The following is an 89,061-nucleotide window of genomic DNA, read 5'->3' as shown; positions in this document are numbered from 1 at the left end:
TTGTATGTGTCAACAAATTAGTTATGTTCATTGGATGGAAGATATCATGAGATGTTGACATTTTCACCCTTAATAGGACTACTATAACTGAATATGTAAACTTTTGTAACGACATTCAACATTTCTGTATTTCTAGCTATTTCTAAGTATTCAGAAATAGGCATTTCTGTTAAAATATTGTGTGCTTTTATTCTATTATCGAAGCTTTTAGAAAGTATTTGCATAATAGTTTATATGAATTTATTATAAGATTATAACATGATTTTCTTTTAATTATTGCTTAACAAAAAATGATCTACAAAAAATACTTTTAACTAAAAACCGCAAATGTACGCAACAAACACCAAATCATCTGCGTTCATCTGCGTACATCTGCGTTCTAATTAATGCACCAACTCAATAGCCCGCTTAGTCAACGCTTCCGCAGTCAACCCATTAAACGCCATCAACTCACCCGCACTTGCGGTAGTTTCCCCACGCTTCCAAGCGAAAATATCCCGCTTACTGGTACTGCGTAACATAATAGGTTCTAACATCGCACCTGCACCACCTGTCACACCAATTAACGCATCACCAGCAAACAAACTATCAAATTCTGCATCACTCAAAAACCCACCATCAGGTTCAGAACAAGTATCCCAAGCTGTATCATCAGCACGATATAAACGCCGGGGGTTAATAACAGAAATTATCTTCACCCCAATACCTTCTGTCTCTAAAAATGCCGCAGCTTCAAACACCGGAATTAAGGTCATATCGCCAATTACAGCAAAGACAACTTGTTTTCCTCCGGCAACTTCATGTAATAAAATCGCGCCTTTTTCTAACCCTTGTTTGGTTTGTTCTAAAGTTGTTCTAATGGGTAAAGGTGACTTACTTGCAGTAATCACAATTCCCTTATTTTTTGTTCCTAAAGCCCAGTCATAACAGACTTGAATACTGTTAGCATCGGGGGGAAAAACAGGAAATACATTACCATTTCTCATCATCGAAGCAAAGTAAGCTTCAATTTCTGGTCTTTGGTGTGTCCAACCGTTGCGACCTTGTTCTAATGCACCGGCAGTAAATAAGGTAATGGTTGAAGGTGTTTTTCTTCTTAATTCTGCCATTGCTTGGGTGACAGTTTGCCAAATTGGTAAACCATTGATGGCAAAAGATTCATAGGAACACCACAAACTTCTCGCCCCCATTAAGGATAAACCCACTGCTAAACCTGCACAAGCATCTTCGCTCAAAGGTTCGTAAACTTGACCTCCTGGCGCTTGATGATAGGTTTCATCTGCTGTGGGGTGAATGATTTTTAAGGCTTCATTAATATTACCAATTCCTGAAGCGGCGTTACCATCGGCGTTTGTTACTAGGAAGTTTTTATCTTTATTTCCGATTATTCCTACTAACCTTCCCATTGCTGTTGTGGAAACTTTTGGATCTCCGCCAACTGCATATTCTTCTAATGGTAATTCGCCGATGTCTACTAAAGGTAATTCAAATTCTGTAACTACAGTTTTCGCTGCGGGTCCACCTCCGGCACGTTCTGCGTTTGTGCGGACTGTTTGCCATGCTTCCACAGATAAAGCGCGTTTTTGTAAGGCTGTGACAATGTGAGGCGCGGTTAAGGTATCTTGAGGATAGAGGTTGTGAGATTTTGCCCCTAAAGCGTGAACACCCGCGCCTTTGAGTTGTTTAATGATAAATACCGTTAATGTGCCACTCAAAGCAGAACGGGCAGCTTTATCAATGCCTACTAATACCGCTTTGGTAAATTCTAACCGTTTTTGGAAAGAGAAAATGGTGCTATCTACGTAATCTCCCGGTTGGTTTTGGTCGTCAAATTCCTTGGCATCAACAATGATCACTTCCGCAAACCCGTTACCTTTCCAATAAGCGATCATTTCATCGGTGGTTTTTAAAGATACCATGCTATGATGCTCTTGGCTGTAACCGTTCCAAACTAGGATAGGTAGGAAGTTGGTTACATTGGGGTAAGCGGTATTAAAGTGCGCCATTGCACTCATGATGTAGGGTTCACCTAGTCCCCCATCTCCCACGGTGAAGGGGAAGAGTTTGTCACGGTGTAGCAGTGCAGCAGACATCGCAAAATGTTGTCCTTGTCCCAAAGGACCAGCAGGGGCGAGAATACCAGGAATGTAACCGGAAAGGTGTCCGATTAAACCGTGTTTTTCTCGGAAGCGATCGCGCAATTGTTGTACTGTAGAAATGCCCATGTCTTCTAAAGAACGATCCAAAAACATGGCACTATAAAAACCAGGGGCGTGGTGTCCCACTTCGGTAATAATGTTTTTATGTCCCAGCATGACCAAAGCTGCATAAGCTTCCGCTTGGCTGGCAAAACCGCCGGGATGTCCAGAAGCCTTACTACCAGTAATTTGTAGGGTCAGGTAGCGCAGGGCATCGGCAGCTAGTAGGGTTTGATAAACTGCTTTTGGGTCTGTTGGTGAGGCGATCGCACCTTTGCCCGATTCTATCACCGGCGTTGCACCATAAGTTTCAAAATCTGGCAATGCTTCCCCAAAATATTGAATACCTTCACAAAAACTTGGAACTGCGGAAGATGCCTTTGTTGTAGTTGCTGTCATGCTGAGTACCTTAATAAAATCGTCGGAAACTTTAAATGCTGGTTTACAGTGGTTTTCATGAATGACTTTTTTATCTCACGCAAAGACGCAAAGGCGCAAAGGGGAAATAAGAGAAGTCTGAAGACTTGAAAACTACTGTAATGTAACCAAAATTTTACATCTTCACGGTTGTAAAGGTTTATTGCAGTTTTAGAATGCAAAACATAAGCAGAGATTATGAAAGCAGCATGACAAACCAATAGCCCGCAAGGAAATGATAGCGAAGCGTGGCGTTAGCCATATTTCTTTGGTAATAGCCAAAGTCATCTAAAGATGACTCAATAACCAGAAAATTCTTCAGTAAACTTTAGTTTACTTGATTTATTAGCCATGAAATTCATTTCATGGCGGGTGTAGAAGCTGACGCAAAATATCTCTAAAACCTTCTTTCCTCCATGTCCTCTGTGCCTGTGTGGTTCGTTTTCTCATTAACTCCTGACTTCTGTACGGGCAAAGTAGGGGCGAAGTAGGGGCGAAGCATTCGGAAAATAGGCTTTTGATAAAATGATAATTTGTCGCCCGAATGCTTCGCCCTTACAGGAAAATAGGCTTTTGATAAAATGATAATTTGTCGCCCGAATGCTTCGCCCTTACAGGAAAATAGGCTTTTGATAAAATGATAATTTGTCGCCCGAATGCTTCGCCCTTACGACTCCTGACTTCTGAATTTTGCTATAAGATATTTAGTAAAAAACTAACATCTACCAAAAAACTTTTATGCCTCTACCCACAGGACCCAAAACTCCAGCTACCCTGCAAATGCTACGCTGGGTATTTAGCCCCATGTCCTACATGGAAGAATGCGCCAAAACCTACGGTGATATTTTTACTCTCAAGCTGGATCAAAATTTACCTCCCCTGGTCTTTATTCATAGCCCAGAAGCAATGCAGGAGGTTTTGAGCAAAGATACCAAAGAATTAGAAGCACCAGGCGATTTAAATCAACTATTTGAAGGGTTACTAGGTAAAAATTCTCTGATTTCTCAAAGTGGTAAAGAACATCAGCGACAACGGCAGTTAATCATGCCTCCCTTACACGGGGAAAGAATGCGAACTTATGCCGATGTAATTAATAATATCACCGAAAAAGTCATCGGCAAACAGCAAATCAATCAACCTTTTAATGTGCGAACAGCTACCCAAGAAATTACTCTGGGGGTGATGATGCAAGCTGTCTTTGGACTTTATGAAGGTGAACGGGCTGAAAAATTACAACACTTACTATGTGAAATTCTGGAAGCAGGTAGTGAAGTTTGGAGAGTGGCTTTATTATATTTTCCAGCGTTACAAAAAGTGATTGGTCTTTCCACACTTTGGGAAATACAGGAACGTCGTCAAAATAAAGCTGACCAACTCCTGTATGCAGAAATTCAAGAACGCAGAGAAAAACCCGACCCATCACGTACAGATATCCTCAGTTTGCTAATGTCTGCAAGGGATGAAGACGGTCAACCAATGACTGATGTAGAATTACGGGATGAATTAATGACTTTGTTAGTAGCAGGTCATGAAACCACAGCTACAGCCATAGCCTGGGCTTTATATTGGGTTCATAAACTACCAGAAGTCCGCCAAAAATTATTAGCAGAACTTGATACTTTAGGCGAAAATCCCGATTCCAATACTATTTTTAAATTACCTTATCTCACCGCCGTTTGTAATGAAACTTTGCGGATTTATCCCGTGGGAATGTTGACTTTTCCCCGTCGGGTAAAAACCCCTATTTCTGTAGATGGTTATCAACTAGAACCAGGTACAGTTGTGATGGGTTCAATTTACCTCACTCACCATCGAGAAGATATTTATCCCAACTCTAAACAATTTAACCCAGAACGCTTTATAGAAAAACAATTTTCACCATATCAATTTATCCCTTTTGGCGCTGGTGCAAGACGTTGTATTGGTCTAGCATTTGCCCAATTTGAAATGAAATTAGCACTAGCTAAAATCCTCCAAGGTTGGGAAATGGAACTAGCAGATACTCGTGAAGTTAAACCAAAACGCCGTGGTTTGGTGACAGGTCAAGATAAACCTATTCAAATGATTTACCACGGTCGTCGTCAGCAACAATCTCGAACTTTAGAGACAATAGCCGTGTAATTTTTCAGGGGTTAAGAGTCGGTACAAACCAATTTTTAACCCCCGCAAATGATTAAACTACCAAATAGACATCTATTTCCGAAAAATCAACCGTAAAAAGCTTGTTGTCGTTAAAAATCGGAGGTATGTAATATTCACTGAATAAACTATTTAACTCATCACAAAACATATTGAGAGAGAAAGCCGCTAAACCACTACTCCATAAAGGAATAACAGTATTACCTCCTGACGTTGACTCCATTTCTTCTAAAGTCAGTTTCTGAAAAAGCCCATTGACTTGAACAGAATGTAATTCAGTATTCATGATTGCAGCCATTGTCTTAATTTACCAATCCAGAAATGAGCAGGTATGAAAATTTATGATTTATGAGGAGTAAAATCTGTAAAAACAAATGCCCTAAAAAAATGTTTTACCCTCAACCAACTAAAAATTTCTTAATGTCAGTACCAGAATACAAATAATTAATCACCAAGAATTTATGACGACGTATATTGACCTGGAATAGTCTACAGTAGCGACCTTATTATCCCTGATGCCACTATCTACACCTTTAACGTCACCAGTCCCTGTATTCTCCACATTTCCAGTATTACCCGATATAAAATAATTATTGACGCTCCCACCACTACCACCAGATACAGTCTTTGTTTCAACCACAGATAGCTCACGAAAAAGGCTTCCTGCATTATATTTTAAGTCCGCAATTACTATTTTCTTCATTGTTTTATCCTCTAAATTAGGAGTTAATTCCTTTTAAATGTTTTTGCATAACTAGATTTAAAATAATCCAAAGTCCCGATACATATAAAGCTTTATGCACATGATCATAGGACATAAATCCGATCATTTTGTCTAAAAATGTAATTCGTATATTTTAAAATTACTAAATTTTAAAATTACTAAGTTCCAATAATGGAAAATTCACATATTAAAAATCTTTTTAGATATTATGTCAGAACCTAAACCACACAATTGTGTCTGAAATTTTTACCTTGATAGATTGAGATTACCAAATTACATGACAGCGATTTTCAGGTAAATGAACCACAAAACAATCTTTAAAACCCTTGTAGAGAATTTGCACGCAACGTCTCTACTGTGGTATAACTAGGTGAAAACTGCTGTAATACAAAATTTCGATATCTTCTGGTTTGAAGCATACTCTTTTCAGACATAAATCCCAGGATTTTGTCTGGAAACTTAATGCTTTGATAATAATTCTGAGGATAGATTCCCTTGCTGACATCTTAATTTACAGCAAAATGTGGCTTACGCTACGCTATCAGGAGTCAGGAGTAATATCAAGTCCGTTTGAATAGTTATGTTATCTGTGAGGACAGGCAAGAGGCAAGAGTGAAAATGAAAATTCCTACACCCCACACCCAAAAATTCAATCCTCATCCACCATCCCAATACCCAGTTGTCAATGAGTACATTTTTCATAAATTGCTATATAGTAAACATAAAGTTTTGTAAGGCGAGGGCTAGGAATGTACATAGTACAAATTGCCTCAGAATGCGCTCCTGTAATAAAAGCTGGGGGTTTGGGGGATGTTGTTTATGGACTTAGCAGGGAGTTAGAAGGACGGGGAAACACTGTTGAACTTATTCTCCCAATGTATGATTGTATGCGTTACGATCATATATGGGGTCTTCACGATGCTTACCTCAACCTGTGGGTACCCTGGTATGGTGGCGCAGTTCACTGTTCTGTATACTGCGGGTGGGTACATGGTCGGGTTTGTTTCTTCATTCAACCCCACAGTCAAGACAATTTCTTTAATAGAGGTTGTTACTATGGTTGCGATGATGACAACATGAGGTTTGCTTTCTTTAGCAAAGCAGCTTTAGAATTTTTACTGCAAAGTAATAAAAGACCGGATATCATTCATTGTCACGACTGGCAAACTGGGTTAATTCCTGTCATGTTGTATGAAATTTATAAATATCATGGCATGGAATATCAAAGAGTTTGTTACACCATTCACAACTTTAAACATCAAGGTATGGGTGGTGTAGAAACTCTCCAAGCTACCAATTTAAATCGCCCAGAATATTATTTTCAATACGACAAACTGCGGGATAATTTTAATCCTTTTGCGATCAATTTTATGAAAGCAGGAATTAATTATGCTAATGCAGTGACAACAGTATCACCAAATCATGCAATAGAAGCCCAAACCAGTGATGTGGGTTGTGGTTTAGGACATACATTATATTTGCAAAAAGACAAATTTAGTGGTGTTCTCAATGGTATAGATTACGATTTTTGGAATCCTGAAATTGACAGATACATCCCCAATAATTACAACTGGGATGATTTTGAACAAAAGGCATATAACAAAAAAGCATTAAGAGAAAGATTGATGTTAGGTCATGATGAGAAAAAACCCATCATTGCTTACATCGGTCGTTTAGATAATCAAAAAGGTGTCCATTTGGTTCACCACGCCATGTACTATGCTTTGAATAGAGGAGCGCAATTTGTATTATTAGGTTCAGCTACAGAATCAGCAATTAACGCTCATTTTTACCATGAAAAACAATTTTTAAATAATAACCCAGATGTGCATTTAGAACTGGGATTCAATGAAGAATTATCTCACCTGATTTATGCTGGTGCAGATATGATAGTTGTTCCCAGTAATTATGAACCTTGCGGTTTAACCCAAATGATCGGTTTAAAATACGGAACTGTACCCATTGTTCGGGGTGTAGGTGGTTTAGTAAATACTGTTTTTGACAGAGATTATGATCAAAATTTACCACCAGAAAAACGCAATGGTTATGTGTTTTATGACATGGATAACCTAGCATTAGAATCAGCAATGGGACGGGCTATAGATTTATGGTATCAGCAACCCGAAGAGTTTAAAAAACTAGCTATTCAGGGTATGTTGTATGATAATTCTTGGAATATTCCCGGTGCGAAATATTTAGAGATTTACGAATGGATCAGACATAAATGGTAAATCTTTAATTTCCGATACAAAAAAGCTAACTAACCTCTCGTTCCCAGTCTCCAGACTGGGAATGCCATCATCAATTGATAATTGACAATTGATAATTGACAATTAATGTAGAAATAAAATTCAATTACAGATTTGGGCTACTTGGTTATTTTATGCTGTGTTGGTAGATTTAGGTGATGCCGTAGCGGATGAACTATCTCTTTCCCGATGTTCAACGTGGGACTGATCAATTCTTTTTCCATCATCCCCCAAAAGCCTGTTGACAAAATTCTTTCAGGCTTAACTTGTCACCAATGTGTACTGAAGAACCTTTTTTCTCAACCACTATGTCAGATCATCAGCTTTCTGTGTTTCAATCTGGTATTCGAGACAACCGTAACCGGGGTACAGTTGGAGATTTTCTCAAAGATAAGATTGAACTAGGTTCTAAATTATCTATCGTCTCGGCTTATTTTACGATTTATGCCTTTGAAGCTTTAAAACAGGAATTATGGTCTATTGATAACTTAGATTTTCTGTTTGGAGAACCTCGGTTTATTCAAGCCATCGGCACTAATACTGACCAAAAAGCTTTTAAAATTGAAGATACTGGTCTTCAACTAAGCGATCGCCTGAAACAGAGTAAATTAGCTAGGGAATGCCAAGAATGGATACAAAAAAAGGTCAATATTCGCTCGATTAAACAAATTAACTTACTGCATGGCAAAATGTACCACATTGATAATAATGGGGTGAGAACTGCCATTTTAGGTAGCTCTAATTTTACCTTAAAGGGATTAGGATTAGCTAACAGAAATAGTAATATTGAGTTAAATTTAATTGTTGATAGTGACAGGGACAGACAAGATTTACAGTTATGGTTTGCAGAGTTATGGAATAATCAAAATCTAGTACAAGATGTCAAAAATGAAGTAATTACTTATCTCAATCAACTTTATCAGGATAATGCCCCTGAATTTATTTACTATAAAACATTGTTTCATTTATTTAAACGATTCCTAGACCAACAAGCAGCCAGTGATTTACTCACTAAACAACGTCACTTAACTGATACCAAGATTTGGAACTTATTATTTGATTTTCAGAAAGATGGAGTCAAAGGTGCGATTAATAAAATCATGGAATATAATGGCTGTATTATCGCTGATAGTGTGGGTTTAGGAAAAACCTTTGAGGCTTTAGCCATCATTAAATATTTTGAATTATTGAATTATAAAGTCTTGGTATTATGTCCTAAAAAATTAAGAAGTAATTGGACAATTTACCATGCTGCTAATAACAGTGAATTAAATATTTTAGTTGAAGATAGATTTAACTATACAGTCTTGTCTCATACAGATTTGAGTAGAGATACTGGATATTCAGGGGATATTAATTTAGAAACCTTAAATTGGAGTAATTATGATTTAGTTGTGATTGATGAATCTCATAACTTTCGGAATAATACCAAAGGGAAACGAGATGAAGATGGAAATGTGATTAAAAAAAGTCGCTATGAACGTCTCATGGAAGATGTAATTAAAAAAGGGATTCCTACTAAAGTCTTATTACTATCAGCAACCCCTGTAAATACAGACTTAAAAGATTTAAGGAATCAGATTAATTTTATTGTGGAAGATAAAGATAATGCCTTTAGTCAAACATTGGGGATTGACAGTATCCAACAAACCTTAACCACTGCCCAAAAAGAATTTACCATTTGGTCAAAGAAAAAGCAACATCATAGTAATGAGTTATTGGAAAACTTAAATTCTAGCTTTTTTACATTATTAGATGGTTTAACAATCGCTCGTTCTCGTAAACATATTCAAAAGTATTATCAAGAAGCAATTAAAGAATTAGGAGGTTTCCCAGAGAGACTCAAACCTATTTCTTTATTTTCTCATATTGATTTAGAAGATAATTTCTTAGATTATGATGATATTAATGAGCAAATTTCTGACTATCAATTATCTTTGTTTAAACCTTCCAATTATGTTTTAGAAAAATACAAAGATTTGTATGAAGGGAAAATTATCCAAAATAACTTTACTCAAAGTAATCGAGAAAATTACTTAATTGGCATGATGAAAGTGAATTTTCTCAAACGTTTAGAAAGTTCCGTTTATTCTTTTAGAATCACCCTAGAGAGAACCATTAAGAAAATTCAACAGTTAGAGTCAAAAATTAAAACATTTGACCAGTATCAAACAGAAATGCTCAAAAGTGAAGATTATCAAATAGAAGATACTGACGACGAAGAATTACAAGCAGCATTTGAAGTAGGTAGAGAACTAAAATATCAATTAAAACATTTAGATATTGACAGATGGTTAGTTGATTTAGCTAGGGATAGAAGACAACTACATAAGTTATATGTTCAAGCCAAAGATGTAGATGTTTCTAAAGATGCCAAGTTAGCAAAATTAAAAGAATGTATTGAGAAAAAAGTTACTCATCCCACTTTTAATAAACAGGATAAGGAAAATAAAAAAGTCATCATTTTTACAGCTTTTGCAGATACAGCTAGATATTTATATGATGCTTTAGCAGCGTGGTTAAAAACAGAATTAAATATCAATATAGCCTTAGTAACTGGAGGTAATAGTGGTAATAAAACCACCTTTGGTAGTTCCCGCTTTGAGGAAATTCTCACGAACTTTTCACCTCTGTCCAAACAACGAGATAAGATAAAATCAATGCCCCAAAAAGGAGAAATTGATATATTAATTGCCACTGACTGTATTTCTGAAGGACAAAATTTACAAGATTGTGATTATTTAGTTAATTATGACATTCATTGGAATCCTGTAAGAATTATGCAAAGATTTGGACGCATTGATAGAATTGGTAGTTTAAATCATACAGTGCAATTAGTTAATTTTTGGCCAACGGAAGACTTAAATAGATATATTAATCTGAAAAATCGAGTTGAGGCAAGAATGGCCTTAGTTGATATTACAGCTACCGGGGAAGATAATCTTTTAAATGTAGATGAACTACAAGAATTATTTACCGAAGAAATGAGTTATCGAGATGAACAGTTACTACGGTTAAAAGATGAAGTTTTAGACATTGAAGATTTTAATGACAGCATTTCCTTAACAGAATTTAGCTTAGATGATTTTCGTATAGATTTATTAAATTACTTGCAAAAAAACAGGCAACTGTTAGAAAATGCCCCGTTAGGATTATATGGAATTGTCCCTACCCCTACCCAAAAAGAGTATGAGGTGATCAAACCTGGGATTATTTTCTGTCTGCAACAGATAGGGAACACATCAGGAAATGAACAAGTTAACCCCCTACAACCTTATTTTTTGGTCTATGTCAGGGATGATGGTAATGTTCGCTATACCTTTGCCCAACCTAAACAAATTTTAGAGATATACCGTCTTTTATGTGCGGGGAAAACCCACCCATATAAAGATTTGTGTCAGTTATTTAACCAGCGCACCAGTAATGGATCTAATATAGGTAAAGAAACTGAACTACTAAATAAAGCAGTTGATTCTATCACCCGTACATTTACTAACCGTATCACTAAAAATCTTTTTAATTCAGGGAAAGGGGGTATTATTCCTCCCAAGCAGCAACAAGTGACAAAAACCACAGACTTTGAATTGATAACTTGGTTAATTTTGGTTAATTATTGAAGATGATACAAAACACCCTTAAATCCGCTATTACACAAGCATTACAAAAGTTCCATCAAGTTTCCCCCGCTGATGGTATTAAGCATCTGCTAGAAACTTTGGGTTACTCAACTCCACGGGAAGTCTTGTTAGATAACCAAACCCCTGATGAGGTGCTAGAAGTATTTGGATGGGAGAATTTTCGGGAAGATAAGGGGTTATTAAAGGAGTGGGAGTCAGTTAATTGTTTATTTCAGGTGACAGAAGAAGAAATTACCCAAAATGGACAGGGTAAATTATTTCAGCCTTCCTTTGACACAGATTATTTAAAATCTTATATATTTCTGGGTTTAACTTTACAAAAAACTGCTTATTCTCGTGGTGATTTAGCAAAAATTACCCGTGAAATTAACCGTCAGTCTAATATTCCCATTATGGTGTTATTTTGCTATGGTAATTATGTTACCTTGTCAATAATTAATCGTCGTCCTAATAAGTTAGATAGGGATAAAGATGTTTTAGAAAAGATTACCTTAATTAAAGATATTAATATTAACTCTCCCCATCGAGCGCATATTGAAATATTAGCAGATTTAGCTTTACCATCTCTCCCAGATGTCCAGAATTTTGACCAGCTACATACAGCTTGGCAAAAAGTTCTCAATACTTCGGAACTGAATAATAAATTCTTTCAGGAAGTATCTAATTGGTATTTTTGGGCAACTCAAACCGTCACATTTCCTGCTGGAGGAGAAGCGGATGAATCTATCCGTAATGCTACCAGTGTGATTAGATTAATTACACGGTTGATTTTTGCTTGGTTCTTAAAAGAAAAGGGGTTAGTTCCTGATGCTTTATTTGATGAAAACCAGCTAACAAATTTACTGAAATCTTTATCAGCAGAGGAAAGTACCTATTATAAAGCCATCTTACAGAATCTCTTTTTTGCTACCCTAAATACAGAAATGAACACTGATGAAAAGGCTGATAACCGCAAGTTTAGGGGTAAAAATCAGCAAAAGGGTGGGAGAGATGCACATTATGGGATAACTAATGTTTATCGTTACCACGATTATTTTACTAATGCTGATGAGTTTTTAAGGTTATGTAGTAATATCCCTTTTTTGAACGGGGGATTATTTGAATGTTTAGATAGAGATAAAGATGATGATTCTGAACCTACTCCAAAAGGAAAAGAGAAAACCAAAATTAGAATTGATGGTTTTTCCGATAGAGAAGATAATGTTTTAAATGTTCCTAATGTTCTCTTTTTTGGAGAAGCAACAGATGTTGATTTAAACCAAACCTATGGAACTAAAAATAAAAAGTATAAAGTCCAAGGCTTAATTAATATATTTAATCGTTATAAATTTACCATTGATGAAAATACTCCCATTGAGGAAGAAATAGCATTAGATCCGGAATTGTTAGGTAAAGTATTTGAGAATTTATTAGCAGAATATAACCCAGAAACGGAAACTACAGCTAGGAAGCAAACGGGGTCTTTTTATACTCCTAGAGAAATTGTTAATTATATGGTAGATGAGTCCTTAATTGCTTATTTACAAAATGCTGTATTAAGTCAAGGTTCAAGTTATATAGAAGTGGGTTCAAATCAGACTAATTTATTTGGTAATGAGTATAAAACGGGTCAATTAAGTTTACAAACTAAGTTAGAAAATAGTCGTTTTCAGGGAAGAGAACATGAGTTAGAGAGTCAGTTAAGAAGTTTGTTATCTTATAGTGATGACTCCCATCAATTTAATGATGATGAAGTTGACTGTTTAATTAATGCCATTGATAACCTAAAAATCATTGATATTGCTTGTGGTTCGGGTGCGTTTCCTATGGGAATTTTACAGAAATTGGTGTTTATTTTAGGGAAACTTGACCCCAATAATAGTAAATGGAAACAGCAACAGAAGGAAAAAACCATAGCACCTATTTTAAAGGATATTCAGGTAGTAAAACAGATTAGTTATGAACAAGCAAGGGAAGAAGCGATACAGAAGTTACAGGAAAGGTTAGCAGAAATAGAAGATGAGTTTGAGAATAATGAGATGGACTATCCCCGGAAGTTATTCTTGATTGAAAATTGTATTTTTGGGGTAGATATTCAACCGATAGCAGTACAAATTTCTAAGTTACGCTTTTTTATCTCCTTAATTGTTGACCAAAGGGTGAATAATAATCAACCCAATCGGGGGATTTTACCCTTACCGAACCTTGAGACTAAATTTGTTGCTGCTAATTCTTTAGTCAGTATTAATAAACCTCAAAAATTACAATTAGAATTAGATTTAAGAAATGAAGAAATTAAGGATAAAGAAAAACAATTGGCAGAAGTAAGAAAACGTCATTTTAAAGCTAGAACCCCTCAAACAAAAAGAAAATGTAGAGAAGATGATAAAAAGTTAAGACAAGAAATTGGTAAATTATTAAAACAGCAAGGTTTACCTGATGAAATTGCTTTAAATTTATCAGAATGGGATTTATATAATCAGAATTTATCAGCCAACTTTTTTGATCCAGAATGGATGTTTGGCGTTGATGCTTTTGATATTTGTATTGGTAATCCTCCTTATGTAAGACAAGAGAAAATTAAGGAACTAAAACCAATTTTAAAACAACAATATAGCTGTTTTACAGGAGTTGCTGATTTATATGTTTACTTCTTTGAACAAGCAATCAAACTTTTAAAAGACAAAGGAATTTTAACCTATATTACCTCTAATAAATATTTTCGTTCAGGATATGGAGAAAAGTTACGGGAATTTTTAGTTAAGAAAAATCAATTAAAACAATTAATAGACTTTGGAGATGCACCTGTATTTACAGCTATAGCCTATCCTAGCATCATCATCACTGTAAAACAAGATTTCAGCGTGTCACCAAAACAAAATATTGATACTAAAATAAAAGTATTAAATTGGCAAATAGGTAAACCCATTGATAATTTTATCGAAGTTTTGAATACAGACAGTTTTCATATTGAACAAAAAGCACTAAAGCCTCAAGGATGGCAATTAGAAGATAATACTGTTTTACAGTTATTAGAAAAGTTAAGAAAAACAGGAACACCATTAGGAGAATATGTTAATGGCAGGTTTTATCGTGGTGTTTTAACCGGGTTTAATGAAGCATTTATTGTTGATAGAGAAACGAGAGATAGATTAATTAGTGAACATCCTTCATCAGAGGAAGTTTTGAAACCATTTTTACGGGGTAAGGATGTTAAAAGATGGGTAGTTAATAATCCTGATTTATGGCTAATTTTTACCCGTCGCGGCATTGATATTAATCAATATCCTGCTATTTTAAATCATTTAAGTCAATATAGAGAAAGATTAACTCCTGGAATACCTGGAGGTAGAAAAGCAGGTAGTTATAAATGGTACGAAATTCAGGATAATATTGCTTATTATAAAGAGTTTGAAGAAAATAAAATTGTTTGGGGTAATTTAGCAACACAACCCCAATTTACTTTTGCAGAACCCAATTATTATATTAATGCACCTGCTAGTTTAATTGTTTCTGACAGTTTGTATTTATTAGCAGTTTTAAATTCTCCTGTAACACAATATTTAGTTTCCCAAAGTGCAGCCACAAGACAAGGTGGATTTCTAGAATATAAACCAATGTATATTTCACCGTTATCTATTCCCAAAGCTACAGACACGCAGGATGCGTGTGTTACAAGAATGGTAGATAAAATCCTGGAAATAAAACGCCAAAACCCGAAAGCAGATACGACAGAATTAGAAAGAGAAATAGATGAGATAGTGTATAAATTGTATGGATTAACAGAACAAGAGATTCAGATAATTGAAGAAAGTGGAAAACGATGATCTATAATCAAACTATCTGTATTTACAGCTATAGCCTATCCTAGCATCATCAGCACTGTAACACACGCTTCCAGCGTGTCGCAAACACAAAAGATGGATAAAGTAACACACGCTTCCAGCGTGTCAGCAAAACAAAATATTGATACTAAAATAAAAGTATTAAACTGGCAAATGTTTATGATAGTTTGTATTTATTGGCAGTTTTAAATTCTCCTGTAACACAATATTTAGTTTCCCAAAGTGCAGCCACAAGACAAGGCGGATTTCTAGAATATAAACCAATGTATATTTTACTGTTATCTATTCCCAAAGCTACAGACACGCAGGATGCGTGTGTTACAAGAATGGTAGATAAAATCCTGGAAATAAAACGCCAAAACCCAAAAGCAGACACAACAGAATTAGAAAGAGAGATAGATGAGATGGACTTTTTCAGCCAACCCTAATTATTCATTATTGAAACGCCCATAACGTGCGGTTGGCTGATTACACAACCAAGCCCACATTTGATCACCAAAGGAAAAATGCCACCATTCTCTAGGATTACGTTGAAAACCTGCCTTTAACATCACATTTAGTAATAATTCTCGATGGCGATGATATTCTTGATGACGATGGGCATCAGAATGGGCATAATAATCAGGGTGCGATCGCTCAGACATTTCATCAATCGGTGAACCCATATTCACAACTTCCCCATTTTCATCGACTAAAGTAATATCCACCGCAGCACCTGTACTATGGGGAGGAGGAGTATTCATATCTAAACTTGGTACAGCCCAAATTTCATATACTTGCTGCCAAATTTCTTCCCGTTGTTGAGTTGATAAATCACTCTCAATCAATCCCCTGGCTTGCACAGCTTGGGCAAAACTATAATCTACCATAAATTGCTGCACAGCTACCGGGCGATAAGCATCAAATATTTGAATATACCAACCAGGATGTAGCAATTGTAAATAATTTTGTGCCTCAATTAAATTTTGCACCACACTTGCACGCAAAAAATAAGCAGAATATCCCCCATAGTCAGCACCTAACTTTTCATAAGGATGGGGAGTTTCCACCGCAAACAGTTCTAAGGGAATTTTTACTAAAGGTTCACCACATTCAATAATGGAAATTTGGTGATATGGACGCATATTATCAACTCAGCTTGTAAAATAGTAAGTTTTGTAGTAGGTTTTGAATGAGTTTTCCAGTACCCAATTTTCTCCAACCAGTTCTGTATCTGTTACTCCCGATGTTCGCAACAAGACTTTTCTCTTATCTCTGGTACTGGATCATAACCACCAGGGTGGAAGGGATGACAACGTAAAATTCTGCAAATAGACATCCAACCACCACGGAACACCCCAAAACGCTCAATAGCTTGGATAGCATACATTGAACAAGTTGGTTGAAAGCGACAAGTCGGGGGAAACAGAGGAGAGATGAATAAGCGATAACCTTTAATTAGCCCAATCAATAATATTTTCATGCCCAAATCGCCTACAGTAGTATTAGGTTTAAATAACAAGAATCACAGTCTCAAAATTATCAGTTGCGTCATTGTTGATTACATAGTTGATTACATAGTTGATTACATAGTTGATGACATTTCTTGGTTTAGAATCTATTCTCCCATTGTGGCAACAAATTTCCGTTGCTGCGGCTTGGGTATTACTTGTTATCCTCATCGCTTGGTTAGTTAGTCGCTTTACCGACAGTGAACCCGAAATTATCCGTAAAATAGTCCATATTGGCGCAGGTAATGTAATTTTACTAGCTTGGTGGTTCAATATCCCTGCTATTATTGGCATTACATCTGCAATTTTAGCTGGCATTATTACTTTATTATCCTATTTTTTGCCCCTTTTACCAGGAATTAATAGCGTTGGTCGTCAAAGTTTAGGTACATTTTTTTATGCAGTCAGTATTGGGATTTTAGTTGCTTGTTTTTGGTATTTACACCAACCCCAATATGCTGCATTAGGTATTTTAATTATGGCTTGGGGAGATGGACTAGCGGCTTTAATCGGGCAAAGATTTGGTAAACATAAATATAAACTTTTTGGTGCAAACAAAAGTTGGGAAGGTTCTTTAACCATGACGTTTGTTAGTTTTTTGATGACTGTGTTGATTTTACTGCCAACCCAAGGAAACTCTTGGGAAATATGGCTGATATCAATAATTGTAGCTATTATAGCTACATTTTTAGAAGCTTTTTCGTTTCTGGGTATTGATAATTTAACTGTTCCTATCGGTAGTGCAGCTTTGGCTTATGGTTTAATTCAAATATTAGTTTTTAATGGTATAGATTGGGCGAATTTTTATTAAATGTTTATTAAATGCGATCGCCACCGCTAAAGTCATAGGGAATAGGGAATATGTAGGGCTTGCTGAATAAACCCAAAATACTCGTAAATCAAAGGTTTGAGGCTGATCAGGAGGAAAGAAAGTGCAAGATTTTTGAAGGGTATACCTTAAAAACTGTGCATTTTGGGTCTGATAAATTAGAAAATCTGGGGATAACAGATAGCTAAAACTATTCCCTATTCCCTATTCCCTATTCCCTGCCTCAACGAAGGGACTTTTTCAGCAAACCCTATGTAAAGAATGTTTTCCCCATCTCCCCATTTTCTATCAACAGGTTAATTCTGCCATTAATTCGGAAACTGAGATGATGCGATCGCCTGATCCCAAATTAGCACCAGAAAAAATTAAACCATTTTCTATGTCTCCACACGCTGCTTTAGAAAGTGCTTGCAGTAAACAATAGGTTTTTTTAGTATCTCTACATAAACAAGATTCTAAACAATTTGCTATACATCTACGTTCTAACAATGATAAATCAGCGTTAGCGCAGCTTATTGAAGATATCGCCATTTCCGCAAAGGCATTTTTTAAAGCACGACTGGGTTTTCCTACTGGACTCGGTACTGTCACAATGTCCTCTGGAGTTGCTCTTAGATGAAATTCTTTATACCGCAAATCAGCATCACATTCTTCTGTAGTAATAAAGCGAGTACCAATTTGTACACCATCTGCTCCCATCCCTAATATCTGATCAATTTCTGTGCGATCGCTTATTCCCCCAGTAATAATTAATGGTATGCTCTTTTCTTGTTGTGCTAAATACTCGCGTAATTCAGTAATTACCCACTCAATGGCAAAACCAGGAAAATTCGCCTGTTCGCACTGTGAAAAATGTCCTCCCACCTTTTGACAATTTTCTAAAATCAAAGCATCAGGTAAACGATTATACTGATTTTTCCAAGTTTCACAAATCAACTTTGCAGCTTGCACGTTAGCAACACTCGGCACTAATGCCACATCAGGATAGTCTACCGTAAATTCTGGTAAAGTCAAAGGTAATCCCGCACCAGTAATAATTAAATTCGCCCCTGCGGCTGCCGCAGTTTGAGCTAATGTCAAATAATCTCTAGTAGCAACTAAAACATTAACACCAATAATTCCTTCTGGGCTAATAATCCGTGCTTTGCTGATTTCATCTTTCAATGCTAACTGATTCGCTGTAAAAAAACTACCCCGTTGGCGTTTGTGAAAATACAGAGAATTTAACCCTATTCCCATTGAAGCAATGACACCCATTCCACCAGCGTTAGCCACTGCACCAGCCAGTTTAGCACCAGATACACCCACAGACATTGCACCTTGAATAATTGGATAGCGGGCAATGTGTTCACCAATTCGCAACGGATGAAGGATAGACTTTATACCAGAACTATTCATTAATTAACTAAATAACCTCTAGGTAATCTTATCATTATCAGTGACAATTTCTATGGATGATGATATGATTGTTAATCAATATTTTAATCGTTTAATCGTTTACTCGTTCCCATACTCTGTATGGTAATCAATTAAGAAGTCTCTGACTTCTATTATAGGCAGAGCCTATATCATTGCATTCCCAGTCTGAGACTGGGAACGAGATTAATTATCAATTATCAATTATCAATTATCAATTATCAATTATCAATTATCAATTATCAATTATCAATTCTATTATAGGCAGAGCCTATATCATTGCATTCCCAGTCTGAGACTGGGAACGAGATTAATTATCAATTATCAATTATCAATTATCAATTATCAATTCTATTATAGGCAGAGCCTATATCATTGCATTCCCAGTCTGAGACTGGGAACGAGATTAACGAGATTAATTATCAATTATCAATTATCAATTATCAATTATCAATTGCGAGTATATCTATGTTTAACACCCACAGGAAAATATTCAGCATCACCAGTAGGTTTTAATTCTACTTGGGGTGTTTGATATTCCACCGGAACATAATTAGCAAACTCACTATTTAAACGTAACAATTGAGCAAGAATAGAATTAGTAATAGTTGCAGTTTTTTCAATGCTACCTTCTACCCCTGGTGCTAATTCCACAGCAACAGATAAAAAGCGATTTTTATCTTGATCTTCTTTTACCTGTAACACAAATTTACCCGTTACCCATTCTCTAATTATCGGTTGTTCTAATCCCACAGTCACATTTTCAGGATAAATATTTGCACCAAAATAGGAAACGGTAAAATTAGCACGTCCAAAAACATAAACAAATGGTAATTGATGTATTCCTCTATTTTCACCCAACTCAGCAACCGGATCAAACCCCCATTCAGCTAAGAATTTCACCATCTCTTCATAAGTAATTAAACCCCCATGATCTAAAATATTATATCTAATTAAGGGAATGCCATTATTACCAGAAAATATTAATCTACCGTTTTCAACTTCAAAAAACCGACTACAAGGATCGTACTGTACCAATGTCGGTAAACGAGATTCACTAAATAATGCTTTTGCTGCTTTTGGGTTTGCTGCTAAAAATCTTCTAATACAAATACTTAAAGGTGTTTCATTTCCTAAAACTCCTGCGTCTGCTGTTCCATACATTGACGCAAAATCATAACAAGGATTTTCTGATCCTATTCTTTCACCTACTAAACTCCGCCATTCTTCACTAAATACTTCTCCTGCCATTACTAATTTAATATGATATTGTTGCCACTGTAAACCATTGGTAATTCCCGTATCAATAACATCTTTTAAAAAGGGTGGATATCCTAATAATACAACTTGTTCAAAATTACCACCTAACTCTTGCACAACTCGTAATATTTCGGTTTTATTATTTCCAGGTGTAATGACTGTAATGGGATAACCTTTAGTTGCTAAATACCGACAACAATTGGTAGTGAACATTCCCCCTACCCATGTTCCCAAGGTAAAACAAATTATTGCTAAGGTGCTTTTATTATCTGCATCAAAACTATCATGAAAAATCTGCTCAAACCGGGTGGCTATTTGTAATTCATCAGTGAAGAAACGCGGCCAAAATGTGGGTTTTCCCGTTGAGCCAGAGGAAGCCGCGATCATATCACAGCTTCCTAATATTCCATCTTTACATAGTTCTGGTAGGGTGTAAAGAGAAATATAATTTTCTTTACAAATAACTGGTAATTTTTGGAAGTCTGCTAAGGTTTGAATTGTTGCCGGGTTGATGTGATGTGATGCTAAAAACGCTTTGTAAGCTGGTACGGTAGCTGCTACAGTTTTAAATAAGTTAATGGCGATTTCTTGTGGTGTAGTTTTTTGATGTTGTTCCAGTGTTTCTGCTAAGGGAGTAGAAACAAATTTTTCTAGTTCTTGAATCGCTTTTTGTGTTTTTGGGTTCATAAGGAAGGAGTTCAGGAGGTAGAAGAAGTAGGGTAAGTTAATAACCCAGTCACCAGTCACCAGTCACCAGTCACCAGTCACCAGTCACCAATCACCAGTCACCAGTCACCAGTCACCAGTCACCAGTCACCAATCACCAGTCACCAGTCACCAGTCACCAGTCACCAATCACCAGTCACCAGTCACCAATCACCAGTCACCAGTCCCCAATCACCACAATAGTTCGTAAATTACCTTTTTGATATTGTAGAACTGTATCAGTATATTGATCTATGTTCCCTACCATGTCCGTCTATTGCAGCAAACAACACGCAAATAATAATGGTAACAGTTTTTGTACTCAGTGCGGAGAATCTTTACCGCTGACTGTAGGACAGGTCATCAATAATCGTTATGAAATTGGGCGTATACTGGGGCAAGGTGGTTTTGGGCGGAGTTATTTGGCGATTGATAGACAAAAAGCCCGTGAAAAGTGTGTTTTAAAAGAATTTGCGCCCCAAGTCACTAAAAAAGAAGATTTACAAAAAGCTCAAGAGTTATTTGAACGGGAAGCGAACGTACTTAAAAAAATCAAACATCCGCAAATTCCCAGATTTCATGAATCTATACAAGCTAAAATTGGTACTAAAGATTTTTTCTTTTTAGTGCAAGATTATGTGGAAGGTGCTAATTATTATCAGTTATTTGAACAACTGCAAACACAGGGAAAATCTTTGAGTGAGGAGGAGGTAATTAACCTTTTACACAAGATTCTCCCGATTTTGAGTTATATTCACTCTTTAGATATTGTCCACCGTGATATTTCGCCTGATAATTTGATTTTACGCCAAGGTGATAATTTACCTGTGTTGATTGATTTTGGTGGTGTAAAACAATTACCAGCTTATCAGGGTTTTTGGCAGACTAAGTTGGTGGGAAATGGTACTTTATTAGGTAAAAAAGGTTATGCACCAGAAGAACAGTTACTTCAGGGAAAAGTATTTAAAAGCAGTGATTTATACTCATTAGCGGTAACGGCTTTGGTGTTAGTGACTGGTAAAGAACCGCATTTACTTTATGATAGTTATAACGGGACTTGGTATTGGGGAAAGGAAATTAAAGTAAGTCCGAAATTAACAGCAGTCTTAAAAAAGATGTTGGCATATAAACCAAGCGATCGCTATCAAACAGCAGATCAAGTTATCAAAGATTTACCACCACCAACATCTGTTTCTGGTTCTGTTTCTACAGCTATCCATAACATAAATACTAATCCAAATACTATGCAACCTTCTGTTAATAACAAAAACACTCACCTGAGCAGGTTACAAACAATGGTAGCTGCACCAGGGAAAAAAGTATATAGAACTACTCACATGGCATTGCAAAATATACCGATGCCTATATGGTTGCGTCCTTTTGCTGTCACTTTTACTATAACTATGGGAGTCGGTTTAATTGGTGGTGGTATGTGGGCCTTAGGAAATTTTATGGTAAGAAGTGTTACATCAATTAGTTTACCTAAAGTGGAAGTTCCCGGTATACCATCTATCAATAATCCTACCAATGTAGGAAATAAAAACCGCAGTGTTGAGGAGGTTTTTAACCGTGTGCAAGAGTTGGAAATTTCCCAAGCGGTGTTTACTAAGACAGTAGATGAAAGATTTTATGCTATCAGGCCAGGGTTGCGGGGAAGGGTATTAACAGATAAACCGGAAGATCGGGTTTTACGGGAACAGTGGAATAGTACAGCAGATGAGTTGTTAAAGAAAATAGAACAAGCTAATTTGAGTCAGATAGCACGGAGGAAAATAGGTAGTTATAGTATAGAAGATTCCCAAAGATGGGATAGACTAGCTCAAGGTGGTAGATTAGGTAAATATCGTTCATTTCAGGAGTTAAGAGAGGAAACATATCAAAAATTTGATCCATTGTTTCCTGGTCAAGTGCGTGGGAAACTAAATCAGCAGACTTTTATGCAGTTTTGGTATGCGATCGCATCTGATCAAGTAGGGAATAAGTGACTGGTGACTGGTGACTGGGGTATTAATTTTCTCCTGACTCCTGACTCCTGACTCCTGACTCCTGTACGGGCGAAGTAGGGGCGAAGCATTCGGAAAATAACCTGTGATAAAAATTGATAATTAGTTGCCCGAATGCTTCGCCCTTACAGGAAAATAGCCTTTTCATAAAATTGATAATTTGTTGTCCGAATGCTTCGCTCCTACGACTCCTGACTCCTGACTCCTGACTCCTGACTCCTGACTCCTGACTCCTATTCCCTATGACTAATCTTTATTGTTCTCAAGGACATCAAAATCCATCCGGTAGTAAGTTTTGTCTTCAGTGTGGTGAGAAGATAATAGAAACTCCTGTCAATAGTAGTATTCAAGCAGGACAAACTTTAGGCGATCGCTATGTTATTGTCCGTCAACTCGGACAAGGTGGGTTTGGGAAAACTTACTTAGCTGAAGATATTAACCGTTTTCGAGAAGCTTGTGTTTTAAAGGAATTTTCTCCCCAGGTGCAAACTCCTTATATTGTGCAAAAAGCAGAGGAGTTATTTCAACGAGAAGCTAGTGTTCTTTATCAATTACAACATCCTCAAATTCCGCGCTTTCGGGAACTATTACGTATTAATTTACAAGGTAAAGAATCTCTCTTTTTAGTGCAAGATCATGTAGCAGGTGAAACGTATAATTCTTTATTAAATTCCCGCAAACAAAAAGGTTTAAAATTTACAGAAATTGAAGTTCGTCAGTTATTAGAACAACTTTTACCAGTTTTAGAATATATCCATCATGTAGGTGTGATTCATCGTGATATTTCTCCTGATAATTTAATCTTGAGAATTGTGGATCAATTACCAGTTTTAATTGATTTTGGGGGAGTGAAACAAGTCGCTCAAACTGTCGCTTCTCAATATTATCAATCTGGTGAAATTACTTCTGGAAGTAGTGGAACTTTGTTAGGAAAAATTGGTTTTGCACCTCCAGAACAAATGCAAACCGGTTTAGTATATCCTCACAGTGATTTATATGCTTTAGCTGTGACAGTGTTGGTTTTACTGACAGGAAAACTACCACAGGATTTAATAGATACACAAAATTTACAATGGCTATGGCGGCGAGAAATTAGCCTTAGTCCTTTATTGGGGGACATTTTAGATAAAATGCTATCTCCCAGACCAAGCGATCGCTATCAGTCAGCACGTCAAGTTTTAGACGCACTGAATGGAAAAGCAGTTAATAACTCTCCTCCTGTCGCACCTACAGTATATCCAGCTACTCAACCCCCAAAACCCACAACTTCCCCAACCACCGCAGGAACTATAGCAGTTTCTCCTCCCAAAACTCCCGCACCTCCAGCAGTTGCTACTCCCACACCCCAAAATACAAGTATTTGGACTACAACAAATGTATTTATTGTGACTGTGGCGTTATTTAGTAGTATCGGTTTATTGTGGTGGGGTATTAGTAACCGTGGGAACAACCAAGATGGAAGTAACCCGGATATTACATTAAGTCCTACACCTACAGAAACCCCCACCACCCCGGAAAATAATTTTTCACCTGAAGAAAGAGAACGTAAACAAAGATTGAGCGATCGCCGTCAACAGCTAGGTATAGATAATAACTTTTATATCAGTTTAATCAACCAACTTTTTTGGGAGAAAAACCCCAATATCCAAGGACGTGATTTAAATAATACACCAGAAGACGAAGATTTACGGGAAGAATGGGATCAAATAGCCGCCCAAACCCTAGATAAACTGTCTCTTTTGAGTAGTAGAGCGCTTAGACAAATGGGAACTTATACCCCAGCAGAACGCGATCGCTGGAAAGTAGAAGTTAACCGCAGAAACGTCAGCAGTCGTGCTTTGTATGACTTAGGTGATGCTGCCTTTTTCCGTGTATTCCCTGAATATCAAGGTAAAAATTTTATAGAGCAACCCGTTGGACAAGTTTGGCACGCATTTGTTAATGATAAACTCAATGCTATCCTTTCTAATAGTGCCTTTGCAAGAATAGTATTTGATCCTGGGACTACAGGTAAAACAGTTACTGGTAATCTACAACCAGGAGGAGGTAAAGTTTTCATCGCTGGACTAGCAAAAGATCAAATCATGGAAGTTAAACTAGATGCTAGTTCTCAGGTGTTATTATCTATTTATTCTCCCTCTGGTAAAGTCACATTTTTAGAAGATTCTACGGTGCGGACTGTATCCAAAACATTACCAGAAACGGGATTTTATGAATTTGTCGTAGTTTCCACAGCTTTTAAATCTACAGATTATCAGTTAACGGTGACAGCAGAAAATCCCCCAGAACCAGAACCTACACCTACAGAAACACCTACAGAAATACCTACTCCAGAACCTACTCCAGAACCTACTCCAGAACCCACAGAAACACCAGAATAGACAGAAGTTTGTAAACCACAAAAAATTCCTTGATGCTTATGAGTGAAAAAATTCAGACCCAAAAAGACAAGTTACACGCAAGTAACAATATAGAAATAAATCAAGATATCGCAACTGAAAAAGTCCTATGTCCCCATTGTAAACGCACTGCTACAAATGGGATTAAATGTAAAGGAATTTGTGTGGCTGATAGTGATTATTAAGAATTGATAATTGATAATTGATAATTGATAATTGTGGAAATTAGTGTAAGTAAGCTGTTGTGTAGCTAGATTGTATAATAGGGAATTAAGTAACTAAGACTAAGCTGTTGTGCATTTAATTTGTATAAGTGGAACAGGCATCTTGCCTGTTAAACAAGAGTTTAAAATATTAGTCCTATACAATTTAGCTGTGTAACAGCTTATCATCCGAATGCTTCGCCCTGACTGTGGTCTAAAGACATGAAAACTGCTGTAATAACAAGGATGCTCCTGTTCTTTCAAATGACATAAGTGTTAATGAGAGAAATTTATAACCTATTATTGATGATTTTCTTCTTTTTTGCTGACTGCTAAATGCTGATAGCTGAATGCTTACAAATGAGTTAAGCGTGTAAATTTACTTGTTCTTGTAACCAAGAGTCCACAGGTTGTCCATCTTTACGTTTCAGTTCTATTTCTATTACCATCACTTCTTGAGAACCAGGAGGTGCAGGTTTTTTATGAAAAAAAATCTCATATTCTAACGGGTTTTGATTATGTTCTTTTAACCAATCTTGCACTTTTGTTAAAGCAAAGAATGATTGTCCTTCCGCAAACATTCTGGTAATTTGCATTTGTAGGGTGTAAGGATTAATGCGCCCCATTGTTTACTCCCATTTTTTTACTTTTTTGGTATCTTCAACTATTATAATAGTTTTGTAGGTAAAATCAGGTATATTATGAACAACGATTTACTCGCTTTTTTTGCAGGTTTCGCTTTACTCATTACCTATCTCATCTTTTCTGCGCTAACGGAAATGGGTACTAAATTTCCTGGTAAAAGAGATAATAGGTGACAGGTTACAGGTTACAGTTATTAATGATTTAAAATTAGCTAAACTACCAATTTTAGAGAATGTCAAAAATACCAGATCCACAAAAAAATCACATCAAAATTGATCCAGCAACTTTGGTTTTAATAGGATCAGCTTTGATACTTTTACCTTTGTTGTTTGCTGGTTTTATGGGATGATCAATGAACTCGGTTTGCTTAGTTTATTCCATCGCTTCATTCACCGGGAAACGATCAATTAATTGCATTGCTCTTTGGGCATTTTTTCGTAAACTATCAGTAACAAAGGGAACATGAGGAATTTGTGATAATAAGTCTAGAGTACGGCGCAACAACCTAACTACATCACCTTCATCTAAAGTTGTATTAGCACAAAGTTGTAACCAGTCCATTCCTAACGCCCATTGTTCTACAACTGCAATGAGTTCAAATTCTAACCAAATAGGTAAAGCTACGTTATGACGGTGTTGAATTTGAAACAGCTTGCGACGAATACCCCGGAGTTTGGCTAAAGCGTCTGCTGTTTCGTTACTGAGGTTAAAACGTACCCGACTATCGGGGCGTGGTGTTTCTGTGACTAAAGATGCTGCTGCTGCTGCTAAGTGATGAGGATCTAAATTATCTAGTTCTCCACTGGCGATCGCCAATCCTAACCATAACTCATTTTCACCCCGAATTGCTGCGGCCATTTGTCCTAGTTCTGTGGGTGCTAAATTATCCAACCCGCCAAAGTGCTGTAATATCTGAATTAAATTCAGAAATTCTTCCCAGTGTTGCTGTGAGTGTTGTTTTACTTGTTCTTCTAACTCTTCTAGTTCCGCTTCTAATTCTACACACCGCGCTCGTTGTTTAAATATGTTGGCAATATTCCCTGATTTATGCAAGGGATGATTTTCTATTTGTGATTGTACTGCATTCACCCGACTCAGTTGAGCAGCTACTTCCGGTGTCATGTACATATATTCGCTCGGATCGGGTATACTCTGAGCGATCGCCTCTGTTGCTGCATTTCCCCGCACTGACTGACCCCGTTTTAAACCTAGTTCATCAGGTGGTAAAATATCCTCTGGTACTTCTACTCTGGGCATCTCTGCATATAAATCAATTACATCTGCTGTTGTCGCTACATACCAGCGGTTATCCTGTCCTAAACAAACTAAGTAAGAAGTAGGTCCAATTTCAGGAGCTTTACCATATAATATAGCCGTTAACGGTAAAGTCGCTGTCATGTTTTTATCTTTTAAACTCAACAGCGTTCCTGTCACGGCAAAATCTAACATCATGGAAAGTTGCTCTTGTCTGTCTTCCCGTGCTTGTTCCTGTAGAGTTTTAAATATATGCCGTTCTACTTTTAAACGCTGCCGCAATTTTTCATAAAGTGCAATTTCATTTTCATCTACTGCGGCTAATTCTGCTTCAATTTTTGCTAACTCTGCTTTGATAGCTGCAATTTCATCATATTCTGGTTTTAAATACAAAGTTGCCATATACTGGCCAAAACTGCGTTCTATCAGTTCCTTTGCTTGTTCTAAGGTATGGGTTTGCAAGAGGTTTAACACCATCCCATAACTGGGAGTAAACTGACTCACCAAAGGATCTGGGGGAGATGTAGCTAAATAAGCAGCTTCTTTTGCACCTTCAAAGGGAGTTTGTAATGTCACAACGTGACCTTGTAAATCCATGCCTCGACGACCAGCACGCCCGGACATTTGCAAAAATTCCGAAGCTTTTAATAAACGATGTCCATTATCAGTGCGTTTAGAAAGGGTAGAAATAACTGTTGTCCGTGCTGGCATATTAATACCTGCTGCCAGAGTTTCCGTAGCAAAGACAACTTTAATTAAACCTTGTTGAAAAAGTTCTTCAACCAAAACTTTCCAAGCTGGTAAAATTCCCGCATGATGCGCCGCAATACCTCTGTACAGGGGTGCAATTTGTCCAGTACGTCCTGCTTCTGGATTACGGGCTAAAAAATCATCAATCTGCCTACGTAATATTTGGGATTCTTCATTATTGACTAACCATAAATCACCCACCTCAGCAACCGCTTTATCACAACCTCTGCGGCTGAAAATAAAGAAAATGGCGGGTAACATATCGCGCTGGGCTAATTGACTCAGGGTATAAACTATTGCTGGTGGTTCTGGACGATTACCTTTACCTCGTTCTCCTATACCCTTTTTACCGCGTCTAATTAAACGTTGATTAATTTTAGTTTTGCTGTCATTGAGGAGGGGAAATAAACCTTTAGGGTTGCAAAAGTGAAATTCTAAGGGAACTGGACGAAAATCAGAATAAATCAGGTCTGTAGGTCCATGAACACGATTTAACCAGTCTGTGAGTTGTTCACTATTAGCCACTGTAGCGGAAAGGGCAACCAGTTGGATTTCACGGGGACAGTAAATAATAGATTCTTCCCAGACTGTACCCCGTTGGCGATCGTTCATGTAGTGGCACTCATCGAGGACTACAGCCTCAACGTCTGTTAAAGAGATCCCGATTTGACCTATGGGTGTGCCATAAAGCATATTACGGAAAATCTCGGTAGTCATGACTATAATCGGTGCATCCCTGTTAATGGAAGCATCTCCGGTTAAAAGTCCAACCATATCAAATCCGAATTTTTCCCGAAAGTCGCGTAATTTTTGATTAGATAACGCCTTCAGGGGAGTGGTGTAAAATACACGCTTACCACGGGATAAAGCGCGATAAATAGCGTATTCCCCAACCAAAGTTTTACCCGATCCTGTGGGCGCACAGACAACCACTGAGCGGCCAGCATTGAGAGAGGCGATCGCATCTAGTTGGAATTGATCCAACTCAAAGGGAAAAATCGACCCTAAATTAATTTCTGAAGAGGGTGCGGTGTAGTTCACTCAATCATCTTTTGCATCCAGACTATCTACTATCATAACCTGATTGGGGAAGAGGTGATGAGTAATTGGTAATTGGTTATTGGTTATTGGTTATTGGTGGGTTGCATAGTAGATTATTTATGCGTAAAATCACGCAATTTAAGTAATTATAATTGCTCTACCCAAAAAGTATCATGTAAAATTCCCTTTATATCTTCAGCAAAAGGGTATTGATCAGGAAAATCAAAACCTTTATATTCTTGCCTAACTCCTTCTAAAGCAACTTGCCAGCAATTTGGCAAAACTTCGTTAGCATAGCGTTTAAGACTGGGTGAATCATCAAAAATATCCTGAAGTTCTACGCGAAAATTACGAATTTCTACTTCCCAGTGATGAAATTCTTGAGGAAGTGGTAAATAACAGCGTTTAAGTAGATGTGCCAATAATTGTCTTAAAAAACTTCTCACTTTTTGGCGATCGCTTCTGCCCAAACTTTCAATCTCCTCAATTAAGTTTTCCCAGTCTACATTTTGATAGTTTTTTTCTTTCAATAGATTAACCGTTTCTTCAATCCAGAGAGCATAATCTGTTTTAGTTAGCATAGCATTTTCCCTTTTATTTAATTTTACACTTTTATCAATCATTTTACTGTTTCTGCAATTTTGCGTAAGACTCGACACACAGACTCTAATTCACTTTGAGTAGTTAGAGGTGCAAATACTCTTGATATGGCATACTGCTGATTTTTGACTTTGACAAAGACAATATCATCACCATTAGTTAACATTCCAAAAGTAGGCAAATCAGTATTCGGACTGGCTATTAAATAAGCAAGAGTTTGGGGTAATGCTGACCAAACTGATAACATGGTTTTTTTGGACTCTAAAACAATTATCCAAAGGCGATCTTTCAATACTAAAACATCTATTCGACCTTGTAGAGTTTCTTCGCTATCGGCTATTGTGATTTGTACAGATTCTTCAGCTTTGATGCGGAAAGGTGGGTCATATAAACCAGCAACAGTCAGCAATGGAGAGACAAGTAATAGCATCACCGTACTTTCTAACAAATGCCCACCAGATCGATGATAAATATAACGTTTCCATAAAATTTCTAGGTTGGTGCGGTCATTAGGGTTAATCTCAGGTAATTGATCATGCCATTCTGTGAAAAAATCCTGAGATTCACTGCGAGTTAAACCAAATCGTTTTTCTGCTTCAGCAATGGTGGTGATGGTTTCAGTAACGGCTAGTCCTTGCATGGTGGATTTTTTCGGTAGTTGTGATTATATTGTCACTGCAACTTTACCAACTTCTGTAGATGGTTCGGGTATGGGTTGTCCATCTTCTTTCAATACTTCTAAATACAATTCTATTGCTTCTTTAATATTTTCCTGTACTTCTGCTAAAGTATCCCCAATGCTTACACAACCGGGTAAGTCAGGAACATAAGCACCCCAGTTTGTTTCACCACGTTCATAAATTACTGTGTACTCAATCATTATATTTCTCCTAATTTCGCTTGCTTCCAAATTGATGAAAGTGTACCTACTGGAATATCATCACTTGGTTTTCCAGGTACAACTACAATACCTGATTTATTTTCATTTTTGAGGATACGGTGACTACCTCTAATGCGATCTATATACCAACCATCATCTTCTAGGATTTCCAGAACTTCTTTAACTTTCATTGTTTACTATCATAGCGTGATGAGTGATTTGATAAATTTTTTGTAAAAACCCTAATATATTAAGTATAATATATTTAACCTACAGAATAGACAATTTTATTTATTAAGTTAGTTTAAGGAGTTGTATGATTTCTAGTCAAGTAGAAATGGAAGATATAGAACTTTTAAAACTCTATAACAAAGGTGAAAGAGATTTGGCGTTGCATAATAGAGGGATGAATTGGCGTTTGAAACCGTTGAAAATTCGTTCTAAATTGGGCGAAATCATCCCATGATTCAGCAACGCCAAAAATATCATAATTCCGAATGGATAGAATTATTAACCAAGAAAAAAGTTAAAACAGTAAAATCTCCACCACCACGAGAAGGACAACAAGAATTTAAAGAAGAACTAAAAGAAACTTATGGTTATCAATGTTTAATCAGTGGTTGTCACATTGAACAAATTATTGAAGCAGCACATATTATTCCCTACCGGGATCAAAATTCTCATGATGTTGCTAATGGCTTACTTTTGAGAGTAGATTTGCATAGACTTTTGGATGCACACCTCATAGCTATTCATCCAACAACCAGAGAAGTATTAATATCGGAACAAATAGCGAAAGACTATCAAGATATTAGAGGAATAAAAATAGCAAGTTGTTTAACTGGTGAAGATGCTACTAAACAACAGGATGCGCTAAGATATCATTGTGAACAATGTAATTGGATAGATAAGCAACTGTTAGAATAAGTCATAAATTTGATATAATCAATTTGTCTATGGAGATATAAATATAACTGTACAATTTAGAGAAAATTTTTAACAGATAATCTAGAAATTCCAGAAAGTGGGGAAAATGGACTGCAAAAGTTTTTCTCGAAACCTCATAATAGCCAAACTAACTTTCTATTTACACTGGCAGACAGCAATAATAGAAAAAATTGATTTAGCCATTTCTGCTTTCCCAATCTAATCAGCCATGCAAAACCTCACCAGAATTACCCGCAACCCAGAAGTAATGGGAGGCAAACCCTGTATCCGGGGAATGCGTGTTACTGTTGGTACTATCGTAGGCTTAATGGCATCTGGATACAGTTCCAATGACATTCTCAAGGCTTACCCCTACCTGGAAGAAGCCGATATCTATGAATCACTGGCCTATGCTGCTTGGCGGGCTGAAGAAATTGAAGTTTCGCTGATAAGTGCATGAAAATATTGATTGATATCAATCTTTGCGCCTTTGCTCCTTTGCGTCTTTGCGCGAAACTTCCCTAAATTTGAACTTTAAATTAATTGATCACCCTTTCCCCAACTCCTGAGAACGATGAGCAGCAGCTTTCACCGCTTCAATTAAAGCAGAACGAAAACCAGCCTTTTCCAACTCGCTGACCCCCGCAATAGTCGTTCCCCCAGGACTGGTAACTCTATCTTTCAACTCTGCGGGATGAATTTTACTTTCTTCTATCAGTCTTGCCGTTCCCAATACCGTATGTAAAGCTAACTGTTTAGCTACTGCTCTGGGTAAACCCGCAGCCACGCCTCCATCAGATAAAGCTTCGATCATCAACGCCACATAAGCAGGACCACTACCAGATAAACCTGTCACTGCATCCATCAGCGTTTCTGGAACTTCCACCACTTCCCCCACCGCCGTAAAAATTTCCTTAGCTGTTGCTTGATGACTGGGTTGAGCATAAGCACCTGTGCAAATAGCCGTCATTCCTGCACCCACTGTAGCCGGGGTATTAGGCATAGCGCGAATAACAGGCAGTTGGGGAAAAGCCGCTTCTAGCTGTTTTAAAGACACACCCGCCAAAATAGAAATAATTAGAGGTGTATTTTTTATAGGTAAAATATCTGCTAATTCTTGAGCGATCGCACTTAATATTTGTGGCTTCACTGCCAACATTACCGCCTCTTGAGCCTGAGACAACACCAAACTATTATCAGTTGTCACAGCTACCCCATATTGCTGCTGTAAAAAACTCCTACGAGCCTCCTGGGGTTCACTCACTATAACTTCTGAACCTTGATAAATGCCCCGTGCAATAAGGCGGGATAATAGAGCTTCTCCCATTACCCCGCCACCAACTAAACCAAATTTAATAGTCATTTAGTTATTTAGTCATTAATCATCAGTGATTAGTCATTTGCCTTGAACCTGACAAACGACTAACTTTAACTTCATTATTGTGCCATGCGGTTAGGTTCGCTACCCCAAGTGGGAGTAGTACCTGTAGGACGAACGGGACGTACTGGTGGTTGGGGTACTTCATGTAAAAATCCGCCTTGAGTGCTGACTTGCACACAACTGGGTGTAAACAAAAAGATACTTTCGCCAATCCGTTCTTGATGTCCATCTAGAGCATAAGTACCACCGGCAACAAAATCAACTGCCCGTTGAGCTTGATCCGGGTCCATAATCGTCAAGTTTAATACTACAGACTTACGTTCACGTAATGCTTGAATTGCCTGAGGCATTTCTTCAAAAGTGCGAGGTTCAAGGACTAAAACTTCAGAAATTCCATTAATTGCGCCTGGCATACCAATCACATTACTCATAGGCTTTGATCCTGCTGCTTCTTCTTCTCCCATTGTAGAGGAGTTTTCACGCCAACGTCGATTAGGAGCAGGGGTTTCTTGTGGAGCAGGTTGAGGATTTTCTTGCTGATACAGATTTTGGTAGCTGTCGGTATCTGGTTCTTCCTCGTAATATTCGTATTCTACCTGCTCGTTCAAGCCCACAAAATCCCTTAGTTTAGAAAATATGTTGTTCATTATCTACGCTCCCAGTGGAAATTACCTTAATTGATCCAGATTTAAATTGTGGTAGCCCTAGTAAGTGCTGCTGCTTTGAGCAATTTTATTGCTATTTGTATTTTCTAGTACAGGTTTTCATGAACAAAAGACTGTTCTAGAAAGAACTTTATATTGACATAACAATGAGTTAAAATTATATCCTAAAGATGGAGTTATGCAAAGTTCTTTACCTATAGTTTTGTCTTAGTATTTACATTTGTCAAGTATATAAATCTAGCTACTTGGTTTTCCCCAATAGGCACTGACGTAATTGTCAGTGCTGAGTTGTTTAAAATACAGTTTTATCTGGTGAGATGTGGGAAATTTGGGAGCGATCCCCAAACAAAATAGTCCCTAATCTGACCATTGTTGCACCTCCTTGGATTGCCAATTGATAATCCCCAGACATACCCATAGATAGATGCTGCATTGTGATATTACTCCATGGTTGTGAGGCAATTTCTTGGGCAAGTTTATGGGTATGTTTAAACACATTCAAAATTTCCCCCTCATCCAAACCTAGAGGCGGAATTGTCATCAAACCTTGAATTTGCAAATTTTGACATTGATCAAGTGCTGGCAAGTCTGCTAATAGTTCTGGGATGATCCAACCAGCCTTGTGAGGATCAGGGAGAATTTTGACTTGTAGGCAAACCAGGGGACTCACTCCTAGCTGTTGCGCCAGGGTATCTAGACGCTGGGCTAGATGTAGATTATCTACAGAGTGAATCCAATTAAATAATTCCAGAGCTTTTTTAGCTTTGTTACTTTGTAAATGTCCAATGAAGTGCCAAGTAATATCTGGCAGATCCTGTAACTCCTGTTGTTTACTGGCAGCTTCTTGGATGCGACTTTCACCAAAATCACGAATGCCCGCGCTGTATGCTTCCCGCATCAGTTCGGTTGGTACTTGCTTACTAACAGCAATTAACCGCACTGAAGGCGGAAGTTCAGCACGAATGGTAGCAATACGTTCACTAATTGAACTTGTCATTGGAATGTGCGTTGGAAAACACTCTGAAGCTGATCGTACTCCTGTGGCTTGCCACTGCGACGCAAAGTACGCAAACGATTTTCCAGCATCATTCTGGCTTCAGTCCGGCCAATAGACTGAAATTTAATACCTTTAACGTCATTTGTTACCAAAAAAAATAAGCGTTGGGCATATAGTGTAGTAAACAGATCCTGGTTATCATCAACCATACAGATCCTATATAGTAAACCCCACGTTGGATGATTGATGTAAGTTTCTGAGTAGTCTGGATTCATTTAATAGTCAAGGTTGGGAGTATATATTCTTTTTTCGCAGTCTCACACAGTCATTCCGACGATAATAAGCAGTCTTCGTCCAGAATTTTTTTTGGCTGACAATGCGAAACTGTGGATCAGTTATCAGTTATCAATTATCAGTTATCGCCATTGACTGTTAACTGTTTGCTGTTAACTGCCTCCTGCCTCCTGCCTCCTATGAAGTTCCTCAGAGTGAAAACCAGCTTTTGGACTTCTCGTTGCATGAGCTTGTTTCCATCCTGCCATAATTCTCGCTTTATGGCGCAAATCTCAGCCGATGATGTTGTTCTGGCTAGGGTGGGGTTAGTAGCTAGTGACTGTTTTCTTAAAAATAGGACTTATGCAAGATTGGACTCAAAACCTGATTCTGACGTAGGGGTAATTCATGAATTACCCCTACTTTCATTCTGTTTTGCGTAAGTCCTAAATCACTTGCGATATAACTTGTGTGTGCAGAAATCCGCAAATTCTTTTCCCCCTGCCCCCTGCTCCCTGCTCCCTGCTCCCTGCTCCCTGCTCCCTGCTCCCTGCTCCCTGCCTTCTGCCTTCTGCCCCTGATCTTTTTAGGTGGTAATTAATTTGGCAGCAACCATGAGTTCAGGTACATTAATCACACCCCGGAAGAAAAAATCGCTGAGAAGTTGCCAGCCTCTGAAAGTGAAAAACTGTTGCCGTAGGGTTGGTATGGCTGCTGGATAAAGCTGTCGCCACAGTAGAAGATCCCCACGAGTCAGACACCAATCATCACAACGGTATCGGTCTACAGAAAAATTCGCGTTTTCAAGTAGTGTAAATATATCTTCTTGACTAAAAGCATGGAGGTGATAGGGATCTATATGTCGGGTTTCACCAAGTGGTGCTGACAGCAGTAAGTCACCTCCAGGAATTATCAAACTGCAAAGATGATCTAGAAATTTTGCAGGATGGGGTAGGTGTTCTATCGTCTCGAAAGAAACAATCACGTCGAATTGCTGTGGCCACTCAAAGGTAAGAGCATCAGCACAGACAAATTCTACATTGTTTTCTTGATAGTGGTTTCTGGCATATTCTATGGTTTTTGGGCAGATATCTACCCCGACGACAGCGATCGCCCCTGCAAGACGAAGCATCTGACTACCGTATCCTGTACCACAGGAGATATCCAAAACTCGTTTACCTTGTACATAACTTGCCGCAGTTTCGTACCGTCGCAGGTGAATTTCAAAAAGTTTTTGACTTGCTGGATCGCTGGGTATTTGTTTGGGAATTAGACGTTCCCAAGTGAAGGGAAGACTATCTAAAGTTGTTACCGATTGACAGGGAAGATTGTGTGTATATTTCATAATTTTTAACCCATTTTAACCCATCTGATCTAAGGTTTTCAAGTCCAATGTTTGCAGCCATTTCTGTGTGCGTCGCAGTCCTTCGTCTAGGTCAATTTTTGGTTGATAATTTAATACACTTTGTGCTTTAGCAATGGAATAAGCATGGGGACGGGTGATAAAATCTAAAGCTTCCGGTAAAATATCAGGTTTCTTACGAATCAGTTTTAGCCCTTGATGGCGCAGTTGCAGCAGAAGTTTGAGTTCATTTTTAGGGAGAGAAAGGGGTGCAGGTAAATTTGCAATTTCCGCCAACCGTGTAAAATATTCTTTCCAAGAAGTTTCTTGTCCGTCAGTAATGTTAAATATCTCTCCAGATGCTTCTTTTTCTATGGCTAGAAATATAGCATCAATGAGATTGTCTATATATAAATGGTTAATTACTCCCTGCCCATTGTTGGCTAATCTAAATATTTTTTGGCGCATCAATTGTAGTGGTCGAATTACCCAGGGATAGCTTCCTGGTCCGTAAACATCTCCTGGTCTGAGAATGATAATATTAAAATCAGGGGGGAAATTAAGTTGCAAAAGTGCGTTTTCGCTTTCTATTTTTGTCTGACAATAGGGATGATTTTCGGCAAAAATTGGATCAGCTTCGGTGACATGATCAGGATAATTAAAACCGTAAACAAGAACACTGGAAAGATGAACAAAGGTTTTCACACCTGCATTGTGAGCAGCTTTGGCCATGTTAACAGTTCCGCCCACATTTACCTCACGAAAATGCTGGAGTGATCCATGTTCTTTGACAATGGCTGCTGTATGCAAAACAATATCAACTCCTTGGCAAGCTTTTTGTACAGTCGCAGGATCAGTTACACTGCCAATCATGACATCAGCGCCTAATTTTTGGGCTTTTTTAGCTTTTATTTGGGAATGTTGCAGCCCACGAACTTTCAAACCTTTTGCTAGGGCTATTTCGGTGGTACGTAAGCCGATAAACCCACCGATTCCAGAAATAAGAAGTGTTTTTCCACAGAGGTTCATAGCAATGAACGTTTCATAAATTTTTAAATCGAGCATTTTTTGTTGAAAGAAAAGTTACTTTTGTAAAACATAAAAAAGGTATTCTTGATCTCCATTTTTAAATCCTTCATACATGGGAGTTCCTTGGCATCCAGCAAACCAGTTGGCGACTATGTGTAAGTATTTAGGAATATACTGGTTAATTATTTTTAGCTTTCTTTCATTTTCTAAATCCATAGCTTTGAGAATATTAGGTGTTATTATTTCCGATTTTAATATTTTAAAGCCAGTATTTTTTAATGATATGGTTGTTTTTTCAATGTCTTTTCTTGGGCGAAAATCAGTAAATAAAAAGTAACCATTTGGGCGCAGAATTCTAAAAGATTCAGCGAAAAAACTTTCAGGTGAACCGTAACAATGTGACGATTCAACATTAACGACCACATCAAAGGAACAATCATTAAATGGTAGAGATTCTGCATCTCCGAGTTGAAAATTTAGTTGGGGAATAGAATGTGCTTTTTGACAGAATGCTATATTGCTTTTGGAAAAATCAACCCCGGTCATTGTTTTTGGTTGTAAATAACGCATAATATATGAAGAACCACCACCACGTCCACATCCTACTTCAATAACATCCAATTCTTGCAGTGAGATAGCCTTGGCAACATGATGATAAAGTTGAAGACAATAACGTTCTTCTTCTTCAGATGGGTTCAATTCTAGTTGTTTGGTATTCGGTTCTACATCTGCATAACCATAGTTGATAAAAGTAATTTTTATGTTGCTATAATTAGCCGCGAAAAGGTTATACCATCCTTTCCAAAACAATCTTCTCAAGGGATAGTGATTAGGGCGGGATATAAAGTTATTTAACAAGTTTTCAGGCAGAGAAGTGAAATTACTCAACATATTGAACTCCCAATAGGTGATTAAAATGAACAGGTTTAAAGTGAATTTAGCTTGAAATCAAGGCAGCATCCCAAATGTGTAAATTTATTTTTATCTATGGAAATAATATGCACTAATATCCTGATATGATTGTTCGCGTAGCGTGCTGGAGGCATTACCGCAAAGGGCGCAAAGAACGCAAAGGTAAGAGAGTTTCAGAGAGTTTTTGGTGTGGCTGTGTTGATTTTTTTCAAAGTTGGGATACTCCCTAAATCAATTTTTGGATATCAGTTTTTTTCAACCATTCATGAGTACGACGCATTCCTTCAGTCAAATCAACTTTTGGTTGATAACCCAACATAGTTTTAGCTTTAGCGATAGAATAGGCATAAGGACGAGTGATAAAATCTAAAGATTCTGGCAGAATATCGGCTTTTTTTCGTAACAGTTTTTGACCTTGGTAACGCACTTGCAACAATAATTTCATTTCATCTTTGGGTAGAGAAATAAAAGCTGGTAAATTTTCTATTGCAGCTAATTTTGTAAAATACTCTTTCCAAGAAGTTTCTTGTCCATCTGTGATATTAAATATTTCTCCAGATATTTCTCCCGATGGTTCTTTTTCAACTGCCAAAAAAATAGCATCAATGAGGTTATCTATATAGAGATGATTACTTACACCTTTACCATCATTGGCATAAGCAAATAAATTTTGACGCATCAATAAAAGTGGACGCACTACCCAGGGAATACAACCCGGACCGTAAACATCACCAGCGCGGATAATAATAATATTAAAATCTGGCGGTGCGTTCAATTGTAAAAGTGCAGATTCTGCTTCTATTTTCGTTTGACAATAGGGGTTATTTTCTCCACAAAGCAATTCTGATTCTGTCACTTGATGAGGATAGTTAAAACCATAAACCAGGACACTGGAAAGATGCACAAAAATTTTCACACCAGCATCTTTGGCGGCTTTTGCGATATTCATTGTACCACCAACATTTATTTCCCGAAATTTCTTGATATCGCCTGTTTCTGCTGCTAATTGTTCGGTATGAAAAACAATATCTACTGCTTGACAAAGTTTTTGGGCAATGGCAAAATCCGTGATGTTACCAAATAATAAATCAATATCCAAATTATTGGTATTTTTTCTGTTCCCAGAAGTTTGTAAACCACGAACTTTCATTCCCCGTTCTAAAGCTAATTCAGCAGCACGTAAACCAATAAAGTTATCTATTCCCGTAATCAGTAATGTTTTGGAATTGATGTTCATAATTCTCACAAATTACTCAATTTTTTCACCAGGGAGATTAATAACCCAATTACCTGTTCCCTGTTCCCTGTTCCCTATTTCCTATGAATGATGAATTGATTTTTACTACTTATATTTGCTTTGAGAGCAGCAAAATGTTGTCCACCTAATTCAATTTGTTCTGCTACACATCCATTTTTTAATCTATCAACTAAATAGTCCATATCACGAGCAATAAAATTTGTGCCATGATCTGGTTCTATTAAACTAAGTAATTTGATATTTTTTGTTGGTTGATTAGCTAAGTTAGAAAAACCTAAAAAATTAAACACTCCTGATTCATAAGTTCCACAGGGTACAGAAGGATTATCAACACCAAAACAATATTCATTTTCTTGAAACCAATCATAAGCAGGATAGCCATGAAAGTGAACAATTGGCGCACCATTTGCAATTAATTCTGGTGTATATAAAGCCGCACCTAGAGTAATTGCCAGCATGACATAGATATCATAGGAAGGTTTGATATCTAGTGTATTTGACTGATTGCCTAGTGGTAATTGCAGATGTAAATTATTTTTTAACCCGATGCGAAGGATATCTTTTTCAAGATTTAAGTCTGTTTTATTAGCACCGGAACGAGAACTAAGTAACCAAATATCGGGGATTTGTTTAAATACATATTCTCCAGCAATGAGGATTTTAATATAACGTCTACCTGCCTCATTTGTACGAATTTCATTACTACTAAATCCACCAACAGGTAATAGGTTTTCCCATTCAGCAGCAGTTATTTCTGGTTTTCCTACATAATAAGGTGGTTCTGCATAAGCGACAAAACCATAAGAAACTCCCGTTCTACCATTGACGATGACATTAACAATATCTCTGTGGGACTTTCTTTTAATAACTTCCGCTAATTTAAAACCTGGTGGAAATAAACCAGTTGATGCTAGTTCTTGACCTAGTTTCACCAATTTATGAGCATAGCTAGATATATAAGGATTATATTCTCCGATTTCAAATCTATTCATTAACAGGGGAGCGATGGGAACAAAAACTTTAGGAATCAGAGATTTGGAAATAAAATTATCTATTTCTGTTCTCTCGAAAATAGAATCTGATAGATTCATATTGAGAATGGAAATTTTATCATTAGATACGCCAATGACAATTTCGGAAAATGTTTTAATGAGTGTATTGATGCCAATGCTAATTTTGTCTTGATACTTGGTTAAAGGATTTACAAACTCCTCATCTAGTTCACCAATAATGATCACTTGAGTATTTGTGGGATCTTCCACATATTTAGCTGCATGATCTTCCGCCCAACTACTTAATTTAGCGATTTGAACAACAGACAGTCTTTGCTGATTTACTAGCCAGGGATAAGATAAACTATAAAAATTTTCGGCTATAAATATTCCTAATTTTCTCAACCATGAGTTAGGTCGTTCTACATCTATGACTGCATCAATTTCTGCTCGTACACCCTTGATTTTTAAAGAATAATTCCAATTAACTAAAGGAATTTTAATATCATAGAAAATTTCCGTGGTTGCTTCTTGCCAAGGGATAACAGTAACACCCAAGTTTTTTAATTTAATTGCTAATTCTTGGCGGAATTTAATAATTGTTTGATTATGATAACCATGAGGTAAAGGTCTAAATGTCACACTGAGATTTTGAGCCATCATTTGTGGATTAATAATTGGTGGCTGATATCCTATAGGTGATTCACCCGTAAAACCACTTATTAACCTGCCAATAGTTTGTAAACTAATTCCTTGAATCAGAGGTTCAGAAGCTGATTTTGTAGCGATATTCATTTCTTGTAATAATGCCAAAATATCTCCTTTATATGTGGCTATTTCCGCTTGTATTTCTGGTGTAATTACTCCTTTAGGAGAACGAATATTTAATTTGCTATTTTCAACCCAAAATTCCACGCCTTGTTGAGTGAGTTTCGCTAAAATTTCGGATGCGTTCATGACTAAATCTCCCAGGTTTTAACGAACTAAAAAGCATAAGGAAAAGAAGACACTTCGCTGAATGATGTTTCCTCCATTCGTGCGAAGTGTCAGTCTTAGAGGAGGAAAACTTGAAAATTTGTAAGTATTCAGCTATTAGCCATCAGCAATCAGCTAACACCAAAGAATTGCCAATTTATTCGTGTCTTTATTTGTGTCGTGTTAATTTGCGAAAAATGCTGGAAATTACAAGCTAAATTCTTACAAAAATGTTTATGTATTGTTTAAATCTGCAAAATTTCTGAGTCTGAATTTTCTAATTCTTCAGCTAATCTCTGTGCCAATTCTTCAATGGTGGGATAATACCACAAATGGATTAGAGATAATTTAAATCCCAGAAATTTCTCAGCTTTACTCGCAAGTATTATGGCTTGAGATGAATCTAAACCGTAGCTATCTAACGGTTCTCTAATATCAATTTCCTCTGGGTTAAGTCCCAATATGTGGGAAATATTATCTATTAGCCAAGCTTGAATATCTGCGGTATTAAAGGCTGTTTTTACAGAGTGTTGATAAAGATTTTCGCTCATTTATTTATGCACCTCTAATTTTTGCAGTATTGGATGATAAATTAAGGATGTAACAGACAACTTGATTTACCATATCTTCCATTGTCTCCCGACTAATTGAAGGTTGAGAAAAAACAAAGTTTAACAGCATTTTGCCTTGAAAAGTTGCCACATGAATCACAAACATACCTGCATATAAAGAATGAGAACCTGCAAAACTGATCTCTTCTAGTTCTAATTCACCATAGGATTTGGGAATGTTTACCTTGCCAATATTAGATACTGAAACTGTAGCTGCTACTTGTTGAGGAAAGATAAAACAAAACTTGGTTAGATACTTAGCCAGTAATACCATATTAAAAATATCACCGTGCTTAATTCCCGATTCTAAATTTTGTTTTACTTCCCTTGCTAATTCCCAAAAAGATGTATTTTTGTTTATGGTGTGAAACCCCATCAGAGATGTAGCTAAAACAGCTAAGTTTTCCTTATTAATTGCAGGTTGCAAACGTCTGCGTAAATCAAGATAAGATAGACAATTCATGCAGACACTTTTTTGATTTGGTTTGATAATTTTTCTAGCTACTGTCAACATTAGTAAGGCACATAAAGCACTGTTGACTGTGGTATTTTCTAGCTTACATTGAGCAATAAAGTTTTCAGTTGCATCTGCAAAAATTTGTTTATGGATAATTGCACAATTCCGTTGATAAATAGGTACATACTTTTCAAAATTTAATGTTTTTGGTTGTTTCCAAAACTTTTGCCATCCAATTTTTAACAATAATAAAAATCTGCTTGTATTCCCTCTCCAACCTTGTGTATATTTGGGTAGTAGTTTTTCAATGGGTGGTAGTTGTTCTAAGGTAGTAACTTCTTGAATGGTATCACCAGATGTAAGTTTTTGGTAATAAGTGAAAATTTCTGAATGCAGTTGAATACTGGATAAACCATCAGAAATTGCATGGTGCAAGGTGGAAATTAGATAATTAATTTTTGGCTCATCCTTGATAGTAACTATGACAACTCTCATTAGACATTTGCTACTATCAATTACCTGATTCATTTCTTGATTAACAACTTCTTGCCATTGTTCCTCATCTAAATTTATAACTGTTTGCAAAGGGATTTTTTCTGTACCTATGGGTTTAAAATAAAAACGATTTTGAGAATGGATAATGCGAGAATTTAGACTAGGATGGCGATATTGAATAATATCTAAAGCTTGTCTGATAACTGCTTCTTGGAGGTTGCCGTTAATGCGACTAATAGTAACTAAATTCCAGGTTTTAGCACGGCTATTGAGGATTTCCATTGTTGCTTCCAGACTGCTTAATTCTCTGTTGTCTGGCATATTCATAATTTTTCTGGAAAATATTGACTGTATTCATCTGGAATTTGTAGTCCTTGGATTTTTAAGTTTTGGATGCGATATAAAAATGTTGCTCCTGTCATAATGTGTTCAGCAACTTCTACTACTTGGCGATTTTTTGGTTCAGCTAAGTATGAACCTCTCACCCAATCATTAAAGCTACCCATTGCCGGTCCACACCAAATTTGATAGTCAATTTCTCGACCTTTTTCTCCACTGTTAGACCACCGAGAAGATAGTCCTAAATACCAACGGAAAATTAGAGCCATTTTCAGTTTAGGATTACTTGCTGCTTTGGTTAATTTATCTGGGTTGCGTTGGGATAAATAATTAACTGTTTCTTGCCAAACTTCTTGCACAGGCTTTTTCAAAATTTGCTTTTCTAATTTCTCTTTCTCTGCGAGGGTAATATCTTCAATAGAATTGTAATTTTTGTATAATTCATATAGTTTTTGAGCGCGGAGAGGAAAGAGTGTACCACGTTTGAGAACTTGTAATTTTACACCCATTTCAAACATATCTGCGGCGGGTGCCATCATCACATCAGCCATTTCGGCTTGAGCTAATAATTCTTTGGTATATTCAGAAGTTCCGGCTTCAATGCAAGATTGATTTATAGAACCGGTAACAACATAAGCAGCACCCATAATAAAGGCAGCTAAGGCTGATTTTGGTGTGGAAATTCCGCCAGCTACGCCAATTCTGACGGGGTTTTCATATCTGTATTTATTTTGAATTTCATCTCGTAATTCTAAGATGGAAGGTAATAAACATATCAGGGGACGATTATCTGTATGACCTCCAGAATCTGCTTCTACTGTAATATCATCAGCCATAGGAATTTTGCTGGCAAGATTGGCTTGTAATTCACTAATTAAACCTTGTTCAACTAATTGTTTAAGGATTTTTGTAGGTGCAGGTTGCAAAAATTTAGTGGCAACTTCACGGCGAGAAACTTTGGCGATGACTTTATTTTTGATTTGGATTTGATTGGCTGAATTTAAACTTAATCCTGCGGCTCGATAATAAACAATGTTGTCAGTTAAATCTAAAAATGCAGATGCTTCAACAATTCTGACTTGATGTTTGAGATATAAATTAATGCTAAGACGTTCAATTGCTGGTTCACTGGGACTATGGAGTAAGTTAAAAGCGTAAGGTTTTTGATTTAAGGCTTGCTGAATTTTGTTAATAGCACTCTCGACACGGGAAGGGGATAAACCTCCTGCACCAAAGACACTTAAAATTCTTTGTTTACCTAGTGCAATTACCATTTCTTCTGATGCTATTCCTTGAGCCATTGCCCCAGTCATATATGCATATTTTACACCATAAAAATCGAGGAAACTTGTATCACCTAGTTGTTGAATTGCTAAGGGTGGAACAGCCATTAACATTTCCATCTGGGCTGTTTTACCATTATTGACATGAGATAAATTACCTTCGTTTGTGATGCCAATTATCCCTTCATTTCTAACTATATAACATGGTTTTGCTAAATTCCTCAGTTTTAATTTAATTTGTTCTGCATCAAAGGAAACATTGTTAAAATTACCTTGCCAATTTTGATGATGGTTGATGAATAAGTTAGAAAACTGGAGATTATTTTCTTGATTCGATCTATTTTCTGTATTGTACATTTGAGTCAACCTCTTAACATCTAATTTGGTTTTGGGAACTCCGAAAAATCAATTATCCAATTAATTGATATTATCTAAACTTCCTGCACCTGATCCCTTTATCTATTAGTAAATTCCCTTATTTGGGCGGGCAAGATGCCCACCCCACACATACACCACAAATACAGGTTATTTAATTTTTGCTCTTTGTTCAACTATCTTTTTGTAAATGCCTATTTTTTGTTGAATTAAACAATTGATTTGCTGTAATGATGCTTGGCGTGATTTTAATAAAAAACTGTGAGCTTTATTCATGAGTGCATTGTTATCACTCAATTTTTGATAGTGCAGATTAGAGGGATGATGGGTGATAGATTTTAAATCTTCCAGAGAAATTAAAGGTGGATTTTGGAAATTACTGTTGGGTTCTAATTGAATTTGAGTTTGACTATTTACCCCAGAAAGAGAATACAAGGGTGATAAATCTAATTCAACTTGATGGCTGACGAGTTTGGCTAATCCTCTAATAATTGAAGTATGATCATCTACTCCCCTTCTATTCATAGATACAGCGAGGTGTTCTTTTTCTTTGAGGGTTGAATTTATCCAGCGGGTACAATTGCTACCAACTCCTACTTCAATAAATATTCTGATGTTGTCATTGTAGACGCGGTTAATTAAACGGGGAAAATCAAGTTGTTGACAGAGACTTTTAGCAATGTTATGTCCTATAGTTTGACTATCAATTGTAATTGGTTCGTAATTTGCAGCAGAATAAAAAGTAGATTCTGGTATATTTTGAATCGGCAATGTGTTAATTTTAGCAAGTTCATTGTACTCTGATTCCATTGGTTGACAATGAATTACATGATTTATTGATGTAGGGAAAGCATCACATTTGAGGTTTTCAATGACTCGTTTACAAGCTTGTGTTTCTCCAGCAATTACAACTTCTTCCGGTGTGTTAATTAATGGGATATACACACGGTTTTCATGTTTGATTGCTTCCTTCACTTCGGAAACTGGACATATCAGAATGTAGTTACTCCAAAATTCTGGAACATTGCTATTTAACGGTATCCCCCAAGCTTGACGAACTGCATTTTTTTGTCCTGATAGTTGGGTTTTAAATAAAGGAGATGAGTTCAAGTAATCACTGGTACTTTTAAAGCTAGTCCAAATACCTTGGGCTAACATCATACTGGTTTCACCAAGACTGTAGCCAAAAGCGCATTGAGATTGAATTTGAAAATAATTTTTGAGAATTGCTGTCATGAGTCCAGCAATGCCAACTTCTGCCTCCAGCATTGTTACTGGATCATCTATTAATTGTTGTTCTATGACTTCTAATTGTCTTTTTGCAAGTTTATTGATGCTGCGGGGATAAATTGTTTTTTCAATCTTAGCAACTCGTTCATAGACGTTGTTAATTACTGGATCGTCATAAATTTTCGGAAATAGTCGGAAGAGGTTACGACCTATGCCAAGATAAGATGTGAAAGAGCCGGGATAAACGAAAGCAACTTTACCTTTTTTTCCCTGTGGTTTGGCTGTAAAATAACTGCCAAGAGGAGTTTGCCAATCTTTGCCAGTCTCAAAAGCAATTTTAACACCTTGAATTGCCCGATCTATTTCTATTGTTAATTCTTCTTGATTACGTGCTAAGATTGCTATGGTATAATTGGCATTTTGATAGTTTTGAGTTTGATAGTTTTGAATTTGATGTTTTTGAAATTCTCTAAATGTTTGGTTAGCTAGTTGGGATAAAGTAGGATAATTTTGGAGTTTTTTTTGTAGTGTGAAAATTTCGTCTAGGAGTGAGGATTGATTTTTGGCAGCTATAGCAAATAAATAATAAGGCATTTGTTCTAAATATTTACTGCTGCGTTCTATTTGACTGGTATCTTCTGACAAAATTAAATGTACATAACTGCCATCAGCTTCCATGCTATTAATAGCAGCTATTCTTCTATTCACACCTGATTCTAAAAACCAAGGTTTAGATTCTGTGGCAACATAAAAGGGACTACCACGCCAAATATCTGGTTTTTTGACTCCAGTCCATTGAGGAACTGCGGGAATGTAGCGATGATATAAACAAAGTGCTGTTTTAATTAAGCTGATAATTCCTGATGCAGTGTGAGTGTCACCAATGTTAGCCTTAACGCTACCTAAAGCACAATGTAAATTGGTTTTTCCTGTTCTATAAGCTGTGATTAAACCTTGAATTTCTGCATCATCTTGTTGGGGAATTCCACTAGCATAAACTTCCAGATAACCAATATCTTTGGCTTCAATTTCTGCCAAAGAAAAAGCTGTTTGACAAGCTTGGGTGACAGTTTCTGGTTGATATGGAGAATTTTGCAATACACTTAAAGCATCAATTACTGCATATATGCAATTATTCTCTTCTCTGGCTACATCATGAAGTTGCAATACTACTGCTGCTGCACCTTCTCCTGTTAAAGTTTCATGAGCGTTTCGGTCATAACTGAGGGTCTGTATATCTATGCGGTGATTTTCCTGTTTAGCAAAGTCCATTGCTGCGACCAAAACAGCATCCACTTGCTTATTTGTTAATAGCTTTTGCGCTAAATTTAAGGCTAAAAAAACAGAATTTTCTTCAGCAAAAGCTGGACTTGTTGCATCCCAAAGCCGGGAAATATAACTGGCTAATTTATCTTGGTGCTGAGTTTGGGATTTACTCACCATGATCACTGCAATTTTTGTATCTGGTCGCAGTTTGGTATTTTTGAGAGTATTATCAGCCACTTTTAACATTAATTGTTGTTGTGGTGATAATTTTTCAATTTCTGCTAAGGGAATTGGTAAGGATGATGTTTGACTATCGTTTTGACTATAATTAATAGGTGTGAAATATTGTTTTCCTTGGTAAATACTGCGTTCAAAATCGTCTAATTCTGGAGAACTACTAACAAAACAATTCATGCCGATAATTGCTATTTTTGGAAGTTTATTTTGTGTAAATTCTTTCATGATGATTCTCCATGTTTCAGAATTAAGAGAAGAGATCACGCAGAGGCGCAAAGAGCAGAAGATTATTATCTAATGTCGAGATTCAGAGGGTAAAATCTACATTTTTGCTCTGCGTCTCTGCGTGAGGTATCTAACCTATTTGCTTAACTAGAACTGTACCTTTTGCGCCAATCATGCGATTATAAATTTGCCCTTGTTGATTGTGGGTAATAACATCAGCAACTACGTTTGATTCTGTTTTGGATTTGACTTCACAAGTTACATAAAATGTTTCCCCAAAGGGAACGGGTGCAAATTGTTCAAAGTTCAGAATTTCTGAGGGTAAACAACCTATTTGATGAAAGTGTTGTGTCCAAATCCAAAGGGAATGAATCTGCACATCTGCTATATAGGGGTTGAATGTCTGAACTGGAAATTGTCCCTGTTGCTGTGGTGTTGGTTCTGGTAATTTACATTCGATGGTGAGTTTACCAGGACTAGCGTTTAATACTGATTTTACGCCTTGAAAGATAGTTCCGTGAAATAGGCTACCTCCTCCATTTTGATATAGTAATGGATTGGTAGATAGGAATTGTTCATCTTGGTTTAAGTTCACCAATTCATAGTTAGGAGGTGTGGGAATTTCCCGTTTTAAAATCAGATTGGTGCTGAAATGATATCTGATTTTTCCGTCGGGGGTGATACTGCTAATTTTAGCAGCTATTTGTATTTCTTTGTTTTCTATTTTAGCAAGTTCTTGAATTTCTAGAGTGTATTCATTCGCTGAATTTTCATCAAAGACAATTCCTTTTAAAACTTTGAAGTTAGAACAACTAAAGGCTTTAAAACCAGGATATAGTTGTTCACAAGTGTTAGCCATCCATAATAGTCCAGAAGTTGCGGGAAGCACGGGACGACCTGCTATAACATGATCGTGTAAAAATGGATTGGATGCCAATGTTAATTGACGTTTAATGTGATAGGTTTTTAAGTCACTGGGTAAGGTGGTAGGAATATAAACTAAGGGACTACCAATTACTACTTGTGTTGTATTTGAATTGGTGTTTACCAGTTCATTAACTAACATTTGTGTGCCGATTTCTAGAGGTATAGTTTCAATTCCTCTTTCTGCAAATGCTGTCTTTAATTCTGGTGATACCATGCCACTCTCCCAGGGACCCCAGTTAATAGCAACTACATGACAATGGGGGTAATTCTGTTTGATAATATGGGCTGATTTGTTGAGGATTTCGTTAGCAAGTGCATAATCTGCTTGTCCCACATTTCCATAAAAACCAACCACTGAAGAAAACAATACTAAATATTGTAGTTGACTTGGTGGTACACATTGCAGGAGATTTTCTAAACCTTGAACTTTGGCAGTATAAACTGTTTCAAAATCCTGAATTGTTTTTTTCTCAATCCGTTTATCAGCTAAGTTACCAGCACCGTGTATAATTCCAGTTATCGCCCCTAACCTTTCAATTACAGGTGCAAGTTTTTCTGTTAATAAATTTCTATCGGTGATATCTACACTCAAATATTCAGCTTTTCCTCCTGCTTTTTCAATGGCTTTTAATGTATTTTTAATTTCTCTTTGAGAGTAAATTAATTGATATTTTCTTTGCACCATGATGGGGGTTGGTTTTTCTCCTTTGTCCAGAAAATCCTCCATAATTCGCTGTTTTAATTCAGCTTCATTTTCATAACCCTCAGCCCAAACTGGTTCTGGTTCTGTACTGGAACGACCTAAAAGAATGAATTTACATTGATATTCTTGGGCTAATTTGATCACACATTGGGCAGTGATTCCTTTTGCACCACCACTAACTAGAAATACTTGGTCTTTGGTAATGGGTAATTGGTGATTGGTAATGGTTAATGGGGTGGGTTCTGCAACTAAAGTGCATCTACCTTTGTTGGTATATCCTACTTCTGTAACTAATAAATTCGGATCTTGCAATTCCGCAAGGATGTATTTTACTGATGTTTCTGCATCTAAATCAGGACTTAAATCCAGGGAACGACAAAATACTGTTTCCCATTCTTGATTTAAACTTTTAGTCAGTCCAAATAGTCCCGCACTAATAGGACTAAAATTATTTGTTTTTCCTAATCCAAATTCCCCATCTAACCGCGCAATGCTTAAAAAACAACTACGTCCTTTTGTTTCTGCTTGATTGAGTGATTCTTTGAGATATTTGGCGATTAAAAAGACATGACAGAGAATGGTTTTTTCTGTTTCCGAACTATCACTCAATACAGGGTGTAGATGAATGAAAGAACCTACAAGACCAAACTTATTAGAAATATCGGTTAACTGTTGCTGTAAACTCTCTTCTTGCCAATCATTTAATCTTACCTGATTAATTCCTACGGGTAAATCTGATTGCGTAGAGGGAAAGCTTAAAACTACAATTTTACAACCTCTACTTGTTAAAATCCTAGCTAATTTTTCGGTCGTTGGTGAACCATCATCAGTGATTAAAACAATGTGATTTTCAGGAATGGTGAAATCTAAAATATCAGGTTGGGGTAGTGGTTTTAATTTTGCTGGACTGCGAAGAATTTTGTGATGAAATTCCTGTTCTTTGACATCCTGTTTTTCTTGCGTAAACAACTGGGTTAAACCCTCAGCTTGATGTTGCATATACTCGGCAATTTCTCCCAGTGTCCGCAATTTTCCTAATTCTTCTGGGTTGGGTTTGGGTAAGTCGGGATAAAGTTCTAAAAGTCCTCCTAAAATTTCTACTCTTTTGATGGAATCAATTCCTAAATCTGCTTCAATATCCATTGATAGTTCTAACATTTCTACAGGATAACCTGTTTTATCACTAACAATTTTGAGCAGAATGTTACTCAAATCTGTGGGGATTTTTATTTCTTGATTTTCAGATTTAACTAATACATCTTCGTTAGAGGAGATGACAATTGCCGCATCAGTTTGTGTATTACTAAGATGGTTAGAAGATGCTAAAAATTGCGGTTCATGTTCAACAGTTTCATGAGGAACTTCTACAAACATTGGTGCGGGTAATTTTTGGGGTTCTTTTGTTTCTGAACTCTCTACTTTGTGTTCTGATTTTTGATTTAGCAACTCTGGAACTAGAGTTTTTATATACTCGGCAATTTGCCCCAATGTCCGCAGTTGTCCTAATTCTTCTGGATTCGGTTTGGGTAAGTCGGGATAAAGTTCTAAAAGTCCTCCTAAAATTTCTACCCTTTTGATAGAATCAATTCCTAAATCTGCCTCAATATCCATTGATAGATCCAACATTTCTACAGGATAACCTGTTTTATCACTGACGATATTGAGTAGAGTTTGACTGAGGGTGGAGGTATCTATATTAATTGGAGTTGTGGGAACGACGTTAATAGTATTTGATTTCTCTTCTAACTTCTCCTCTGGTTGGGGAGGGGAAATAAACCTCTCCCCTAACCCCTCTCCTACAAGGTGAGGGGAAATATTCAAATCATTTTCTTTAATTAAGCTTTTTCCGTTTTCTTGTGCTTTTAGGAAATGGTGAGGAAGAGGTTGAGAAGGACATTGGTTTTGATTTATATCATCAGTAATCTGCCAAAAATCATAATGTTGTTGCAGTAATTGAAAGTAATTATTGGCGTAGTCTTGTTGATAGTTGAGATATTTTTCATGAATGCGGATAGTTTCAGCTTGATGATCATGCAATCGCATTATGCTACGTTCGCAACTAGAAATTGCTAGTTGTTGTGTTTGCGCTTGATGTTCATTTCTTGCGTCATTTGCTAACAACGAATATTGTTGTTGCATTAATTCATAAAATGTCTTTGTGTACTCTGTTTGATTTTGCAAAGATTGTTCATGTGCGTGTGTAATTTCACCTTGTTGGCGAGTAAATTCTGCTAATGATTGTTCTAATCTGTCAATTACTCTGTCATAATTAGAAAGTTGAATTTCAACTTTTTCAGATTGTTCTATTTTTTCAGGTTGTTCTATTTTTTTTAATTGGCCGTTACTATCCTTATTCACAGTCTTACCATTACTGCTTTTTTCTACTAACAATTCCTGATTTTTTGGGACGGTAATTTTGATATCCGCAACTGGTTGTGGTTGTGGGTGATGTTCATTAACTTTTGCTGTTTCCGCTTTGATAACATGACCATTTTCTAAGGCTTTAGCAAATGCTTTTTGTGCTTTGTCGGTAATATTTGTACTATTCAAACGCACATTCAAAATTTTCTTTTGATCCTTTTTATTAACTTCGGGTATTTCAGTTTCAATCTGATATGGATCTAGATTTTGCAAAGGTATACCAGCAACCCGCAATTGTATGACTGCTTCTCTTAATACCAAATCGCTATTTTTACGATAGTTCCCATTTAAAGCTATAGCTATATGGGGTTTTTCACCTAAAATTTCTTTTACTAAGTTGGTGAGAACATTTTTAGGTCCAAACTCAATAAAGCAATAACCACCAGCCGCATATATATTCTCAATTTCTTGTTGAAATAACACCTGATTTAACAAATGTTGTTTGAGAATTTTTTGCATTGCTGCGAGTTGATTGGGGTACAATTCCCCTGTGACATTAGTATAAACGGGAATCTGCGCTTGATTAAAAGTTACCTTTTCAATTGCTTGGGCAAAAGGTTTCTGGGCATGGGCTACTAATGGTGTATGAAAAGCAGCGGAAACTCCTAATAAAAATGTCGAAAATCCTTTTTCTTGCAGAACATTTTGTACTTTGGTAATTTCTGCTTTCTTCCCAGCTAATACTACTTGATTTGGAGAATTACAATTAGCAATAGCAACCTGAGGAAAGTCTTTAATTAATTCCGTTACCTGACTGACATTACCTTTAACTGCCAACATTCCCCCGGCATCAATTTCTGTGGGTGTGGCCATTGCTTGTCCTCTAGCTTTGACCAAGAAAAAATAATCTTCTTCACTTAAAACACCCCCCGCCCACAAAGCTGTTAATTCTCCAAAACTATGACCAGCAACAAAATTTGCTTTCAAACCTGCTTGTTGTAATATCTTGTACAAACCTGTACTAAAAGCGCCAATTGCCGGTTGTGCATATTCGGTTTTTTGCAGTGTTTCTAGTTGCTTTTGTTTATGTTCTGGTTCAAAAACTGGCGGCGGAAATACAACTTCGGATAAAGAGTTTAACCCATCTTTACAAAACAAATTATCTATCTGATTATAGGTTTGACGTAAGTTAGGAAAGTTAATGACTAATTCCCGTCCCATTTCCAAATATTGCGAACCTTGCCCAGAGAACAAAGCCACTATTTTTCCTGTAGTTTCTATTCCTTTTTTTCGGTAATAAATTCCTTTGGGATGTTCCCAAGATTCAGATTGCGGTTTATTTTTTAGTAAGTCAATAATGACTGGTAAAAATTCTGTTGCTTGTGTCAAAGATGCTGCTACAAATCCCACTCTGGGATAATTGATGGGAATTTCTAATTGTTCAGATTCTGTAATTAGTTGTTGATAATGTTGTTCTTTATTTTCTGATTCTAGTTGTCGTTGGATATTCTCACAGCGAGATAATAATTCTGCGGTTGTGGGTGCAAATAAGAGGATGGATTTTGCAGAATTGTGTAAACGATACGAGTGTTCATGTTCATTGGTGTATTCCTCTAAAACAACATGATAATTTGTGCCTCCAAAACCAAATGCACTTACTCCAGCGCGTCTGGGTTGGTTACTAATCCAAGGTCTAGTTTCTGTGTTTAAATAAAATGGTGAATTTTCGATATTCAGTTTTGGATGTGGTTGAGTAACGTTAATTGTTGGTGGTAATACTTTATGATGTAATGCTAACGCCGTTTTAATTAAACTTGCTGCACCAGCGGCGGCTTTGGTGTGTCCAATTTGGGATTTAACTGTTCCCAAAGCAATATATTGTTTTTTGGGATTGTTGTCACTAAAAACTTCAGTTATGGATCTAAATTCTGTGGGATCTCCTACCATTGTTCCTGTGCCATGTGCTTCAATTAAACCCACAGTTTCTGGTGAAACACCGGCATTTTCATAAGCACGACGGAGGGCTTTTACTTGTCCTTGGGAATGGGGGGCGTAAATGCTTTTATATTTGCCATCGCTGGAACTGCCGATACCTTTAATGACTGCATAGATGCGATCGCCATCTCTCACTGCATCATCCAGGCGTTTGAGTACCACCATTCCCACGCCTTCACCTAACATCATGCCATCAGATTCTGCATCAAATGGTTTAACTTTTTCTCCCGGAGAAACCGCAGGAGTTTTACTAAAACACAGATAGGCAAAAATCGAATTATCAGTATCAACTCCGCCGGTTATCATCATGTCGGCGCGATTTTCAACTAATTCGCTAATTGCCATTTTTAATGCACCTAAAGAACTGGCGCAAGCAGCATCAACTACACAATTCATACCGCCTAAATCTAGTCGGTTGGCGATACGTCCAGAAATCACATTAGCTAACATTCCGGGGAAGGCGTTTTCTTCCCATTGTACATAAGCACTTTTAATTTTCTCAATTACTTTTTGGGTATCTTCATCCGATAAACCGCTGTTTTTCAAAACTTTTTCCCACACTGGATATTGCAATCTTGAACCTAAAGGTACTGCTAATTGTCTACCAATTGCTACACCTAATATTACCCCAGTGCGATCGCGGTTAAATTCTCTAGATTCACTATAACCTGCATCTTCTATTGCTGCTTTCGCAACTACCAAACCTAATAATTGAGAAATATCTGTCACCTCTAAAATATTTGGTGGTAAACCAAATTCCATCGGATTAAAATCAATATCTGGGATAAATCCACCCCGTTTACAGTAAGTTTTGTCTGGTGTTCTGGGATCAGGATCATAGTAATCATCTATATTCCACCGAGAAGGAGGAACATCAGTAATACAATCGGCTTTTTGAATAATTTTCTCCCAATATTCCTGTAAATTTTTTGATTGGGGAAATATCGAAGCCATGCCAATAATTGCGATGTTAGTTTGTTGCAATTGGCTATTAATTTTACTGTCTAAATTGGTGTGATCGTTTTTGTGATCGCGCATATTTTTTTTCACCTCAATAAGCTTGAGCAAAGCCTTTTCACAATTACTAACTTCATCTTGCAATTGTGCTAATGCAGCTTCAAATTTGGCAGCAGCCATGACAATATCTTTGTTTCTTGTGCGATTGAATTTTTTTGAGAAAGTTGTTATTTAAATTTGGTAAAATGCTTTGCTCGGCGGCTCAAGCAAGGATAGTTTCATAGAAAAAACTTAATCCTCTTCCCTGTAACTTTAAATTGCCGCTAACTTATCTTGATATTAGACTGGTGACAAATCTTTTACAACTTATATGCAACTTAGATGCAACTTAATCAAGTTGGATGAAACCTAAGTTTGCTTGAGCTTGAAATATATTAATTCGTGAGCTTTTTGCTTATCCAATTACTATCAAATTTAGCTGATGATTTTTATTTGATTACAAAAGTTGCATATAAATTGCATATCTTTGAAGGTAGGGAATAGGGAATAGAAAGAACAAAAAAATATCAGGTAACAACAAGGATATTTATTCAACCAGTTATTCACTGATGGAAGTATTTTTACAAGTTTGTGAATTTTGCATCTATCCCAGAGCAGATTTTTTATCTTATTTAAATAAGTTTTAAATAATATTTAAATTACCAACGTCTTTAATAATTGATGAAGCTATATTTTATCAGAAGAGAAAAACATCTGTAATTTTAATAACTAACGGCTATATCTAAAGTATGAGACTAATCATTTTTTTGACTAGAAAAGCGTTTAAATTAGGTATTTAAGTATCAAATGCAAATCAACTATATTGATGAATTTTCAATCTGTCAAGCTACGTGCAAATTTTCTTGAATAAATTTGTTGCATAGGACTTGAAATTGATCATTAATCAGTTTATTGTGTGTGATTGAATGATGTAAATGTAAATCCATGCTGTTCGTTTAACGTAGTGGGTAGATCCAGAATTTAGGTGGAGTGAATATATAAATTCACTTTATTAATTCATCAATCTATCTACTCTTAACCGCCCAGTATTGCAGTAAAAATTCATGCGATTTAACCAGATTGTGTGTAGATTGTGTGTAGATTGTGTGTAGATTTCTGCAAAATGGTAATTACAAGAAACTATAAGGGCTTGCTGGCATGAGACTATCTGAATTAGATCCACTCATACCGCTAAATGAGTTGAGAGAAGAACTGCTGAAATTACCAAAAGGCTACTCTTTTTATGAAGATGAATTGGTAGAATTTCTATCACGACGTAGATGGCCAGAGAGCGATCGCCGAATTGATAGAACAACTTTTTGGCGGTGGCGCAACGACAACGGAATTGAACATCAAAAAGTATTCAGCCGCTTGGATATCCTTAAATTGTGCCAAATTTGTGATCATTATCGTGTGGATGGAACTCGCAGTGAATACTTGGCGATTATGAAAAAGAAAACAGAAGTGATGCTCAACAAATAACCATGCACTTTACAGGTGCAGAAAATACTAAATAGCTCTGCTCACAGCCGATACAGCTAAGGAATTGATGGATATATATCCATCTTCCTAGCTCTATCTTTACCCAATTTATCAAATATTAATAACCACAAAAAACATAAGAATTCAGGATTTAGGAGTCAGGAGTCAGGAGTCAGAATGTTTGATCAATTGGTTGATTATCAAAAAGTAATTATTAGCGTAACCGTTACAAAGCTGACTGCTGACAACTGAATGCTGAGGTTAAGTTGCACCAACATTATCAGGGAATGCTATCAAGTGTACTGCGCTATCTCTTTGATTGATTTTATTGATCGAGATAGCAGCTTCTATTAACCCCATGAGGGGAAAAACAACGTGCTAATTGCCAATTCAAAAACATAATTAAGGGCATAATTAAAGGCATAATTATGGTACACAAAGAAAAGCAGTCATTCGCAAACCCTGTAAATTGGTTGTCAATAACTTTGGCAATGACTACAGTTGTAGCTACTGGCGTAGTATATTTTTACAGTCTTTCACGTTTTAATTCCAAATCTAAATCAAACGAACCAGTTCCTATCAGCAGTCCTAGTCCAATAGTGACTGCTGTTGCTGCTTTAGGACGTTTAGAACCTCAAGGAGAAATTATTCGTTTGTCTGCTCCAGGTACACAATTGGGGGGTGTAAGAGTAGCTAAACTTTTGGTAAAAAAAGGTGATGAAGTTCGTGAAGGAAAAGTATTAGCAATTCTTGATAGTTACGCTCCTAATCTAGCAGCTTTAGAAAAAGCTAAACGACAAGTACAAGTTGCTGAAGCTAATCTGAAAAAAGTAGAAGCTGGAGCAAAAAAAGGTGATATTTATGCCCAAAAAGCAACAATTGCTCGTTTAGAAGCTGAGTTAAGGGGTGAAACTTCTGCACAAAAAGCAACAATTGCTCGTTTAGAAGCTGAATTAAATAATGCAGAAACAGAAAATCAAAGATATCAGAAATTATATCAAGATGGTGCTATTTCTGCTTCAGATGCTGATACTAAACGCTTACGCAAGGATACTGTACAACAACAATTAAATGAAGCCAAAGCTGCCTTAAATCGAACTGTAGAAACGTTGCAAAAACAGTTAAATGAATCCCAAGCTAGACTTGATAGTATTGCCGAAGTTCGTCCTACCGATGTGCAAGCAGCGAAAGCAGATGTTGAAATTGCCAAAGCATCTGTTAAACAAGCTCAAGCAGAACTAGATTTAAGTTCTATCCGTTCACCAATAGATGGACAAGTGTTAAAAATTAATGCTTGGCCAGGAGAAATAATTGGTAGTAATGGCATTGCTGAATTAGGTAATACTCAACAAATGTATGTAGTCGCAGAAGTCTACGAAACTGATATTAAAAAAGTGCGTTTAGGTCAGTCTGTGGAAATTACTGCTGATGCTTTTACAGGAAAAATTCAAGGCACAGTTACAGACATTGGTTTGCAAGTTGGTAAACAAAATATCTTTAATAATAATCCCGGTGCTGATACAGACAACAAAATAGTTGATGTCAAAATTCGTATTAATGACCCAAAAGACAACCAAAAAGTCGCAGCTTTAACTAACTTACAGGTTGAGGTAATGATCAAAATATAAGCTAATAATTCAGGAGTCGTAGGGGCGAAGCATTCGGAAAATAACCTGTGATAAAAATTGATAATTGTTCGCCCGAATGCTTCGCCCTTACAGGAAAATAACCTGTGATAAAAATTGATAATTGTTCGCCCGAATGCTTCGCCCTTACAGGAAAATAACCTGTGATAAAAATTGATAATTGTTCGCCCGAATGCTGATGCTTCCAGCACGCTTCGCGAACGCCCGTAAAGGAGTCAGAATCTTTAACAATTAAAAAGCTGACTGCTGACATTTAATCATTCTAATGTATAATTTTAGAGGTTTTAAATATGATTTTGAATATACCTCTAGCTTGGCTACAATTAGCTAAACAAAGAGTTCGCTTTTTTGTAGCTTTAGCTGGAATTGCTTTTGTTGCTGTTTTGATGTTTATGCAAATCGGTTTTCAAGACGCTTTGTATGCTAGTGCTACACAATTGCATAAAAATCTGCAAGGAGACTTATTTTTAATTAGCGCCCAATATAGGTCTTTAACTTCTAATCAAAGTTTTCCTCGCAGTCGTTTATATCAAACTTTAGGTTTTGCAGATGTGTCAGCAGTTGATCCTTTATATGTACAGTTTGCTAAGTTCAAAAATCCCATTAATGGGCGTAAGTATCCTATCTATGTATTAGGATTTGATCCAGTAAAATCAATCTTTAAATTACCAGAACTGCAAGATGATTTTCAGTCACTGCAAATACCTGATCAAGTATTTTTTGACCGTGCTTCACGTCCAGAATTTGGACCAATTGCTGAATATTATCAGCAAAATAAACCTGTGACTATGGAAATATTTAGTTATACAGGTTTAGTAGGTTACAGAGTTAAAGTTAGTGGTTTATTTAGTCTCGGTCCTTCCTTTGGAGTTGATGGTAATTTAATTGTTGGTTCTTCTACTTTTATGCGAATATTTGCTGGGCGAGATGTGGATGACATAGACATAGGTTTAATTCACCTCCAACCTGGTGCTGATTCCAAAAAAGTTTTGACAAATTTATCAGCTAAGTTACCCAAAGATGTTATCGTTATGACTCGTAAAGAATTTATTGAATTTGAAAAAAGTTATTGGACTTTAAGAACACCGATTGGATTTGTATTTAACTTGATGGTGATCATGGGTTTTGTGGTTGGGGTAATTGTTGTTTATCAAATTCTTTATAGTAATATATCTACCCATTTCGTTGAATTTGCTACTCTTAAAGCAATGGGTTTTAAAAATAAATATCTCTTACGGGTGGTTTTTCAACAGGCTTTAATTTTAGCAGCTTTGGGTTATATTCCCGGTTTTGCTATATCCTTGGGACTTTATGATATTGCCAAAAACGCAACTCAGTTACCCATTACTATGGATATGAACAAAGCATTAATAGTGTTAATTTCTGCTATTGTCATGTGTTTAACTTCAGGATTTTTCTCTACCAATAAATTACGCAAATTAGATCCAGCAGAAATTTTCTAATTAATATTTCAGGAGTCAGGAGTCAGATTGCTGGTGAAACCAGGAATAGAAAGAAAGCTTTCAGAGCTTATGATAATTATCTAGTTAGACTGGAAAATATGTTATTTTTCGCTAGTCTGGATTCTGAATAGTTACTTTGATCAACCCATATAATATTATGGATTTTATGGAATCAAACGCAATTTTAGAAATTAGTAACCTCAATCAATACTTTGGTACAAGCAAATTAAAAAATCAGATATTATTTGACATTAATTTATCAATTAAATCTGGTGAAATTGTCATTATGACTGGTCCTTCTGGTTCAGGAAAGACTACTTTATTAACTTTGATTGGCGGTTTGCGTTCTGTACAAAAGGGAAGTTTAAAATTTATTGGAGAAGAATTATGTGGAGCAGGAAATAATAAATTAGTGCAAGTCCGTCGCCAAATAGGTTATATTTTTCAAGCTCATAATTTACTTGATTTTTTAACAGCTAGACAAAATGTGCAAATGTCTTTAGAGTTACAACCAAACATTTCTGAATGGGAAGGTAGAATGCAATCAGAAGCCATGCTTCATGCTGTAAAATTAGGCGATCGCATTAATTATTATCCATCTGATTTATCTGGTGGACAAAAACAAAGAGTTGCTATTGCTCGTGCTTTAGTTAGTCATCCTAAATTAGTTTTAGCTGATGAACCTACCGCAGCTTTAGATAGTAAAACAGGTCGAGATGTTGTTAATTTGATGCAAGAATTAGCACGGGAACAACATTGTGCGATTTTAATGGTGACACATGATAACCGCATTTTAGATATTGCTGATCGAATCATTCACATGGAAGATGGTAAGTTAATTAAACAAGTTTCATAACTCTTTCAATGAGTAAAGAATTTCAACGATAATGTCTCTACAAGAATGAGGAAATTTTCAGGTTTAAATTATGTCTTTTGGTGGATAAAATCTCTACTTTGAGAATGAGGTAATAATTTTACCATTTATGTAAAGTAATTTATGTAAAGTATAGGAAATGGTCAGATACCCGAATTATTGGAGAATTCGGGTATCTATCCACTGACCTACTTATCTTTTAAATTGTCAATTTACATTTGAAATTCACATTAGACAATTCACATTTTAGATTCACAATTAATTGTATTATGGTGCAAGATTTACTTATTTGCTTACAAGAAGCAACTTTATATTTTATATTTAGAAAGTCATGGCTTCCTAAACATCCTGATGAATGTTTTGTAAATCTTCCCTGTGGATGTCAAAATCCTGGAAAAGAAATGAAATGTGAAGATTGTCCATATTTAGAAAGTTGCTTCTCTAGTTGGAAATTACATCAACAATATCTGCAACAAAAGACAAAATTCAGCAGTTTAAGAAGATAGTAAACTAGCAGAATTTACATCTAAACATAATACGGCTTGTGGTTGTGTTCGCAAAATAGAAGCTGGGCAATTTGTGTTAATTGACTCATGTAATATCTCTTTAACTATTTTGGCTTTGCGTGTTTCTGGTGCTAAACAAATAATTTTTTTAGCTGCACAAATCATAGGTATGGTTACAGTAAAAGCATACTGGGGAACGCTTTCTAAGTTGGGAAAATATCCGGTTTTCACTTGTTGCTGACGGTTAACTTGATCTAGTTTTACTAATTTGACACTAGCAGCATCTTCAAAATTAGCAACTGCGGGATCATTAAAAGCTAAATGTCCATTTTCTCCCACACCAAGAAGACACAAATCAATGGGTTGAGCTTTTAATAATTTGGTATAGCGATCGCACTCCCCAACAGGTTCTAAAGCATCCCCTTCTATATAGTAAAATTGCTTTGGAAATACCCGTTTTTCTACACGCTCCCGCAAATAATACCGGAAACTTGCAGGATGATCAGCATTAATTCCTAAATATTCATCAAGGTGAAATAAAGTTATCTTTGACCAATCTATCCCACCTAAAGTAATTAAAGCATCCAAAAATTTAAGTTGAGAATTTCCTGTAGCTAATAATAAAGCAATTGTCTCCTGTTCTTGCAGCAGTTTATATAGATACTTCTGTACAATTTCAGCAACATCCTGCGCCATTTCTGTTTCCGATTTATAAATCTGCACCAGGAGATCATCGACATGAAAAGATGTTGTAGCAGTATTCATAATTTATTGACAAGATAAAAAAAGAATGTGGGGATTTTATGGACTCATTTACGCTAAACTAAGTAAATTAACTTAATAGTTGTTTACATTTTAGCAAAAAAATCATGCTGACAGCAATTCTCTTTGATCTAGATGGAACTATTGTCAATACTGATCCTATACATTACCAAGCTTGGAGAGAAATGCTGTTAAATCACAGCATCGAAATTGATGAAACTTTCTACAAATCCCGCATTAGTGGCAGAATTAACCCAGAAATTGTCAAGGATATTTTACCACATTTATCATCAGCAGCAGGTGAAAAATTTGCAGATGAAAAAGAAGCTCTTTTCCGTCACAGTGCTTCCCACCTGCAACCCCTAGCTGGTTTTGCTGAACTTATAGAATGGACCAAAACACATCAAATCAAACGCGCATTAGTAACCAATGCTCCCCAGTTAAATGCGGAATTTATGTTGGAAGTTCTGGGAATTAAAGAAGTTTTCCATACTATTGTTTTAGCAGATGATTGTCTAGCAGGTAAACCCGATCCTGAACCCTACAAAGTTGCTCTCAATAAGTTAGGAATTACAGCAGAACAAGCTATTGCTTTAGAAGATTCTCCTTCTGGTATTCGTGCTGCTGTTGCTGCTAATATCCCCACTATTGGTATCGCTTCTACCCATGATCCCCAAGTCTTACAAAATATGGGGACATTCATGGACATTCCCGATTTTACTGATTTGCGTCTATGGACTTTCCTTAATTCCTCGATAACAGTCAATTTAGGTCAGTTATCATCTACATTTTGATGAATTTTTCAGATTTTTAATACAGGTAATTCCCTTAACTCCTAACTTCTAACTCCTATTTATTAATAGGGGTTTTACTTTGCCATATTTGTTCAAATTCTGCCTCGGAAATTTCAAATTCCTCAATATCCTTATCATCTAATTTTTTATCGCATAGCATTCCATAATCATCGGATGAATGGCTTTTATCATAGAATAATACATTACCATTTTCATAAACTTCTATTTGTCTACGGGCATATAAATCACTATCAATTTCCATAAAGTACGTACTACGACCCCAAGAATCATATTCACCCCCAAGTGATACATCCCAAGACCATTTGTAATATTTCTTTGTTTTTTGTAATGTAGTCATATCGCAATCCTCTTTCATTTGTGTTTCATTTGTAGTATTTTGCATGGTCTAGCCATACTTATTTTTCGATGCAGGTAACGGACAACAAGTAATAGATTTTCTCACATAATTCATAATTCATATAATATTTAGGAATGCCATAGTAATTTAACTCCTAATCCACAGATAGTGACTTGAATTTTTATGAATCCCAAATAAAACCTCTACAATACCTATTTTAGCCATTAACTAGGATAAAAATTGATGATAATAAGATTTTACGAAAATTTTAATTGAAATTCAGCAATATTTCTAGTCTGAGTATTTAGTTAAGTTTTAGTTCAGTCGGATGATTTCCCTGACTTCCATTAAAATTTTGCCCAGCATATTTTTACCACTACCATCAGATCCACAACCCCAATAATAATCTATCGGTGAGTTTTCTACTATTTCCTCATTACCTGTGGACAACAAAATTTCCCTAATATCTGCATGGGTGGAAAATTTACATAACACCGCTTTTCGCATGATATCATCTTTCACCTGTTCCCAATCTGAACGCAAGGGACGACTTCTTTGCCTACCCATTTTTGCAGCTTCTTTGGGTGTTTTAACAAGACGAATTTTTTCTAAATGTGTTGTACCAATAAACTTTTGTGCTTGAAAGTAATGTTCACTTGTAAACCAATATAAATTATCTAATGCAAATCCATGTGGTGAAAAGTTAGAAAAACAACCATATTGTTCACGAGTATGATAAAAGTAGATTGTCATGAAAAATATCCCTGTAAAATGATTCTTTTTTTCATATTGAGAATGCAATAATTTTATATTATATTGTTGTATAGTTAAATTTGCTTGCTACTGGTTAACTCTCTAGGTTCATAGTGACGGCAGTTTTGACAAGGTCCACTAGGGTTGACAGCACAACGGACGTAACCAGATCGAGCATTAAATTTACAACTAATATCACCTATTAAATAGCCTACACCTTCTAAATAATAGCGATCGCCTTCGTCGATATGTTCGGCGCAATCGTCTGGAACTGGTCTTATATATGATTCTATCTGGGAATAGTTAAGAGTTACTTGTCTCCTCCGTGCGCTTGTCCGTTGCTGGTTTTTGCCAAGTACCCACAAGGACCATAGAGACGGCAAAAAACCAATGAAAAGCAACAGTATTGTTTTGAACATTTTTAGTTTACCTCATTTTGACATTGATTTTTTCTCAAATCTCATTTATCTCGTTGCCAGTCTCTGACTGGAAATGTTATCACAAATCACATAAGTTGTAGCTATCAGCAAAACGTAAGTATTCAGCTAACTGATTACTGATAGCTGAATACTTACTAAGTATCCGTCAATTGTTTTACATGAGCAGAGAAGTGAGCATTTCTTAAAGATTGCATAGTTAAGAAAGAATCTTGTACCCAATATTTCTTACCAAAACGCACCAGTTGACGAGAATTTCCTGCCTGAATAATACCAATTACAGGAACTTTTGCTTGATTATTGTCACCTGATTGTTCTGTTAAAATTGAACTTAAATGACGCTTGACTTCAATATCAGCAGCTTCCTGTGGATTTAATTCCACTACTACCATCTGCACTTTTTCAACTTGTTCGGCATCTTCAACAATAAATTGAGTTTGTTCATCTCGTTTGTCTACTTTTCCCCAAATGATTAATCTGGTATCTATTTCCAATAGTGAATTAACTCGTTCATAAATTTTAGGAAAAACCACTGCTTCTGATGCTGTTGTTAAATCTTCTATTTGTAAAATTGCCATTTGCTCACCTTTTTTAGTCATCACTTTTTTCACGTGATTGAGCATAACAACTGCACAAATCAATGTTTTATCTTTTTGTTCTCCCAACTGTGCCAAATTAATTGGTGAGAGCAAAGAAGATGATTGTTTAATATGTTTCAGAGGATGGGCGGATACATAAAAACCTAATAATTCTTTTTCCATCCGCAACTTTTCCTGTGGGGGATAATCTAAAACTGTTTCAGCTTTAGGTGCAGATTCAAAACCATTGTTAGTTGTTGTTGGATTACCATTATTACCAAATCCTCCCCCCATCAAATCAAAGAGATTTCCTTGCCCAATGGCTCTATCTTTAGCACGGGATTGCGCCCATTCATAGACTAATTCTAAATCTTTAATCAATTGATGGCGGTTAGGTTCTATTTTGTCAAAAGCTCCACATTGAATCAATGATTCTAAAGTACGGCGGTTAACAGCACGTAAATCAATGCGATCGCAAAAATCAGCCAGAGATTTAAATACTCCTCCTTCGGTTCTTGCTTCTAAAATACAGGCGATCGCATTTTGTCCCACATTTCGCACTGCCGAAAATCCAAATAAAATCTTATTATCTGCGGGGGTAAAATCCAAACCTGAGCGATTAATATCCGGCGGATCAATTTCAATTCCCATAGTTGTGCAGTTGTTCAGATATTTCTGCACTTTATCTGTATCACCACTGTTAGCGGTTAACAGTGCTGCCATATATTCTAATGGATAATTAGCTTTTAAATATGCTGTTTGATAAGTGACATAACCGTAAGCTGTAGAGTGGGATTTGTTGAAACAATTAGAGGCAATGAAACCATTTTTAATGGCGAAATTATGATCTTTCTCAACACCAATATCATAAACATTGGCTTCACCTACGTATTGACGGGAAACTACTTTAACCATATTACTTAGCTGTGATAATTTGTTCTATTATGGCATGATCAAGCTAGAACTAAAAGCAGACTTTTCTGATGAATGATTGCAGATTGTTATAGTGTAGATTAGAAGAGTTTTTCAACACCATGACTATTGCTAAATCTCCCCCGAATTTACCATTGTTGGAAAATGGCGATCGCCTGGATCGTGCAGAGTTTGAACGTCGTTATACTGCGACACCCGATGTCAAAAAAGCTGAATTAATAGAAGGTATTGTATACGTGGCTTCTCCTTTACGCTTTACACCCCATGCTAAACCACATGGCGACTTAATAGGTTGGTTATGGACTTACAAAACTGCTGTTGGTGTGATTGAGTTGGGTGTTGAACCCACTGTCCGCCTTGATAATGACAACGAACCACAACCCGATGTAGTGTTATTTAGAGTAGATGGGAATGCCATAATTGATGATGATGGTTATATTGCCGGTGCGCCAGAACTAATAGTAGAAATTGCCGCCAGTACCGTTTCCTATGATCTCCATGATAAGAAACGAGTTTATCAACGGAATGGTGTAAAAGAGTATATAGTTTGGCGAACTTTTGATCAAGAAATGGATTGGTTTGTGTTGGAAGATAGTAAATATATAGAAATGAAACCGGATGCAGAGGGAATTATTAAAAGTGGAGAATTTCCGGGTTTATGGTTGAATGTTCCGGCTTTGTTAGGTGGAGATATGCAGCAGGTTTTGAAGACTTTAAATGAGGGGATTAAATCGGAATTATCTTGAGTTTTAAAAATGCCTCCAAATGAATTTGGAGTCTCATAAGCTGTTGTGCATTTAATTTGTATAAGTGGAACAGGCATCTTGCCTGTTAAACAAGAGTTCAGAATGTTAGGATTATACAATTTAGCTGTGTAACAGCTTAACAAAAGTCGTCTTTAGACGACTGTAACACATCTATCATAGGTTGCTTTATTTAACTCAAGTGAAAAGAGGAGCGATCGCATAAAACTAAGTTGCAATGATTTTGATTTTCAAGCAATCATAATTTTATGGCTTACATTTTATAATACTTACTACCAAATCCCACTGATACAGGTGCGCCTTCATATTCGCAGGATATACAAATTTTTAACTTCCTCTTATGGTCATAATAGGTGTAATAGTCTGTCCGTCTGCGGACTAATTCTAACTCGGATGGATTAATACTAAGCACACCTAAGATTTGTTCAGAATCAAATGGGCGGTTTGGACTCCAAGGCGCAGTCTTTTTAAGTTTAACATCTACATAGCTGATAAAGTTTCCTTCTGCTTCCAACAGCATATAAGATTGATCAGATTCTATGATAATATTACCATTTTCATTAGGCTTTCCTCCAACTGCTTTTGCGGCATCAGTGATGGACATTCCAATATACTGGAAAGGACGATATAAGGGAGCATTTAGTATATCCAATCCAGAATTAATAGCTCTGTCTATAGCATCGGCAAGTGTTAAAGTTCCCAGATAATTTCCATGCTTAGGAGTAACAGAAGCCTCTAAATCAACTATTGACAATAATTGATCTGGTAAAGAGTTTATACCTTGGTCAAAATAGTTTTGACGGTAAACTGGGATAGATACTGTCTTTTGTTTTTGCCAGTTTTTATTAAGTGAAGTAAGAAATTCTTTTGGAAAAGACCAATAAAAAATATAATTTTGACAGTCAACAAAAATCAAGAATGTGGGATTTTTCTGAAGCAACCAATAATTAAGAGTAGTTACTTCAATAGGAATTGAAATTGAAGAACCTTTGGATTCAGCTTCTTCTGTACCTTTGCATTGTATATTAAATAATTTTCCAGTTGGATACTCTTCCTGCATAATTTCACATATAAAATCAATGCCAAGATCAAGTTCTTGAGGAACAGGAATAACAATGCAAAATTTAGTAAAAACTGATTTGAGGAGGTCAGCCGCACTTTGTCCAATTCTCTGAGAATTTGTACGTTTTGGTAACTTGTTCATCACGGTATTATAAATTTTATAGCTATTGTAATTTGAGTTAGTATCTAGCGTGATGATTTAGATCACAGCATAACCCCTATGCTGTCTAATATTTTGCGGATGAAAACCTAAAACAATTTTATCTGTAGGAACTCCTGCCGCTTCTAACTCATAAGTAACACCATCTTCAGTATCATCTCGTTGTACCCATATCTTCCCATCAATAATATCCAAATGCACCAAACAACCATGAATCCTTTTATGATCCTGCCAACCCAAAGTAATTAATAAATAACTATCATTTTTTTCATCAAAAACTGTTTTACATTCAATCACACCATAAGAATAAGGAATTTGTGTATGAGGTATTAAAACTTCCTTAATAATCCGCCGATGATTATCTAAGGTATCAATTGAATTATCCTCTTAAGCTGTTGTGCCTTTAACTTGAATAATTAATACAAGCAAGATGCTTGTGCTACTGTAACTTCAGGTTGTTTAATTATACAGTTTAGCTGCACATCAGCTTATCTTCAGCGTTGAAAACAAGTAAATTCACATTTTCGCTTTGTATTAAAAGTCCACCATCAGTAAAAAGCAGTTCAATTATTCAGATACAATCATGTTTTTATCTTTCGATATATTCGTCAAATCTAAATCTTTGATCTCTATACTGAATTTATCAAACTTTAATGTTCCAAGCATTTTCCTGAATGGTACTCCAATTTTTGTGAGATCGTGATCTATTCCACTTCCAGCCCATAAGAGAGTCATATGCGGTTGAAAGTGTCTAGCTCCAAAGGCATTACGATTATGAGAGCTAGGTAATCTAGCCCCTAATACTCTTTTTGTTTCTAGTTTGGTTAGTCTTGCTCTGAATTCCAGGATTACCTGCCGAATTATACTCTGCCTATGAATTCTTACCCCCACTTTACGCCTTCCTGGATTAAGATAATCTCTTGGATTTTCACCACCTGGTGCCATTACCATAAATCGAGTATCATTAGCATCAAGAAAAACTTCTACATTTTCCAGACAAGGCTTCAGATCAGGAAGCATTCGACGTGCATGGTAAACAGTAATGTGCATATTTTTAACAACAAACCGTGGTTTGACACCGATCTCTGAAGTAAAAAAATCTTGTATGCGATCTCGATCTTCATGAGATAGCCAAAGTTGTGACCAAACCTCAAATCTATGCTTACTTTCTCGACTCATTACTTGTCACACAGTGTAATAAAGTTAATTATTATTATACTCAAATATTCCGTATATATCACCAATATATAAACACAAACAGATAAGATTTTTAATATCCCCCACCCCTCAAACCCCTCTTTGCGCCTTTGCGCCTCTGCGTGCCATAACCCCACCAACCAACAAAACACCACCCTCACACCTGTAAATGCTAAAATCAATGACTTGAATGATAAAGAGAAAAATTATTTATGGCATCCATTAACGAGTTGCACAAACAGCTAGTAAAAAAAGAACGTTCAGCCGTTGAAATCACCCAAGAATCCTTAAACCGCATTGAAGCACTAGAACCAAAACTGCACAGTTTCTTGGCTGTCACTGCACAACAGGCACTAGAACAAGCTCGCGCTGTGGATGCAAAAATCGCTGCTGGGGAAGAAATCGGTATCTTAGCAGGGATTCCCATCGGTATTAAAGATAATATGTGTACCAAGGGCATTCGCACCACCTGCGCTTCTAAAATTCTGGAAAATTTTATCCCACCTTATGAGTCTACTGTCACCCAAAAACTTGCTGATGCTGGGGCGGTAATGGTTGGTAAAACCAACTTAGATGAGTTTGCAATGGGTAGTTCCACAGAAAACTCCGCTTATCAAACTACTGCTAACCCTTGGGATATTGCCAGAGTTCCCGGTGGTTCTTCCGGTGGTTCTGCTGCTGCGGTTGCGGCGGAAGAATGTGTAGTTTCTCTTGGTTCTGACACTGGGGGTTCTATTCGTCAACCGGCTTCTTTTTGCGGTGTGGTGGGGATGAAACCGACTTATGGGTTAGTTTCCCGTTATGGGTTGGTAGCTTATGCTTCATCTTTGGATCAAATTGGACCTTTTGGCAGAAGTGTGGAAGATGCAGCGATTTTATTAAATGCGATCGCAGGTTACGATCCCCAAGACTCCACCAGTTTAAAAGTAGAAATTCCTGATTACACTGCCAATTTAACACCAGATTTAAAAGGGAAAAAATTAAAGATTGGCGTGATTAAAGAAACCTTTGGTGAAGGTTTAGATCCAGAAGTTGAAGCAGCAGTAAATAAGGCGATCGCCCAACTAGAAAGTTTAGGCGCGGAAGTTCAACAAATTTCCTGTCCTCGTTTCCGTTATGGTGTTCCTAGTTATTACATTATTGCCCCATCAGAAGCATCAGCCAACCTTGCCCGTTATGATGGTGTAAAATACGGCGCACGTGTGGAAGATGCAGATAACTTATTATCAATGTACACCCGCACCCGTGCAATGGGATTTGGTACAGAAGTCAAACGCCGGATTATGATTGGTACTTATGCCCTCAGTGCCGGTTATTATGACGCTTATTATTTAAAAGCGCAAAAAGTCCGCACATTAATCAAAGAAGACTTTGAAAATGCCTTTGCTCAAGTTGATGTTTTAGTCACTCCCACCGCACCCACCACAGCATTTAAAGCCGGGGAAAAAATCACCGATCCTTTAAGTATGTACTTGAATGATTTAATGACAATTCCTGTGAACCTTGCCGGTTTACCTGGAATTAGTGTACCTTGTGGTTTTGACAGCAAAGGTTTGCCAATTGGATTACAATTAATTGGTAAAGTATTAAGAGAAGATCAACTTTTCCAAGTAGCTTATGCTTACGAACAATCAACAGATTGGCATTTGCAAACAGCGAAAATATAGCAATCCTAAATGATTTATGAACAACAAGATCCCCAAATTTTCTAAGAGGATGTTTGAAAAGTCTAACTTGGGCGATTAGAAATCACATCTACACAGACAAAACCTGCCTACGCAGGTTTCAAATCCTTAATTTTTCGTTAGTCCACGCAGGTGGACTTTGCTTGTGTAGTAGCGTTCGCCGTCAGGCGTGCCGGAGGCTATATTATATTCGCCGAAAACTTTTAAGACAACCTCTTAGAAATAGCCCACCCAAAGCCCCAATTTTCATGAACAGCGATACCCAACTTAGCCTTTTTAACGAATCAAACTTTAATCAAAAAGACTTGATTCCTACAGATGCAAAAATTCCCATTCCGTCAGGAACTTATACAAGTTTGACGGAATTAACACCACATTGTCAAAATTGCCATCGTTGTGAGTTGGGTGAAAATCGCACTCATGCTGTAGTGGGAAGGGGAAACCCCCAAGCTAAAATCATGATTATTGGGGAAGGTCCAGGACAAAATGAAGATGAAACTGGTTTACCATTTGTGGGTAAGTCTGGGCAATTGTTAGATAAAATTTTGGCATCTGTAAATTTGAGTACGGAGCATGATGTATACATCTGTAATATAGTAAAATGCCGTCCACCGGAAAACCGAGTTCCCACCCCGGAAGAAATGGCCGCTTGTAAACCTTATTTATTAGAACAAATTCGCTTAGTTGATCCAAAAATCATTTTATTAACAGGTGCTACTGCTGTTAAAGGAATTACAGGTAATAAACAAGGAATTACGAAAATTCGCGGACAGTGGATAGACTGGGAAGGGCGTTTATGTATGCCTATTTTTCACCCTTCCTATTTGTTACGTAATTCTTCCAGGGAAAAAGGCTCACCAAAATGGTTAATGTGGCAAGATATACAAGCTGTTAAAGCTAAATATGATGAGGTGACTGGGTGACTGGGGACTGGTGACTGGTGACTGGTGACTGGTGACTGGTGACTGGTGACTGGTGACTGGTGACTGGTGACTGGTGACTGGTGACTGGTGACTGGTGACTGGTGACTGGGTAATCAATTTTATTTTTACCAATTACCAATTACCAATTACCAATTACCAATTACCAATTACCAATTACCAATTACCAACCATAACAAATTAAATAACTATTCAAAAAAATATGATTGATATTCTCATTCTTTCTAATGGACCAGGGGAAGTTACAACTTGGGTGCGTCCTGTCGTTAAAGCATTAAGAGAACAATTAGGATATGATATTTCTCAAGTGCGAATTTCTGTGATTTTATCACCTTGTCCTCATGCTAGTGGTAGAGAAGTAAGTATAGCTAGTTCCTATCCAGAGGTAAATAGAGTGCAAGCACCTGAGCATTTTTGGCAGTTTTTATTAACAGGAAAAACAGCCGAAAATTGGGACTGGAGAAAAAAAGGTGTAGTTGTATTTTTGGGAGGAGATCAAATTTTTCCTGTCATCATTGGTAAAAAATTAGGATATAAAACCGTAGTTTATGCAGAATGGGAAGCACGTTGGCATAATTTTATAGACTGTTTTGGAGTGATGAAACCCCAAGTGATCAAAAATGTCTCACCTCAATATGCACATAAATTTACCGTTGTCGGTGATTTAATGTTAGAAGCTGCTAAACAAGATGATATCACATCCAAAAACCAAAATCCAAAATCTAAAATTGAATTGATTGGAATTTTACCAGGTTCAAAAAAAGCTAAGTTAACTCAAGGGGTACCTTTAACTTTAGCTATTGCTGAATATATTCACTCTAAAAAACCAGAAACAAAGTTTTTTATTCCTGTTGCACCAACTTTAGATTTACCAACATTAGCCAGTTTTGCCAATCCTGAAAAAAACGAATTTACTCAAGCTTTCGGTTTTAACGGTGCATCTTTAATAGATAATTCTCTGCAAACTTATACAGGTTTAACAGTAGAATTAAAACAAGAAAACCCTGCTTATCATTTATTATCTCAATGTGCAATTTGTCTAACTACAGTAGGAGCAAATACCGCAGAATTAGGCGCTTTGGGAATACCAATGATTGTATTATTACCTACTCAACAATTAGATGCAATGCGTTCTTGGGATGGTTTACCAGGTTTATTAGCAAATTTACCGGGTTTAGGTTCTGGTTTTGCTAAATTAATTAATTGGTGGTTTCTGAGAAATAAAGGTTTATTAGCTTGGCCTAATATTTGGGCGCAAAGTGAAATTGTACCGGAATTAGTGGGAAAATTGCAACCGGACACTGTGGGAGAAATGGTTTTAGATTTGTTAGAAAATCCTGAAAAGTTAGCAGCAATTAAAGATAAATTACGCAGTGCTAGGGGTGAAGGTGGTGCTGCACAAAAGTTAGCAGGTTTAGTGAAGGACATTATTGTAAGATGATAAAACCCACATTCCGCACTTCAAAAAGTAGTATGATTTAACTTTTAATTCAAGGTGTGCAATCAGTTATCAAAAAGATAACCAATGAAATCGTCAAACCAGAGAAAATAACTAGGGTTTGCTGAAAAAGTTATCTGTGAAAGCTAGGTGACAGGTGGTTAGTTATGTTCAATTATTTTGAATATGCAATTTTATAAAATCTTCTCTAATCAGAGTTTTTTTGGCAAATAGGTGAAAAAAATAATGCAATAAGCTTAGTTACATTTGAGTTTCTTTTTCAAAAATGCGATCGCTAAAATTTTACCTCATCCCTCAGCTAACATAACATATTGATATTTTTGATCTAGAAGAAAAACGCAATGTTTACGCCAATCAAAAAACTACCAACTTACTTGGTTATACACTGCCAGAAATTCAATCCAGAAATTCAATCAAGTGGAGAAACTTTAATACCCAGGATTTCTCATCCAGAAAATACCATAAACAATGATAGGAAAATAGTGGATAATATCATAAAATATTAAATTTGTCAATTTAGTTGAATATTCCCAAATAACAGCACTACATTATTTGGGTAGACTCCTATTTGCGTTATAGATTAGCAAAGGTTGAGCAATGTTAACTTCATCAGAAACTCCTATCATAGCGGCTGTAGTGCTAGTCGCTTTCGGCATTTTGGGTTGGGGCTTTTATCGTGCCAGACCTTTTGGTAAGCTGGGTATCTTAGCCTGGTTACAGTCTGTAGTATTAATGGCTCCCTGGCTGGTATTTTTTGGTTTGTTTGCTGCGGGCATTTATATCAATATAGCAGGTGTATTGTTATTGCTAGTGCTTTCCACAGGAATATACATCTTCTTAGGTAGACAATTACGCCAAGCTGGCCAAGATGCCATTATCAAAGCTAAGGCAACTGAAAGACTTGCCAACGAAGCTTTAGAAGCACAAACCACACCGGAAAATTCTGATCAACCTGTAGTGGTAGCAGAAGTAAAACTGGAAACCATCACCATCCCGGAAGAAGATTTAAATACCATCAAAGGTATTTTCGGTATTGATACATTTTTTGCCACAGAAACCATACCCTATCAAGAGGGAGCGATTTTTAAAGGTAACTTGCGGGGAGATGCAGAACAAGTTCACAACCGTCTCACCCAAAGATTGCAAGAGCGATTAGGTGATAAATATCGTCTTTTTTTAGTAGAAAATACAGATGGTAAACCAGTGATGATTGTGCTACCGAGTCGCACTGATCCTAAACCAATGCAGTTATCGCAAAAAGCATTTGCTGTAATTTTATTAGTAGCAACTATCGCCACCAGTTTGGAAGCTGCGGGTTTACTGCTGAATTTTGATTTATTTGCCAACCCATCAAGAGTTTCGGAAGCTTTACCCATAGGGTTGGGAATTTTTACAATTTTGATCGCTCACGAAATTGGACATTGGTTATTAGCACGTAAACACCAAGTCCGCCTAACTTGGCCTTTTTTCCTCCCAGCGGTGCAAATAGGCTCTTTTGGAGCAATTACCCGTTTTCAGTCTCTCTTACCCAACCGCAAAGCGTTATTTGATATTGCTTTAGCTGGTCCTGCTTTTGGCGGTATTATCTCTTTGATCATGTTGGTGACAGGGTTGTTACTTTCCCACCCTGGTAGTTTATTTCAATTACCCAATAAGTTTTTTCAAGGTTCAATTTTAGTCGGTAGTTTGGCGCGAGTTGTGCTAGGTTCGGCTTTACAAGCGCCTTTGGTGAATGTTCATCCTTTGGTGATAGTTGGTTGGTTAGGGTTGGTAATTACAGCTTTAAACCTGATGCCAGCCGGACAATTAGACGGGGGGCGTGTTGTTCAGGCAATTTATGGACGTAAAACCGCAGGAAGAGCGACAATTGCCACTTTAATCGTTTTAGCTTTGGTATCTCTGGGTAATACTTTGGCTTTTTATTGGGCAATAGTGATTTTCTTTTTACAACGAGATGCAGAACGCCCCAGTTTGAATGAAATTACTGAACCCGATGACGCAAGAGCCGCTTTAGGTCTTTTGGCTTTATTTTTAATGGTTAGCACCCTTTTACCATTAACTCCCGCTTTGGCTGGAAAGTTGGGAATAGGGTGATTGGTGATTGGCTTAACGGGTGACAAGGCGGTTGAAGATGAGATGTGGCAATCATTTGAGAAAATAAGGGGGGAGAAAAATCTCACAGGGGTAGGTTTTTAATATTAACTGTTCCCAGATGTCCGACTTCTTTGAGAAGTCGGGGATCTAGCTTGTCTATTTTTCTAATTGGAAGAAGACTCCACCTTTGAGTGTTTCTGCTTCCTGTCCGTAACTACTGACTGTAAGCGATCGCAAATTGTCAAACAGTGGTTTACCCAACAATTCCACAAATTTAAGTAAGGGTTGTTGACTTTCTAGAAATTCTTGGCTTTTTTTCCAATCAATATATATATAGCCTTGGTTTGGTTGAGGTAAGTTAGCAATACTATCCTGAAAGTTGGAATTTTCCATCAGGGTATGTTCTTGATGGGTAATAATTTTTTCCATCAATGCTAAGTCAGAGGTAATAATTTCATAATTATCAATGCTTGTATGCGCCCCTTTAACTTTTGCTTCAATGTTGACAGATGAATTTTCAGGAATAGCTTTTAACTCTGTCCAAACGGCAATTTTTTGATTGTTTAAAATCAAAGAACTAACATTAAATTCGTTGTTTGTGGCAATGTTATCTAATTTCGCTATACCTTGTTCTAACTGCGGTGTTTTTTCTACTACAAACACCCAATTGGGATTTATATTTTTATCTTGATTTGCCTCTTGATTTGGTAAAATTGCTAAGGCATATTCTCCACTTACCCAACTAAAAATATCCTCTTTCCAGTTTATATCCCAGCTTTTTTGTACATCTATTAAAGGTTGCATCCATCTGGCAATAGCTTCTTGAGAAGAACCATAAATAGTTGCTGTTGCTTGTTGCCAAAGTTTATCTAAGTTGCTATTGGGTAAATTACTCAAATTTGCACCAGCAATTGCTAAACCTGCTGACTCTGGAATATACTTTAAGGCATCCACAGGTTTAGATAATGGTGTAGATACAGAAGCAACTTTTGAACTAGGTAAATTTGATCTAGATAAAAATGTGCTTTCTGCCAGCATACCTTGAGATTTTAAAACTAAAGAAAGAATTTGACTCTTATAAGTTGATTCTGCTAATTCTAAACCTTGCCATTTTGCCAATGTGGGTAATTTGAAGAAAGCTACAGCTACAGCATTTTTTGGTAATTCTTTTACAGCTTTTTCATATTCAGAATCACTACTTAAATTCAAATTTGGTGCTTGAATATTATTAATAGCTTCTTTGACAACTTTCAGATCATTAGCAAATAAAACAAAGTCATCAATAACCGCACCAGCTAAGGAATTTTGGATTTTGAATTTGGTATTTTGGCTTCTTTTGGATGTTATTATTTCTGGTGTATCATACAGTAATTTGACACCTTTATATTGTTCTACTTCTAAATTTGTTCCTGCTAAAGTTCGTCGAGAAAATAAGAGTTCAACAAACTCACGGCTTTTTTCTGGGTTGTTTGTAGCTAGTGCCATCAAATACCCTGGTTGTAACCCATTTTCTGGATCACGATCAATATCTTCACTGGTAACAGCTAAGGTAATTTCATTACTTAGCCAAGGTTTGATATCATCCTTGAAATTTATGTTAGTTTTTGCTAATAAACTATTTTTGATTTGGGAAATTGCCCCTTTTTTTTCTATTGACTGCAAACCTTCAGGATTGACTAATAAAGATACCATTGCAGGTGCTACATTAGATACAAATATAGCCGCCCCTGGTTGAGATATGGGAGTATTTAATTTTACTGGACTTTTGAATAAAAACCAGTAAAAGCCAGTAATAGCAAGTAATACAGCAACTACACCAGCTACTATAAACCTAAAAGATAAACGTTGATTATTCACATTCAACCTATTTTCTCGCTTTTCTGTCAACATGAATAGTATGACAAATATTAGGATTGTTTAGAGAAACTGCATGACTGGTCAATCTTTTACTGAAATTAAGGTTAAAGAACTAGCGGAACGTTTAGCAAATGCTGATTCTGGTTTACAGTTAATAGATGTGCGTGAACCACAAGAAGTAGCGATCGCCAAAATTGATGGTTTTGTCAATCTTCCTTTGAGTGAATATGAGCAATGGAACGGGGAAATTTTCACTCGTTTTGATGCCCATGCGGAAACCCTGGTATTATGCCATCACGGTATGCGTTCTGCTCAGATGTGTCAGTGGTTAGTTTCTCAAGGATTTACTAACGTTAAAAATATTATAGGTGGTATTGATGCCTATTCTATTTTAGTTGATCCTGTAATTCCAAGGTATTAGGGACTGGGGACTGGGGACTGGGGACTGGGGACTGGGTAATCAATTTTATTTTTCCCAATCACCAATTACCAATCACCAATAGTTAGCAATACAACTGAAGCTAAATCTAACTTTTGTAGCTAAAAATACAGCTTGATTAAGAAATCATATAAGATAATATGATAAATAGATAAGAATTTAGCCTGTTTTGTGATAAAGCTATACTGTATTAATAATTACATAGAAAATAAGTTTTTACGGGAAGCTTTGCACCTAACTAATATAGTATAAATATATAATTTACGATTTTGCTTTTGCATTAATTAATAATCAATCTTTTTTACTGTTTCATTAACAAAATTTTTCAACCTTTGCTTAAAATTTGCCTTCAGTAAAACATATTCTATGCAATTCCAGCTGACAAATCGCCAACAACATATACTTTGGGCAACTGTACGCCATTATATCGCCACTGCTGAACCAGTTGGCTCTAAAGCTTTAATTGAGGAATTTGATCTTGGTGTCAGTTCCGCTACTATCCGCAATGTTATGGGTGTTTTGGAAAAGTCGGGGTTACTTTACCAACCACACACTTCTGCGGGGCGTGTACCTTCTGATTCGGGTTATCGTATATATGTTGATAGGTTGATGAAACCGTCGGAAGCTTTAGCTAGAGAGGTTGAATCTACTTTACAACAGCGTCTACATTGGGATGATTGGAGTTTAGAAGCTTTACTACAAGGTGCGGCACAAATTTTGGCAACATTAAGTGGCTGTATTACGTTAATAACTATGCCACAGCCCAATATAGCACAATTAAGACATTTACAACTATTACAAGTTGAAGATGGGAAAGTTATGCTGATTGTGGTAACGGATAGTTATGAAACCCATTCCAAGGTAATGGATCTGTTTACAAGAGAGTCAGTAACTAAACCTGATCCAGAAACAATTGATCGAGAATTACAAATAGTTTCTAACTTTTTAAATAGTCATCTGCGTGGTTTTACACTCTTGGAATTAGCCCAGCTTGACTGGAGTGAGTTAGATCAAGAGTTTCAACGTTATGGGGAATTTTTGAAAAGTTCATTGACAGAATTACTCCGTCGTGCTGTTGCACCTTCAGCCACACAAATCATGGTGCGGGGTGTGGGTGAGGTGTTGCGTCAACCGGAGTTTGCCCAAGTACAGCAGGTACAAACGATTATGCACTTATTGGAAGAAGAACAAGAGCAGTTATGGCGGTTAATATGTGAGGAATCGGAAATAGAGGAAACGGGTAAACCCAAGGTGACGGTGCGGATAGGTACGGAAAATCCCTTAGAACCCATTAGAACCTGTTCTTTGATATCTTCTAGTTATCGTCGGGGTGCTGTACCCGTGGGAAGTATAGGTGTTTTGGGACCAACTCGGTTAGACTATGAAAATGCGATCGCTGTAGTAGCAGCAGCAGCAGAATATCTTTCAGAAGCTTTTAGTCAAACTGCGTAAACTGTCTAAACTCGGTAAATCATGTTGAGAAAAATCTCTTTTGGTTTAATATGGCTAGGATTTCTTTCCTACGCCTTTTTATTTGCACCTCCTGATAATTTCCCAGAAAGTTTAGAGTTAATCACCAATCTTTCTACAGGAAACTGGGAAGGTATCAATCCTGCGATTATTGCCTTATTTAATATTATGGGAATATGGCCATTAATTTACAGTGCAGTGTTATTTATTGATGGCAGAAGGCAAAAAATACCAGCTTGGCCTTTTGCTACAGTTTCCTTTGGGCTTGGTGCTTTTGCACTTTTACCATATCTAGCTTTAAGAGAACCAAATCAAGAATTTACAGGTAATAAAAATTTGTTTCTGAAAATCTTTGATTCTCGCATCACAGGAATTTTATTAATGTTAGGTGCGGTGGTTTTATTTGCTTATGGTTTACAAGGAAATTGGAGTGATTTTATCCAACAATGGCAAACTAGCAGATTTATTCATGTAATGAGTTTAGATTTTTGTATGTTGAGTCTATTATTTCCTGCTTTGTTAGGGGATGATATGACGCGACGGGGTTGGAAGGATAATCAATTATTTTGGTTATTTGCTTTAGTTCCCTTTTTTGGGGCGTTGATTTATTTGTGTGTCAGGCCACCATTAAATGAACAAAAACAAGATTACCAAATGGTTTGATGCTTCAGGAAATAAGTAACTTTACACTATCACACCAAACCTGATAAAATGTTTTCAATCTAAAAATAAAAATATCTGGAATTTAAAACAATGACAGAGCAGATAAAATTGGAAATGATTCAAGAAGAAAATCTCTTAACAGCAGAGTTTTTTAACCAGCAATGGCAAATTTACCAGAAAGTGTTAAAAAACAATTACATGGGACATCGGGAAATATATAATGTACTCCATGAATTATTAGTTAAACACTGGCAAAAACCGTTTACTCTGCTTGACTTGGGATGTGGAGATGGGAGTTTCACCACTCAAGCTTTATTAAATACTCAAATTGCTGAATATACAGGAATAGATGTATCTGTTCCCGCAATAGAAGATGCGAAAAAAAATATTGCTGTTACTGGTTGTCAGGGAAATTTTATCATAGGCGATTGTTGGCAATTAACGAATGAGTTAGCGCAAAATGAACCAAATAAATTTGATGTTGTGTTTACATCTTTTGCGCTCCACCATTTGCAATTAGAAGAGAAAGAAGATGTAATAAAAAATATCAAAAATCTGCTCAAATCAGGGGGAATTTTCATTTTAATTGATGTAGTTCGTCAAGAAAATGAAGATAGAGATAGTTATGTTAAACGTTATTTAGGGAATGTGAAAAAAGATTGGACTTTAATAACTCCTCAAGAGTATAAAATGGTCGATAGTCATATTTCATCTAAGGATTTTCCGGAAACTCAATCCAATCTAAAAAGTATTTCTGAAAAAGTCGGTTTTAGTAATTTTGAATGTGTTTATCGTGATGACTTGGATACAACACAATTGTTGTGTTTTTACCTATAAAAGCGATATTGTTGTTCTTCTGAAAATCTCCAGAAATCTTCAAATACCATATTATCGTGCTACATAATAGAGATCAAAGTTGTATCTTTAGGAATACCAATAATGTATCAAACAGATCCACCACTTTCTCCTAAAGAAACATTACCAACAATGTATGATCTTCCTAGCGAAGACCCGGAGGAGAAAGGTTTGCCAGATCAATTTCATTTACTACAACCACAATTATTAGCAGACACATTTCGCCCCCCTAACTATCCTAGCAACCAAATTTTTACAGCTAGTGATATGAATTTATATTATGATGGTCGTCATCCATTGTGGCATAAACGCCCAGATTGGTTTGCGGTTGTTGGTGTTTCTTCTTTGTATGAAGAAAGAGATTTAAGATTAAGTTATGTAGTTTGGCAAGAATTTGTAAATCCTTATATTGTGGTTGAATTATTATCACCAGGAACAGAAAAAGAAGATTTAGGTCAAACTTTGCGAGATGTGGAAAAACCCCCAACTAAGTGGGAAGTTTATGAGCAAATTTTAAGAGTTCCTTATTACGCAATTTTTGATCGTTATCAATCTGAATTTAGAATGTTTGAGTTAAAGGGCGCTCATTATACTGAAGTGAATTTATCAGATTTACGTTTTTGGATTCCTGATTTAGAATTAGGTTTGGGAGTTTGGCAGGGCAGTTACAAAAATGTTAATATGCCTTGGTTACGTTGGTATGATCAAGATGGTAATTGGGTGTTAACTCCTGTGGAAGAAGAACGCCAAAAAGTTGAACAGGAAAGACAAAAAGTTGAACAAGAACGACAGAAAGCTGAACAAGAACGACAGAAAGCTGAACAAGAACGACAGAAAGCTGAACAAGAACGCCAGAAAGCTGAACAAGAACGACAGAAAACAGAAAAATTAATTGCCCAACTACGTGCGCTTGGTGTTGAACCTGAATTAGATTAAATCACAGAATTGATGATGTTTGTTTACCACATTTTATAAATGTGGTTTTTTTATGTTTTTAGGAACTTCCAAACAATAAATTATCCAATCTTGTGGGATGGGCTAGAAGCCCATCCGGGTTGAAGGGCAGGCAAGACTTGTACTGAGCGTGTCGAAGTATGCCTACCCCACAAAAATTAATTGAATATTTTTTTATCTGGAAGTCCCTTAGTGTTTAATAGACAAATTTATCAACAACTAAATTTTCAGAAACCAACGCCGACTATACATAAAATAAAGCACTAACCACCATAATAAAAGATTGGTGATAGCAAATAATAATGAACCATTCATATTTCCCGCCCAAGCACTAAACAAATTATCATAAATCCAGGTTTTTGTAGCTACTGCATCTTTACCACTACCTACAGAAGTTTTAACTAAAATTCTGCCCACAACCCCAGACCCAACAAAGAGAAAAATGGCATTTAAACCCATCACTTCCCAAGGAAAACCCCATTTTTTTAAACCCCGAACTTCCACCACTTCATAACACAAAGCTAATACTAATAAAGCCCAACCAGCAGTATAAACTACATAAGAACTCGTCCACAAAGATTTATTAATCGGAAATACAAAACCCCATAATATCCCAATAATTAAACACCCCAAACCCCAAATTACTAAATTAACACTCGTCCTAGTTTTAACCTGCTGTTTTTGCAACCATGAACCAGTAAAATAACCAATTAAAACCGTTACCAATGCGGGAATAGTGCTAAATAAACCTTCAGGATCAAATGGTCCACTTTGATAAAGATGTTGACTTCCTATAATCATCCGATCAACATAACCAGCAAAATTTCCTTCAGCAGATAAATTACCTGCACCAAAACCAGGAACAGGAATTAATTGCATTGCAACCCAATAACCTAAAAGCGATATTCCTGAAAATATCCATAAACCACGTTGGGAAAGTTGTAAAACCACAAAAGCAGCAATTACATAAGCCAAACTGATACGCTGCAACACCCCCATAATTCTAATTTTACTTAAATCAATGGGTATTCCTTTTAAAGTAAAATCGAGAAAAAAAGTAAACAAAGTCAAAAATAAACCCAAAGCAAATAACACCAAACCTCGGCGAATTATTCGCAAATAAACTTGACGAGTGGGACGGTTTTCTGGTGTGTTTTCTCGTGTATATTTAGCAAAAGAAAAAGGCATTGCTACACCAACAATAAATAAAAAGAAAGGGAAAATTAAATCTGTGGGTGTGCAACCATGCCATTTTGCGTGTTCTAATGGTGGGTAGATGTAACTCCAACTACCAGGATTATTAACTAAAATCATAGAGGCGATCGCAATTCCCCGAAATACATCGAGAGAAACAAGACGCGGAAACGAATTTTTAATTACTGTTGACACAAAAAAATTCCCATCACCATCACTTAGATATTAAGGATAATACATTTTTTTAGAACTTATCAAAGCAAAAATTTTTCCTGTCATCCCAATTTTTAACAAATAACCGTAACAACACCAAAAACTCTCTTCTTCCTTCTTCCCTTCGTGTCCTACCCTTCGGGAACACCTTCGGTGAACGTACCTTCGTGGTTCGTTCATTTCACGTCTTGACCTCAAGCAAAAAATAAACTTACACATTTGGGATGCTCCCGAATCAAACAATTATCAATTGTCAATTATCAATTGATCAGTTGGGTATTTGCACAAAATCAAAAATTCCTCAAGATTAATTTACCAATTTTCCTCTGGTGTATGATTTTTGTTAAATTAACCAGTACATTAATAAGGAGGATAGGAAAACAAACCAATGAATGCGATCGCCTCTACCATAGCATCTATTATCAACATAGAAAACGCTGTCTTCCCTTGGGAAAATCTCGCACCCAGTCAGCAACAACGTATTCAAGCAGCGATAAACCCCAAAACCCATCCCAGTTGTATCGTTTATCCCCACACTCAAGAACAACTGGCCGCAGTCATGTCCGCTGCAAACAGCAATAAATGGTCTGTTCTCCCCTGCGGTAGTGCAAGTAAACTTCATTGGGGTGGTTTAAGTAAAAATATTGATATAGTCGTCAGTACAGAACGTATTAACAGACTCATAGAACACGCGGTAGGTGATCTAACTGTCACCGTAGAAGCAGGAATGAAATTTGGCGAAATTCAGGAAATTTTAGCAAAATCTCAGCAAACCTTAGCTCTTGACCCTGCTTTTCCCGCTTTTGCTACCATTGGTGGTATTATTGCTACTGCTGATACAGGTTCTCTGCGTCAACGTTATGGCGGTGTGCGTGACCAACTTTTAGGTATAACTTTTATCCGCGCTGATGGACAAATTGCCAAAGCAGGGGGAAGGGTAGTAAAAAATGTTGCTGGTTACGACTTGATGAAATTGTTTACCGGTGCTTACGGTACATTAGGAATTATCAGTCAAGTCACTTTTCGAGTTTATCCTTTACCAGAAACATCGGGAACTGTAATATTAACTGGTAAAGCTGAAGCGATATCCCAAGCTGCTACAATTCTTCAAGGTTCTGAGTTAACACCAACTCAAGCAGATTTAATATCCAGTCAATTAGTTTCTGATTTAAATTTAGGTAGCGGAATAGGTTTAATTGTCCGGTTTCAAAGTATTAGCGAAAGTGTGAAGGAACAGTCTAACAGACTTTTGGCAATTGGTCAAAAATTAGGTTTAAATGGGGCAATTTATTCGGCCGAAAATCAGGCTAATTTATGGCAACAATTACCAGAAACAATACATAATTATGGTAATAATTCAGAAATTACTGCCAAAATAGGAGTATTACCAACTGCTGCGGTGGAGGTGATTAATCAAATTAATTTCGGGTTGATTCATCTCAATAGCGGTTTGGGTTTGGTGCGGTTAGAAAATCAAAATCAGGTTTTGAAATTGCGTGATTTATGTCAATCTAATTCTGGTTTTTTAAGTGTTTTATCTGCACCTTTTGAAATAAAAGAAAAGTTGGATATCTGGGGTTATAATGGTAATGGTTTGGATATGATGCAGCGAATTAAAAAACAGTTTGATGGAAATTATATTTTAAGTCCTGGTCGGTTTGTTGGTGGGATTTAAGGTTTAAGGTTTAAGAATAACGAACCGCAAAGTACGCAAAGTACGCGAAGTTAAGAGGGGAAGAAAGAGTCATGCAAGTTTCGGAAAGTTCGGTGAATAAGACTGCTAGTGTTAAGAATTTACAGGGTTTTGATCCTAGTCATCCTCCTGATCCTAAGTTGATTGATAGTTGTGTTCATTGTGGGTTTTGTCTTTCTACCTGTCCTAGTTATCGGGTAATCGGAAAGGAGATGGATTCACCCAGGGGTAGAATCTATTTAATGGATGCTATTAATGAGGGGGAAATTGCTTTAAATACTGCTACTGTTCAACATTTTGATTCTTGTTTGGGTTGTCTTGCTTGTGTGTCAACTTGTCCTTCTGGTGTGCAGTATGATAAGTTGATTTCCGCAACTCGTCATCAGGTGGAAAGAAATTATAACCGCAGTTTTTCTGATAAGTTAATCCGTCAATTGATTTTTTCTCTGTTTCCTAATCCTGATGTTTTAAGAATCTTACTTTTCCCTTTATTTGTTTATCAAAAGTTGGGGGTTTCTCAGTTATTACGCGCTACTGGGTTAATAAAAAAAATCTCTCCCCGGTTAGCTGCTATGGAGTCTATTTTACCGGAAATTACTGTTAAGTCTTTTCAGGATAATTTACCCGATATCATTCCTGCAAAGGGTGAAAAAAGATATCGTGTTGGTGTAATTTTGGGATGTGTACAACGTTTGTTTTTCTCTCCGGTAAATGAAGCAACAGTCAGGGTTTTAACTGCGAATGGTTGTGAAGTTGTAATTCCTAAATCTCAAGGTTGTTGTGCTGCACTTCCTGAACATCAAGGACAAACTGAACAAGCGAAAGCTTTAGCAAGACAAATGATTGATAGTTTTGCTGATACAAATGTCGATTTTGTGATTATTAATGCTGCTGGTTGTGGTCATACTTTAAAAGAATATGGTCATATTTTAGCTGATGATCCAGAATATAGCCAAAGAGCTAAAGCATTTGCAGCAAAAGTAAAAGATGCACAGGAATTTTTAGCAAATGTGGGTTTAACTGCGGAACTTTCACCTTTAACAGATAAACCTTTAACTTTAGTTTATCAAGATGCTTGTCATTTATTACATGGTCAAAAAATTAGTGTTCAACCCCGTCAGTTATTAAGAAAAATTCCCGGAGTCACCTTAAAAGAACCAATAGATGCAGCTTTGTGTTGTGGTAGTGCAGGAATTTATAATCTGCTACAACCAGAAGTTGCTGAAGAATTAGGTAAACAAAAAGCCCAGAATTTAATCAATACTGGTGCTGATTTAATTGCTTCCCCTAACCCTGGTTGTAGTTTGCAAATTAGTAAATATTTGCCAGGTAAGAAAATGTCTTTAATGCACCCAATGGAATTATTAGATTATTCTATTCGCGGAGAAAAACTAGAATTGTAAAACTTCAGATCCCCGAATCTTGGGGATCTTATTCCTAGATAGCAAAAATAACCACAGCAACACTAAAAAATCTCTTAAACTCTCTTACCTTTGTGTTCTTTGCGCCCTTTGCGGTTCAATCATATCAAATTTACACATTTAAGATGCTACCCAAAAATCACTATTTCATCATCTACCCCTACTCAAACATTCTGACTCCTATACGGGCGAAGCATTTGGGTGTTCAATTCTCGATTTTTCCCTAATATTTCTGTCCGAATGCTTCGCCCCTACTGACTCCTAAATTTTTCAAATGTGCTTATTTTCAAACACTAATTTCATCTACTCGGTGGAAAACTTGCAAAAGCAATTGTAAAATCATGACAGCATCAGACCAGGTTATGTTTCCCATTATCCTATGAAGATTCTAGTCTTAAATGCCGGATCTAGTAGCCAAAAAAGTTGTTTGTATGACATTACAGATGCAACTCTTCCCCAAGAAGCACCAAAACCTCTTTGGGAAGGGAAAGTTAACTGGACTCAAGACCGTGGTGTGGCTGAAATTGAGGTAAAAACCGCCACTGGTGAAACACTGCAAGAATCTATTTATGGTGACTCCCGCAAAGCCCATCTAGCATATATGCTGTATACTCTTACTCGTGGTGCTACCAAGGTACTGAGTAATTTATCAGAAATTGATGTGGTAGGACATCGTGTAGTACATGGTGGCTTAAATTACCGCAATAGTGTTATAATTAACGAGGATGTTAAACAGGCGATCGCTAATCTTTCAACCCTTGCCCCAGCCCATAACCCAGCGGCTTTGGAAGGCATAGAAGCCATTGAGCAAAGCTTGGGAGATGTTAAACAAGTAGCAGTATTTGATACAGGTTTTCATAGCACCTTACCGGATGCTGCTGCCGTCTATCCAGGTCCTTATGATTGGGTAGAGAAAGGTATCCGTCGCTACGGCTTTCATGGTATCAGTCACCAATACTGTGCGAACCGTGCAGCGCAAATTCTTGGTCGAGATTTGACAGACCTGCGTTTAATCACTTGCCATTTAGGTAACGGTTGCTCTTTAGCTGCAATTAAAGAAGGTCGCAGTATTGATACCACTATGGGATTTACACCTTTAGATGGTTTGATGATGGGAAGTCGTTGCGGTTCAATTGATCCAGGAATTTTAATCTATCTATTGCGTCAGTCTGATTACTCAGCAGAAAGCTTAGATTATGTTTTAAATAAAGCTTCTGGTCTACGGGGAATTTCGGGTGTTTCCAGTGATTTACCTCAAGTTCTGGCAGCAATTGAACAAGGTAACTATCGTGCTAAACTAGCTTGGGATATTTACGTACATCGGTTACGGACTGGTATCGGTTCGATGTTGGCTAGTTTGGGTGGTTTAGATGCGTTAGTATTTACCGCTGGAGCAGGTGAAAAATCTCCATTAATCAGACAAGCAGCTTGTGAAGCGTGGGAATTTTTAGGATTGAAAATAGACTCGGAGAAAAATAAACAACAACCAATTGATGTAGATATTGCTACACTTGATTCTAATGTGCGAGTATTAGTTATACACACACAAGAAGATTGGGCGATCGCTCAACAATGTTGGCAGTTATGTCAAATTAAACAGTAAAAACGGGCGTTGCATAAGTGTGGGATGAATTAGTTGAACACGGGTATTTGATTATATTTCAAATAATGAAGTAATAATCTAACTGAATATTTAAGCATATCTACGGATTTAGAATAACATAATGTCTTTCTATGTAGACGTGCTAGATAATGACGTAAACGTGTATTTTCTCCTTCAACTCTAGTCATATATGTTTTACTCACAATATGGTCTTCTGGTTGAATGAAACTAGGATAAACTTTCCATCCATCAGTGACATAAAAATAGCATTGCCAGAGTTTAACAATATCCCACAAAGGCTGAAAAGTTTCCGCACTGTGGTCTCCCAAAACCCAAGCTAAAATCCCTTGACTAAAGTGATTTACTGCTGTCCACAACCAAATTTTGTTTTTTTTGAGTCAATAAAAGTCTCTAATTCATCTAATTCACCTACTTCTGGTATTTCCTCAATTGGTGGTGCATCTGGCAATTTCTCACCAATTTGTTTAACCCAAGAAATTACAGTTGTATGATGAACACCTTGAGTACGTTCTATGGCTCTAAATCCCATCCCATTGACGTAGGATTTTAAGCAATCTTGTTTCACTTCATTTGAGTATCCTCTTGGTGGACTATAAACATCTATAAACTGACGACCACATTTGACGCAAATGTGATTTTGTTTACCTCTGCGTTTTCCATTTTTTCTAATCTCAGTAGACCCACAGTATGGACAATGCACCGTATCAACCCTCAATTCATCCCTCTATTATGCAACGCCTGGTTTTTTTTTCTAGTATTTGTTTAATAAACTTAACTTTAATATAAGTATTTTAACGTAAATGTAAGTTTATATTAAACATTTCCTATTGTAAATCTGTTACGAACTTGTTCCAAAGCCAGGTAAAATATACAGTCAGGTAAATTTGCTGATAAAGCTAAGAAAAATTATGTTGTTATCTCGTGAATTTATTATTACGCCTTTAGTAGCTTGCTTCTGCATCTTAGGAATTAGTTTAAGTCAATTTCCGAGATTGCAAGAACTTATCAACAGCGAACAATCTATGTCTGTGGAAGCTTTGGAAAAAGAACAACAAAAAGAAGCTTTACGTTTGAGTTTACTGCAACAAATACCCACTTTTGGTTATGATAACCTCATTTCTAATTGGGTATATATTGACTTTTTGCAATACTTTGGTGATGATCCCGTTAGAGATAAAATAGGTTATAGTTTAAGTCCAGAATTTTTTGCAATCATCCTTAAACATGATCCGAAATTTAGAGAAGCTTATCTTGGTCTTTCTGTTAGTAGTTCTTTATATGCAGGTATGCCAGAAAGAGCTATTACATTAATGGATAAAAGTTTAAAATCCCTATCTCCTAAAATCCCAGAAAAATCTTACTATATCTGGCGTTATAAAGGCACAGATGAGTTATTATTTTTAGGTGACTCCCAAGCCGCAAGTAAGTCTTTTCTCAAAGCGGCAGAATGGGCTAGTGAATACGATGATCAAGACAGTAAAAATGTAGTTTCTCTGTCCCAATCTACTGCTAAATTTCTAGAAAGAAACCCTGATAGTAAGTATGCTAGAATTGCCAGTTGGAGCATGGTTTTACAAAATAACGTAGATGAAAAAACCCGCAACCGTGCAATTCAAGAAATTGAAAATTTAGGTGGTAAAATAGTGATTAATAATCAAGGATTACCAACTGTAACTTTCCCAGAAAAAGATTAAGGTAATTGATAATTGATAATTGATAATTGATAATTGATAATTGATAATTGATGACTGGTAAAAATAAAATTGATTACCCAGTCACCAGTCCCCAGTCACCAGTCACCAGTCCCCAGTCCCC

Annotated in this window: 71 protein-coding genes; 31 read left to right on the top strand and 40 right to left on the bottom strand. The window is 36.6% G+C overall.

Annotated elements, in window-relative coordinates; all coding sequences use genetic code 11:
* Window positions 1-44 precede the first annotated feature (44 nt).
* Both H5968_RS07020 and H5968_RS07015 read right to left on the bottom strand, forming a co-directional pair.
* The gene (locus H5968_RS07020) at window positions 45-224 is read right to left on the bottom strand and encodes a hypothetical protein (RefSeq protein ID WP_187039356.1); all 180 of its coding nucleotides are present in this window, start codon (window positions 222-224) and stop codon (window positions 45-47) included.
* Window positions 225-383: 159 nt separating this feature from the next.
* Entirely contained in the window at window positions 384-2,597 is a 2,214-nt protein-coding gene (locus H5968_RS07015; protein WP_187039348.1) for a phosphoketolase, read from the bottom strand.
* 756 nt (window positions 2,598-3,353) lie between these two features.
* Between H5968_RS07015 and H5968_RS07010 the strand changes: the two genes are divergently transcribed.
* Window positions 3,354-4,736: a cytochrome P450 gene (locus tag H5968_RS07010; RefSeq protein WP_187039347.1), complete on the top strand. Its 1,383-nt coding sequence runs from the start codon at window positions 3,354-3,356 to the stop codon at window positions 4,734-4,736.
* A 52-nt stretch (window positions 4,737-4,788) separates the two neighbouring features.
* On the opposite strand, the gene H5968_RS07005 is transcribed toward H5968_RS07010, so the two are convergent.
* The gene (locus H5968_RS07005) at window positions 4,789-5,052 is read right to left on the bottom strand and encodes a hypothetical protein (RefSeq protein ID WP_187039346.1); all 264 of its coding nucleotides are present in this window, start codon (window positions 5,050-5,052) and stop codon (window positions 4,789-4,791) included.
* A 1,175-nt stretch (window positions 5,053-6,227) separates the two neighbouring features.
* Between H5968_RS07005 and glgA the strand changes: the two genes are divergently transcribed.
* From glgA to H5968_RS06985, 4 genes are all read left to right on the top strand, one after another.
* Window positions 6,228-7,709, top strand: coding sequence for a glycogen synthase GlgA (glgA, locus tag H5968_RS07000; RefSeq protein ID WP_187039345.1), 1,482 nt, complete (start codon window positions 6,228-6,230; stop codon window positions 7,707-7,709).
* A gap of 326 nt (window positions 7,710-8,035) precedes the next feature.
* Window positions 8,036-11,344, top strand: coding sequence for a helicase-related protein (locus H5968_RS06995; RefSeq protein ID WP_187039355.1), 3,309 nt, complete (start codon window positions 8,036-8,038; stop codon window positions 11,342-11,344).
* Window positions 11,345-11,346: 2 nt separating this feature from the next.
* Window positions 11,347-15,171: an Eco57I restriction-modification methylase domain-containing protein gene (locus tag H5968_RS06990; protein ID WP_187039344.1), complete on the top strand. Its 3,825-nt coding sequence runs from the start codon at window positions 11,347-11,349 to the stop codon at window positions 15,169-15,171.
* A 194-nt stretch (window positions 15,172-15,365) separates the two neighbouring features.
* On the top strand, window positions 15,366-15,617 hold the full coding sequence (locus H5968_RS06985; RefSeq protein WP_187039343.1) for a hypothetical protein: 252 nt from the start codon (window positions 15,366-15,368) through the stop codon (window positions 15,615-15,617).
* On the opposite strand, the gene H5968_RS06980 is transcribed toward H5968_RS06985, so the two are convergent.
* Both H5968_RS06980 and yidD read right to left on the bottom strand, forming a co-directional pair.
* Window positions 15,618-16,313, bottom strand: coding sequence for a M15 family metallopeptidase (locus tag H5968_RS06980; RefSeq protein WP_187039342.1), 696 nt, complete (start codon window positions 16,311-16,313; stop codon window positions 15,618-15,620).
* Window positions 16,314-16,405: 92 nt separating this feature from the next.
* The gene (gene yidD / locus H5968_RS06975) at window positions 16,406-16,651 is read right to left on the bottom strand and encodes a membrane protein insertion efficiency factor YidD (protein WP_187039341.1); all 246 of its coding nucleotides are present in this window, start codon (window positions 16,649-16,651) and stop codon (window positions 16,406-16,408) included.
* Window positions 16,652-16,764: 113 nt separating this feature from the next.
* On the opposite strand from yidD, the gene H5968_RS06970 reads away from it, so the two are divergent.
* Window positions 16,765-17,490 carry a diacylglycerol/polyprenol kinase family protein gene (locus tag H5968_RS06970; protein ID WP_187039354.1) on the top strand — a complete coding sequence of 242 codons (726 nt, stop codon included), beginning with the start codon at window positions 16,765-16,767 and terminating at the stop codon, window positions 17,488-17,490.
* Between the two features lie 306 nt (window positions 17,491-17,796).
* On the opposite strand, the gene H5968_RS06965 is transcribed toward H5968_RS06970, so the two are convergent.
* Together H5968_RS06965 and H5968_RS06960 are read right to left on the bottom strand one after the other, a co-directional pair.
* Window positions 17,797-18,906, bottom strand: a complete 1,110-nt coding sequence (locus tag H5968_RS06965) for a nitronate monooxygenase family protein (RefSeq protein WP_187039340.1) — start codon at window positions 18,904-18,906, stop codon at window positions 17,797-17,799.
* Window positions 18,907-19,374: 468 nt separating this feature from the next.
* Window positions 19,375-20,871 (bottom strand): phenylacetate--CoA ligase family protein, encoded by a 1,497-nt coding sequence (locus H5968_RS06960; RefSeq protein ID WP_187039339.1) that lies wholly within the window; start codon window positions 20,869-20,871, stop codon window positions 19,375-19,377.
* A 284-nt stretch (window positions 20,872-21,155) separates the two neighbouring features.
* On the opposite strand from H5968_RS06960, the gene H5968_RS06955 reads away from it, so the two are divergent.
* Window positions 21,156-22,874, top strand: coding sequence for a serine/threonine-protein kinase (locus H5968_RS06955; RefSeq protein ID WP_187039353.1), 1,719 nt, complete (start codon window positions 21,156-21,158; stop codon window positions 22,872-22,874).
* Between the two features lie 260 nt (window positions 22,875-23,134).
* Window positions 23,135-25,273 carry a serine/threonine-protein kinase gene (locus H5968_RS06950; RefSeq protein ID WP_187039338.1) on the top strand — a complete coding sequence of 713 codons (2,139 nt, stop codon included), beginning with the start codon at window positions 23,135-23,137 and terminating at the stop codon, window positions 25,271-25,273.
* Between the two features lie 586 nt (window positions 25,274-25,859).
* On the opposite strand, the gene H5968_RS06945 is transcribed toward H5968_RS06950, so the two are convergent.
* From H5968_RS06945 to H5968_RS06920, 6 genes are all read right to left on the bottom strand, one after another.
* Window positions 25,860-26,120 (bottom strand): hypothetical protein, encoded by a 261-nt coding sequence (locus H5968_RS06945; RefSeq protein WP_096565554.1) that lies wholly within the window; start codon window positions 26,118-26,120, stop codon window positions 25,860-25,862.
* A 391-nt stretch (window positions 26,121-26,511) separates the two neighbouring features.
* Window positions 26,512-29,184 carry an RNA helicase gene (locus tag H5968_RS06940; RefSeq protein ID WP_187039337.1) on the bottom strand — a complete coding sequence of 891 codons (2,673 nt, stop codon included), beginning with the start codon at window positions 29,182-29,184 and terminating at the stop codon, window positions 26,512-26,514.
* A gap of 146 nt (window positions 29,185-29,330) precedes the next feature.
* Complete coding sequence (locus H5968_RS06935; RefSeq protein ID WP_187039336.1) at window positions 29,331-29,765, bottom strand: DUF29 domain-containing protein; 435 nt, start codon at window positions 29,763-29,765, stop codon at window positions 29,331-29,333.
* Window positions 29,766-29,803: 38 nt separating this feature from the next.
* Entirely contained in the window at window positions 29,804-30,424 is a 621-nt protein-coding gene (locus H5968_RS06930; protein ID WP_187039335.1) for a type I restriction endonuclease, read from the bottom strand.
* 24 nt (window positions 30,425-30,448) lie between these two features.
* Window positions 30,449-30,664 (bottom strand): type II toxin-antitoxin system HicB family antitoxin, encoded by a 216-nt coding sequence (locus tag H5968_RS06925; protein WP_187039334.1) that lies wholly within the window; start codon window positions 30,662-30,664, stop codon window positions 30,449-30,451.
* On the bottom strand, window positions 30,664-30,855 hold the full coding sequence (locus H5968_RS06920; protein ID WP_187039333.1) for a type II toxin-antitoxin system HicA family toxin: 192 nt from the start codon (window positions 30,853-30,855) through the stop codon (window positions 30,664-30,666). The genes H5968_RS06925 and H5968_RS06920 overlap by 1 nt, the downstream gene beginning before the upstream one ends.
* Before the next feature lie 125 nt (window positions 30,856-30,980).
* Between H5968_RS06920 and H5968_RS06915 the strand changes: the two genes are divergently transcribed.
* The 3 genes from H5968_RS06915 (at window position 30,981) to H5968_RS06905 (ending at window position 32,051) form a co-directional block, all read left to right on the top strand.
* Entirely contained in the window at window positions 30,981-31,130 is a 150-nt protein-coding gene (locus tag H5968_RS06915) for a hypothetical protein (protein ID WP_187039332.1), read from the top strand.
* Complete coding sequence (locus H5968_RS06910; protein ID WP_187039331.1) at window positions 31,127-31,591, top strand: HNH endonuclease; 465 nt, start codon at window positions 31,127-31,129, stop codon at window positions 31,589-31,591. The genes H5968_RS06915 and H5968_RS06910 overlap by 4 nt, the downstream gene beginning before the upstream one ends.
* Window positions 31,592-31,820: 229 nt before the next feature.
* Complete coding sequence (locus H5968_RS06905) at window positions 31,821-32,051, top strand: DUF433 domain-containing protein (RefSeq protein ID WP_187039330.1); 231 nt, start codon at window positions 31,821-31,823, stop codon at window positions 32,049-32,051.
* An 87-nt stretch (window positions 32,052-32,138) separates the two neighbouring features.
* On the opposite strand, the gene proC is transcribed toward H5968_RS06905, so the two are convergent.
* The 14 genes from proC to H5968_RS06835 form a co-directional block, all read right to left on the bottom strand.
* Window positions 32,139-32,954, bottom strand: a complete 816-nt coding sequence (proC, locus tag H5968_RS06900) for a pyrroline-5-carboxylate reductase (protein WP_187039329.1) — start codon at window positions 32,952-32,954, stop codon at window positions 32,139-32,141.
* A gap of 74 nt (window positions 32,955-33,028) precedes the next feature.
* A complete protein-coding gene (locus H5968_RS06895) occupies window positions 33,029-33,619 on the bottom strand; it encodes a cell division protein SepF (protein ID WP_187039328.1) in 591 nt (196 codons plus the stop codon).
* Between the two features lie 310 nt (window positions 33,620-33,929).
* Complete coding sequence (locus H5968_RS06890; RefSeq protein ID WP_187039327.1) at window positions 33,930-34,634, bottom strand: YggS family pyridoxal phosphate-dependent enzyme; 705 nt, start codon at window positions 34,632-34,634, stop codon at window positions 33,930-33,932.
* A complete protein-coding gene (gene pipX, locus H5968_RS06885) occupies window positions 34,631-34,909 on the bottom strand; it encodes a transcriptional coactivator PipX (protein ID WP_096565540.1) in 279 nt (92 codons plus the stop codon). Before pipX ends, H5968_RS06890 begins: the two co-directional genes overlap by 4 nt.
* 584 nt (window positions 34,910-35,493) lie before the next feature.
* Window positions 35,494-36,252, bottom strand: a complete 759-nt coding sequence (locus H5968_RS06880; RefSeq protein WP_187039326.1) for a bifunctional 2-polyprenyl-6-hydroxyphenol methylase/3-demethylubiquinol 3-O-methyltransferase UbiG — start codon at window positions 36,250-36,252, stop codon at window positions 35,494-35,496.
* 15 nt (window positions 36,253-36,267) lie between these two features.
* A complete protein-coding gene (locus H5968_RS06875; RefSeq protein ID WP_187039352.1) occupies window positions 36,268-37,278 on the bottom strand; it encodes an NAD(P)-dependent oxidoreductase in 1,011 nt (336 codons plus the stop codon).
* A gap of 54 nt (window positions 37,279-37,332) precedes the next feature.
* A complete protein-coding gene (locus H5968_RS06870) occupies window positions 37,333-38,169 on the bottom strand; it encodes a class I SAM-dependent methyltransferase (protein WP_187039325.1) in 837 nt (278 codons plus the stop codon).
* 247 nt (window positions 38,170-38,416) lie between these two features.
* Window positions 38,417-39,427 carry an NAD(P)-dependent oxidoreductase gene (locus H5968_RS06865; RefSeq protein WP_187039324.1) on the bottom strand — a complete coding sequence of 337 codons (1,011 nt, stop codon included), beginning with the start codon at window positions 39,425-39,427 and terminating at the stop codon, window positions 38,417-38,419.
* Between the two features lie 74 nt (window positions 39,428-39,501).
* Window positions 39,502-41,397: a hypothetical protein gene (locus H5968_RS06860; RefSeq protein WP_187039323.1), complete on the bottom strand. Its 1,896-nt coding sequence runs from the start codon at window positions 41,395-41,397 to the stop codon at window positions 39,502-39,504.
* A 263-nt stretch (window positions 41,398-41,660) separates the two neighbouring features.
* Window positions 41,661-41,966, bottom strand: a complete 306-nt coding sequence (locus H5968_RS06855) for a phosphopantetheine-binding protein (RefSeq protein WP_187039322.1) — start codon at window positions 41,964-41,966, stop codon at window positions 41,661-41,663.
* A gap of 4 nt (window positions 41,967-41,970) precedes the next feature.
* Window positions 41,971-43,299, bottom strand: coding sequence for a condensation domain-containing protein (locus H5968_RS06850; RefSeq protein ID WP_187039351.1), 1,329 nt, complete (start codon window positions 43,297-43,299; stop codon window positions 41,971-41,973).
* A 2-nt stretch (window positions 43,300-43,301) separates the two neighbouring features.
* On the bottom strand, window positions 43,302-44,957 hold the full coding sequence (locus tag H5968_RS06845; protein WP_187039321.1) for a PfaD family polyunsaturated fatty acid/polyketide biosynthesis protein: 1,656 nt from the start codon (window positions 44,955-44,957) through the stop codon (window positions 43,302-43,304).
* A gap of 168 nt (window positions 44,958-45,125) precedes the next feature.
* Entirely contained in the window at window positions 45,126-47,933 is a 2,808-nt protein-coding gene (locus H5968_RS06840; protein WP_187039320.1) for a type I polyketide synthase, read from the bottom strand.
* Window positions 47,934-48,063: 130 nt separating this feature from the next.
* Window positions 48,064-55,056 (bottom strand): type I polyketide synthase, encoded by a 6,993-nt coding sequence (locus H5968_RS06835; RefSeq protein ID WP_187039319.1) that lies wholly within the window; start codon window positions 55,054-55,056, stop codon window positions 48,064-48,066.
* 1,017 nt (window positions 55,057-56,073) lie between these two features.
* On the opposite strand from H5968_RS06835, the gene H5968_RS06830 reads away from it, so the two are divergent.
* Together H5968_RS06830 and H5968_RS06825 are read left to right on the top strand one after the other, a co-directional pair.
* Window positions 56,074-56,397 (top strand): hypothetical protein, encoded by a 324-nt coding sequence (locus tag H5968_RS06830; RefSeq protein WP_187039318.1) that lies wholly within the window; start codon window positions 56,074-56,076, stop codon window positions 56,395-56,397.
* A gap of 428 nt (window positions 56,398-56,825) precedes the next feature.
* Window positions 56,826-58,025 (top strand): ABC exporter membrane fusion protein, encoded by a 1,200-nt coding sequence (locus H5968_RS06825; RefSeq protein ID WP_187039317.1) that lies wholly within the window; start codon window positions 56,826-56,828, stop codon window positions 58,023-58,025.
* Between the two features lies 1 nt (window position 58,026).
* Here H5968_RS06825 and H5968_RS06820 read toward each other — a convergent pair whose 3' ends face one another.
* Window positions 58,027-58,296 carry a hypothetical protein gene (locus H5968_RS06820; RefSeq protein ID WP_187039316.1) on the bottom strand — a complete coding sequence of 90 codons (270 nt, stop codon included), beginning with the start codon at window positions 58,294-58,296 and terminating at the stop codon, window positions 58,027-58,029.
* A gap of 37 nt (window positions 58,297-58,333) precedes the next feature.
* Here H5968_RS06820 and devC point away from each other — a divergent pair, with 37 nt between their 5' ends.
* The 3 genes from devC (at window position 58,334) to H5968_RS06805 (ending at window position 60,886) form a co-directional block, all read left to right on the top strand.
* Window positions 58,334-59,506 (top strand): ABC transporter permease DevC, encoded by a 1,173-nt coding sequence (devC, locus tag H5968_RS06815; RefSeq protein WP_096565513.1) that lies wholly within the window; start codon window positions 58,334-58,336, stop codon window positions 59,504-59,506.
* Between the two features lie 166 nt (window positions 59,507-59,672).
* On the top strand, window positions 59,673-60,362 hold the full coding sequence (locus H5968_RS06810) for a DevA family ABC transporter ATP-binding protein (RefSeq protein WP_137666701.1): 690 nt from the start codon (window positions 59,673-59,675) through the stop codon (window positions 60,360-60,362).
* Between the two features lie 287 nt (window positions 60,363-60,649).
* Window positions 60,650-60,886 carry a hypothetical protein gene (locus tag H5968_RS06805; protein WP_187039315.1) on the top strand — a complete coding sequence of 79 codons (237 nt, stop codon included), beginning with the start codon at window positions 60,650-60,652 and terminating at the stop codon, window positions 60,884-60,886.
* Here the strand turns inward: H5968_RS06805 and H5968_RS06800 are convergent.
* Window positions 60,875-61,651: a glucosamine-6-phosphate deaminase gene (locus H5968_RS06800; protein WP_187039314.1), complete on the bottom strand. Its 777-nt coding sequence runs from the start codon at window positions 61,649-61,651 to the stop codon at window positions 60,875-60,877. The genes H5968_RS06805 and H5968_RS06800 overlap by 12 nt on opposite strands.
* Before the next feature lie 104 nt (window positions 61,652-61,755).
* Here H5968_RS06800 and H5968_RS06795 point away from each other — a divergent pair, with 104 nt between their 5' ends.
* Window positions 61,756-62,442: an HAD family phosphatase gene (locus H5968_RS06795; RefSeq protein ID WP_096565507.1), complete on the top strand. Its 687-nt coding sequence runs from the start codon at window positions 61,756-61,758 to the stop codon at window positions 62,440-62,442.
* A gap of 55 nt (window positions 62,443-62,497) precedes the next feature.
* Here the strand turns inward: H5968_RS06795 and H5968_RS06790 are convergent, their stop codons facing one another.
* The 4 genes from H5968_RS06790 to H5968_RS06775 form a co-directional block, all read right to left on the bottom strand.
* Window positions 62,498-62,800 carry a hypothetical protein gene (locus H5968_RS06790; protein ID WP_096572556.1) on the bottom strand — a complete coding sequence of 101 codons (303 nt, stop codon included), beginning with the start codon at window positions 62,798-62,800 and terminating at the stop codon, window positions 62,498-62,500.
* Window positions 62,801-63,115: 315 nt separating this feature from the next.
* Window positions 63,116-63,553 (bottom strand): NADAR family protein, encoded by a 438-nt coding sequence (locus H5968_RS06785; protein WP_187039313.1) that lies wholly within the window; start codon window positions 63,551-63,553, stop codon window positions 63,116-63,118.
* Window positions 63,554-63,627: 74 nt separating this feature from the next.
* Window positions 63,628-63,972 carry a DUF6464 family protein gene (locus H5968_RS06780; protein ID WP_187039312.1) on the bottom strand — a complete coding sequence of 115 codons (345 nt, stop codon included), beginning with the start codon at window positions 63,970-63,972 and terminating at the stop codon, window positions 63,628-63,630.
* A gap of 155 nt (window positions 63,973-64,127) precedes the next feature.
* On the bottom strand, window positions 64,128-65,483 hold the full coding sequence (locus H5968_RS06775; RefSeq protein ID WP_096565501.1) for an OB-fold nucleic acid binding domain-containing protein: 1,356 nt from the start codon (window positions 65,481-65,483) through the stop codon (window positions 64,128-64,130).
* Window positions 65,484-65,602: 119 nt separating this feature from the next.
* Here H5968_RS06775 and H5968_RS06770 point away from each other — a divergent pair, with 119 nt between their 5' ends.
* Window positions 65,603-66,247, top strand: a complete 645-nt coding sequence (locus H5968_RS06770) for a Uma2 family endonuclease (RefSeq protein WP_187039311.1) — start codon at window positions 65,603-65,605, stop codon at window positions 66,245-66,247.
* Between the two features lie 271 nt (window positions 66,248-66,518).
* On the opposite strand, the gene H5968_RS06765 is transcribed toward H5968_RS06770, so the two are convergent.
* From H5968_RS06765 to H5968_RS06755, 3 genes are all read right to left on the bottom strand, one after another.
* A complete protein-coding gene (locus tag H5968_RS06765) occupies window positions 66,519-67,469 on the bottom strand; it encodes a DUF4365 domain-containing protein (RefSeq protein WP_187039310.1) in 951 nt (316 codons plus the stop codon).
* A gap of 57 nt (window positions 67,470-67,526) precedes the next feature.
* A complete protein-coding gene (locus H5968_RS06760) occupies window positions 67,527-67,862 on the bottom strand; it encodes a XisI protein (protein WP_187039350.1) in 336 nt (111 codons plus the stop codon).
* 192 nt (window positions 67,863-68,054) lie between these two features.
* The gene (locus tag H5968_RS06755; protein WP_187039309.1) at window positions 68,055-68,666 is read right to left on the bottom strand and encodes a hypothetical protein; all 612 of its coding nucleotides are present in this window, start codon (window positions 68,664-68,666) and stop codon (window positions 68,055-68,057) included.
* 230 nt (window positions 68,667-68,896) lie between these two features.
* Here H5968_RS06755 and gatA point away from each other — a divergent pair, with 230 nt between their 5' ends.
* On the top strand, window positions 68,897-70,351 hold the full coding sequence (gatA, locus tag H5968_RS06750) for an Asp-tRNA(Asn)/Glu-tRNA(Gln) amidotransferase subunit GatA (RefSeq protein ID WP_137666714.1): 1,455 nt from the start codon (window positions 68,897-68,899) through the stop codon (window positions 70,349-70,351).
* Between the two features lie 266 nt (window positions 70,352-70,617).
* A complete protein-coding gene (locus H5968_RS06745) occupies window positions 70,618-71,292 on the top strand; it encodes a uracil-DNA glycosylase family protein (RefSeq protein ID WP_137666716.1) in 675 nt (224 codons plus the stop codon).
* Here H5968_RS06745 and H5968_RS06740 read toward each other — a convergent pair.
* Window positions 71,236-71,409, bottom strand: coding sequence for a hypothetical protein (locus tag H5968_RS06740; protein WP_187039308.1), 174 nt, complete (start codon window positions 71,407-71,409; stop codon window positions 71,236-71,238). The genes H5968_RS06745 and H5968_RS06740 overlap by 57 nt on opposite strands.
* Before the next feature lie 103 nt (window positions 71,410-71,512).
* Here H5968_RS06740 and H5968_RS06735 point away from each other — a divergent pair, with 103 nt between their 5' ends.
* Window positions 71,513-72,751 (top strand): lipid-A-disaccharide synthase, encoded by a 1,239-nt coding sequence (locus tag H5968_RS06735; RefSeq protein WP_187039307.1) that lies wholly within the window; start codon window positions 71,513-71,515, stop codon window positions 72,749-72,751.
* A 615-nt stretch (window positions 72,752-73,366) separates the two neighbouring features.
* Window positions 73,367-74,863, top strand: coding sequence for a site-2 protease family protein (locus tag H5968_RS06730; RefSeq protein ID WP_096565488.1), 1,497 nt, complete (start codon window positions 73,367-73,369; stop codon window positions 74,861-74,863).
* Between the two features lie 156 nt (window positions 74,864-75,019).
* Here H5968_RS06730 and H5968_RS06725 read toward each other — a convergent pair whose 3' ends face one another.
* Window positions 75,020-76,753: a DUF3352 domain-containing protein gene (locus H5968_RS06725; RefSeq protein WP_187039306.1), complete on the bottom strand. Its 1,734-nt coding sequence runs from the start codon at window positions 76,751-76,753 to the stop codon at window positions 75,020-75,022.
* A gap of 40 nt (window positions 76,754-76,793) precedes the next feature.
* Here H5968_RS06725 and H5968_RS06720 point away from each other — a divergent pair, with 40 nt between their 5' ends.
* The 5 genes from H5968_RS06720 (at window position 76,794) to H5968_RS06700 (ending at window position 81,083) form a co-directional block, all read left to right on the top strand.
* Window positions 76,794-77,141: a rhodanese-like domain-containing protein gene (locus H5968_RS06720; RefSeq protein WP_096565484.1), complete on the top strand. Its 348-nt coding sequence runs from the start codon at window positions 76,794-76,796 to the stop codon at window positions 77,139-77,141.
* A 384-nt stretch (window positions 77,142-77,525) separates the two neighbouring features.
* The gene (gene hrcA / locus H5968_RS06715) at window positions 77,526-78,611 is read left to right on the top strand and encodes a heat-inducible transcriptional repressor HrcA (RefSeq protein WP_187039305.1); all 1,086 of its coding nucleotides are present in this window, start codon (window positions 77,526-77,528) and stop codon (window positions 78,609-78,611) included.
* Between the two features lie 21 nt (window positions 78,612-78,632).
* Window positions 78,633-79,292 (top strand): DUF2834 domain-containing protein, encoded by a 660-nt coding sequence (locus H5968_RS06710; protein ID WP_187039304.1) that lies wholly within the window; start codon window positions 78,633-78,635, stop codon window positions 79,290-79,292.
* A 90-nt stretch (window positions 79,293-79,382) separates the two neighbouring features.
* Window positions 79,383-80,129 carry a class I SAM-dependent methyltransferase gene (locus H5968_RS06705; RefSeq protein ID WP_222620594.1) on the top strand — a complete coding sequence of 249 codons (747 nt, stop codon included), beginning with the start codon at window positions 79,383-79,385 and terminating at the stop codon, window positions 80,127-80,129.
* A 102-nt stretch (window positions 80,130-80,231) separates the two neighbouring features.
* Window positions 80,232-81,083, top strand: a complete 852-nt coding sequence (locus H5968_RS06700; RefSeq protein ID WP_187039303.1) for a Uma2 family endonuclease — start codon at window positions 80,232-80,234, stop codon at window positions 81,081-81,083.
* A 237-nt stretch (window positions 81,084-81,320) separates the two neighbouring features.
* Here the strand turns inward: H5968_RS06700 and H5968_RS06695 are convergent, their stop codons facing one another.
* Window positions 81,321-82,490, bottom strand: a complete 1,170-nt coding sequence (locus tag H5968_RS06695; protein WP_187039302.1) for a heparan-alpha-glucosaminide N-acetyltransferase domain-containing protein — start codon at window positions 82,488-82,490, stop codon at window positions 81,321-81,323.
* Window positions 82,491-82,896: 406 nt separating this feature from the next.
* Here H5968_RS06695 and H5968_RS06690 point away from each other — a divergent pair, with 406 nt between their 5' ends.
* The 3 genes from H5968_RS06690 (at window position 82,897) to H5968_RS06680 (ending at window position 87,225) form a co-directional block, all read left to right on the top strand.
* A complete protein-coding gene (locus H5968_RS06690; protein WP_187039301.1) occupies window positions 82,897-84,183 on the top strand; it encodes an FAD-binding oxidoreductase in 1,287 nt (428 codons plus the stop codon).
* 71 nt (window positions 84,184-84,254) lie between these two features.
* Window positions 84,255-85,604 carry a (Fe-S)-binding protein gene (locus tag H5968_RS06685; protein WP_187039300.1) on the top strand — a complete coding sequence of 450 codons (1,350 nt, stop codon included), beginning with the start codon at window positions 84,255-84,257 and terminating at the stop codon, window positions 85,602-85,604.
* A gap of 397 nt (window positions 85,605-86,001) precedes the next feature.
* Complete coding sequence (locus tag H5968_RS06680; protein ID WP_187039299.1) at window positions 86,002-87,225, top strand: acetate kinase; 1,224 nt, start codon at window positions 86,002-86,004, stop codon at window positions 87,223-87,225.
* A 29-nt stretch (window positions 87,226-87,254) separates the two neighbouring features.
* On the opposite strand, the gene H5968_RS06675 is transcribed toward H5968_RS06680, so the two are convergent.
* A protein-coding gene (locus H5968_RS06675) for an IS1 family transposase (RefSeq protein WP_187039298.1) occupies window positions 87,255-87,946 on the bottom strand; the annotation gives its coding sequence in 2 pieces (ribosomal slippage) (window positions 87,255-87,608 and window positions 87,611-87,946; 690 coding nt in all).
* 208 nt (window positions 87,947-88,154) lie between these two features.
* On the opposite strand from H5968_RS06675, the gene H5968_RS06670 reads away from it, so the two are divergent.
* Complete coding sequence (locus H5968_RS06670) at window positions 88,155-88,940, top strand: hypothetical protein (protein WP_187039297.1); 786 nt, start codon at window positions 88,155-88,157, stop codon at window positions 88,938-88,940.
* The last annotated feature ends 121 nt before the right edge of the window (window positions 88,941-89,061 follow it).

The sequence above is a fragment of the Sphaerospermopsis sp. LEGE 00249 genome, from assembly GCF_014299995.1.
In the GTDB taxonomy this organism is placed as follows: Bacteria; Cyanobacteriota; Cyanobacteriia; order Cyanobacteriales; family Nostocaceae; genus Sphaerospermopsis; species Sphaerospermopsis kisseleviana.
Note: the sequence above shows the minus strand (reverse complement) of the source record. Positions and strands in the feature narration are given on the sequence as shown.

Excerpts from the sequence above, each read along its gene's own strand:
- H5968_RS06775 (WP_096565501.1), bottom strand. The coding sequence starts at position 65,483 with ATGGTTAAAGTAGTTTCCCGTCAATACGTAGGTGAAGCCAATGTTTAT.
- H5968_RS06755 (WP_187039309.1), bottom strand. The coding sequence starts at position 68,666 with ATGAGTCGAGAAAGTAAGCATAGATTTGAGGTTTGGTCACAACTTTGG.
- H5968_RS06800 (WP_187039314.1), bottom strand. The coding sequence starts at position 61,651 with ATGAATACTGCTACAACATCTTTTCATGTCGATGATCTCCTGGTGCAG.
- proC (WP_187039329.1), bottom strand. The coding sequence starts at position 32,954 with ATGACTATTAAATTTGGTTTAGTTGGTGGCGGGGTAATGGGAGAAGCT.
- H5968_RS06745 (WP_137666716.1), top strand. The coding sequence starts at position 70,618 with ATGAACAGCGATACCCAACTTAGCCTTTTTAACGAATCAAACTTTAAT.
- H5968_RS06930 (WP_187039335.1), bottom strand. The coding sequence starts at position 30,424 with ATGCAAGGACTAGCCGTTACTGAAACCATCACCACCATTGCTGAAGCA.
- H5968_RS06725 (WP_187039306.1), bottom strand. The coding sequence starts at position 76,753 with ATGTTGACAGAAAAGCGAGAAAATAGGTTGAATGTGAATAATCAACGT.
- H5968_RS07015 (WP_187039348.1), bottom strand. The coding sequence starts at position 2,597 with ATGACAGCAACTACAACAAAGGCATCTTCCGCAGTTCCAAGTTTTTGT.
- H5968_RS06905 (WP_187039330.1), top strand. The coding sequence starts at position 31,821 with ATGCAAAACCTCACCAGAATTACCCGCAACCCAGAAGTAATGGGAGGC.
- pipX (WP_096565540.1), bottom strand. The coding sequence starts at position 34,909 with ATGAATCCAGACTACTCAGAAACTTACATCAATCATCCAACGTGGGGT.
- H5968_RS06920 (WP_187039333.1), bottom strand. The coding sequence starts at position 30,855 with ATGAAAGTTAAAGAAGTTCTGGAAATCCTAGAAGATGATGGTTGGTAT.
- H5968_RS06990 (WP_187039344.1), top strand. The coding sequence starts at position 11,347 with ATGATACAAAACACCCTTAAATCCGCTATTACACAAGCATTACAAAAG.
- H5968_RS06980 (WP_187039342.1), bottom strand. The coding sequence starts at position 16,313 with ATGCGTCCATATCACCAAATTTCCATTATTGAATGTGGTGAACCTTTA.
- devC (WP_096565513.1), top strand. The coding sequence starts at position 58,334 with ATGATTTTGAATATACCTCTAGCTTGGCTACAATTAGCTAAACAAAGA.
- yidD (WP_187039341.1), bottom strand. The coding sequence starts at position 16,651 with ATGAAAATATTATTGATTGGGCTAATTAAAGGTTATCGCTTATTCATC.
- H5968_RS06870 (WP_187039325.1), bottom strand. The coding sequence starts at position 38,169 with ATGTTGAGTAATTTCACTTCTCTGCCTGAAAACTTGTTAAATAACTTT.
- H5968_RS06995 (WP_187039355.1), top strand. The coding sequence starts at position 8,036 with ATGTCAGATCATCAGCTTTCTGTGTTTCAATCTGGTATTCGAGACAAC.
- H5968_RS06810 (WP_137666701.1), top strand. The coding sequence starts at position 59,673 with ATGGAATCAAACGCAATTTTAGAAATTAGTAACCTCAATCAATACTTT.
- H5968_RS06720 (WP_096565484.1), top strand. The coding sequence starts at position 76,794 with ATGACTGGTCAATCTTTTACTGAAATTAAGGTTAAAGAACTAGCGGAA.
- H5968_RS06910 (WP_187039331.1), top strand. The coding sequence starts at position 31,127 with ATGATTCAGCAACGCCAAAAATATCATAATTCCGAATGGATAGAATTA.
- H5968_RS06865 (WP_187039324.1), bottom strand. The coding sequence starts at position 39,427 with ATGAACATCAATTCCAAAACATTACTGATTACGGGAATAGATAACTTT.
- H5968_RS06710 (WP_187039304.1), top strand. The coding sequence starts at position 78,633 with ATGTTGAGAAAAATCTCTTTTGGTTTAATATGGCTAGGATTTCTTTCC.
- H5968_RS06945 (WP_096565554.1), bottom strand. The coding sequence starts at position 26,120 with ATGGGGCGCATTAATCCTTACACCCTACAAATGCAAATTACCAGAATG.
- H5968_RS06835 (WP_187039319.1), bottom strand. The coding sequence starts at position 55,056 with ATGGCTGCTGCCAAATTTGAAGCTGCATTAGCACAATTGCAAGATGAA.
- H5968_RS06670 (WP_187039297.1), top strand. The coding sequence starts at position 88,155 with ATGTTGTTATCTCGTGAATTTATTATTACGCCTTTAGTAGCTTGCTTC.
- H5968_RS06950 (WP_187039338.1), top strand. The coding sequence starts at position 23,135 with ATGACTAATCTTTATTGTTCTCAAGGACATCAAAATCCATCCGGTAGT.
- H5968_RS06965 (WP_187039340.1), bottom strand. The coding sequence starts at position 18,906 with ATGAATAGTTCTGGTATAAAGTCTATCCTTCATCCGTTGCGAATTGGT.
- H5968_RS06730 (WP_096565488.1), top strand. The coding sequence starts at position 73,367 with ATGTTAACTTCATCAGAAACTCCTATCATAGCGGCTGTAGTGCTAGTC.
- H5968_RS06925 (WP_187039334.1), bottom strand. The coding sequence starts at position 30,664 with ATGATTGAGTACACAGTAATTTATGAACGTGGTGAAACAAACTGGGGT.
- H5968_RS06860 (WP_187039323.1), bottom strand. The coding sequence starts at position 41,397 with ATGAACGCATCCGAAATTTTAGCGAAACTCACTCAACAAGGCGTGGAA.
- H5968_RS06705 (WP_222620594.1), top strand. The coding sequence starts at position 79,383 with ATGACAGAGCAGATAAAATTGGAAATGATTCAAGAAGAAAATCTCTTA.
- H5968_RS06845 (WP_187039321.1), bottom strand. The coding sequence starts at position 44,957 with ATGTACAATACAGAAAATAGATCGAATCAAGAAAATAATCTCCAGTTT.
- H5968_RS06685 (WP_187039300.1), top strand. The coding sequence starts at position 84,255 with ATGCAAGTTTCGGAAAGTTCGGTGAATAAGACTGCTAGTGTTAAGAAT.
- H5968_RS06960 (WP_187039339.1), bottom strand. The coding sequence starts at position 20,871 with ATGAACCCAAAAACACAAAAAGCGATTCAAGAACTAGAAAAATTTGTT.
- H5968_RS06915 (WP_187039332.1), top strand. The coding sequence starts at position 30,981 with ATGATTTCTAGTCAAGTAGAAATGGAAGATATAGAACTTTTAAAACTC.
- H5968_RS07010 (WP_187039347.1), top strand. The coding sequence starts at position 3,354 with ATGCCTCTACCCACAGGACCCAAAACTCCAGCTACCCTGCAAATGCTA.
- H5968_RS06935 (WP_187039336.1), bottom strand. The coding sequence starts at position 29,765 with ATGCTAACTAAAACAGATTATGCTCTCTGGATTGAAGAAACGGTTAAT.
- H5968_RS07005 (WP_187039346.1), bottom strand. The coding sequence starts at position 5,052 with ATGGCTGCAATCATGAATACTGAATTACATTCTGTTCAAGTCAATGGG.
- H5968_RS06795 (WP_096565507.1), top strand. The coding sequence starts at position 61,756 with ATGCTGACAGCAATTCTCTTTGATCTAGATGGAACTATTGTCAATACT.
- H5968_RS06955 (WP_187039353.1), top strand. The coding sequence starts at position 21,156 with ATGTCCGTCTATTGCAGCAAACAACACGCAAATAATAATGGTAACAGT.
- H5968_RS06875 (WP_187039352.1), bottom strand. The coding sequence starts at position 37,278 with ATGAACCTCTGTGGAAAAACACTTCTTATTTCTGGAATCGGTGGGTTT.
- H5968_RS06785 (WP_187039313.1), bottom strand. The coding sequence starts at position 63,553 with ATGACAATCTACTTTTATCATACTCGTGAACAATATGGTTGTTTTTCT.
- H5968_RS06970 (WP_187039354.1), top strand. The coding sequence starts at position 16,765 with ATGACATTTCTTGGTTTAGAATCTATTCTCCCATTGTGGCAACAAATT.
- H5968_RS07020 (WP_187039356.1), bottom strand. The coding sequence starts at position 224 with ATGCAAATACTTTCTAAAAGCTTCGATAATAGAATAAAAGCACACAAT.
- H5968_RS06680 (WP_187039299.1), top strand. The coding sequence starts at position 86,002 with ATGAAGATTCTAGTCTTAAATGCCGGATCTAGTAGCCAAAAAAGTTGT.
- H5968_RS06890 (WP_187039327.1), bottom strand. The coding sequence starts at position 34,634 with ATGACAAGTTCAATTAGTGAACGTATTGCTACCATTCGTGCTGAACTT.
- H5968_RS06825 (WP_187039317.1), top strand. The coding sequence starts at position 56,826 with ATGGTACACAAAGAAAAGCAGTCATTCGCAAACCCTGTAAATTGGTTG.
- H5968_RS06830 (WP_187039318.1), top strand. The coding sequence starts at position 56,074 with ATGAGACTATCTGAATTAGATCCACTCATACCGCTAAATGAGTTGAGA.
- H5968_RS06850 (WP_187039351.1), bottom strand. The coding sequence starts at position 43,299 with ATGCCAGACAACAGAGAATTAAGCAGTCTGGAAGCAACAATGGAAATC.
- H5968_RS06765 (WP_187039310.1), bottom strand. The coding sequence starts at position 67,469 with ATGAACAAGTTACCAAAACGTACAAATTCTCAGAGAATTGGACAAAGT.
- H5968_RS06790 (WP_096572556.1), bottom strand. The coding sequence starts at position 62,800 with ATGACTACATTACAAAAAACAAAGAAATATTACAAATGGTCTTGGGAT.
- H5968_RS06805 (WP_187039315.1), top strand. The coding sequence starts at position 60,650 with ATGGTGCAAGATTTACTTATTTGCTTACAAGAAGCAACTTTATATTTT.
- H5968_RS06895 (WP_187039328.1), bottom strand. The coding sequence starts at position 33,619 with ATGAACAACATATTTTCTAAACTAAGGGATTTTGTGGGCTTGAACGAG.
- H5968_RS06735 (WP_187039307.1), top strand. The coding sequence starts at position 71,513 with ATGATTGATATTCTCATTCTTTCTAATGGACCAGGGGAAGTTACAACT.
- H5968_RS06820 (WP_187039316.1), bottom strand. The coding sequence starts at position 58,296 with ATGTCAGCAGTCAGCTTTTTAATTGTTAAAGATTCTGACTCCTTTACG.
- H5968_RS06690 (WP_187039301.1), top strand. The coding sequence starts at position 82,897 with ATGAATGCGATCGCCTCTACCATAGCATCTATTATCAACATAGAAAAC.
- H5968_RS06780 (WP_187039312.1), bottom strand. The coding sequence starts at position 63,972 with ATGTTCAAAACAATACTGTTGCTTTTCATTGGTTTTTTGCCGTCTCTA.
- gatA (WP_137666714.1), top strand. The coding sequence starts at position 68,897 with ATGGCATCCATTAACGAGTTGCACAAACAGCTAGTAAAAAAAGAACGT.
- H5968_RS06855 (WP_187039322.1), bottom strand. The coding sequence starts at position 41,966 with ATGAGCGAAAATCTTTATCAACACTCTGTAAAAACAGCCTTTAATACC.
- glgA (WP_187039345.1), top strand. The coding sequence starts at position 6,228 with ATGTACATAGTACAAATTGCCTCAGAATGCGCTCCTGTAATAAAAGCT.
- H5968_RS06880 (WP_187039326.1), bottom strand. The coding sequence starts at position 36,252 with ATGAAATATACACACAATCTTCCCTGTCAATCGGTAACAACTTTAGAT.
- H5968_RS06840 (WP_187039320.1), bottom strand. The coding sequence starts at position 47,933 with ATGAAAGAATTTACACAAAATAAACTTCCAAAAATAGCAATTATCGGC.
- hrcA (WP_187039305.1), top strand. The coding sequence starts at position 77,526 with ATGCAATTCCAGCTGACAAATCGCCAACAACATATACTTTGGGCAACT.
- H5968_RS06700 (WP_187039303.1), top strand. The coding sequence starts at position 80,232 with ATGTATCAAACAGATCCACCACTTTCTCCTAAAGAAACATTACCAACA.
- H5968_RS06770 (WP_187039311.1), top strand. The coding sequence starts at position 65,603 with ATGACTATTGCTAAATCTCCCCCGAATTTACCATTGTTGGAAAATGGC.